The 115,343-nt window shown below is 69.9% G+C and carries 88 protein-coding genes, 1 tRNA gene, 3 pseudogenes and 1 riboswitch (1 of these 93 running past the window's edge); of the genes and pseudogenes, 34 read left to right on the forward strand and 58 right to left on the reverse strand.

The window, feature by feature from the left end:
- Positions 1-318: 318 nt before the first annotated feature.
- Positions 319-1,350: an LAETG motif-containing sortase-dependent surface protein gene (locus tag OHA11_RS17250; RefSeq protein WP_266497171.1), complete on the forward strand. Its 1,032-nt coding sequence runs from the start codon at positions 319-321 to the stop codon at positions 1,348-1,350.
- A 181-nt stretch (positions 1,351-1,531) separates the two neighbouring features.
- Here the strand turns inward: OHA11_RS17250 and OHA11_RS17255 are convergent, their stop codons facing one another.
- From OHA11_RS17255 to OHA11_RS17270, 4 genes are all read right to left on the reverse strand, one after another.
- Positions 1,532-3,331, reverse strand: coding sequence for a GMC oxidoreductase (locus tag OHA11_RS17255; protein WP_266497173.1), 1,800 nt, complete (start codon positions 3,329-3,331; stop codon positions 1,532-1,534).
- Positions 3,332-3,384: 53 nt separating this feature from the next.
- Positions 3,385-5,010 (reverse strand): succinic semialdehyde dehydrogenase, encoded by a 1,626-nt coding sequence (locus OHA11_RS17260; RefSeq protein WP_266497175.1) that lies wholly within the window; start codon positions 5,008-5,010, stop codon positions 3,385-3,387.
- Positions 5,011-5,146: 136 nt separating this feature from the next.
- Positions 5,147-7,033: a serine/threonine-protein kinase gene (locus tag OHA11_RS17265; protein ID WP_266497176.1), complete on the reverse strand. Its 1,887-nt coding sequence runs from the start codon at positions 7,031-7,033 to the stop codon at positions 5,147-5,149.
- 38 nt (positions 7,034-7,071) lie between these two features.
- Positions 7,072-8,598 carry a diacylglycerol kinase family protein gene (locus OHA11_RS17270; RefSeq protein WP_266497177.1) on the reverse strand — a complete coding sequence of 509 codons (1,527 nt, stop codon included), beginning with the start codon at positions 8,596-8,598 and terminating at the stop codon, positions 7,072-7,074.
- 159 nt (positions 8,599-8,757) lie between these two features.
- Here OHA11_RS17270 and OHA11_RS17275 point away from each other — a divergent pair, with 159 nt between their 5' ends.
- A complete protein-coding gene (locus OHA11_RS17275; protein WP_266497179.1) occupies positions 8,758-9,591 on the forward strand; it encodes a hypothetical protein in 834 nt (277 codons plus the stop codon).
- A gap of 219 nt (positions 9,592-9,810) precedes the next feature.
- Here OHA11_RS17275 and OHA11_RS17280 read toward each other — a convergent pair whose 3' ends face one another.
- The 5 genes and pseudogenes from OHA11_RS17280 to OHA11_RS17300 all read right to left on the reverse strand — a co-directional run bounded on the left by OHA11_RS17280 (position 9,811) and on the right by OHA11_RS17300 (position 20,443).
- A complete protein-coding gene (locus OHA11_RS17280) occupies positions 9,811-11,505 on the reverse strand; it encodes a protein kinase (protein WP_266497180.1) in 1,695 nt (564 codons plus the stop codon).
- Between the two features lie 151 nt (positions 11,506-11,656).
- Positions 11,657-13,045: pseudogene (locus OHA11_RS17285) on the reverse strand (serine/threonine-protein kinase); the annotation flags it as partial.
- A gap of 179 nt (positions 13,046-13,224) precedes the next feature.
- Positions 13,225-15,045: a protein kinase gene (locus tag OHA11_RS17290; protein WP_266507249.1), complete on the reverse strand. Its 1,821-nt coding sequence runs from the start codon at positions 15,043-15,045 to the stop codon at positions 13,225-13,227.
- Between the two features lie 144 nt (positions 15,046-15,189).
- A complete protein-coding gene (locus OHA11_RS17295; RefSeq protein WP_266497183.1) occupies positions 15,190-18,102 on the reverse strand; it encodes a protein kinase in 2,913 nt (970 codons plus the stop codon).
- Between the two features lie 154 nt (positions 18,103-18,256).
- On the reverse strand, positions 18,257-20,443 hold the full coding sequence (locus OHA11_RS17300) for a serine/threonine-protein kinase (RefSeq protein WP_266497185.1): 2,187 nt from the start codon (positions 20,441-20,443) through the stop codon (positions 18,257-18,259).
- Positions 20,444-20,621: 178 nt separating this feature from the next.
- On the opposite strand from OHA11_RS17300, the gene OHA11_RS17305 reads away from it, so the two are divergent.
- Positions 20,622-21,893, forward strand: a complete 1,272-nt coding sequence (locus OHA11_RS17305; protein WP_266497186.1) for a serine hydrolase — start codon at positions 20,622-20,624, stop codon at positions 21,891-21,893.
- A 131-nt stretch (positions 21,894-22,024) separates the two neighbouring features.
- Here the strand turns inward: OHA11_RS17305 and OHA11_RS17310 are convergent, their stop codons facing one another.
- Positions 22,025-23,731: a glycerol-3-phosphate dehydrogenase/oxidase gene (locus OHA11_RS17310; RefSeq protein ID WP_266497187.1), complete on the reverse strand. Its 1,707-nt coding sequence runs from the start codon at positions 23,729-23,731 to the stop codon at positions 22,025-22,027.
- Positions 23,732-24,003: 272 nt separating this feature from the next.
- Between OHA11_RS17310 and OHA11_RS17315 the strand changes: the two genes are divergently transcribed.
- On the forward strand, positions 24,004-25,209 hold the full coding sequence (locus OHA11_RS17315) for a nucleotide sugar dehydrogenase (RefSeq protein ID WP_266497188.1): 1,206 nt from the start codon (positions 24,004-24,006) through the stop codon (positions 25,207-25,209).
- 572 nt (positions 25,210-25,781) lie between these two features.
- Here the strand turns inward: OHA11_RS17315 and OHA11_RS17320 are convergent.
- The 4 genes from OHA11_RS17320 to OHA11_RS17335 form a co-directional block, all read right to left on the reverse strand.
- The gene (locus OHA11_RS17320) at positions 25,782-26,906 is read right to left on the reverse strand and encodes a GuaB3 family IMP dehydrogenase-related protein (protein WP_266497190.1); all 1,125 of its coding nucleotides are present in this window, start codon (positions 26,904-26,906) and stop codon (positions 25,782-25,784) included.
- A 159-nt stretch (positions 26,907-27,065) separates the two neighbouring features.
- Complete coding sequence (guaB, locus tag OHA11_RS17325; protein WP_266497192.1) at positions 27,066-28,571, reverse strand: IMP dehydrogenase; 1,506 nt, start codon at positions 28,569-28,571, stop codon at positions 27,066-27,068.
- Positions 28,572-29,104: 533 nt separating this feature from the next.
- Entirely contained in the window at positions 29,105-29,692 is a 588-nt protein-coding gene (locus OHA11_RS17330) for a sigma-70 family RNA polymerase sigma factor (protein ID WP_266497194.1), read from the reverse strand.
- Between the two features lie 271 nt (positions 29,693-29,963).
- Positions 29,964-30,575 carry a response regulator transcription factor gene (locus OHA11_RS17335; RefSeq protein ID WP_003948568.1) on the reverse strand — a complete coding sequence of 204 codons (612 nt, stop codon included), beginning with the start codon at positions 30,573-30,575 and terminating at the stop codon, positions 29,964-29,966.
- 380 nt (positions 30,576-30,955) lie between these two features.
- On the opposite strand from OHA11_RS17335, the gene OHA11_RS17340 reads away from it, so the two are divergent.
- The gene (locus tag OHA11_RS17340; RefSeq protein WP_266497195.1) at positions 30,956-31,291 is read left to right on the forward strand and encodes a WhiB family transcriptional regulator; all 336 of its coding nucleotides are present in this window, start codon (positions 30,956-30,958) and stop codon (positions 31,289-31,291) included.
- 127 nt (positions 31,292-31,418) lie between these two features.
- On the opposite strand, the gene OHA11_RS17345 is transcribed toward OHA11_RS17340, so the two are convergent.
- Positions 31,419-32,315, reverse strand: a complete 897-nt coding sequence (locus tag OHA11_RS17345; protein WP_266497197.1) for a LysR family transcriptional regulator — start codon at positions 32,313-32,315, stop codon at positions 31,419-31,421.
- An 89-nt stretch (positions 32,316-32,404) separates the two neighbouring features.
- On the opposite strand from OHA11_RS17345, the gene OHA11_RS17350 reads away from it, so the two are divergent.
- The 3 genes from OHA11_RS17350 (at position 32,405) to OHA11_RS17360 (ending at position 35,114) form a co-directional block, all read left to right on the forward strand.
- On the forward strand, positions 32,405-33,091 hold the full coding sequence (locus tag OHA11_RS17350; protein ID WP_266497198.1) for an MOSC domain-containing protein: 687 nt from the start codon (positions 32,405-32,407) through the stop codon (positions 33,089-33,091).
- Between the two features lie 364 nt (positions 33,092-33,455).
- On the forward strand, positions 33,456-34,229 hold the full coding sequence (locus tag OHA11_RS17355) for an SDR family oxidoreductase (protein ID WP_266497199.1): 774 nt from the start codon (positions 33,456-33,458) through the stop codon (positions 34,227-34,229).
- Between the two features lie 177 nt (positions 34,230-34,406).
- Positions 34,407-35,114 carry an ester cyclase gene (locus OHA11_RS17360; RefSeq protein ID WP_266497200.1) on the forward strand — a complete coding sequence of 236 codons (708 nt, stop codon included), beginning with the start codon at positions 34,407-34,409 and terminating at the stop codon, positions 35,112-35,114.
- Between the two features lie 155 nt (positions 35,115-35,269).
- Here the strand turns inward: OHA11_RS17360 and groL are convergent, their stop codons facing one another.
- The 3 genes from groL to OHA11_RS17375 all read right to left on the reverse strand — a co-directional run bounded on the left by groL (position 35,270) and on the right by OHA11_RS17375 (position 38,449).
- Positions 35,270-36,895 carry a chaperonin GroEL gene (gene groL, locus OHA11_RS17365; protein ID WP_266497201.1) on the reverse strand — a complete coding sequence of 542 codons (1,626 nt, stop codon included), beginning with the start codon at positions 36,893-36,895 and terminating at the stop codon, positions 35,270-35,272.
- A 139-nt stretch (positions 36,896-37,034) separates the two neighbouring features.
- Positions 37,035-37,343: a co-chaperone GroES gene (groES, locus tag OHA11_RS17370; RefSeq protein WP_017239619.1), complete on the reverse strand. Its 309-nt coding sequence runs from the start codon at positions 37,341-37,343 to the stop codon at positions 37,035-37,037.
- Between the two features lie 335 nt (positions 37,344-37,678).
- The gene (locus OHA11_RS17375) at positions 37,679-38,449 is read right to left on the reverse strand and encodes a polysaccharide deacetylase family protein (protein ID WP_266497206.1); all 771 of its coding nucleotides are present in this window, start codon (positions 38,447-38,449) and stop codon (positions 37,679-37,681) included.
- A gap of 512 nt (positions 38,450-38,961) precedes the next feature.
- Here OHA11_RS17375 and OHA11_RS17380 point away from each other — a divergent pair.
- Positions 38,962-40,134 (forward strand): methyltransferase domain-containing protein, encoded by a 1,173-nt coding sequence (locus tag OHA11_RS17380; RefSeq protein ID WP_266507251.1) that lies wholly within the window; start codon positions 38,962-38,964, stop codon positions 40,132-40,134.
- A gap of 173 nt (positions 40,135-40,307) precedes the next feature.
- Here the strand turns inward: OHA11_RS17380 and OHA11_RS17385 are convergent, their stop codons facing one another.
- Both OHA11_RS17385 and purE read right to left on the reverse strand, forming a co-directional pair.
- Positions 40,308-41,495 (reverse strand): dipeptidase, encoded by a 1,188-nt coding sequence (locus OHA11_RS17385; protein ID WP_266497207.1) that lies wholly within the window; start codon positions 41,493-41,495, stop codon positions 40,308-40,310.
- A 5-nt stretch (positions 41,496-41,500) separates the two neighbouring features.
- Positions 41,501-42,028: a 5-(carboxyamino)imidazole ribonucleotide mutase gene (gene purE, locus OHA11_RS17390; RefSeq protein WP_266497209.1), complete on the reverse strand. Its 528-nt coding sequence runs from the start codon at positions 42,026-42,028 to the stop codon at positions 41,501-41,503.
- A 152-nt stretch (positions 42,029-42,180) separates the two neighbouring features.
- Between purE and OHA11_RS17395 the strand changes: the two genes are divergently transcribed.
- Entirely contained in the window at positions 42,181-43,437 is a 1,257-nt protein-coding gene (locus OHA11_RS17395; protein WP_266497211.1) for an RNA-guided endonuclease TnpB family protein, read from the forward strand.
- Here the strand turns inward: OHA11_RS17395 and OHA11_RS17400 are convergent.
- Positions 43,410-44,570 (reverse strand): 5-(carboxyamino)imidazole ribonucleotide synthase, encoded by a 1,161-nt coding sequence (locus tag OHA11_RS17400; RefSeq protein ID WP_266497214.1) that lies wholly within the window; start codon positions 44,568-44,570, stop codon positions 43,410-43,412. The two genes, OHA11_RS17395 and OHA11_RS17400, sit on opposite strands and share 28 nt — an antisense overlap.
- 247 nt (positions 44,571-44,817) lie before the next feature.
- Here OHA11_RS17400 and OHA11_RS17405 point away from each other — a divergent pair, with 247 nt between their 5' ends.
- Positions 44,818-45,360, forward strand: coding sequence for a GtrA family protein (locus tag OHA11_RS17405; RefSeq protein ID WP_266497215.1), 543 nt, complete (start codon positions 44,818-44,820; stop codon positions 45,358-45,360).
- Between the two features lie 268 nt (positions 45,361-45,628).
- On the opposite strand, the gene OHA11_RS17410 is transcribed toward OHA11_RS17405, so the two are convergent.
- Positions 45,629-46,900 (reverse strand): ATP-binding protein, encoded by a 1,272-nt coding sequence (locus tag OHA11_RS17410; protein ID WP_266497217.1) that lies wholly within the window; start codon positions 46,898-46,900, stop codon positions 45,629-45,631.
- 170 nt (positions 46,901-47,070) lie between these two features.
- Positions 47,071-47,748, reverse strand: a complete 678-nt coding sequence (locus OHA11_RS17415) for a response regulator transcription factor (protein WP_190033180.1) — start codon at positions 47,746-47,748, stop codon at positions 47,071-47,073.
- Positions 47,749-48,247: 499 nt separating this feature from the next.
- Between OHA11_RS17415 and OHA11_RS17420 the strand changes: the two genes are divergently transcribed.
- Complete coding sequence (locus tag OHA11_RS17420; protein WP_266497221.1) at positions 48,248-49,744, forward strand: oligopeptide:H+ symporter; 1,497 nt, start codon at positions 48,248-48,250, stop codon at positions 49,742-49,744.
- A 153-nt stretch (positions 49,745-49,897) separates the two neighbouring features.
- Here OHA11_RS17420 and OHA11_RS17425 read toward each other — a convergent pair whose 3' ends face one another.
- From OHA11_RS17425 to OHA11_RS17450, 6 genes are all read right to left on the reverse strand, one after another.
- Entirely contained in the window at positions 49,898-51,199 is a 1,302-nt protein-coding gene (locus OHA11_RS17425; protein WP_266507253.1) for a hypothetical protein, read from the reverse strand.
- Between the two features lie 77 nt (positions 51,200-51,276).
- Entirely contained in the window at positions 51,277-52,503 is a 1,227-nt protein-coding gene (locus OHA11_RS17430) for a neocarzinostatin apoprotein domain-containing protein (RefSeq protein WP_266497223.1), read from the reverse strand.
- 158 nt (positions 52,504-52,661) lie between these two features.
- Complete coding sequence (locus tag OHA11_RS17435; protein WP_266507254.1) at positions 52,662-53,627, reverse strand: hypothetical protein; 966 nt, start codon at positions 53,625-53,627, stop codon at positions 52,662-52,664.
- 239 nt (positions 53,628-53,866) lie between these two features.
- Positions 53,867-54,568 carry an LPXTG cell wall anchor domain-containing protein gene (locus tag OHA11_RS17440; protein ID WP_266497224.1) on the reverse strand — a complete coding sequence of 234 codons (702 nt, stop codon included), beginning with the start codon at positions 54,566-54,568 and terminating at the stop codon, positions 53,867-53,869.
- 306 nt (positions 54,569-54,874) lie between these two features.
- Positions 54,875-55,438: an ATP-binding protein gene (locus OHA11_RS17445; protein ID WP_266497225.1), complete on the reverse strand. Its 564-nt coding sequence runs from the start codon at positions 55,436-55,438 to the stop codon at positions 54,875-54,877.
- A 279-nt stretch (positions 55,439-55,717) separates the two neighbouring features.
- Positions 55,718-56,137: an STAS domain-containing protein gene (locus tag OHA11_RS17450; protein WP_266497227.1), complete on the reverse strand. Its 420-nt coding sequence runs from the start codon at positions 56,135-56,137 to the stop codon at positions 55,718-55,720.
- Positions 56,138-56,386: 249 nt separating this feature from the next.
- Between OHA11_RS17450 and OHA11_RS17455 the strand changes: the two genes are divergently transcribed.
- A complete protein-coding gene (locus OHA11_RS17455; protein ID WP_266497228.1) occupies positions 56,387-57,286 on the forward strand; it encodes an RNA polymerase sigma factor SigF in 900 nt (299 codons plus the stop codon).
- A gap of 308 nt (positions 57,287-57,594) precedes the next feature.
- Complete coding sequence (locus OHA11_RS17460) at positions 57,595-58,953, forward strand: DUF418 domain-containing protein (protein ID WP_266497229.1); 1,359 nt, start codon at positions 57,595-57,597, stop codon at positions 58,951-58,953.
- A 27-nt stretch (positions 58,954-58,980) separates the two neighbouring features.
- On the opposite strand, the gene OHA11_RS17465 is transcribed toward OHA11_RS17460, so the two are convergent.
- Together OHA11_RS17465 and OHA11_RS17470 are read right to left on the reverse strand one after the other, a co-directional pair.
- Positions 58,981-59,880, reverse strand: coding sequence for a hypothetical protein (locus OHA11_RS17465; RefSeq protein WP_266497231.1), 900 nt, complete (start codon positions 59,878-59,880; stop codon positions 58,981-58,983).
- Positions 59,881-59,913: 33 nt separating this feature from the next.
- Complete coding sequence (locus tag OHA11_RS17470) at positions 59,914-60,327, reverse strand: ATP-binding protein (protein ID WP_266497233.1); 414 nt, start codon at positions 60,325-60,327, stop codon at positions 59,914-59,916.
- A gap of 277 nt (positions 60,328-60,604) precedes the next feature.
- On the opposite strand from OHA11_RS17470, the gene OHA11_RS17475 reads away from it, so the two are divergent.
- Complete coding sequence (locus OHA11_RS17475; RefSeq protein ID WP_323186582.1) at positions 60,605-61,378, forward strand: helix-turn-helix transcriptional regulator; 774 nt, start codon at positions 60,605-60,607, stop codon at positions 61,376-61,378.
- 8 nt (positions 61,379-61,386) lie between these two features.
- The gene (locus tag OHA11_RS17480) at positions 61,387-61,587 is read left to right on the forward strand and encodes a DUF397 domain-containing protein (protein WP_266497236.1); all 201 of its coding nucleotides are present in this window, start codon (positions 61,387-61,389) and stop codon (positions 61,585-61,587) included.
- Positions 61,588-61,714: 127 nt separating this feature from the next.
- Here the strand turns inward: OHA11_RS17480 and hutI are convergent, their stop codons facing one another.
- The 4 genes from hutI to hutU form a co-directional block, all read right to left on the reverse strand.
- The gene (gene hutI / locus OHA11_RS17485) at positions 61,715-62,941 is read right to left on the reverse strand and encodes an imidazolonepropionase (protein ID WP_266497238.1); all 1,227 of its coding nucleotides are present in this window, start codon (positions 62,939-62,941) and stop codon (positions 61,715-61,717) included.
- Positions 62,942-62,988: 47 nt separating this feature from the next.
- Positions 62,989-64,356, reverse strand: a complete 1,368-nt coding sequence (locus OHA11_RS17490; RefSeq protein ID WP_266507256.1) for a formimidoylglutamate deiminase — start codon at positions 64,354-64,356, stop codon at positions 62,989-62,991.
- Positions 64,347-65,555, reverse strand: coding sequence for an allantoate amidohydrolase (locus OHA11_RS17495; protein ID WP_266497240.1), 1,209 nt, complete (start codon positions 65,553-65,555; stop codon positions 64,347-64,349). Before OHA11_RS17495 ends, OHA11_RS17490 begins: the two co-directional genes overlap by 10 nt.
- Positions 65,556-65,701: 146 nt before the next feature.
- Complete coding sequence (gene hutU, locus OHA11_RS17500) at positions 65,702-67,375, reverse strand: urocanate hydratase (RefSeq protein ID WP_266497241.1); 1,674 nt, start codon at positions 67,373-67,375, stop codon at positions 65,702-65,704.
- A gap of 139 nt (positions 67,376-67,514) precedes the next feature.
- Between hutU and OHA11_RS17505 the strand changes: the two genes are divergently transcribed.
- The 5 genes from OHA11_RS17505 (at position 67,515) to OHA11_RS17525 (ending at position 71,845) form a co-directional block, all read left to right on the forward strand.
- Positions 67,515-69,074, forward strand: a complete 1,560-nt coding sequence (locus tag OHA11_RS17505; protein ID WP_266497243.1) for a diaminopimelate decarboxylase — start codon at positions 67,515-67,517, stop codon at positions 69,072-69,074.
- 190 nt (positions 69,075-69,264) lie between these two features.
- The gene (locus tag OHA11_RS17510) at positions 69,265-69,663 is read left to right on the forward strand and encodes a hypothetical protein (RefSeq protein WP_266497244.1); all 399 of its coding nucleotides are present in this window, start codon (positions 69,265-69,267) and stop codon (positions 69,661-69,663) included.
- Positions 69,664-69,668: 5 nt separating this feature from the next.
- On the forward strand, positions 69,669-70,802 hold the full coding sequence (locus OHA11_RS17515; protein ID WP_266497246.1) for a hypothetical protein: 1,134 nt from the start codon (positions 69,669-69,671) through the stop codon (positions 70,800-70,802).
- 38 nt (positions 70,803-70,840) lie between these two features.
- The gene (locus tag OHA11_RS17520; protein ID WP_266497247.1) at positions 70,841-71,323 is read left to right on the forward strand and encodes a roadblock/LC7 domain-containing protein; all 483 of its coding nucleotides are present in this window, start codon (positions 70,841-70,843) and stop codon (positions 71,321-71,323) included.
- 147 nt (positions 71,324-71,470) lie between these two features.
- Complete coding sequence (locus tag OHA11_RS17525; RefSeq protein ID WP_266497249.1) at positions 71,471-71,845, forward strand: hypothetical protein; 375 nt, start codon at positions 71,471-71,473, stop codon at positions 71,843-71,845.
- A 51-nt stretch (positions 71,846-71,896) separates the two neighbouring features.
- On the opposite strand, the gene OHA11_RS17530 is transcribed toward OHA11_RS17525, so the two are convergent.
- The 3 genes from OHA11_RS17530 to OHA11_RS17540 form a co-directional block, all read right to left on the reverse strand.
- Complete coding sequence (locus OHA11_RS17530; protein WP_266497251.1) at positions 71,897-72,481, reverse strand: hypothetical protein; 585 nt, start codon at positions 72,479-72,481, stop codon at positions 71,897-71,899.
- A 152-nt stretch (positions 72,482-72,633) separates the two neighbouring features.
- Positions 72,634-73,614 (reverse strand): MurR/RpiR family transcriptional regulator, encoded by a 981-nt coding sequence (locus OHA11_RS17535; protein ID WP_266507258.1) that lies wholly within the window; start codon positions 73,612-73,614, stop codon positions 72,634-72,636.
- 44 nt (positions 73,615-73,658) lie between these two features.
- Positions 73,659-75,281, reverse strand: coding sequence for an aromatic amino acid ammonia-lyase (locus OHA11_RS17540; RefSeq protein ID WP_266497252.1), 1,623 nt, complete (start codon positions 75,279-75,281; stop codon positions 73,659-73,661).
- 141 nt (positions 75,282-75,422) lie between these two features.
- On the opposite strand from OHA11_RS17540, the gene OHA11_RS17545 reads away from it, so the two are divergent.
- From OHA11_RS17545 to OHA11_RS17560, 4 genes and pseudogenes are all read left to right on the forward strand, one after another.
- Positions 75,423-76,520, forward strand: coding sequence for an ABC transporter ATP-binding protein (locus tag OHA11_RS17545; RefSeq protein ID WP_266497253.1), 1,098 nt, complete (start codon positions 75,423-75,425; stop codon positions 76,518-76,520).
- Positions 76,520-77,160 (forward strand): annotated as a pseudogene (locus tag OHA11_RS17550) (ABC transporter permease). Before OHA11_RS17545 ends, OHA11_RS17550 begins: the two are co-directional and overlap by 1 nt.
- Before the next feature lies 1 nt (position 77,161).
- Positions 77,162-77,608, forward strand: a pseudogene (locus OHA11_RS17555) (ABC transporter permease); the annotation flags it as partial.
- Positions 77,609-77,695: 87 nt separating this feature from the next.
- A complete protein-coding gene (locus tag OHA11_RS17560; protein ID WP_266497254.1) occupies positions 77,696-78,133 on the forward strand; it encodes a hypothetical protein in 438 nt (145 codons plus the stop codon).
- Positions 78,134-78,221: 88 nt separating this feature from the next.
- Here OHA11_RS17560 and OHA11_RS17565 read toward each other — a convergent pair whose 3' ends face one another.
- Both OHA11_RS17565 and OHA11_RS17570 read right to left on the reverse strand, forming a co-directional pair.
- Complete coding sequence (locus OHA11_RS17565; protein WP_266497255.1) at positions 78,222-79,394, reverse strand: transposase; 1,173 nt, start codon at positions 79,392-79,394, stop codon at positions 78,222-78,224.
- 728 nt (positions 79,395-80,122) lie between these two features.
- Positions 80,123-81,514, reverse strand: a complete 1,392-nt coding sequence (locus OHA11_RS17570; RefSeq protein WP_266497257.1) for a cystathionine beta-synthase — start codon at positions 81,512-81,514, stop codon at positions 80,123-80,125.
- A gap of 379 nt (positions 81,515-81,893) precedes the next feature.
- Here OHA11_RS17570 and OHA11_RS17575 point away from each other — a divergent pair, with 379 nt between their 5' ends.
- The 3 genes from OHA11_RS17575 (at position 81,894) to OHA11_RS17585 (ending at position 85,579) form a co-directional block, all read left to right on the forward strand.
- Positions 81,894-82,925: an SGNH/GDSL hydrolase family protein gene (locus tag OHA11_RS17575; RefSeq protein WP_266497264.1), complete on the forward strand. Its 1,032-nt coding sequence runs from the start codon at positions 81,894-81,896 to the stop codon at positions 82,923-82,925.
- 327 nt (positions 82,926-83,252) lie between these two features.
- Positions 83,253-84,473 carry an acetyl-CoA C-acetyltransferase gene (locus OHA11_RS17580; RefSeq protein WP_266497271.1) on the forward strand — a complete coding sequence of 407 codons (1,221 nt, stop codon included), beginning with the start codon at positions 83,253-83,255 and terminating at the stop codon, positions 84,471-84,473.
- A gap of 314 nt (positions 84,474-84,787) precedes the next feature.
- Positions 84,788-85,579 (forward strand): hypothetical protein, encoded by a 792-nt coding sequence (locus tag OHA11_RS17585; RefSeq protein ID WP_266497273.1) that lies wholly within the window; start codon positions 84,788-84,790, stop codon positions 85,577-85,579.
- 144 nt (positions 85,580-85,723) lie between these two features.
- On the opposite strand, the gene OHA11_RS17590 is transcribed toward OHA11_RS17585, so the two are convergent.
- Positions 85,724-86,035: a hypothetical protein gene (locus OHA11_RS17590; RefSeq protein WP_266497275.1), complete on the reverse strand. Its 312-nt coding sequence runs from the start codon at positions 86,033-86,035 to the stop codon at positions 85,724-85,726.
- Between the two features lie 102 nt (positions 86,036-86,137).
- Here OHA11_RS17590 and OHA11_RS17595 point away from each other — a divergent pair, with 102 nt between their 5' ends.
- Positions 86,138-86,368: a DUF4287 domain-containing protein gene (locus tag OHA11_RS17595; protein WP_103550712.1), complete on the forward strand. Its 231-nt coding sequence runs from the start codon at positions 86,138-86,140 to the stop codon at positions 86,366-86,368.
- A 220-nt stretch (positions 86,369-86,588) separates the two neighbouring features.
- Here OHA11_RS17595 and OHA11_RS17600 read toward each other — a convergent pair whose 3' ends face one another.
- The 3 genes from OHA11_RS17600 to OHA11_RS17610 form a co-directional block, all read right to left on the reverse strand.
- Positions 86,589-87,476 carry a Bax inhibitor-1/YccA family protein gene (locus tag OHA11_RS17600; RefSeq protein WP_266497285.1) on the reverse strand — a complete coding sequence of 296 codons (888 nt, stop codon included), beginning with the start codon at positions 87,474-87,476 and terminating at the stop codon, positions 86,589-86,591.
- A gap of 184 nt (positions 87,477-87,660) precedes the next feature.
- Positions 87,661-88,836: a 4-hydroxybenzoate 3-monooxygenase gene (locus OHA11_RS17605; RefSeq protein ID WP_266497288.1), complete on the reverse strand. Its 1,176-nt coding sequence runs from the start codon at positions 88,834-88,836 to the stop codon at positions 87,661-87,663.
- Between the two features lie 204 nt (positions 88,837-89,040).
- Positions 89,041-89,123 (reverse strand) — tRNA-Leu (locus OHA11_RS17610).
- Positions 89,124-89,517: 394 nt separating this feature from the next.
- Between OHA11_RS17610 and OHA11_RS17615 the strand changes: the two genes are divergently transcribed.
- Together OHA11_RS17615 and OHA11_RS17620 are read left to right on the forward strand one after the other, a co-directional pair.
- Positions 89,518-90,288, forward strand: a complete 771-nt coding sequence (locus tag OHA11_RS17615; protein ID WP_266497290.1) for an ABC transporter ATP-binding protein — start codon at positions 89,518-89,520, stop codon at positions 90,286-90,288.
- A gap of 445 nt (positions 90,289-90,733) precedes the next feature.
- A complete protein-coding gene (locus OHA11_RS17620; protein ID WP_266497293.1) occupies positions 90,734-93,271 on the forward strand; it encodes an ABC transporter permease in 2,538 nt (845 codons plus the stop codon).
- Positions 93,272-93,457: 186 nt separating this feature from the next.
- On the opposite strand, the gene OHA11_RS17625 is transcribed toward OHA11_RS17620, so the two are convergent.
- Both OHA11_RS17625 and OHA11_RS17630 read right to left on the reverse strand, forming a co-directional pair.
- The gene (locus tag OHA11_RS17625) at positions 93,458-94,747 is read right to left on the reverse strand and encodes a cyclopropane-fatty-acyl-phospholipid synthase family protein (protein ID WP_266497295.1); all 1,290 of its coding nucleotides are present in this window, start codon (positions 94,745-94,747) and stop codon (positions 93,458-93,460) included.
- 295 nt (positions 94,748-95,042) lie between these two features.
- Complete coding sequence (locus tag OHA11_RS17630; RefSeq protein ID WP_266497298.1) at positions 95,043-96,470, reverse strand: NAD(P)/FAD-dependent oxidoreductase; 1,428 nt, start codon at positions 96,468-96,470, stop codon at positions 95,043-95,045.
- A gap of 828 nt (positions 96,471-97,298) precedes the next feature.
- Here OHA11_RS17630 and OHA11_RS17635 point away from each other — a divergent pair.
- Positions 97,299-99,281: a hypothetical protein gene (locus OHA11_RS17635; protein ID WP_266497300.1), complete on the forward strand. Its 1,983-nt coding sequence runs from the start codon at positions 97,299-97,301 to the stop codon at positions 99,279-99,281.
- 102 nt (positions 99,282-99,383) lie between these two features.
- Here OHA11_RS17635 and OHA11_RS17640 read toward each other — a convergent pair whose 3' ends face one another.
- From OHA11_RS17640 to OHA11_RS17670, 7 genes are all read right to left on the reverse strand, one after another.
- On the reverse strand, positions 99,384-100,361 hold the full coding sequence (locus OHA11_RS17640) for a Ppx/GppA phosphatase family protein (RefSeq protein WP_266497302.1): 978 nt from the start codon (positions 100,359-100,361) through the stop codon (positions 99,384-99,386).
- A 284-nt stretch (positions 100,362-100,645) separates the two neighbouring features.
- On the reverse strand, positions 100,646-101,167 hold the full coding sequence (locus tag OHA11_RS17645) for a DUF501 domain-containing protein (RefSeq protein ID WP_266497305.1): 522 nt from the start codon (positions 101,165-101,167) through the stop codon (positions 100,646-100,648).
- 126 nt (positions 101,168-101,293) lie between these two features.
- Positions 101,294-101,770, reverse strand: coding sequence for a septum formation initiator family protein (locus OHA11_RS17650; protein ID WP_266497307.1), 477 nt, complete (start codon positions 101,768-101,770; stop codon positions 101,294-101,296).
- A 197-nt stretch (positions 101,771-101,967) separates the two neighbouring features.
- Positions 101,968-103,248, reverse strand: a complete 1,281-nt coding sequence (gene eno / locus OHA11_RS17655; protein ID WP_266497309.1) for a phosphopyruvate hydratase — start codon at positions 103,246-103,248, stop codon at positions 101,968-101,970.
- A gap of 518 nt (positions 103,249-103,766) precedes the next feature.
- The gene (locus OHA11_RS17660) at positions 103,767-104,474 is read right to left on the reverse strand and encodes a transglycosylase family protein (RefSeq protein ID WP_266497311.1); all 708 of its coding nucleotides are present in this window, start codon (positions 104,472-104,474) and stop codon (positions 103,767-103,769) included.
- 4 nt (positions 104,475-104,478) lie between these two features.
- Positions 104,479-104,649, reverse strand: a riboswitch (cyclic di-AMP (ydaO/yuaA leader).
- 273 nt (positions 104,650-104,922) lie between these two features.
- The gene (locus tag OHA11_RS17665; RefSeq protein ID WP_266497314.1) at positions 104,923-105,858 is read right to left on the reverse strand and encodes a transglycosylase family protein; all 936 of its coding nucleotides are present in this window, start codon (positions 105,856-105,858) and stop codon (positions 104,923-104,925) included.
- A gap of 259 nt (positions 105,859-106,117) precedes the next feature.
- Positions 106,118-108,190, reverse strand: a complete 2,073-nt coding sequence (locus OHA11_RS17670; protein WP_266497316.1) for a recombinase family protein — start codon at positions 108,188-108,190, stop codon at positions 106,118-106,120.
- 74 nt (positions 108,191-108,264) lie between these two features.
- Here OHA11_RS17670 and OHA11_RS17675 point away from each other — a divergent pair, with 74 nt between their 5' ends.
- Positions 108,265-109,536: a cytochrome P450 gene (locus OHA11_RS17675; protein ID WP_266497319.1), complete on the forward strand. Its 1,272-nt coding sequence runs from the start codon at positions 108,265-108,267 to the stop codon at positions 109,534-109,536.
- A gap of 5 nt (positions 109,537-109,541) precedes the next feature.
- On the opposite strand, the gene OHA11_RS17680 is transcribed toward OHA11_RS17675, so the two are convergent.
- Positions 109,542-110,246, reverse strand: coding sequence for a hypothetical protein (locus OHA11_RS17680; protein ID WP_266497321.1), 705 nt, complete (start codon positions 110,244-110,246; stop codon positions 109,542-109,544).
- A complete protein-coding gene (locus OHA11_RS17685; RefSeq protein ID WP_266497323.1) occupies positions 110,213-110,743 on the reverse strand; it encodes a hypothetical protein in 531 nt (176 codons plus the stop codon). Before OHA11_RS17685 ends, OHA11_RS17680 begins: the two co-directional genes overlap by 34 nt.
- Positions 110,744-110,859: 116 nt before the next feature.
- Between OHA11_RS17685 and OHA11_RS17690 the strand changes: the two genes are divergently transcribed.
- Positions 110,860-112,089 carry a globin domain-containing protein gene (locus tag OHA11_RS17690; protein ID WP_266497326.1) on the forward strand — a complete coding sequence of 410 codons (1,230 nt, stop codon included), beginning with the start codon at positions 110,860-110,862 and terminating at the stop codon, positions 112,087-112,089.
- A gap of 75 nt (positions 112,090-112,164) precedes the next feature.
- Here the strand turns inward: OHA11_RS17690 and OHA11_RS17695 are convergent, their stop codons facing one another.
- The 3 genes from OHA11_RS17695 to OHA11_RS17705 all read right to left on the reverse strand — a co-directional run.
- Complete coding sequence (locus OHA11_RS17695) at positions 112,165-113,193, reverse strand: nucleoside triphosphate pyrophosphohydrolase (RefSeq protein ID WP_266497329.1); 1,029 nt, start codon at positions 113,191-113,193, stop codon at positions 112,165-112,167.
- A gap of 146 nt (positions 113,194-113,339) precedes the next feature.
- Positions 113,340-113,987, reverse strand: a complete 648-nt coding sequence (locus tag OHA11_RS17700) for a SurA N-terminal domain-containing protein (protein ID WP_266497332.1) — start codon at positions 113,985-113,987, stop codon at positions 113,340-113,342.
- Between the two features lie 233 nt (positions 113,988-114,220).
- Positions 114,221-115,343, reverse strand: the 3' portion of a protein-coding gene (locus OHA11_RS17705; RefSeq protein WP_266507260.1) for a serine/threonine-protein kinase. 359 nt of this gene lie beyond the right edge of the window; 1,123 of the gene's 1,482 nt are visible here — the last part of the coding sequence; its start codon lies off the right edge, out of view; it ends in the stop codon at positions 114,221-114,223.

Below are 115,343 nucleotides of genomic sequence, written 5' to 3' on the forward strand. Positions count from 1 at the left end.
GATTGACCTGCTGATCGAGCCAGTTATCGAGCCACTGATCGGCCCGCTGATCGGGCTGCCGGTCGACTGATCGACCGCGGACCGACGCGTTCTCCGGTTGCTCGACGGACAGTTCTAAGGCGTGGGCAAGCGAGTTCACAAGTCCGAGCCGGATGTGACCCAGCCCACAGGAAAATGTCGCGTGGTCGAGGACAACCCTTCACACGCGTCACAGGTCTCACTTGCGGAACCAACGGCCGTGCCCGCGTATCCCGCACGCGGAGGCCTTCCACATCTCGTGCCGCGACGCTGCGGTACGCCGGACTCTCCGAGGTCTTAATGAAGCTTCGCCGTGTCATGGCCGCCGCGGCCACGACGGCCGTCATAGCTCCGCTGGCGCTGCTGTCCGCGCCTGCCGCCTTCGCGACCGACCCGACGCCCACCGGGTCCGAGACCGCGACGACGCCCACGGTGACGCCGACCACCGAGACCGCGACGCCCACCACGACGCCGACCACGCCTCCGGCCACCGTGACCCCTTCGGGCACGCCGACCGACACCACGAGCCCGACTGGCACCACGTCGCCCACCGGATCGCCGACCGGGTCACCCACGGGATCTCCGACCACGACGCCCGAGCCGACCGACCCGAGCGACCCGGACGTCCCGTACTGCGAGGAACTCGACGAGAACTACGGCGACGCCAAGGTCTCCGCGGACATCAAGGGTCTGCCCGGCAAGATCGTCGCGGGCGACGGCTTCCACAACTTCGAACTGGTCGTCACCAACGAGTCGAAGGCCGACATGAAGGGTGTCGCCTTCTACGCCGAGATCGAGAACTACGAGTCCGACGAGGCGAAGTTCCTGAGCCCGCACGTCACGCTGGAGTTCAAGAACACCGAGTCCGGCAAGTGGGAGCGGATCGGCGACGAGACCTGGGCCGGGGACTACTTCTTCTACGTCAACACCCTGAAGGCGAAGGCGAGCGAGAAGGTCGACCTGCGCTTCAGCGTCGGCAAGGGTGCCCCGGCCGGTGACTCGTACTCCTTCGGCTCCGGCGCCTACCTGGACAACGTCGACGGCCAGGACTGCATCGCCGAGGGCTGGGCACAGTACGACTTCGAGGTGCTGAAGGCCGGCTCCGCCAACCCGGACCCGGGCACCGCCGATCCCAGTGACAACGGCAAGGACCCGGTGAAGAAGCCGCAGGGCGACGTCTCCGACCTGCCGAGCGGCAACCTCGCCGAGACCGGTTCCAACTCCGCACTGCCGACCATCGGCCTCGTCGGCGGCGCCGCCGTTGTCGCCGGTGCCGGTGCGGTGTTCGTCGTCCGCCGCCGTAAGGCCGGGGACGACGCCCAGGACGCGTAGGGCGTAACTCGCTTCACGCGACCAACGCTTCACGCAAGAGACGAAGGACCTGCGCTCGGAGGGGGGTGCAGGTCCTTCGTCGTTCCCGGCCGCCGGTCGCAAGGAGCACGGAAGACGGACGACGGACGACGGACAGCAGACAGCAGACAGAAGACAGAAGACAGAAGGAGTACGGCCGGAGTTACTTCTTCGGCGGCACCGTCGGCATCCCCAGGAACGGCAGCCGCAGCGCGCCGAAGGCGTCCGCGGGGACGGCGGGTGAGCGGGGCTCGACCGGCTTCAGGCGCTCGTACGCGGCTCCCTGCGCCGGACGCGGGTCCGCCTCGCCCTTGTTGGGCCAGTACGACATCGCGCGCTCGGCCTGCGCGGTGATCGTGAGCGAGGGGTTGACGCCCAGGTTCGCGGAGACCGCGGCGCCGTCGACGACGGAGATGCCCGGGTGTCCGTACAGCCGGTGGTACGGGTCGATGACGCCCTCGTCGGCCGAGGCGCCGATCGGGCAGCCGCCCAGGAAGTGGGCGGTCAGCGGGGTGCCCATCAGCTCGCCGACGTTCGAGCCGGGGAAGCCGTTGATCTCCGCGGCGATCGCGGAGGCGCTCTCCGAAGCGGCCCTGATCTGCTTGGGGTTGGGGGCACCGTGTCCCTGACGGGCCGTCAGCAGGCCCTTGCCCGCGCCCTTCGGTTTCAGGTACGTCGTCAGGGAGTTGTCGAGGGACTGCATCACCAGGCCGATGATGGTCCGCTCCGACCAGCGCCGGTTGGAGAGCGAACGCGCCACGAGCGTGGGGTGCTTCACCGCGTTGACCAACCAGCCGAGAGCCCTCGACGAGCCCTCCGCGTACGGGACTTGGAGGATGGACAGGCTGCCCATCGAGTTCGAGCCACGGCCGTAGCGGACGGGCTCGATGTGGGTGTTCTCGTCCGGGTGGACGGACGACGTGATCGCGACTCCGCGCGTGAAGTCGACCTTCGCCTCGCCGGTGGCCTTCCGGTAACGGCGGTTGTCGGTCTGCGCACCGACCAGGGCCTCGGAGTTGGTACGGGTCAACTCGCCCAGCCTGCCGGAGAGGTACGGGAGGTGGCCGCCCGCCTTCATGCGGTGCAGCAGGGTCTGCGTGCCGTACGTACCGGCGGCGAGGACCACCCGGCGGGCCTTGAAGGTCCTGCCCCCGCCCTTACGCTTCCCGCCCTTGCGTTTCTCGTCCGTCGGGAGTGTCGTGACGGCGTAGCCGCCCTGCGAGTCGTCCGTGACGGACACGACGGTCGTCATCGGGTGGACGACCGCGCCCGCCTTCTCGGCGAGGTAGAGGTAGTTCTCGTTGAGGGTGTTCTTCGCGCCGTGCCGGCAACCGGTCATGCACTCGCCGCACTCGGCGCACGCCCTGCGTGCGGGTCCGGCCCCGCCGAAGTACGGGTCGTCGGCCCGCTGCCCGGGCGCCGCCTTCGCGGTCCCGTCGGCGTCCTCGCCGTCACCGAAGAAGACACCGACCGGCGCCATGTGGAAGGTGTCGCCCACGCCCATCCGCTGCGCGGCCGCCTTGAGATGGACGTCCGAGGGGGTCATGGTCGGGTTGAGCCGTACGCCGAGCATGCGCTGGGCCTGGTCGTAGTACGGCTTCAACTCCTCCTGCCAGTCGGTGATGTCCTTCCACTGCGGGTCCTCGAAGAACGGCTTCGGCGGTACGTAGAGGGTGTTGGCGTAGTTGAGCGAGCCGCCGCCGACGCCGGCGCCGGCGCCCGCCAGCACCATCACGTTGCCGAGGAGGTGGATGCGCTGGATTCCGTACAGGCCGAGTCTCGGCGCCCAGAGGTAGTTCTTGAGGTCCCAGGAGTTCTTGGGCAGGGACTCGGGGGTGAAGCGGCGGCCCGCCTCCAGGACGCCTACGCGGTAGCCCTTCTCCGTGAGGCGGAGGGCGGTGACGGATCCGCCGAAGCCGGAACCGACGACGATGACGTCGTAGTCGTAAGCGTCCTGAGGCACGTGCTTTCTCCCCTTTGAGTGTGCAGTGCAGGGGCAGAGCCCCAAAAAAGCTCCTACCGGAACCGGAACGCCTTCATCAGCCTCAGACTGCGGCTCATGAACTGGGCGTAGCCCTCGTCGTCCATGCCCAGGGACGGGGCCATCGGCAGCAGGCGCTGCTGGGCGACCGTCTGGGCCTCGGTGTACTTGAGGATGCCCTCGGAGCCGTGGCGGCGGCCGAGGCCGGAGTCCCCCATGCCGCCCATCGGGGACTGGACGCTGCCGTAGGCGGACGCGTAGCCCTCGTTGACGTTGACCGTGCCGGTGCGGAGCCGGGCCGCGACCTTGGCGCCGCGGCGGCCATCCTTCGTCCAGACCGACGAGTTGAGGCCGTACGACGTGGAGTTGGCGAGCTCGACCGCCTCGTCCTCGTCCTTGAAGCGGTAGATGGAGACGACCGGTCCGAAGGTCTCCTCGCCGCAGACGGCCATGGGTGCCTCGACGCCGTCGAGGATGGTGGGCTCGAAGAAGTACGGGCCGATGTCCGGGCGTGCGACACCGCCCGCGACGAGCTTGGCGCCCTTGGAGACCGCCTCCTCGACGTGCCGGGTCACGGTCTCCAGCTGGCGCTCGCCGACCAGCGAGCCCATGTCGGCTCCGTACGCGAGGGACGTGCCGAGCCGCATCGCCTTGGTGCGTGCGGCGAACCGCTCCACGAAGACGTCAGCGATCGACTCGTGGACGTACAACCGCTCTATGGAGATGCACAGTTGGCCGGCGGAGGAGAAGCAGCCGCGGACCGCGCCGGCCGCCGCCTTGTCGATGTCGGCGTCCTCCAGGACCAGCATGGCGTTCTTGCCGCCGAGTTCGAGGGAGACGCCGACCAGCCGGGCCGCCGCGCTCTGGGCGACCTCGCGGCCCGTGCGGGTGGAGCCGGTGAACGAGACGTAGTCGGCGTGCTTGACGACCTCGGGGCCGACGACCGGTCCCTCGCCCAGGACGACCTGGAACACATCCGCCGGAAGGCCCGCCTCGATCAGCAGGTCGCGGGCCCACAGGGCGGTGAGGCAGGTCTCGGTGTCGGGCTTCATCACAACGGCGTTGCCCGCGACGAAGGCGGGGAGCGCGTCGCCGACGGAGAGTTCCAGCGGGTAGTTCCAGGGGGCGATCTGGCCGACCACGCCTCGGGGGTGGCGCAGTTCGGTGACCTTGGTGAGGGTCGGCACGGCGCCCGTGTGACGCTTGGGCCGCAGGTACGAGGCGGCCTTGCGGCCGTAGTGGCGGGCCGCCACGGCGACGGCCTGCACCTCCTCGTGGGCGTGCAGACGGGCCTTGCCGGTCTCCAGCTGGATCAGGTCGAGCACCTCGGCCTGGCGGGCGAGCACCAGGTCGTGGAAGCGGAGGAGGACGGCGGCGCGCTGCCTGACGGGGGTCTGGGCCCAGAGGGCCTGGGCGGCGCGGGCCTTCTCGTAGGCCCGCTCCACGTCCTCGGGGGTGGACTCGGGCAGGTCGGCCAGCTTCTCGCCGGTGAACGGCGTGTGGTTGGCGGTGCGGCCCGAACCGACCACACCACGCGTGAGCTGCGCTATCAGCTCCGGCGTGACCACGTCAGCGGCCGTGCGGGCGCCCTCGGGGGCGGGCGCGAGTGGGTTGGTGCCGGTCTTTTCCGGGGCCTGTACCGGGGCCTGCGAGTCCGTCATGAGCGGCAGCGTATGCCCGGGCCCGCCGCTTTGGGTACCCGACGGTAATACGGTTTCACCGACTGCACACATGACGCCAGTGATCACTGGCATGAATGCCCTGATCAGGCGGTTGTCCGGCGACGATCAGGTCGGGTCAGGGCCGGACCGAAACCTCGGCGCGCGGCGACCACTTCCTCGACCCGCCGATCTCGAGCCGGTCGCGCGCCCCCTTGAACACGTCCGCGCCCCGTTCCTCGTCCGCCGTGCCCTTCGGCATGTCGACGCGCAGCTCGTACATCCGGCTGTCGTCGGTGAGGATCATCAGCTGCATGACGCGGACCAGCCTGCCCTCGGTTTCGTAGGTGGTGTCGACGAACACGGCCTCGTCCCCGTTGAAGGACGTCTGCGTGTACTGCGACTTCGATTCCCCGTATCCAGCCCAGATCTCGGCCGACGCCTTCGCCTGGCCCATCGGCGAACGCGGCGCCTCGTCCCACTGGGTGAGGCGGACCTGGACGACCTCGTCGTTGTCGTAGATGGCCATACGCGGCTGGTCGTCGGCGTCGCCCTGCTCGTGGAAACGCACGTACTGCTTGGGGAGGGAGAGGACGGCGTTCAACTCCTCCTCCTTGTGCGCGACCCAGCTGTCCGCCGCCGCGCCGGTGGGAGCGGGGGTGGGCGTGACCGAGGCGGCCGACGGCTTGTCCCCCGCGCCCCTTACGGCGGTCGCGCTGTCATCGGTGAGCGAGGTCCCGAGCCAGACACCGCCCGCGACGAGGAGGGCGCCGGCGAGGGTTCCGGCCACGAGACGGGCGGTGCGGCCCTTGCGCTTGAGCTTGGGCTTGGGCGGTACGGGGAGGGAGTCGGCCCGGGTTTCCGCCGACGGGGCGCGGGGCTCGGGCGGGGCGGGGCGCTCGGAGGGAGTGGCTGTCGCGGTGGAGGCGGTCGTCTCGGACGAGGTGGTCGTCTCCGGCCGGGCGGGAGGCGGCTTCGACGACTCCGACGACTCGGGCGACTCGGGCGACTCGGGCGGCCCGGACCGACTGGACGGCTCAGGCCGCTCACGCCGCTCGGACGACTCCGGTGTTTCGGATGATCTCGGCTCAGCGGGCGCGTCGACCGACGTGGCGGGCCCGCCGAGACGTACCGTCCCCGCGTCGTCCGCGAACTCCCTGAGCATGGAGGCGTCCTGAGGGACCGACAGATCTCCCCGTGGAACGGGCCATCCCTCCGCCACCGCCTCCAGCGCGACGACGACCTCGTCCGCGTCCGGTCTCTCGGCGGGGTCCTTCGCCAGGAGCCGTATGATCAGCGGCCCGAGTGGCCCCGCCTGCTTGGGTTCCGGTGGCTCGCCGGACAGGATCGCGGCGAGGGTGGACTCCAGCGTCGTACGCCGGAAAGGGGACCAGCCCTCGACGGCCGCGTACAGGCAGACGCCGAGGGACCACAGGTCCGCGGCCGGGCCCGCGCCGCGGCCCGACATCCGCTCGGGTGCGATGAATTCGAGGGAACCCACGAACTCCCCGCTCATGGTGAGGGATTCCTCGCCCTGGATGTGTGCGATGCCGAAGTCGGTGAGTACGACGCGGCCGTGCTGTCCGAGCAGCACGTTGGCCGGTTTCACGTCTCGGTGCACGATGCCCTTGGCGTGCGCGGCCTTGAGCGCGCCCACGACGGCGAGCCCGATCCGGGCGGACTCGGCGGGCGGGAGCGCACCGCGTTGCAGTAACTCGTGGAGGGACTCCCCGCGGATCAACTCCATGACGATCCAGGGCAGTCCGTCCTCCACGACGACGTCATGGATCGCGACGGCCCCCGGGTGTTCCACGCGCGCCGCCGCCCGTGCCTCCCGCTGCAGCCGGTTGTACGCGCGCTGGTGGGCCGCGTCCTGCGGATCGCCGGGCAGCCGCGGCTCCTTGACCGCGACGTCCCGCTCCACGAGTTCGTCCACGGCCCGCCATACGGTGCCCATACCACCGGAACCGATGCGCTCGGCCAGCCGGTAGCGACCGCCGATCAACCGCCCCCCGCCATCGCTCATGCCCCATCAGTACCGTGCGGAGCCGGAACTTGTCGACGTCAAACCGTGGGAGGGTTCCGCTTCTCGGAAACAGCCTTGTTCCTGGGCAGGAACCTCTTGTGCTTGGGAAGTGCCGTACGGCCCACCGCCGCCGCGAGCTTGCGCAGCCGCCGCCAGTCGATGGGCGGCTTGGTCTCCGGAACGCCCGGCCGGTTCCAGGGCACGCGTACGCGCAGGGCCCCGGGCTCGATGCGGCACCGTACCGGTGTGGGCAGGACAAAGGCCTCGCCGTCCACGCCGACCTCGATCTCGGGGCGGTCGGCGTCGACGACGACCTCGCGGGCCGTGGCCACCGTGAGCCCCTTGGCGTGCACCCCGAGCAGCAGCCCGGCGGCCTCGGCCGCGTTCTCGACCTTGATGCCGAGGACGCCCAGCAGACCGGACTCCAGCCGCTCGCGGTAGCCGAGCCCCGCCGGGTCGTCCATGCGGTAGGGGTTGTTGCTCACGAGGAGGGCCTGGGGCGCGTCGATGACGGCGACTTCGGACGCCTCCGGCCCGCTGGTCCCGCCCGCCCCACTGGTCTCATGGGCCCCATTGGTCCCGCCAATCCCGCCAATCCCAATGGCCCCGCTGGCCCCAGTGGACCCAGTCGTCCCGCCCTTCTCCTCGATCCGGGCGGTCAGCCGTGGCCCCTTCTGGTGTGTCAGCAGCTCCGGCAGCAGCTCCAGCGTCGTACGCACCTTGTCGTCCCGGTACTCGGGGCTCTGTACGACCACCGCGTACGCCCCGAACGAGGCGTTGTTGACGAAGGGGTGCTCGTCGGCGAAGCCGAGGTCGACGCGGAGTTCGACCCCTGAGGCGGTCAGCGCGTCGAGGCAGGTGGCGGGGTCGTTCCGGTCGAGGCCGAGATCCATGGCGAAGTGGTTGCGGGTCCCGGCGGAGACGACGAGGAACGGGATGCCGTGCTCGGCGGCGACCGCGGCGACCAGTGCCTGCGTACCGTCCCCGCCCGCGACGCCGAGCAGATCCGCCCCGTCCGCGACAGCACGCCGGGCGAGCTCGGTGACGTCCTCCCGCCGCTCGGGGTCGAGGAGGTGGACGCGCGCGCCGAGCCGCTCGGCCTTCTCCTTCAGCCCGAACCGCTCGACCTTCCCGCCCCCGGACCGCGGATTCATGATGAGGAAGGGCCGGGCGGGTGCGGGCGTCCGGTGCTCGGACACGCGCACGGCATGCGACTTGGTCGTGCTGAGCGCGAACTTCCCGGCCGAGACGGCGAGGCCCCACAGCGCCAGGGAAACGACGACGACCCACAGCAGATTCGCGGCGGCGAAGAGCCAGATGACCACGAGGGGCGTCGCGAGGGCCAGCGCCCCGGCCGCACCCCGGGCTGTCCCTCGGAGGGTCAGCACCCACCAGAGGGCGGCCACCGTCACCGCCGTGCCGAGCGCCCCGACCATGACGAGCAGCACGCTCGCGGCCCCGGCACATCCGATCGGCAGCAGCACGGCGAGGCCCGCGCTCGCCAGGGCGCCGCGCGCCGCCCACCGCTGGCGGGCGTGCGCCCGCCCGTCGAGATCCAGGCCCACGCTCTTCACCTCTCTCCGCAGGAAGGAGGCCGGTGGCCGTCGTCCCGATTCTCCGTCAGTGGAGAGCAGTATGCCGTTGCCGCAACCGGCTTGACGTTTCCTTGACCTGCCCACAGACTCCCCCTTTCACCGCAGTACAACCGAAGGAACATTCGAATAATGAAGAGATTCGCGCTGCCGCGTACCGGTGCCGCAGCCGTTGTGTCCGTCCTGTCTCTCGCCCTGGTGACCGGGTGCTCCGACAGCGGTTCCGACTCCGGGTCGGGCAAGGACGACAAGGCTGCGGGCGGCAAGGAGCCGGCCGCGGCAGCGAAGACCCTCAGCGACGGTGAGCTGGACAAGCTGATCATCGCGACGGCCGACGTCAAGGGCTTCAAGGTCGGCCCGGCCGACCAGTCCGAGGCGTTCGCCTCCTCCAAGAAGGACATCAAGGTCGCCGACGAGAAGTGCGCGCCCCTCGCGTACGTCCTCACCGGCTTCGCGCCGGGCGACTCGGCCTCGCACGTCATCCGCATGGCCCAGGAGGACCCGACGGCCAAGGCGAGCGCATCCCCCACGAAGGACCTGGAGGACATGACCGAGGAGGAGATGGAGGACGCGATGAACTCGATCACCGACGCCCTCGGCTCGACGGTCACCCTCGTCTCGCTGTCCTCGTACGAGGGTGACGGCGCGAAGGAGACGATGTCCGCGGTCTCCGCCGCGATCGACGGCTGCGGCGGTGGCTTCACGGCGACGGCCGACGCCGAGCCCCAGAAGTTCAAGAAGGTCGCGTCGGAGAAGGCCTCTGGGAACGGCGACGAGTCGGTGGCGTTCGCGGTGACCGCGGACGCCGATGGTGACCCGGTCGTGCACGCGGAGGTCGCGCGGCACGGGAACACGGTCGCCACGTACTACTCGCTCAGCATGGCGGCGTTCGCCGATGACGCCAAGGTCTCCGACTACGACGTGCCGGCGGACCTCATCAAGGCCCAGACGGCGAAGCTGGGCTGAGCTGGGCCGGGTTCGGCTGAGTCAGGCTGAGTTCGGCTGGGCCAACGCTTGTTGGGGCCAACGGCGGTTGGCACACGGCTGTTGACCCATGGCACACGGCTGTTGGCGCAACACCCGTTGGCACACGCTTGTTGGCACACGCTTGTTGGCGCAACACCCGTTGGCACACCGCTTGCGGGGAAGGCGGGCCGGAGTCACCGGCTCGCCCTCCCCGGGGTTTCAGAGCTTGTTGATGTCCAGGTTGGCGATCGTCGTCTTCGCGACCTCGCGCCCGCGCTCGGTGAAGTCTCCCTTGCCCGGATAGCCGATCATGAGCTTGTACATGTCGCCGGACTTGGTCTTGTAGTAGAGGACCTGCATCTCGCGCGGAAGCGGGGTGTCGGTGTCCGTGGTCGAGTAGACGATCGTGTTGAGGGCCGCCTTCCGGTCCTTGTACGTCGTCGGCTCCGGCTTGCTCTTGGGAACTGGCTCTGAGTCCATGTCCATGCCGTAGCTGCCGCTCTGCTTGTAGCTCGCGTCATCGTCGTACATCTCGGCCGCCGCCGACGCGGCGATGTCCTCACTGGTGTCCTCGGCCTTCTTGGCCAGCGTGAGGCTGATCCAGAGGGTGCCGCTCAAGTCGGTGAACTGGACCCAGTGTTCGTCCTTGGCCGCGTCGGGTTTGGGCACGGTCTTCCGGTAGCCGGCCGGCACGGCCACCGTCGCGCCCAGGGCCTTCACGTCCGTCTTCTTCCAGCCGTCCGGCAACGGCCCCGCGAACGGGTCCGCGACCACCAGGTACGCCGCCACCGCGGTCGCGACGACCGCCGCACCGATCCCGATCCACGCCTTGCGGCCGACCCGGATCGACCTGCCGCCGGGCTCCGCCATCCGTACGACCTGTGTGGGCGCGGCCTCGGGCGGGCGCGCGGACTGCTCCAGCAGCGCGCGCACCTGCGCGGCGCTCGGGCGGCGGGCCGGATCCTTGTCGAGCAGGCCGTTGATCGCCTCGGCGAGCGGTCCCGTGGCCGCGGCGGGCGCGGCGGGCGCGGCGTTGAGGACGGACTGAAGCGTCGCGGGCGTGTTGCTGCGGCGGAACGGCGAGACACCCTCCGTGGCCGCGTACAGAACCACGCCGAGGGACCAGAGGTCCGACGCCGGCCCCGGCCGCTGCCCCAACACCCGTTCCGGTGCGATGTATTCGGGCGAGCCGACGAAGCCGCCGGTGTCGGTCAGATTCGTCTCGCCCTCGATCTGGGCGATGCCGAAGTCGGTGAGGACGACCCGGTCGCCCGTGCCGAGCATGACGTTGTCGGGCTTGACGTCGCGGTGCAGGATGCCCGCCGCGTGCGCGGCCTCCAGCGCGCCGAGCACGTCGAGGCCGATTCTCGCCGCTTCACGCGCCCCAAGCGTGCCCTCCTGCAAGGCTGCACCGAGCGAACGCCCTCGCACCAGCTCCATCACGATCCACGGCTGGCCGTCCACGACCGCGACATCGTGGACGTTCACGACGGCCGGGTGGTCGAGCCGGGCCGCGGCGCGCGCCTCGCGGCGCATCCGCTCGAAGGCATTGGCTCGTTCGCGTTCGGGAAGATGATCCGGTACGCGCGGCTCCTTGACGGCGACCTCCCGGTCCACCGTCTCGTCCTTCGCCCGCCACACCGTGCCCATACCGCCATGACCGAGCTTGCTGAGCAGCCGGTAGCGCCCCGCGATGAGCCGACCGGTCCCCGGATCCTGCGGGGCCTGCGGCACCTGCGGAACCTGCGGGGCCTGCGGCGCCTGCTGCTCGGGCACGACCTGGGTGGGCGTGGCCTGGCTGGGCGTGGCGTACGGGTTCCCGGGGTGCGGCACGGCGACCGGCGGGCGCGGCGGTTGCAGGCCGAAACTCGTTGGTTCGTCAGACCCGTAGGGGGCTCCCCCGTTGTTGCTCATGGGTCCATCCCTATCGCGGCATGCGCTTCGGGATCCACCCTGGGCGCTTTCCAGTCACAGACCCGTGACGCACGGCGTTACTTATGTTCCATTTACACAGCCGTGCAACTCACGTGCCCGAGGGGCGCACGTTCGTCGCCCTCGCGCTCGCGCTCGTGGGCAAGGTCGAGGTCGCGCTCGCGCTCGCGGTCGACGTCGCACTCGTGGCTGGGCTGCTGGCTGGGCTCGTGGTCGAGGTGGCCGTCGGGCTCGTCGGCGCGGTGGTCGTCGCACGGGACGAGGGCTGGGAACTCGTGGGCGACGTGGGCACGTTGGCGCCGTCGCCGTTCATCAGCAGCGTGGCCGCGGACACGCCCGCCCCGGCCATCGCGGCGACGAGCGCGATCGCGATCAGCACGTTCCGTGTGGGGGAGCGCGAGGAAACGACGGGCCTCACCATCGGCGTCGGTCTCACGGACCGGTCCGACGGCTCCGAAGGGTCCGAAGAGTCCGAAGGGTCAGACGGATCCGACGAGTCGGACAGGCCCGGCGGCGCGGGCACCGAATGTGACTCCGGCCGTGACTCCGGCCGTGACTCCGGCCGTGACTGCGACTGCGACGGCGGCTGGGACGACGGATGTGACCACGGATGCGACCGCAGATGTAACTGCGGCCGCGGCCTCGGCGCGTCCCGCCGGGTCGGCGCATAGCCCGGCGACACCGGCGGCATCCGGCCCGTGTCGAGAAACGCCCGCAGCAGCCGCTCGGCCTCCACCGCGTCGAGCCGCCGCTCGGGATCACGCTCGAGCAGGCCCCGTACGACGGGAAGCAGGGGCGCGGCAGCGGCGGGCGGATGTATGTCGTCGACGACCACCGCGTGCAGGATCCCGCCCAACGAGTCGCGGTGGAAGGGCGATTCGCCGCTCAGAGCCGTGCAGAGCAGCGCGCCGAGCGACCACAGGTCGGACTCGGGCCCGGTCCTGACGCCGGACATCCGCTCGGGCGCGGTGTACTCGGGCGAGCCCACGAACGACCCGCTCTCGGTGAGCGTCGTCGACCCCGCGACCTGGGCGATCCCGAAGTCGGTGAGGACGACGCGGCCCTCCGCGGTGAGGAGTACGTTCGCGGGCTTCAGGTCACGGTGCAGGACGCCCGCGCCGTGCGCCCTGCGCAGCGCGCCGAGCAGGTCGATCCCCATCCGGGCCGCTTCGGCCGCGTTTACGGGCCCGCGCCGGGAGATACGCTCGGCGAGCGAGCCGCCCTCGATCAACTCCATGACGATGTAGGGGCGTTCGTCCTGCTCGACGACGTCATGCACGACGACGATGTGCGGGTCCTGCAACTGCGCGACCGCGCGCGCCTCACGCAGGGTCCGCTCGCGCTGCTGCCGGGACTCCTCCGCCGAGAGCGACGTGTCGAGGGCGAGTTCCTTGACCGCGACCTGGCGGCCGAGGAGTTGGTCCGTGGCCCGCCATACGACGCCCATACCGCCCCGGCCGAGTCTGGACTCCAGCCGGTAACGGCCCGCGATGACACGGACGTTGTCCCCCTCGGTCACCATGCGCCCCATCATGCCGCAACGGACGGAGGCCCTCCGGGACGCTACGACGCGGGTGGCCGACAAGCGACGTACACGGTCGCACGCACGGCTGGGCGTATGCGCTCACGCGCAAGCGGACGTGCGCCCTTGCGCGCGGGCGTACGGGGTTACGGACGTGCGAGCGTACGGAGCGTACGGGGTCACTGGGCGGCCGTGGCCCGCCAGCCGCGCAGGATCGTGTCGAACCGTGCCCTCGCGGTGTCCCAGTCGGCCGCCGGAGCGGACATGTAGATCACGTACTCGACGCCGTTGCGGTCGAGATACGCCTGCTCGATGGCCCGGCGCGGCCCGGGGAACTCCGTGTCCTTCGGCAGCGCGTTCCAGGTGAAGTCCCAGAGTGCGCCCGGGCGGTCGCGGAAGGTGTTCTCCTCCAGACTGACCCGATCGTAGTCCTGGAGCCGCCCCAACTGCTGCTCCAGGTCGAGCAGATGCGTGTACGGAGTGTCGAAGTCCGGGGCGTCATCGACGGCGATGCGGACGAAGTTCTCGCCGTTGTCGGGCGTGTAGTCGACCTGGGTGCCTTCGAGCTGCCGCTGCCAGCCCTTGGGCAGGACGAGGCTGAAACCCTGGGGGTCGTCGACGCGCTCCCAGCCGTCCGGGACGCCGCCGGCCTGGGGGTCCTGGGTCTGGTTCCCCTGGCCGCCGTCCGACGGCTCCGCCGAGGAGGACGGGGTGAGCGACGGGGTGGGGGACGACGACGCCGAGTTGCTGCCCGTGATCCACCCGTCCCCGTACAGCACCGCCGCGACGCCCCCGCCACCCACGAGCGCGGCCAGTACGACGACGAGCACGAGCGTGCTGACGCGGCGGCGCTTCGTCCCGGCGACCGCCGGCTGGTTCACGGTGGCGACAGCGGGATCGGGCGCGGGACGCCCGTGGCCACCGTAGGTGTCATGGCCGCCGGGGCCGCCGGGGACACCAGGGCTACCAAAGGCGCCGGGAGCGCCAGGGCTGCCAGGGGCACTCTGCGGGCCAGAAGCGCCGAGCGCTCCCTGAGCTCCATGGGCTCCCTGGGGACTCTGGGAACCTTGAGGCCCATATGCACCTTGAGCGGACCCATACGTACCCCAAGACCCATGGGACCCGTCGGACTCATATGAGTTGGCCACATGTTCCGTCGGCACATAAGCCTGCGCCGAACTCGGCGCCCGCCCCTCCGCGGCCTCGGCGAGCATCTGCTCGGCCTCGTCCGGCCCGGGCCGCTCGTCGGGCTCCTTGCGCAGCAGCGCGGCGATGACGGGCGCGAGCGCGCCGGCGTGCCGCAACTCCTCGGGCTCGTCGGCCACCACTGCCTGCATGGTGGTCAGCGGGGTCGTCCGCCGGAACGGAGACCTCCCCTCGACCGCCGTGTAGAGCGTCGCGCCGAGCGCCCACAGGTCGGAGGAAGGACCCGGATCGTGGCCACGTACGCGCTCCGGCGCCAGATAGTCGACCGAGCCGACGATCTCTCCAGTACGCGTGATGGTCGTGTCGCCCTCGACCTGCGCGATCCCGAAGTCGGTGAGCAGGACGCGCCGGTCGTTGGAGATCAGTACGTTGCCCGGCTTGACGTCGCGGTGCAGCACTCCGGCGGCGTGCGCGGCCCGCAGTGCGCGCAGCACCCACAGCCCGACCCGCGCGGCCTCCCGGGGCTCGACGCGCCCGGCCTCCTTGATCGCGTCGGCGAGCGAGTGGCCCTCGACCAGCTCCATCACGATCCACGGACGGCCGTCGTGCTCCAGTACGTCGTGCACGGTGACGACGGCTGAGTGGTTGATGCGTGCGGCCGCGCGCGCCTCGGCCCGGGTTCTGGCGAGCAGCACGGACTGGTCGCTGTCGGACACGTAGAGCGCGGCCGTCAACTCCTTGATGGCGACGGCACGGTGCAGCACCTCGTCATGCGCGCGCCACACCCGGCCCATGCCGCCACTGCCGATGGAGTCGACGAGCCGGTAGCGCCCCGACAGCAGCAGGCCTTGCATCTGATTCACGTTTCCCCGCAATGGTCTTGACAGGGTCAGACTAAGGACCTGCCGCCGCCCAGGGAACCGGCGGGGTCCTACGGAGACAGCACTGTGACGGTTGATCCCTGCCGGAACGCGCCCTCGCCCGGCGGCGATCAGGCCTCAGCCCGTGGCCTGATAGGTCGCGGCCGCCTGCTCGTACAGCCGCGACACCTCGTCCCGCTCGGCCTCCGGACCGAGCACCTGCACCACGTGGTACCGACCGTCGACGATGATGGCGAGATTGCGTACGAAGACCTCGGTCCCCTGGGAGTCCTGCCAGGTGAACTGGCCCTCGGCCATGGTTCGTCCGCCCACGTCGATGCGTCGCATCCCACTGGACGTGGCCCACGTGGAGTCGCGGAAGGGCTGCAACTCGCGCTCGTCCTCGCGCTGGTACGTCATCGGATCGGTGCCGTACTCGCTGGTCTTGTCGCGTCCGGGTACGACCAGCAGCTCGAAGTCGCCGTGCGAGTAGACGACCTGGCCGCGGCCGTTCTTCCCCGTCCGGTCCCAGCCGTTGGCGACCGCGACGCGGAAGCCCTCGGGGTCCTTGCGCAGGGTGAAGCCCTGCGAGACCGCGGGGTCGGTGGTCCGGGCGGTGGAACTGGACGACTGCGTCGGGCTGTTCTCCTTGCTCGGCGACGTCTCGTCCTGCGGATCCGTGCCCGCGTTCCCGTCCGTGCCGGTGTCCGTGTCGGCGGAGTGACCCGGGGTCGGAGTGCCGACCTCCCCGGCGGAACCGGTCCGCTCACCGGCGGTGTTCGACTTGGGCATGAAGGCGACGGCATACGCGACGGCCGCGACCAGGGCCAGCAGTATCAGCACGACCAGCGTGCGGCCGAGTCGGCGGGGTTTGACCTCCTTGCCCTGCTTGGCCCGCTTGTGGCGGCCGTGCGGGCTGGTGTCGGGCAGTCCGGCACGGCGCCTCCGGACGAGCTCGCCCCGGCGGCGTACGACCGGCAGACGCTTGGGGTCCGCGGGCGGCGCCGCCACGACGTACGTCCCCGCCTCCGGCTCGGGCGCCGACCGCACCAGCGAACGCAGCCAGCCGCGCAGCTCCTCGAAGTCCAGCCGCTCGGTGGGGTCCTGGCGGAGCAACGACTCCACGACCGGCCGGAGCGGCCCGCACTCCTCGGCGAACGCGGGCGGCTCGGCGCACACCAACTGCACCAGCTCGGCGGTGTTCTCCTCCGGGTAGGGCGCGTGCCCCTGAACGGCCCGGAAGAGCAGCGCGCCCAACGCCCACAGGTCGGTCGCGGGTCCGATCGGCGCCGCCAACTGCCAGTTCTCGTGCACGGGCCCGGCCTGCTCGGGCGCCCAGCGCTCGGTGACGGGCCCCACGACGGCCATCCGAGCCTGCCGGGCCCGCTCGGCCGCCAGGGCGGTGGCGGGGCCCCGATGTGCGGCGACGGCCGGGGTCAACTGGCTCCACTGAGTGGGCGCGGCCCCGGTCGGGGCGGCCTCGATGGAGGTCCTGGTGTCGGCGCCGGCGCTCGTACTGATGGTGTGGCCGGTGGCATAGGCGGGGTCCGTGGTGTTGGCGGGGTGGCCAGCGATGCCGTTGCTGCTCCCGACGTGGGACACGCCGTTGCCGCCCGCAGGGAATCCGGCGACGTCACCGTGGCCCGGTACGCCGCTGCCGTGGACCCCGTTGCCGCCGTTGCCGCCGCCATTGCCGCTGTTCCCGCCCTCGGCCCCGTCCCCGCCGCCGGGAAGTGCGGGAGGTCGGTTCTGCCCGTTCCCGCCGATCGCTGGGGCACCATGGCGCGGCGCCGCGCCGTGCCAGGAACTGGACGACCGCCCCACCCCGTACGGGTCGGCGATCTGCCCCGGCGGCGAAGTGCGCTCCACTCCTAGCCCGGCGGTCTGCCCGGCCTCGGCCTCGCTCCCGTCGGGCCGGGACCGCGGCGCGGGCAACTCCCCGCGCTGGCCGCTCCGCTGTTCCTCCTGCACCCGAGCCGCGGCCCGCGCACCGGCACGGTAGGCCGCGATGGCCCCGGCCCGCGCGGCCCGCACATCACCGCCGGACTCCAACGCCCGCTGCGCCGCACCCGCCGACTGCCCCTGCCCGTGTCCCTGCGCGACGGGCAACATGCCTCCGCCGCTCCCGGGAACGGCCTCGATGGCAGCCCGATCGCCACCGGCAACTCGCGCACCGGGCACACCACCTGAACCGGGCTGCCCGGCCGAACCACCCTGCTGGGGCTGCCCGTACTGCTGCCCGTACTGCCCGAGCTGGCCGTGCGTCCCGGACAAGCCCGCCGGACCCGCCGGACCCGCCGGGCCGGTTGGGCCGGTTGGGCCGGTTGGGCCTATGTGGCCAGTTTGGCCTGTCTGGCCTGGCGGACCGCCTGCCGCTCCGGGGTCACCCACCCCGGGGCTACCCGCTCCGGGGCCACCCGCCCCGCGCTCACCCTCGGCGGTCGGTACCGGGTCGTACCCGCACAGCGCCTCCTCCGCGGCCCCCGCGGCAAGGCCCGTGAGCATCACGCGCCCGTCGTCACAGACAAGCACTGTGCGCGCGGTGATGTTCCGGTGCACCCACCCGTGGGCATGCAGCACCCGCAACGCGGTCAGCACATCGGAGGCCACCTCGGCAGCCCGGTACGGACTCAGCGGCCGCTCCGCGAGCAGCGCAGCCAGTGGCCGCGCGGCCACCATCTCACTCACTATCCACAACGACCCGCCCTCGGCGAACACGTCGAAGACCTGGTCGAGCCGGGGATGGTCGGGGATCTGGGCCGCGGCCTGCGCCGCCTCGATCGCCCGCCGCACCGCCGGCTCGGTGGGCCGCCGCGTGGTCCGCGCGGCCGGCCGCCGCGCCCCGGCGTCCCGTGCCACGAACCCGTCGGGCAGCCCGTCCGCGTCGAGCACCTCCGCCTCGACGATCTCGGGCAACGGCACCTGCCGGACCAGGACTTCCTGTCCGCTGTACGTGTCGAAGGCCCGGGTCTCGGCGAGTTCGTACTCGTCCGACGGCGGCAGCGGCAGGCGATAACGGTCGGCGAGTACCCGTCCCGCATAGTCGTCCACGATGCCTCCCCCGGCCGCCCGGTTGGTCAATTCCGTTCGCCATACGTCCCGTTGTGGCTGCAGATGTGGCTGCGTACGGTCCGCAACCACTCACGATACGTGCCGGAGGCAACCCACAGTGAGGAGATACGAGATCTCAGGAGTCTCGTGCCCCTCAGGACTTCGGTTCGAACGACTTCGTCAGCGTCAGCCACGTATTTTTACGAAGCTCTGTGTCCCATTTCGAGCCCTTCGCGGTGTACATGAGCCCATATCCGAGGCTGTCGTTCACGACGAACCCACGGTCTATCGACCGGTATTGCGTCCCACTCTCCACATAGGTGAACTCCCAGTCGGCCGTGTTCCAGCCGCGGTAGTTCACCTTCTCTATTCGAATGCGCTTGTACTGCGGCCGCTGCATGAACTGCTCTTGGTTCTTCCAGTCCGCCACCGGGTCGTCCTTGGGCGTCGTGGTCCATCCGACCAGCAGCTTCTGCCCGTCGGGACCGGCGAACCTGGACCCGGCGGCACTGGTGGACTCGTACTTCCAGCCCTTGGGCAGCCCGATCGAGAACCCCTGCCCGCTCTCGTACGTATCCACGACGCCGTCGGCCGAACCGCTGCCGGAGCCGTCGCCCGAACCGCCGGCCCCGCTCGAAGCGCTCGCACTCGGCGAACTGCCGGTGTTCGCGCCCCCGCCGGCGGAGTCGGTCTTCTCTCCGCTGCCCTTGTCGGTACCGCTGTTCTCGTCCTGCTTGGTGTCACTGCCCGCGCTCGCCCCGCTGGACACCGACTTGTCGTCGCCGCTCTTGTTGTCCTTGGTCTCGGAGTCGTCACCACTGAGCGTGACGGCGAGGATCGTCCCCAGCACGGCCAGTACGACGACCACGGCGATGATCACCAACGTCCGCCGCGGCACCACATCAGTGAGCGGCGCCCTCGGCGCGACGGTCCGCGGATGCGTGTCCCCGGCGCCGCCCGAAGCCCCGCCCACCGCACTGGAGTTCACCACGGAAGTAGCGGCGGCCCGCCCCCTCTCCGCAGCAGCCGCGTCTGCCCCTGCGGAGGCAGAACCGACGGCGGACTCAGAGGCGGAAACAGCGGCAGAGGGGGACGCAGCAGGAGTGGTCGAGGGAGAGGAGGGAGAGGGGGAAGCGGAGTCAGGGGCAGAGGTCTCCGGAGCAACCGCGGCCGAGGCCGAAGCAGAGGCCGTAGCCGCCTTGCCGTCCAATCCCTCCGCCGCCCGGGCCCCGGCGTCCGCGGCCTTCCCGGCGCCGGTCACCGCGGCAGCTCCCGCCGCGTCGGCCCCCTTGGCCGCCCCGGCCCCCTTGCCCTTCCGCACGGAACGCAGCGCTCCACGAAGCCGCTCCCCCGGCTCCTCGCCCTTCTTGTTCCCGGACCCGCCCTTGCCGCCCGAACTCCCCTTCTTCGCAGGGGCGTCCACCGGAAGCTCGGGCAGCGGCACGACCTTCGTCACGTCCGCCGACTCCGGCTCGCCCTCCTTGGGCTCGGGCGCGTGGATCACCTCGGTGAGCATCGCCCGGGCCCCGGCGTCGTCGAGCCGCTGCTCGGGGTCCTTGACGAGCAGTCCGTAGATGGCCTTCTCCAGCGGACCGGCGTTCTTCGGCTGCTCCAACGGCTCCGTCATCACCGCGGTGAGCGTCGCGATGGCGGACCCCTTGTCGTACGGCGGCGCGCCTTCCACCGACGCGTACAGCAGCCCACCGAGCGACCACAGGTCGGCGGCAGGGCCCGGCTTGTGCCCCCGCGCCCGCTCCGGCGAGATGTACGAGGGCGCGCCGACGAGCATGCCGGTCGACGTGATGGACGGGTCGCCCTCGACCTGCGCGATACCGAAGTCGGTGAGCACGACCCGGCCGTCGTCGGAGATGAGCACGTTCGACGGCTTCACATCCCGGTGCAGGATGCCCTCGCGGTGCGCCGAACGCAGCACGTCGAGAATGGCCAGTCCCACCTCGGCCGCGCGCTTCGGCGTGAGCAGCCCGTCCTCACGGATGACCTCGGCGAGCGACTTGCCCTCGATGAGCTCCATCACGATCCAGGGCCGGTTGTCCTCGTCGACCACGTCGTAGACCGTCACGGCGCCGTTGTTCCGGATCCGCGCGATGGCCTTGGCCTCACGGAAGGTCCGCGTGATCAGCCGCCGCTTCTCGTCCTCGTCGATGCGCGACGGCAGCCGCAGTTCCTTGACCGCGACGGTCCGGCCCAACGTCTCGTCCTTGGCCCGCCACACAGTGCCCATGCCGCCGCGACCGAGGACCCCTCCCAGCCGGTACCGCCCGGCGAGAAGACGTTCGTCCTCGTCCTTCCGGGATGCTCCCGCGCGCTCCGCCTCCGACATGCGTCCCCTCAAACAACCGGCCCTGACAGAGCCTCCATTGTCACCCACCCGGCCGCCGCCCGACGCCCCGGGTGCCCCGCGCGGAAGCATCGATTCCCGCGCCGCCCCTCACCTGGCCCCGCCTGTCGCCCGGCCGAGGCCGTCCCCCATGATGAGCGGGCGACAAGGAGGGACCTCGATGCCGCCACTGAGGACGCTACTCACCCTTCCTGTGTGCCTGACCCTCCTCTCCCTGGCCTCGACCGCCTCGACAACCCCCGCTGCCCCGGCCGTGGACACCGTCCTCACGCAGCTCGTCACCCGAGGCAAGGCCCCGGCCGCCGCCCTGCTGGCCGACGAGGAATCCGGCTCCCGCTTCACCCACGCGGAAGCCCCCGCGACCTCCCGCGTCACCCTCGCGAACACCACCCCGCCACCGGCTGCCTCATCCGACACCGAGCTCCGCCCGGATCCCCGCACCGACCCTTCGGCTCCCGATGAAACCAGCCGTGCCGAAACCAGCCCCGCCGAAACCAGCCGTTCCGAAACCAACTCCGCCGAAACCAGCCGTTCCGAAACCAACTCCGCCGAAACCAGCCGTGCCAACGCCCGCCCCGCCGACGCCATCCACCAAACCGACCACTTCCGCGCGGGCAGCATCACCAAGACATTCATCGCGACGGTCGTCCTGCAACTGGCCGCCGAACGCCGCCTGTCCCTGTCCGACTCGGTGGATGCTCATCTGCCGGGCCTGGTGCGCGGCGCGGGCAACGACGGTCGCGCCCTGACCCTGCGCGCCCTGCTCACCCACACCAGCGGCCTCGCCGACTTCACCGCCGACACCGCGGGCACCGTCCCCCTCACGCCTGTCCAAGCCGTCCGTATCGCACTCACCCACTCCCCGGCCGATCGCGGCCGCTTCGCGTACTCCAACACCAACTACGTGCTGCTCGGCATGGTCGTCGAGCAGGTCACCGGCCGCTCATACGCCACGGAGGCCGAGCGCCGCGTCATCACTCCCCTCCATCTCACAGACACCTCGTTCCCGGGCGCCCGTAGCTCTCTGCCGGAGCCGCACGGCCGCGCCTACGCCGCCGACGGCTCCGATGTCACCGATCTGGACCCGCGCGTGGCCGGCGCGGCGGGCGAACTGGTCACCACGCTGGCGGACGTGAACCGCTTCTACGCGGCCCTGCTCCGCGGCGACCTGCTGCCACCCCGCCAACTGCGCGAGATGCTCGACACCCGCACCGCACACGGCTCGTACGGCATGGGCCTGTATCCCGTGAAACTTCCGTGCGGCACCACGGTGTGGGGTCACAACGGCCGCATCACCGGCAGCTACGTCCGGACCGCAGCCACCAGCGACGGCCGTCGTGTCCTCACCTTCCGCGTGAACACGGACGCGATCGCAGACCCCGACCTCGAACCGGCCCTGCTCGCCGCCGAGTTCTGCCCCCGCACCCCGTAGAACGACCGGGTTCCGAGCAAAGATCCCAGCTCAGGACACTCGTTCGGGTGACATCCGCTCGGCTTCCGTAGCCTCCACCACGGCAGGACCCCGGCACGGTCCACGCCTCTTCACCACCGTCACAACCGTCCCTACAACGGCACGATGTCCCGCGCCCCCAACCGAGCCGCGTCGGCCGTCAGGTCGTCCGGCTGCCGTTGCGACTCGCGCTCCGCCTCCACCCGCTTCTCGTAGTGCTCGACCTCGCGCTCGATCTGATCCTTGTCCCAGCCCAGCACGGGCGCCATGAGCTCCGCGGCCTCCCGCGCACTGCGCGTACCCCGGTCGAAGGTCTCGATGGAGATGCGCGTCCGACGCGTCAGCACGTCATCGAGATGCCGCGCCCCCTCGTGCGAGGCGGCGTAGACGATCTCGGCGCGCAGATAGTCCTCGGCGGCGGGCAACGGCTTGCCCAGTGAGGCGTCCGCGGCGATCAGGTCGAGGAGTTCCTCCGCGAGCGCCCCGTACCGGTTCAACAGGTGCTCCACGCGCACCACATGGAGTCCGGTGCGCGCGGCGATCCGCGCTCGCGCGTTCCACAGCGCCCGGTACCCCTCGGCACCGATCAGGGGAACGTCCTCGGTGACACATTCGGCGACCCGCTGGTCGAGCCCGTGCACCGCCTCGTCCACCGCGTCTTTGGCCATCACCCGGTACGTCGTGTACTTGCCGCCCGCCACGACCACCAGCCCCGGTACCGGATGCGCCACGGTGTGCTCGCGCGACAGCTTGCTCGTGGCGTCCGACTCCCCGGCGAGCAGCGGCCTCAGCCCCGCGTACACCCCCTCCACGTCGTCACGCGTCAGCGGCACCGCGAGTACCGAGTTCACGTGCTCCAGCAGGTAGTCGATGTCCGCGCTGGACGCCGCCGGGTGCGCCTTGTCGAGGTCCCAGTCGGTGTCCGTGGTCCCGATGATCCAGTGCCGGCCCCAGGGGATGACGAACAGGACGGACTTCTCGGTGCGCAGGATCAGTCCCGTCGTCGAGGTGATCCGGTCCTTCGGTACGACCAGATGAATGCCCTTGGACGCCCGAACGTGGAACTGCCCCCTCTCGCCCACCATCGCCTGTGTGTCGTCCGTCCACACCCCGGTCGCGTTGACGACCTGCTTGGCACGGATCTCGTACTCCCCGCCCCCTTCGACATCCTGCACCCTGGCACCGACAACACGTTCGCCCTCGCGCAGGAAGCCGGTCACGCGCGCGCGGTTGGCGACCTTCGCGCCGTACGCCGCCGCCGTGCGCACCAGCGTTGCCACATAGCGGGCGTCGTCCATCTGCGCGTCGTAGTACTGCAGCGCCCCGACCAGCGCGTCCTTCTTCAGGGCGGGTGCGACGCGCAGCGCGTGACGGCGGGACAGATGACGGTGCATCGGCAGCCCGCGCCCGTGCCCGCGCGCCATCGACATCGCGTCGTAGAGCGCGACGCCCGAACCGGCGTACAACCTCTCCCACCCCTTGTGCTGCAAGGGATACAGGAACGGGACGGGCTTCACGAGATGCGGCGCGAGCCGCTCCAGCAACAGCCCGCGCTCCTTCAAGGCTTCCCGTACGAGAGGAAAGTCGAGCATCTCCAGATAGCGCAGGCCTCCATGGATCAGCTTGCTCGACCGGCTCGACGTGCCCGACGCCCAGTCACGCGCCTCGACCAGGCCGGTGGACAGGCCGCGGGTCACGGCGTCCAGCGCGGTGCCCGCGCCGACCACTCCCGCTCCCACGACCAGCACATCCAGCTCGCGCTCGGCCATTCCCGCGAGTGACTCGGCGCGCTCCGCCGGCCCCAGTGTCGCTGTCCTCACAGTTGCCTCCCGCTGTCTGTCCCGCTGGGCTCACCCGTCCGGCGAGGCCCGGCTCACATCCCCCATGCCCAAATTCTGACCGCGTTGCCCGTCTTCGGCCACCACCGGCCGTCCGCCTGTGGATATCTCTCGGTGACTTCCGGAGAAACACAGCCAGACAATCCAGCAAATCGGTCATATTTACTCCTAGTCTGACATTGCGCTCGCCCGTTCTGTCCACAGGGCTTGCGCCTTTGTCCCCCTTCGGTTACTGGGAAGGACGGCCCACCGCCATGCCCGCAGATCTCGCCGTCATCGGTCTCGGCCAGCTCGGCCTGCCCCTGGCCCAGGCCGCCGTCAGCACCGGCATCTCCACACTCGGCTACCAGTGCGGCGACCCCGCGCCGCTGGCCGCGGCCGACCTGCGCCGGATGCTCTCGACGGGCTTCCGGCCGGCCACCAACCCGGCCGAACTCGGCCGCGTCCGCACCGCGGTCATCTGCGCACCGACCCCGCGTGGCACGGACGGCGCGCTCGACCTGGGCCAACTGGCCGACGCCGCCCGCACCCTGGCCGCCCACCTGCGCCCGCACACGACAGTGATCCTGGAGTCCCCCGTGTACCCGGGTACGACCGAGGAATTCCTCCGGCCGCTCCTCGAAGAGGGCTCCGGCCTCCGCGCGGGCCGCGACTTCCACCTCGCGTACTCACCCAGCCGCGTCGACCCGGGCAACCGCGACCACACCCCCGCCAACACCCCGAAGGTCATCGGCGGCCTCACCCCCGCCTGCACCGAGTCGGCCGCCGCGTTCTACGGGCGCCTCACCGACAAGGTCGTACGCGCGCGTGGACCACGAGAAGCGGAAACCGTGCAGCTCCTGGAGACCAACTACCGGCACGTCAACATCGCCCTCGTCAACGAGATGGCGGTCCTCTGCCACGACCTGGGCGTCGACCTGTGGGACGTCATCCGCTGCGCCGAGACCAAGCCGTTCGGTTTCCAGGCCTTCCGCCCCGGTCCCGGCGTCGGTGGACACGCCGTCCCCCGGGACCTCGCGGGCCCGAGGACCCGCTCCCTGCGCATGGTCGAACTGGCCCAGCAGGTCAACAACCACATGCCCCAGTACGTCATCCAGCGCGCGGCCACGCTCCTCAACGAGCACGGCAAGTCCGCCCGCGGGGCGCGCGTGCTCCTCCTCGGCGTCACCTACAAGCCCGACCACGCCGACCAACAGGGCTCCCCCGCCAAGGAGATCGCGACCCGCCTGATGGAACTCGGCGCCGCCGTCAGCTACCACGACCCGCTCGTCCCGTCCTGGAGCATCCTCGACCGCCCGGTCCCCCGCGTGGACTCGCTCTACGAGGCGGCAGCCGACGCGGACCTGACGATCCTCCTCCAGCAACACCGCACGTACGACTTGCAAGGGCTGTCGGTGAAGGCGCAGCTGCTGCTGGACACGCGGGGGGCTACGCCTACGGGGGCGGCGCACAGGTTGTGACCGGGGGCGCGCGGGGCGATCCCGAGCCTCTGGGGCTGGTGGCACAGAGCGCTCCACGCCGGTACCGTACAAAAGGTGGAGCCCACCGCAGGTGGTGCTGCGGCAGGCTCCTGAAAAGTGGTCGGAGTGTCCACCCCTAGTTGTCGTGGGGGTGGCCGCTCACTTTCCGTAGATCCGCAAGATCCACCTCCTCCGGCACTTCACCATCCGCAGACGGATCCGGTCCCAGCGATTGGGCTTGCGGTGGCGGCCCATAGGCGCCCCCTTCCACGACGCCGCCCAGTGACCCGGTAGACGGCACGTCGGAAATCGGGCCGGGCCCCGAGGGCCGGGGTCCGGAACGTTGTCCTTGGAAGGGGGCACCCCAGACAACTGGGGCGCCGAAGAGGGACGCTATCGCCTCTGCGTAGCCGTCCAGCGCGCATTGGCTCCGAACGCAACCACGCGCCCCCGGCCGCAAAACGCGCCCCACCAGGGCCACTTGAACACGCGAAGGGGCCCGGTCACCCACGTGAGTGAGGGCCAGGCCCCTTCGTCAGTTCAGGCCACGCCAAGCCGAGCGCGACGTCGCGTCACCGCTTGTGCTGCGAGTCCGCCACAGTGACCTCGACCCGCTGGAACTCCTTGAGCTCGCTGTACCCGGTCGTGGCCATGGCCCGCCGCAGCGCGCCGAAGAAGTTCATCGAACCGTCGGGCGTGTGCGAGGGTCCGGCGAGGACCTCCTCGATGGTGCCGACCGTGCCGAGGTCGACCTTCTTGCCGCGCGGCAGCTCGTCGTTGACGGCCTCCATGCCCCAGTGGTGGCCCCGGCCGGGCGCGTCGGTGGCGCGTGCGAGCGGGGAGCCCATCATCACGGAGTCGGCGCCACAGGCGATCGCCTTGGGGAGGTCACCGGACCAGCCGACACCGCCGTCCGCGATCACGTGCACGTACCGCCCGCCGGACTCGTCCATGTAGTCGCGGCGAGCCGCGGCCACGTCGGCAACAGCGGTCGCCATCGGGACCTGGATGCCCAGCACGTTGCGCGTGGTGTGCGCGGCGCCGCCGCCGAAGCCCACCAGGACACCGGCCGCGCCCGTACGCATCAGGTGCAGGGCCGCCGTGTACGTGGCGCAGCCGCCGACGATGACCGGGACGTCCAGCTCGTAGATGAACTGCTTCAGGTTCAGCGGCTCGGAGGCACCGGACACGTGCTCGGCCGACACCGTCGTACCGCGGATGACGAAGATGTCGACGCCCGCGTCCACCACGGCCTTGGAGAACTGGGCGGTGCGCTGCGGGGAGAGCGCGGCCGCGGTGACCACACCCGAGTCGCGCACCTCCTTGATGCGCTGCCCGATCAGGTCCTCCTTGATGGGAGCCGCGTAGATCTCCTGGAGACGGCGGGTCGCGGTGGCCGGGTCCAGCTCCGCGATCTCGTCGAGGAGGGGCTGCGGGTCCTCGTACCTCGTCCAGAGGCCTTCGAGGTTCAGGACGCCCAGGCCGCCGAGCTCGCCGATACGGATGGCGGTGGCCGGGGAGACGACCGAGTCCATGGGGGCGGCCAGGAACGGCAGCTCGAAGCGGTAGGCGTCGATCTGCCAGGCGATCGAGACCTCCTTCGGGTCTCGCGTACGGCGGCTCGGGACGACGGCGATGTCGTCGAAGGCGTACGCCCGGCGGCCGCGCTTGCCGCGCCCGATCTCGATCTCAGTCACGTGTGTGGCCTTTCCCTCTTCGGTTCTGCGCCTCCCAGTATCACCGACACCTACGACAAGGGCGGTCCCGGAGCCTCCGGGACCGCCCTTGGACGTGCGTCCCGTGCTCCACGCGCGCGTGGAGCACGATGCCGAACTGGTGGCGACTGCTGGTGACGCCTACTGGTTGCGGCTGTAGTTCGGTGCCTCGACCGTCATCTGGATGTCGTGCGGGTGGCTCTCCTTGAGGCCCGCCGACGTGATCCGAACGAAGCGGCCCTTGGTCTCCATCTCGTCGATGGAGGCGGCGCCGACATAACCCATGGTCTGGCGCAGACCGCCGACGAGCTGGTGCAGCACGTTGGCCAGCGGGCCGCGGTAGGGCACCTGGCCCTCGATGCCCTCGGGCACGAGCTTGTCGTCGGAGGCCACCTCGGCCTGGAAGTAGCGGTCCTTCGAGTACGACCTGCCCTGGCCGCGGGACTGCATGGCACCGAGCGAGCCCATGCCGCGGTACGACTTGAACTGCTTGCCGTTGATGAAGAGCAGCTCGCCGGGCGACTCCTCGCAGCCGGCGAGGAGGCTGCCCAGCATCACCGTGTCGGCGCCGGCGGCCAGTGCCTTGCCGATGTCTCCGGAGTACTGCAGTCCGCCGTCGCCGATCACCGGGACACCGGCGGCGCGGGCCGCGAGGGCCGCTTCGTAGATGGCCGTGACCTGCGGGACACCGATGCCGGCGACCACGCGGGTGGTACAGATCGAGCCGGGGCCCACGCCGACCTTGACGCCGTCGACACCGGCGTCGATCAGGGCCTGGGCGCCGTCACGGGTGGCGACGTTCCCGCCGATCACGTCGACGCCGACGCTCGACTTGATCTTCGCCATCCAGTTGAGGGCGTTGCTGTTGTGCCCGTGCGAGGTGTCGACGATCAGGAAGTCCACACCGGCCTCGGCGAGCGCCTGCGCCCGCTCCAGCGCCTCGGGGCTCGCGCCGACCGCGGCACCCACGAGGAGACGGCCCTCGCCGTCCTTCGCCGCGTTCGGGTACTTCTCGGCCTTCACGAAGTCCTTGACCGTGATGAGGCCCTTGAGGATGCCCGCGTCGTCGACCAGCGGAAGCTTCTCGATCTTGTGGCGGCGGAGCAGCTGCATGGCGTCGTTGCCGGAGATGCCGACCTTGCCGGTGACCAGGGGCATCGGGGTCATGACCTCGCGCACCTGACGGGAGCGGTCGGTCTCGAAGGCCATGTCGCGGTTGGTGACGATGCCGAGCAGCTTCTTGTTGCCGTCGGTGACCGGTACGCCGCTGATGCGGAACTTGGCGCACAGGGCGTCGGCCTCGGCGAGCGTCGCGTCCGGGTGCACCGTGATCGGGTCGGTGACCATGCCGGACTCGGAGCGCTTCACGAGGTCGACCTGGTTGACCTGGTCCTCGATGGACAGGTTCCGGTGCAGTACGCCGACGCCGCCCTGGCGGGCCATGGCGATCGCCATGCGCGACTCGGTCACCTTGTCCATCGCCGCCGACAGCAGCGGGATGTTCACGCGCACGTTGCGGGAGATGCGGGACGAGGTGTCGACCGCGCCCGGCAGCACGTCAGAAGCGCCCGGCAGCAGCAGCACGTCGTCGTAGGTCAGCCCGAGTGTCGCGAATTTCTCGGGCACTCCGTCGACGTTTGCAGTCATGACACCTTCCCCAAATGGCCTTGATCGGTGCGGATGTCCATGCTAACGGGAAGCATGGCTCTCTCATTCCACGGTTGCGGGTGCCCCTGGGCTTCGTAGCTTCGTACGTGGAGGACGACCGCCGCGTTCATCCGGCGTGCGCCCGCCTGAGGTACGGGCCTTGGGCGGGCGGTGGACGGATCCTGCCCCCGCATCGCCGCCCCGCTCCTCGCCCGGGACGGCGGGAAAAATTTGCCGTACTGATGAGAAAGGCCACTCTGCCGACGGGAGGCTCGCACGACGAGTGACCGACCTCTGCGCACCACCGGTCCCTGCGCCCACCGGTCCCTGCGCACCGCCGATGCCTGCCCACCACCGGTCCCTGCGCACCAGCCGCCGGACCGCCCGTCGGACCGGCTCGTCCGACCACACCTCGGGCCCGTTTCGTCCGACCGCCTCGCCGCCCGACCGCTCGTCTCGCCGCCCGATCGATCGCTCGCCCGCCCGTCGGACCGGCGCCCGCCCAGGAGCCCCGGCCCCGCCCAGAAGGGGACCTACTGCTCCGCCAGAGCCCGCAAGCGGCTCAGCGCCCGGTGCTGGGCGACCCGGACCGCGCCCGGTGACATGCCCAGCATCTGGCCCGTCTCCTCAGCCGTGAGGCCTACCGCGATCCTCAGCAGGAGAAGCTCCCGCTGGTTCTCGGGGAGGTTGGCCATGAGCTTCTTGGCCCACTCGGCGTCGCTGCTGAGGAGGGCACGCTCCTCGGGGCCGAGCGAGTCGTCCGGCCGCTCGGGCATCTCGTCCGACGGCACCGCCGTCGAGCCGGGATGGCGCATCGCGGCACGCTGCAGATCGGCGACCTTGTGCGCGGCGATGGCGAAGACGAACGCTTCGAAGGGGCGCCCGGTGTCCTTGTACCGCGGCAGCGCGAGGAGCACCGCGACACAGACCTCCTGGGCCAGGTCCTCCACGAAGTGCCGTGCGTCGCCCGGCAGTCGGGACAGTCGCGTACGGCAGTAGCGCAGCGCGAGGGGGTGGACATGGGCGAGCAGGTCGTGCGTGGCCTGCTCGTCGCCGTCGACCGCGCGATGTACGAGCGCACCAATTGCCCCTTGGGCAGTGGCCGCCTCGTCGTCGCGCATCGGTCCATGGTGCCTTGGCGTCGTCCTGTCCGTGGCACCGCGTCCGTAGTTGTGCACCGAAGCGTTATGAGCAGGTGCGCCGGAACTCATCTCCTGCGCCCTCCCCTCCCGCTCGACCGACTTGTTCCCGAGGAACTCCACACCTCAAGGATGCGGCATCCGCCGGGAAACGGGGATCGCGCGCCCGAACGGCCGATTTCGATCCCCCGTCGGGTCCGGCCCCACCCGCCGCTCGGCGGGCGGGGACACCCGTACCCCCGCGGCGGTTCACCTAGCGGACCAGGCCCCATCGGAACCCGAGCGCCACCGCGTGCGCGCGGTCCGAGGCGCCGAGCTTCTTGAAGAGCCGCCGCGCGTGGGTCTTGACCGTGTCCTCGGAGAGGAACAGCTCACGGCCGATCTCCGCGTTCGACCGGCCGTGGCTCATGCCCTCCAGGACCTGAATCTCACGCGCGGTGAGCGTCGGCGCGGCGCCCATCTCGGCCGACCTCAGTCTGCGCGGCGCGAGCCGCCAGGTCGGGTCGGCGAGGGCCTGGGTGACGGTCGCACGCAGCTCCGCGCGGGAGGCGTCCTTGTGGAGATAGCCGCGGGCACCGGCGGCGACCGCGAGCGCGACACCGTCCAGGTCCTCGGCGACGGTGAGCATGATGATGCGCGCACCGGGGTCGGCGGACAGCAGCCGCCGGACCGTCTCCACGCCGCCCAGACCGGGCATGCGTACGTCCATCAGAATCAGGTCCGAACGGTCGGCACCCCAGCGGCGGAGGACTTCCTCGCCGTTGGCCGCCGTGGTCACGCGCTCTACGCCGGGCACGGTCGCCACCGCACGGCGGAGCGCCTCTCGGGCAAGCGGGGAGTCGTCGCAGACGAGGACGGATGTCATGGCCGTCCTCCGCAGCTGATGCGCGTCACCTTGAGCCTCCAGGCTGGTACGAATCGTCACCTGTGCGGTTGACGCTCTCGGACGCTTGCCCGAGCGCTTGTTCTTTCAACCGCCTCCGCACTCTCAACGACGGTCACCCGAAAGAGTTACGGGGCGGTGAGCCACGTTCGGCACTCTACGTGAGGGTGCGGACACGGTGCAGACACCCACGGTGGACCCTCAAGGTTTCACCACAACCCATGCCCCATTTAGCCGCTTTTCTTCCCATTTACTGGTGTCTGAGGCTAGATTCTCAATGAGTCATATTTTCATCTCCTTAGATCGTAGATGTACGGTCATGGGCACATAGCCGCCCAGAACGGCGACAAGGGGACAACGCAATGGCAGATTTCTCCCGCCTTCCCGGACCGAACGCGGATCTGTGGGACTGGCAGCTCCTCGCGGCCTGCCGCGGGGTCGACAGCTCGCTCTTCTTCCACCCGGAAGGCGAGCGCGGTGCGGCACGGAGCGCTCGTGAGAACTCGGCCAAGGAGGTCTGCATGAGGTGCCCGGTACGCGCGGAGTGCGCGGCGCACGCCCTGGCGGTGCGCGAGCCGTACGGCGTGTGGGGCGGCCTCACCGAGGACGAGCGCGAGGAACTCATGGGGCGGGCACGCAACCGCCTGGTCTCGGCGTCGACGTCGGCGTCCGGCGGGGGCACTCCGCCACACCACTGAAGGAACGTTTCTCCGAACGGGCACGCGCGCGTGCCCCCACTTTCCGGTGCGTAAGCGCGCTTTCGGCAGGTCATCACGTTTCCGATGTGTCAGCGCGATTCCGGCGGGCCGGCGCGATTCCAGCGGGTCAGCGCGCCGCGGCCACGGCCAGCTGATCCAGCGTGGCCGCCACCGCGGGTACCTGGGCCAGGTCCGGCAGCGTGAGCGCGACGATCTCCCGCCGCAGCGCGGGTTCGACCATCACCATGCGCGCACCCTTGGGGCGTACGGACTCGATGGCGAGCTCCGGCAGGACCGCGACCCCGAGACCCGCTCCGACCAGGCCGACCACGGCCGGGTAGTCGTCGGTCGCGAAGTCGATACGGGGCGTGAAGCCCGCGCGCTCGCAGACCTCTACCAGCTGGCCGCGGCAGCGGGGGCAACCGGCGATCCACGGCTCGTCGGCGAGTTCGCCGATGGCGACCGACCGTGCCCGGGCCAGCCGGTGCCCCGCGGGGACCAGGCCGACGAGCCGGTCCTTGAGCAGGGGCCGTACGACCAGGTCGTCCCACTCCTCGGCGCCCGCCGCGCCCTCGTGCCGGAAGGCGAGGGTCACGTCGCAGTCGCCCTCGCGCAGCATCTCGACCGAGCGGGGCGGCTCGGCCTCCTCCAGGGAGACGCGTGTGCCGGGGTGCGCGGCGCGCAGGGCGGCGAGCGCGGTCGGTACGAGCGTGGAACTGCCGCTGGGGAACGACACCAGGCGCACGCGGCCCGCGCGCAGGCCCGCGATCGCGGCGACCTCCTCCTCGGCGGCCGTCAGCCCGGCGATGATGCCCGCGGCATGCCGTACGAGAGCCTCGCCGGCCTGGGTCAGGCGCATCTCGCGGCCCGTGCGGATCAGCAGAGGGGTGCCGACGGAGGCTTCGAGGGCCTTCATCTGCTGGCTGACGGCGGGCTGGGTGCAGCCCAGTTCGCGCCCCGCCGCCGAGAAGGAGCCGGTGGCGCAGACGGCGCGCAGCACACGGAGATGGCGGGCCTCGATCATCCTCCGAGCATAAGCGAATCTTGGATGCGGCGACGAATATCGCGTAAAAGCTTTGGATCCGAGGGGATCGGATCGCCTACCGTGCCGTCATGAAGCTTCTGTCTTTGAATCTGGGCCGCCCCAAATCCGTCGACTACACGGACCAGGCGGAGGGGGTGACCGGGATCGACAAGCGGCCGGTGGACGGGCCCGTGCGGGTGTTCGCGCCCGGGCCCAAGGGGGTCGGCGCGAGTGGTCTCGCCGGGGACTCGGTGTGCGAGTTGCGGCACCACGGCGGCGATCACCAGGCCGTGTACGCCGTCGCGCGCGAGGATCTCGATGACTGGGAGCACACGCTGGGACGGCCGCTGGCCTGCGGAATGTTCGGGGAGAACCTCACGACGGAGGGGCTCGACGTGTCCGGCGCGAGGATCGGGGAGCGCTGGCGGGTCGGCTCCGGGGTCGTTCTGGAGGTCACCTCCGGGAGGATTCCCTGTCTCACCTTCCAGGGCCATCTGGGTGAGAAGGGATGGGTCAAGCGGTTCACCGAGAAGGGGGCGCCCGGTGCGTATCTGCGGGTGATCGAGCCGGGTGAGGTACGGGCGGGCGACCCGATCGAGATCGTCCACCGGCCGGACCACGAAGTGACCGTTGCCCTCCAGTTCCGCGCGGTCACGACCGAACGGGGCCTGCTGCCACAGATGCTGGAGGCGGGGGACGCGCTGCATCCGGAGACGCTGGAGAAGGCACGGACGTACGTGGAGAAGTACGGCGGGGGCACGGAGCGACCGGTCTGACGCCGCCGTCCCGGCCGGGCGAATTGGACGGGCCAGGCGGATTGGCCAGGCCTAGCGAGTTGGAAAGGCCCGGCGGGTTGGAGAGGTCCGGCGCCAAAGGGCGGCACGGTCGCGGCACTTCGGTCCGAGGCGTCCGGCACCGTCGGCCGAGCCGGGCGGCCGGGGCAGGCGGCCGGGGCAGGCGGCCGGGGCAGGCGATCCGGATACTCCGTACAAATCCCGTCGCCGTCCGCCGCGTCGCGAAGACCGGGAGATGACGGGGCAGTTCGTCGTTGTGGAGGTTGTGGGGAAGGGACAGTCGTCGCGTGTACTTTCGGGTCATTCGGCGCGCGGACAGCATGAGCCAGGTCACTAACCTTGGGCCATGACAACGGCTCTAATTACGGGATCGACCGCGGGCATCGGTGCCGCCTTCGCGCGGCGGCTGGCCTCCGACGGGCACAACCTCGTGCTGGTGGCGCGTGACACGAAACGGCTCGGCGAGCAGGCGACGGAACTGCACGACCGACACGGCATCGAGGCGGAGGTGCTCACGGCGGATCTGGCGACGGACGACGGCATCGAGGCGGTGGCCGCCCGCCTCTCGGACCGTAAGAACGCGGTCGACCTGCTGATCAACAACGCCGGCTTCGCCAACAAGGGCGTCTATCTGGACGTACCGATGGAGGACGAGCTGAAGATGCTCAAGGTGCACTGCGAGGCGGTGCTCCGGCTGACCTCGGCGGCGACCGAGGCCATGCGGGCGCGCGGGCGGGGAGGTGTCGTCAATGTGGCGTCGGTGGCCGCGTTCCTGCCGCGCGGTACGTACGGGGCGTCGAAGGCGTGGGTCGTGCAGTTCACGCAGGGTGCGGCGAAGGACCTGGCCGGCAGTGGTGTGCGGCTGATGGCGCTGTGCCCCGGGTTCGTGCGGACCGAGTTCCACGAGCGGGCCGGGATGGGCACGGACAACATCCCGAACTGGATGTGGCTGGACGCCGACAAGCTCGTCACGTCCGCGCTCGCCGACCTGGCGCGGGGCAAGTCGCTGTCGATCCCGGACCCGCGCTACAAGGCGATGATGGGTGTCGTGAAGGTGACGCCGCGGGGGTTGCTCGGCGGGCTCAGTTCGAAAACGGGGCGGAAGTACGGGCCGAAGTGAGCCCGGTGGTGCGCGGTGAGACCGCCGGGCACTTAGGCGGCGGCACGGACGACAGAGGTGGATCCCCTTCAGCCAAACAGCTGGAGGGGATTTTCACTAAAATGGGGGTATTCAACCGGGCTCAGGGGGACTGGAGACTCAGGGGCCGGAAAACCCAGGGGGCCGGAAGGCGGCGCCATGACATTCGTGCAGCTGATCGACTGCAAGACCAACCGGTTCGACGAGATGAACCGGCTCATGGACACCTGGGTCGAGCAGACCCAGGGCAAACGGACCGCGTCGCACAGCGTGATCGCGAAGGACCGGCACGACGCGTCGCACTTCATCGAGATCGTGGAGTTTCCGTCGTACGAGGAGGCGATGCGGAACTCGAACCTTCCGGAGACCGACCGGATCTTCCGGGAGATGGTGGCGCTCTGTGACGAGATGCCGACGTTCACGGATCTCGACGTGGTGCGGGACGAGCGGCTCTACAAGGCCAGTGTCCGCAACCTCTTCGGGCTGTTCGCCGGGAAGGGCACACTGCCGTCGTGGGACGAGACCGTCGCGGAGAACTACCACGACCATGATCCGTCCAACGAGCAGGACGTGATCGGGATGGACGCCCTGCGCCGCGAGGTGGAGATGTGGCGGTCCGGGTTCGACTTCGCGTTCACCATCGAGGACCAGATCTCCGACGGCGACCAGGTCTGTACGCGCTGGACCTGGAACGGCACCCACAAGGGTGACTTCATGGGGATAGCGGCCACCGGCAAGCAGGTCACCATGACCGGCACGACCATTCACCGGTGCCGCGACGACGGCAAGGTCGTCGAGGGCTGGTGGCAGTACGACCGGCTGGGGCTGATGGCCCAGCTCGGGGTGCTGGACCAGCTCGAAGTCTGACCGCGTCGGACCGCGAGGGACCACGGCGGTGACAGCACGAAGGCCCGGTCCCCCGCGAAGCGATGGGGTTCCGGGCCTTCGCCGGGCGCCTACAGGGGCGTACGTACTTGTACGCCCCCTTGGGCTGCCCGAAAGCGGCTTACGCCTGGTGGGACCTAGTGGGAGTGGCCGTGGCCACCGTGGCCCGCGTCGGACTCCTCCTCGGCCGGCTTCTCGACGACCAGGGTCTCGGTCGTGAGGAGCAGGGAGGCGATGGAGGCGGCGTTCTCCAGGGCGGAGCGGGTGACCTTGACCGGGTCGATGACGCCGGCCTTGACCAGGTCGCCGTACTCGCCGGTCGCGGCGTTGAAGCCCTGGCCCTTGTCGAGCTCGGCGACCTTGGAGGTGATGACGTAGCCCTCCAGGCCGGCGTTCTCGGCGATCCAGCGCAGCGGCTCGACGGCGGCCTTGCGGACGACCGCGACACCCGTGGCCTCGTCGCCGGTCTTGCCGAGGTTGCCCTCCAGGACCTTCACGGCGTGGACGAGCGCGGAGCCACCACCGGAGACGATGCCCTCCTCGACCGCGGCGCGGGTCGCGGAGATGGCGTCCTCCAGACGGTGCTTCTTCTCCTTGAGCTCCACCTCGGTGGCGGCGCCGACCTTGATCACGCACACGCCGCCGGCCAGCTTCGCGAGGCGCTCCTGGAGCTTCTCGCGGTCCCAGTCGGAGTCCGTGCCCTCGATCTCGGCCTTGATCTGGTTGATGCGTCCGACGACGTCCTCGGACTTGCCGCCACCGTCGACGATCGTCGTGTCGTCCTTGGTGATGGTCACGCGGCGGGCGGTGCCCAGCACGTCCAGGCCGACCTGGTCGAGCTTGAGGCCGACCTCCTCGGCGATGACGGTGGCACCGGTGAGACCGGCCATGTCGCCGAGCATCGCCTTGCGGCGGTCACCGAAGCCGGGGGCCTTCACGGCGACGGCGTTGAACGTGCCGCGGATCTTGTTCACGACCAGGGTCGAGAGGGCCTCGCCCTCGACGTCCTCGGCGATGATCAGCAGCGGCTTGGAGGCGTTCGTCTGGATGATCTTCTCCAGCAGCGGCAGCATGTCCTGGATGGAGGAGATCTTGCCCTGGTGGATCAGGATGTACGGGTCGTCCAGGACGGCTTCCATGCGCTCCTGGTCCGTCACGAAGTACGGCGACAGGTAGCCCTTGTCGAAGGCCATGCCCTCGGTGAAGTCCAGCTCCAGACCGAAGGTGTTGGACTCCTCGACGGTGATGACACCGTCCTTGCCGACCTTGTCCATCGCCTCGGCGATGAGCTCGCCGACCTGGCTGTCCTGGGCGGACAGACCGGCGACGGCGGCGATGTCGGACTTCTCGTCGATCGGCCGGGCGGTCGCGAGGAGCTCCTCGGAGACCGCGGCGACGGCGGCGTCGATGCCCTTCTTCAGGAGGGCGGGGGACGCGCCGGCGGCGACGTTCTTCAGGCCCTCGCGGACGAGCGCCTGGGCCAGCACGGTGGCGGTGGTCGTACCGTCACCCGCGATGTCGTTGGTCTTGGTCGCCACCTCCTTCACCAGCTGGGCGCCGAGGTTCTCGTACGGGTCGTCGAGCTCGACCTCGCGGGCGATGGTGACGCCGTCGTTGGTGATGGTGGGCGCGCCGAACTTCTTGTCGATGACGACGTTGCGGCCCTTGGGGCCGATCGTCACCTTGACCGTGTCGGCAAGCTTGTTGACGCCGCGCTCGAGGGCGCGACGGGCGTCCTCGTCGAACTTCAGGATCTTCGCCATGGGAGCGGTTCAGCCCTCTCGGAAAACGTGGGTGAAACGAGCCGCGCCCCTGACACCCGGCTTCATAAGGTCGCGGGGGCCAGGGGCGCAGTTCACTGCAATGCTGGTAATGCCGGGAATGCTGGTGGTGCCGGGTGAATTACTTCTCGACGATCGCGAGCACGTCGCGAGCCGAGAGGACGAGGTACTCCTCGCCGTTGTACTTCACCTCGGTGCCGCCGTACTTGCTGTACAGCACGATGTCGCCGGTCTTGACGTCGAGCGGAAGACGCTCGCCGTTCTCGAAGCGGCCCGGGCCAACGGCCAGGACGACGCCCTCCTGGGGCTTCTCCTTGGCGGTGTCCGGGATGACCAGGCCAGAGGCCGTGGTCTGCTCGGCGTCGAGCGGCTGGACCACAATGCGGTCCTCAAGCGGCTTGATGGCAACCTTGGAGCTGGTGGTCGTCACGATCCGACCTCCCCCTTCGGAGATCTCACGGGGTTAACTGTCTGAGGTGGCGACCAGGTGGATCCGTCGTCGCGGGTGCCGGACCTGCCCGTCGCTATTGGCACTCTCCTGCGGTGAGTGCCAGAGCCGAGACTATGACTGCGATTAGCACTCGGTCAAGCGGAGTGCCAATTGCCACCGGCGGTCAGGGGGATGTTCGGCGCCCGGAACCGGGGTGGGCCCTGCTGGGGGCCGCACCCCCAGACCCCCCTTCATCGGCCTGAACGGCCTCGTCCTCAAACTCCCCCACTCTCGGCTGCGCTCGGGCGGGGGACCCCCACGACGGGCTGGGTGGCCTACAGGTAGTCCTCCAGGCGGGCCACAGCGAAACCCTCCCTCTGGACGCGGTTCAGCACGGCAGCCGTCGCGCCGGTGAGGCTCGTGCCGGCCCGCCCCTCGGGGCAGTGGAGGATGTCGCCCGGGCTGAGGCGGCCGGTGTCGCGCCACAGGACGACGGCGGCCAGGCCGCAGTCGGCGGCCGCGCGTACGGTGTCGGCGTTGTACTCGCCGTAGGGCGGGCGGAAGAGACGCGGGCGGATGCCGAAGCGCTGCTTGAGTTTCTCCTGCTGGCCGCAGATCTCGGCGCGCTGTCCGGCGTACGGAAGGCCCGGCAGGTATGGGTGGTCGAGGGTGTGGTTCTGTACGGTCGCGCCGACCGCGCGGAGCCGGCCGAAGTGGGCGTATCCCGGCCCGACGACACTGTCCGTGAGGAACATCGTGACCGGCAGCCGCAGTTCACGGACCATGTCGACGAACCCCGGGTCCTTCTCGGCGCCGTCGTCGAAGGTCAGGAAGACGACCCGATCGCGGGTGGGGACTCGGTCCACGACGGGCGGCAGGCCCGGTCCCGCGGTGCGGGCGGTGGGCCGCCGGGCGGGCGGTTTCGGCGCCGGGGCGAGTGGTGCGGTCAGGCCCCAGCGGCGGTACGCGTCCTCGGTGGGCCCGTGCGTACGCACCTTCTGCGCGGCCTTCTTGCCCAGCCGCTCGATGGGGTCCACGGACTGGGCGCAGCCGGCCAAGCAGACCAGCCCCGCGAGCAGTGCGGCGGCGGCCGGCAGCTTCCTCACAGGTGGTCCTCAAAACGTGCCACCGCGTGCCCCTTGTCCGTGACCGGCTTCAGCTTCACGCGGGGTTCGGTGGCGTAGGCATCCATGGCTTGCGCCGGGTGGGCCTTGAGGAGTTGTCGGCCTGCGGCCGGCTTGGCGGTGGTGCCGTCGGACCCTGGTTCCGAGCAGCCAGTGGCCAGTGCGGTGTCCGTCGGCAGGACGAAAGCGGTGCGGGCTGCGGCTGCACGGGGTGGCCTGATTGCGACCTGCGGGTCAGTGGGGGCTTGTCGCGCAGTTTCCCGCGCCCCTGAGGGGGTGCCCCCTGAGCCACCATTTGCCCCACTGCTGTCATTTTGTCGTACAAGTCGCATGAACCCGGATCCTCACAGGCCACACCCCTCACAAGCCCTCGACACATCCGGCGAACGCGTGCCGTCCTCCGACTGGCCCACAATGGGCCGGTGAACGACCTCGATCCTCCCGCCCGCCACCCGACCACCGCCCCTCATCGACGGGCTGCGCCCGACACCTCTTTGTCGTCATTCGCCGCCCTGCTCACCGGCCAAGGCCGTGCCCTGCTCGACGAGGTGCGGGACACCGAACCCGCTCAGGAACTGACCGTCGCCACCCGGCTGCGGCGTGAGCATCCCGTCGGGCTCGTGTCGGCGGCGCTCGGGCAGGCGCGGTTGCGGCAGCGGGCCGTGGTGAAGTTCGGCGCCGAGGACGCGGGGCGGATGTACTTCACGCCGAACGGCGTGGAGCAGGCGACCCGGGCGAGCGTCGCCGCGTACCGGGCCCGGCGGTTCCAGGAGCTCGGGGTGCGGTCCGTGGCCGACCTGTGCTGCGGCATCGGCGGTGACGCGATCGCGCTCGCGCGCGCGGGGATCCGGGTCCTGGCCGTCGACCGGGACCCGCTGACGGCGGCCGTGGCGCGGGCGAACGCCGACGCGCTCGGGCTCGGCGAGCTGATCGAGGTGCGCGAGGCGGATGTCACGGAGGTCGGGACGGCCGCGTACGACGCCGTGTTCGTGGATCCGGCGCGGCGGGGCGGGCGCGGGCGTGTCTTCGATCCCGAGGCCTATTCACCGCCGCTGTCGTGGGCCGTGCGAACCGCCCTCGAAGCGCCTCTCGCCGCGCTGAAGATCGCGCCCGGGATTCCGCACGAGACCGTTCCCGCCGAGGCCGGGGCCGAGTGGATCTCGGACTCCGGGGACGTGAAGGAGGCCGTGCTGTGGTTCGGCACGGGCGGGGCGGGGTCCGTACGCGCGACCCTGCTGCCCGGGCCGCGGACGCTCGTCGGCCGGGGGCTGCCCGACCCCCAAGTGCGGCCCCTGGGACGGTACTTGTACGAGCCCGACGGGGCCGTCATCCGGGCGCATCTGGTCGCGGAGGTCGCCGAGGAGCTGGACGGCGGCGGGCTCATCGACGAGACCATCGCCTACATCACCGCGGACTCGCTCGACCCCACGCCGTACGCCACCGCGTACGAGATCACCGACCAACTTCCCTTCAGCGTGAAGAAGTTGAAGGCGCTGCTGCGGGAGCGGGGGGTCGGCGTCCTCACTGTCAAGAAACGTGGCTCGGCCGTCGAGCCGGAGGAGCTGCGGCGCAAGGTGAAGCCGCAGGGGCCGAACTCGGCGACGGTGTTCCTGACCCGGGTGCAGGGCGCCCCGACCATGCTGCTGGGGCACCCCGCACGGGCGTAACCGCCGGGCCTAGGGGGCTTCTGATGGATCTCCGTGGGGAAGGAGCGGCGTTCGGTGCGTTCTCTCGGCGTGCCGGGCACAGACCCGCGTACTGGACGTACTTGGGTCTGTGCCCGGTGCGGCGAGAGGACGTGCCGGGCGTCGCGACGCCGCGGAGATCCATCAGAAGCCCCCTAGCCGTCCAGTTGCTCCAGGGTCGCGTTCGACGGGCCCCTGCGGGACTGTTCCTCGCGGGAGACGTCCTCCGCGGCGCCCAGGACCCGGACCGCGTTCTGCCAGGTCAGCTTGGCGAGGTCGGTGGTCGACCAGCCGCGGTCCAGGAGTTCCGCGATGAGGTTCGGGTAGCCGGAGACGTCGTCGAGGCCGTCGGGGGTGAAGGCCGTGCCGTCGTAGTCGCCGCCGATGCCGATGTGGTCGACGCCCGCCACCTCGCGCATGTGGTCGAGGTGGTCGGCGACCGTCGAAACGGTCGCGACGGGGCGGGGGTTGGACTCCTCGAAGGCGCGGTGGACCTTCATCGCCTCGGGGGTCGTGTCGAGGTGGAAGAAGCCGCGCTCGCGCATGTTCTCGTCGGCGGCGGCCGTCCAGTCGACGGCGGCCTGGAGGACGAACTTCGGCACGAACGTCACCATCGCCACACCGCCGTTGGCGGGCAGGCGCTCCAGCACGTCGTCCGGGATGTTGCGTGGGTGGTCGCAGATCGCGCGCGAGGAGGAGTGGGAGAAGATCACCGGCGCGACGGACGTGTCCAGCGCGTCCCGCATCGTCGTGGCGGCCACGTGGGAGAGGTCCACGAGCATGCCCAGGCGGTTCATCTCCCGTACGACCTCGTGGCCGAAGGGCGACAGGCCGCCGACGGACGGCTTGTCCGTCGCCGAGTCCGCCCACGCGATGTTGTCGTTGTGGGTGAGGGTCATGTAGCGGACCCCCAGCTCGTACAACCCGCGCAGGGTGGCAAGGGAGTTGTCGATCGAGTGGCCGCCCTCGGCACCCATCAGCGACGCGATACGGCCCTCGCCGCGGGCCACCTCCATGTCGGCCGCCGTCAGCGCGGCCCGCAGGTCCGCGGGGTAGCGCGCGATCAACTGCCGTACGCAGTCGATCTGTTCGAGCGTCGCCGTCACCGCGCCGGGCAGATCCGAGCGCACGTACACCGACCAGAACTGCGCACCGACACCGCCCGCGCGCAGCCGGGCCAGGTCCGTGTGCAGATGGGCACTCTGGTCGGCGGCGATGTCACGGGCGTCGATGTCGTAGCGGACCTGCTGGCGCAGCGCCCAGGGGAGGTCGTTGTGGCCGTCGACGACGGGGTGGTCGGCGAGCAGGGCGCGGGCGCGGTCCAGGGAGTCCGCAGAAGGCACGGCGGTCACTGCCCGAAACCGAAGCCGTTGCCCGCGCCGGACTCGACCTTGGCGCGCAGGCGCTTGCCCTTCTCCGTGGCCTGGTCGTTGAGTTCCTGCTGGAACTCGCGCATTCGGGCGAGGAGTTCGGCGTCCTGGGTGGCGAGGATGCGGGCGGCCAGCAGGCCCGCGTTGCGCGCGCCGCCGACCGAGACCGTGGCGACCGGGACACCGGCCGGCATCTGGACGATGGAGAGCAGCGAGTCCATGCCGTCGAGGTACTTCAGCGGGACCGGGACGCCGATCACGGGCAGCGGGCTGACCGAGGCGAGCATGCCCGGCAGATGGGCCGCGCCACCCGCGCCCGCGATGATCACCTTGAGACCGCGCTCGGCCGCCTCCTCGCCGTACGCGATCATCTCGCGCGGCATCCGGTGCGCGGAGACCACGTCGACTTCGTAGGCGATCTCGAACTCGTCGAGGGCCTGCGCGGCCGCTTCCATGACGGGCCAGTCGGAGTCCGACCCCATGACGATGCCAACGACTGAACTCATCTCAATCTCCTTGCACACCTCTTCGGCTCTGACCGAGAGGACTGGGTTGATGTCCCGCTCGCGGTGCGGGAGTTGTTCCTGTCTCATTTTCCGTGCAGCAGGATTCACAGACTGCCGGACGCGCTCACATCCGAAACGCTAGCGTGTGAGCCATGGGGACCAAGTGCGTGAAGCGGGCGTTCAAGTACCGCTTCTATCCGACCGAGGAGCAGGCAGCTGAGCTGTCGCGCACCTTCGGCTGCGTGCGAAAGGTCTACAACATGGCGCTTGACGCCCGGTCCCGAGCGTGGACGCTTGAACACCGCCGGGTCTCCTACGTGGAGACCTCGGCGATGCTCACTGAATGGAAGAAGACCGAGGAGCACGGCTTCCTGGGTGAGGTTTCGTCGGTGCCGTTGCAGCAATCGTTGCGACATCTGCAGACGGCTTACACGGCATTCTTCGACAAACGAGCCCGATACCCCCGCTTCAAGTCGAAGAAGAGATCGAAAGACTCCGCCGAGTACACACGATCCGCTTTCCGGTTCTCGAACGAACAGCTCGTCCTGGCGAAAATGAGCGAGCCGTTGGCGATCGCGTGGTCGCGTCCGCTCCCCGAAGAAGCCGAGCCGTCCACGGTCACGGTGTCTCGGGACAGGGCAGGCCGCTGGTTCGTCTCCCTCCTCGTCGAGGCCACCATCGCCCCCGGCCCGGCCACGGACACGGCGGTGGGCCTCGACGCGGGTCTCACCAGCCTGGTCACCCTGTCCACCGGGGAGAAGATCACCAATCCCAAGTTCGAACGGAAGGACCGTGCCCGGCTCGGCAAAGCCCAACAACAACTGTCCCGTAAGGCCCGAGGATCGAAGAACTGGGAGAAGGCGCGGGTCGAAGTGGCGCGCGTCCACGCGCGGATCGCCGACCGGCGTCGGGACTTTCTCCACAAGTTGACCACTCGACTCGTTCGTGAGAACCAAACGATCGTGATCGAGGATCTGACCGTCCGCAGCATGCTCGGCAACCGCACGCTCGCGCGTGCGATATCCGATGCCTCGTGGACGGAGTTGCGCTCCCTGCTGGAGTACAAGTGTGCCTGGTACGGGCGCGAGTTGATCGCGATCGACCGCTTCTTCCCGTCGAGCAAGACCTGCTCTGCGTGCGGCCTGATCCGCGGCGAGCTGTCCTTGAGCGTCCGTCACTGGACGTGCGAGGGCTGCGGCACCCGGCACGACCGGGACCACAACGCCGCGAAGACCATTCTGGCCGCCGGGCTGGCGGTGTCGGCCTGTGGAGCCGGTGTAAGACCCCAACGGAGCTCCTCCGAGCGGGCAGTCGGCGATGAAGCAGGAAGCGTCATGGCGCGAGCCATGGCAGGCCCCTCCCGCAAGGAGAAGGGCCGAGGTCAATCGGTGATCGTGCCTCTCAGGTAGGCGGCTGCGTGGCGGGCTCGGTCCAGGACGTCGTCCAGATCGTCGCCGTAGGTGTTGACGTGGCCCACCTTGCGGCCGGGCTTCACGTCCTTGCCGTACATGTGGATCTTGAGTTTCGGGTCGCGGGCCATGCAGTGGAGGTACGCGGAGTACATATCGGGGTAGTCGCCCCCCAGGACGTTCACCATGACCGTCCACTTCGCGCGCGGGCGCGGGTCGCCGAGGGGCAGGTCCAGGACCGCGCGGACGTGGTTGGCGAACTGGGAGGTGATCGCGCCGTCCTGGGTCCAGTGGCCGGAGTTGTGCGGACGCATGGCCAGTTCGTTGACGAGGATGCGCCCGTCTCGGGTCTCGAAGAGCTCCACCGCGAGGTGGCCGACGACGCCGAGTTCCTTCGCGATGCGCAGGGCCAGTTCCTCGGCCCGCAGCGCGAGCGCGTCGGAGATGCCGGGCGCGGGCGCGATGACCGTGTCGCAGACGCCGCCGACCTGCTGGGACTCGACGACGGGGTACGCCACGGCCTGGCCGTGCGGCGACCGCACGACGTTGGCGGCCAGCTCGCGTACGAAGTCGACCTTCTCCTCGGCGAGGACCGGGACCCCGGCGCGGAAGGGGTCCTCGGCGTCCGCCGCGGACCGTACGACCCACACGCCCTTGCCGTCGTAGCCGCCGCGGACGGTCTTGAGGACGACCGGGAAGCCGTCCCCCTCGGCCCCCTCGGGGAGCCCTTCCGCCGCGAAGGCCACCACGTCCTGCGGATCGCTCACGATCCGGTGCCGCGGGCACGGCACGCCGATCGCGTCGAGCTTCGCGCGCATCACGCCCTTGTCCTGGGCGTGCACGAGCGCGTCGGGCCCGGGGCGCACGGGAATGCCGTCCGCCTCCAGGGCACGCAGATGCTCGGTGGGTACGTGTTCGTGATCGAAGGTGATCACGTCGCAGCCCCGCGCGAAGGCCCGCAGCGTGTCGAGGTCGCGGTAGTCGCCGATGACGACATCGCTGACCACCTGCGCCGCGGAATCCAGGGGGGTGTCACTGAGGAGCTTGAATCTGATGCCGAGCGGGATGCCCGCCTCGTGTGTCATACGAGCGAGCTGCCCCCCGCCGACCATGCCGACTACCGGGAACGTCACGCCCCCAGGGTATCGGCCCTACCGGGTCACTCCTGTTGCGCGCATGATCATCGGAAGTTACGCATGTTCATCACATCCCGGCCACATATTCGAGTCCCAGCCAGGCACCGGAGGGAACCGCTGGTTAGCATGGCGGAGTCGACGAAGGTTGACGAAAATGACGTATCCGACGAGACGGGGGCTGAGCGACACCATGGGCAAAGGTGGTAAACGCAGGGCTCACGCCAGGCCGGCGAGCGCTGTCCGCATGCGCATCGACCGGCTGACCAGGGAAATCGCCAAGTTCGGCGCGGTCGGCGGGGCCGGTCTGCTGATCAACCTGATCGCCTTCAACCTGGTGCGCAGTACCACGGATCTGCAGGTCGTACGGGCCAGCGTGATCGCCACGGTCGTCGCAATCGTCTCGAACTACATCGGTTTCCGGTACTTCACCTACCGCGATCGGGACAAGAGTGGCCGTACCAAGGAACTGACGCTGTTCATGCTGTTCAGCGCGATCGGCCTAGTCATCGAGAACGGTTTTCTCTACGCCGCCACGTACGGTCTCGGGCTCGACAGCCCCCTCGCGAGCAACGTCTTCAAGTTCGTCGGCATCGGTATCGCGACACTTTTCCGCTTCTGGTCCTACCGGACCTGGGTGTTCCGCGCGGCTCCGGCCCGTGAGGCCGTGGCCAGCGCCGAATCGTTCCTGGAACACCCTGAGGCCTACCTCCCGCAGAACCGCGAGGCGTACCTGGAGGGCGAGGACCGCCCGACCCGCGAGTTCCGCCAGGTGCAGCGCGTGCGCTGAATGTCCTCTGTCCCGCGTGCGCTGATGTCCCCTTCGTCGCGCGTGCGCTGATCTCTTTGCCGCGCGTGCGCTGATGCCCTTCGCCGCGCGTGCGCTGATGTCCTTCGTTCGCGCGTGCGCCGATGTCCTTCGTTCGCGCGTGCGCCGATGTCCTTGTCGGGGGCGCTCCGGCGCACCCCTCAAGGGCGCGGGGAACTGCGTGCCCAGCCCCAGCAGCCCTGCGGCGGCTCCCCACAGCGTCCCCGAGCCGCGAGGAGCCGACGACGCGCTAGCGAACCGTCGGCTCGTCCCCGGTCTCCGGCCGCTTGAGCGGCGTGCGCGACAGGAACAGGCCGAACACCGGCGGCTGCGTCTGGAGCATCTCCAGACGCCCCCCGTCGGCCTCCGCGAGGTCACGCGCCACCGCGAGGCCGATCCCCGTGGAGTTGCGGCCGCTGATGGCCCGCTCGAAGATCCGGGCGCCCAGGTCGGCCGGGACACCGGGCCCCTCGTCGGTGACCTCGATCACCGCCTGGTTGCCGGTGACGCGCGTGCGCAGCGCGACCGTGCCACCGCCGTGCATCAGGGAGTTCTCGATCAGCGCGGCGAGGACCTGGGCCACGGCTCCGGGCGTCCCGACGGCCTGGAGATGGTGCTTGCCCGAGCTGACGATCGCGCGGCCCGCGTTGCGGTAGGCCGGGCGCCACTCCGCGAGCTGCTGCTTGATGACCTCGTCGAGGTCGAAGGTGACGGCGGAGCCGGTCCGCGGGTCCCGGGAGTTCGTCAGGAGCCGTTCGACCACGTCCGTCAGGCGCTCGACCTGGCCCAGCGCGATGGTCGCCTCCTCCTTCACGGTGTCCGGGTCGTCGGTGAGCGTGATCTCCTCCAGCCGCATGGACAGCGCGGTCAGCGGCGTACGCAGCTGGTGCGAGGCGTCGGCCGCCAGACGGCGCTCGGCGGTCAGCATCCGGGCGATGCGCTCGGCCGAGCCGTCCAGGACATCCGCGACCCGGTCCAGCTCCGGAACGCCGTAGCGCTTGTGGCGGGGCCGCGGGTCCCCGGAGCCGAGCCGCTCCGCGGTCTCCGCGAGGTCGGTCAGCGGAGAGGTGAGCCGGTTGGCCTGGCGTACCGCGAGGAGCACCGCGGCGATCACCGCGAGCAGGGCGACGGCCGCGATGATCAGGAGCGTACGGCCGACCTCCCGGGTGACCGCGGAGCCGGCCTCCTCGACCGTGACCGTCTCGCGCTGGTCGCCCTCGCGGGTGGACGTGATGACGTCGCCGGTGGGCTTGTCGCCGATGGTGATGTCGGCGCGGCCCGGGATCTGGATGCGCGCGAACCGGTCGCCCGTGACCTGGTCCTTGAGGACACCGGCGCTGATCAGCTCGTCACCGAGGATGCGGCTGTCGACGATGCTCACCAGCCGCACCGCCTCGGAGTCCACGCGCTCCTGGGCGCTGTTGCTGATCGTGCGGGTCTCGACGATGACGAGCGAGACCCCGAACACGGCGATGACGACCAGCACGACGGCCAGAGTGGAATTGATGAGACGGCGACGCACGGGCCCCTCCGGGCAACTGATCAATAAAGGCTAGGGCCGTGCCCCCTCAGGGGCGCGGGGCCGTAACACTCTGCGACTCCGTCGCGTGGGCGCGACCAGCCACACACAGCCCGCGGCCGCGCACTCACTGACGCCGCAACGGCGATGAAGCGCAGCCCGGCGCCAACGAGCTAACTCTTCTCGAAGCGGAACCCGACGCCTCGTACCGTCGCGATGTACCGCGGATTCGCCGCGTCATCGCCCAGCTTCTTCCGCAACCACGAGATGTGCATGTCCAGCGTCTTCGTGGACGACCACCACGTGGTGTCCCACACCTCACGCATGAGCTGGTCACGCGTGACGACCCGCCCGGCATCCCGGACGAGCACCCGCAGCAGGTCGAACTCCTTGGCGGTGAGCTGGAGCTCCTCGTCGCCCATCCACGCCCGGTGCGACTCGACGTCGATGCGCACCCCGTGCGTGGCGGGCGGCTGCTGGGGCTCGGCCGCGCCGCGCCGCAGCAGGGCCCGGACGCGGGCCAGCAGCTCGGCGAGGCGGAACGGCTTGGTGACGTAGTCGTCGGCGCCCGCGTCCAGGCCGACGACCGTGTCCACCTCGTCGGCGCGCGCGGTCAGGATGAGAATCGGCACGGTGTGCCCCTCGGCGCGCAGCCGTCGGGCCACCTCCAGGCCGTCCATGCCGGGCAGCCCGAGGTCGAGCACTACCAGATCGATGCCGCCCTGGATGCCGGCGTCGAGCGCGGTGGGGCCGTCCTCGCGTACCTCAACCTCGTACCCCTCCCGGCGCAGGGCGCGGGCCAGGGGCTCCGAGATGGACGCGTCGTCCTCGGCGAGCAGTACTCGGGTCATGAACTGATGGTAGTCCGCTGCGGACCAGCGCAGTGAGGGTGATCGACATCCGTGATTCACCCGTCCGGCAGGGGGAATGTGACCCTGCGGGTTAGGGCTGCAAATCTGCGAACGGCCTTCGATTCAGGCGCATAGTTCCATCCATACCTGTGATCCATCTCTCAAGTCAGGTCATATGCGACCTTTGCATGCTGTGTGGCCTTATGGTGTCCAGACGCCTGTAGCACCACGCGGGGGCCTTCGGCGGGAACGTGACGCCGAAGGTCCCTTCTGTGTGCGGGCTGGTGCCTACCAGCTTGAAAGGAATGACCTGTGGCCGGGCCCCGAGCGCGAGGAAGCGTGCGGGGCGTGGATCCCGGTGGTCGCCGTCCGCCGCTTCGATGACCCGGAGCGGACTCCCCGTGGGCGTGGGGAGGGACGGCCTCCCCGCCGGCGCCGGCCGCCTCCCCCACCGGGCGCACGACGCTCCGCAGTCCGTCCCGACCAGCAAGGAACGACCATGGCGTCCAGCCTGACGAAGGACTCGGTCTCCCCGGGCACCCCCGGCTCCGAGAAGACCTTCTTCGGCCACCCCCGCGGACTGGCCACTCTCTTCATGACCGAGATGTGGGAGCGGTTTTCCTACTACGGCATGCGGGCACTGCTCCCGCTGTACCTGGTCGCCCCCGGCGGCCTGCACCTGAGCGCGACCACCGCGACCGCGATCTACTCGGTGTACCTGTCCCTCGTGTACCTGCTCGCCCTGCCCGGCGGCTGGTTCGCGGACCGCGTGCTCGGCCCCCGCAGAACGGTCGCCGTCGCGGGCCTGGTCATCATGCTCGGCCACCTCACGCTGGCCCTCCCCTCCTCGGGCACCTTCTACGCGGGCCTCGGCCTCGTCGCGATCGGCTCGGGTCTGCTGAAGGCCAACATCTCGACGATGGTCGGCCACCTCTACGACGGCCCGGACGACCCGCGCCGCGACGGCGGCTTCACCGTCTTCTACATCGGCATCAACCTCGGCGCCTTCGCCGCGCCACTGGTCATCGGCACCATCGGCGAGAACGTCAACTGGCACCTGGGCTTCGCGCTCGCCGCGCTGGGCATGGCGCTGGGTCTGGTCCAGTTCCTGATGGGCCGCCGACACCTCGACGCGCGTTCGGACGTCGTCCCGACGCCGCTGTCCGCCGAGGAGAAGGCCTCGACGCTGCGCAAGGGCCTGCTGTGGCTGGCCGTTGCCGCGTTCTTCTACGGCATCGTCGGCTTCTCCGGCCACTACACGCTGAACTGGATCCTGGTTCCGCTCACGCTCATCGGCCTGATCGTCCCGGTCTGGGTCATCGCCCGCATCAAGCGGGACAAGTCCCTCGACCGCGTCGAGCAGTCGAGGATGTCCGCGTACATCTGGTTCTTCATCGCCGCGGCCGTCTTCTGGATGATCTACGACCAGGGCGGCTCCACACTGTCGATCTTCGCCGGGTCGTCGGCCGAGAACAGCGTGTTCGGCTGGGAGTTCCCGGTCTCCTGGTACCAGTCGGTCAACCCGGTCATGATCATGGCCCTCGCCCCGGTCTTCGCCTGGGCGTGGCCGGCGCTGAACCGGGCGGGCAAGGAGCCGAGCACGATCGTGAAGTTCGCGTCGGGTCTGCTCCTGGTCGGTGCGTCGTTCTTCCTCTTCCTGGCTCCCCTGTCGATCGCCGAGGGCGGTCACAAGGCCGCCGCGATGTGGCTGGTCGCCATCTACTTCGTCCAGACCGTCGGCGAACTGATGGTCTCCCCGGTCGGCCTCTCCGTCACCACGAAGATGGCCCCCGCGAAGTATGCCTCCCAGATGATGGGCGTCTGGTTCCTGGCCGTAACCGCCGGCGACGCCACAACGGGCCTGCTCGCCATCGCGGGCGTAGAACTCAACGGCATGGGCGTCGTAGCCCTGGAAGCCACCCTCGCCGCGATCGCGGGCGTGGCGGTGTACATGTACCGCAGCAAGGTCAAGTCCTTGATGGGCGACGTCCACTGACGATGCCCTTGAACGGCCGGAGGCCACCGCACCCGTGGGTGCGGTGGCCTCCGGCCGTTCTTTCAGGGGCGCGGGGCTGTATCGACTTGCGGCTCCGCCGCGTGGGCGCGACCAGCCACAACGGGCCCGCAGCATCCGAACGGCGACGCTCCCCTACGGCGCTCGCCGCGAAGCCTGCCGCCTGGGCATGAACGTGAACACGGCCCCGCCCAGCAGAATCGCGGTCCCGGCGACAAGCCCGAGCGCCCGCAGCGCCCCACTGTCATCGGCCCCCGTCTCGGCAAGCCCTCCGCCGGAGTCACCGGACCCACCGGCCCCCGACGTCCCAGTTCCTCCGGCGGAGCCACTCCCACCCGCAGCCCCACCCGGCTGAGCCGACGTATCCAACGTCAACGAAACCGCGGACTTCGTCGGCGTACACGTCGTGGTCGTCCCGAGCGCCTTCACCGTCAGCACCCCCGGCGAGAGCGTCGACTCTCCATCGGCACCCGGCTTGTACGTACCCGTCATGTCCGAAATCACCATGGGATCCCCGGACTTGATCGCCTCGGTGTTCGTCGGCCCCTCGACATGGACCGTGCCCGTGTCGGCCCCGCCCAGCGCGACCTCCATCGACGGCTTGATCGAGTCCGCCGGGATGTCGGCGGGGCTGTCCATCACGGACCCCTTGAACTGGACGGTGAGGTCGTAACTCCCGCCGTCCTTCTTGGCGTTGATCTGCACGGGAGAGGTCGCGTTCTTGTCCCCGATCGGCGTCTTGCACGCGTAGGGGATCTCGACTTCCTTGCCCGTGAAGTCGGTCTCACCGCCACCACCGCTGGTACCACCCGTGTCGCTGCCCCCGCTCCCACTCCCGGTCGGGCTCGGCGTACCACCCGTGGGCGTCGGGGTCGGCGTCGGCGTCGGACTCGTACTGCCGGTGGGATCGGGCGACCCGGGCGGCGGAGTCCCCTCCCCCGCCGTGACGTTGATCGTCGCCGCGGGCTTCACCGCCTCCGTCGGCGCGCACTTCGTGTCCGTCGAGAAGACGTTGATGGCGTACGCGTCCGGCGTCAGCGTCACCGCGCCCGCCGTGGTCAGTTTCAGTTTGCCCTTCATCGTGGACAGGACCATCGCCCCGCCCTTGGGAATCGCCGGGTTCTCGCGCGGCCCCTGCATCGCGACGGACGCGGCCTGCGCGCCGGCGGCCTTGAGGGTGCCGGACGGCTGGACGGAGTTCGCAGGCAGGTCGATGAGGTCGGGGTTCTTCGACGCGGCCTGCGTGAACTTCCACACCACCTCGACCTCGTCACCGACCTTGGCCGTGGCGGGCGCGGTGACCTCCACCTTGGTGGTGCCCTTGACCGGTGGCAGCCCGGAGACCGGAGGCGGTACACACTCGGTCGCGTACGACACCTCGGCGGCCTGGGCAGGCGCCGCGGCCACGCCCAGCAGGACTCCCGCACCGCCGAGCATCATCGCGACCCCGGCCGCGCCCGCTCTCCGGCTTGCTCTGGGCCGTGTCGGCCCGATCCGGACTCTCCGTTGCGTGCTCACGTGTTTCCCTTCCTGGTGGGGGTCGTCGGACTGTTCTCGTGCGGTGCGGAGAGCGGATCTGCCTCGGCAGCCCCCGGATCGGTGTCGGGGGTGAACCAGGGCAGAGTCGGTTTCGTACGGGAACCCGTACGAGAGTCCGTACGCGCGCCGGTGCCAGTGCCGGTGCCAGTGCCGGTGCCGGTGCCGGTGCCAGTGCCAGTGCCGGTGCCGGTGTCCGCGTCGGACTCCGCGGAGCCCGACGTCAGGCTCAACTTCGGCATCCGCAAGGTGACTTCGGGCAGCCGCAGCCCTCCGCGCCGCACACCGTGCGCGCCACGCCCGGGACGCCCCGGTCGCCCTCCCCGGCCATCGCCGAAGCGCCCGCCACGTCCGCCGCCGCGTCCCGCGGAGGCGCGCGGTCGCATCCGGTCGACCACGGCCATCCCGATCCTGAACACCGCGGCCGGTACGACGACGCAGACCAGGATCCAGAAGAGCGTCACGCCCCAGGGGCGCCCCACGCCCCACGGCTGCTCGGCGAGCACCTTGCCGCCGAACTTCAGCGAGACCGTGTAGTCGCCGCGCGCGCCGGCGGTCAGCTCGACCGGCAGGGTGATCCGCTCCTTCTCGCCGGGCCCGATGGTGCCGCGCCACTGCTGTTCCTCCCACTGCGGGGCGAACACGCCGTGGGAGGTGCCGACTTGGAAGACGGGGTTCTTGACGGCGGTGGTGCCCACGTTGCCGACGGTGAAGACGAGCTTGCGGGACGGCGGCGCACCGAACCAGGTGAGCAGTCCGCTCGACCCGTCGAGCCGGGTGTCGGTGAGCACGGACAGCCGTCCGCCGCTCGCCTCCTTGGGCAACGGTTCGACCTCGTGTCCGGCGACCAGGAACGGGGCGTCCGCCTCCGCCTTCTCCCCCGTGACGGTCGCGACGTGCACCACGCAGGGGCACGGCTTGGGCGGCTCGGCGACCGGCAGCTTCTTGCTGAACGCGCCCTCCGCGTCGGTGGTGACGGCCCGACCGTCCGCGTTGGCACAGGAGTTGGTCCCGCCGATGACTCCTCGGTCGGTCGAGGACTGCCCGCAGATCAGCATCATCAGCAGCGCGTTCGGCCGCCACCCCGTACCGCTCACGGTGATCGAACCACCCGTCCCCGCCTGGGACTTGGACAGCTTGACCACCGGCTTCCCCGCCGCCCCGGCGGTCGCCCCGGCCAGCGGAAACAGAGCGAGCGCGAGCATCACGACCACCGCCGAAACCCGTACCCCTTTTATCCTTTTCGCCTCCGGGGCGCCCCAGTCGGTGTCGAGAGGCCGACCATGCTCACCCCTTCGAGCCTCCGCGTGCTCGGCCTCTCGACACCGACGCGCCCCTTCGGCTGTGCCGCTCACGCCAGCGCTCACGTCACCGCTCCCGTCAACTCGACTTCCGTACGCGGCTGTTCGACGCCCGACGTCTTGCCCGTCTCCCGCGTCGTCCGCGACCGCCTACGACGTCGTACGAACCTGAGGCCGCCGGCCGCACACACCACGAGCCCCGCCGCCGCGCCCACCACCGCTCCCCACGGCACGAACCACGCGGAAGCGCCCGCCTCGGCGTGAGCCCCGCCCGCCGCCGTGACCGTGAGCCCTACGTCGACGGAGTCGAACTCGGGCGGGTCGGGCCAGGGTTCGGCGAGCGTGACGCGGCGGCCGGGGAGCAGTTCGACGGGCAGGGTGCGCGGGGCCCGGTCGAGCACCTCGCCGAAGAGCCCCTCGGCGCGTACGGCGAGTTTCGGGGTCAGCACGGTGGTGCCGCGGTTGACCAGTTCGTACGAGATACGCCCGCCGGTGACCCGCACGTGCTCGACCGTGAGCGCGGAGAGGGCCGGGCCCGCGACCCGCAGATGGACGCGTACGGCCGCGGACCGGCCGGCGGCGCTCGCGACGATCGCGCCGGGGTGGTCGCCTGGTGCGGCGCCCGTCGGGACGCTCACGGTGAACGGCACGTCCGCGCGGGTCCGTGCCGGGATCCGCACCGTCCGCTCGGCGAGAGTGATCCAGGCACCGGTGTCCGTCGCCCTGGCCCGCACCGAGAATCCGCCGCTGCGCGTGTTGTCGGCGTCCGCGCCCCGGAGCCGTACGGTCAGCGGCTGCCCGCCCGGGTTGAGCACCGACACCGTGTCCTGAAGGACCGCGCCGGGCGCGCCCTCCGCGTAGAAGTACGGCCGTGCGTCCGGCCCTCCGGCCGACGGCACGACGGACCAGCCGTCGTCGGCCGTGGCGGTGGGGGCGACGGCCAGAAGTACGACGGCGGCGAGACTAAGGACACGGGCAGCGAGCGGTAGCGGTACGACAGGCAGTACGGCGGACAGTACGAACGGCATCGGCGGCTCCGGATGGTCGTACGGGTCGTACGGGTTGCGCGAGACGTGCGGGGTCGTGCCGGACATGCGAGTCGTGCGGGTCGCGCGGCTCATGGCCAAGGTGCTGCGGGTCGCGCGGCTCATGGCCGGTGTGCTGCGGGTCGCGCGGGTCGTGGCCGAGGTGCTGCGGGTCGCGCGGGTCGTGGCCGAGGTGCTGCGGGTCGCGCGGGTCGTGGCCGAGGTGCTGCGGGTCGCGCGGGTCAGCGAGCGGCCTGGTTCCTCCTGGTCAGCCACAGCACTCCGGCCGCGCCCGCGAGCAGAACCGTTCCGCCGAGCGTGCCGAGGGCGATCGCGGAGTCCTCGGGACCGGTCTGCGGGAGTTCCTCGCCGCCCGCGGGGGCGTCCTGCGAGGAGCCCGAACTCCCCGTCCCGGTCCCGCCGCCGGCCGCCGTGACGTCCAGGGTCAGCGAGGCCTTCGGGTTGTTGGCGGGGGTGCACGTGGTCGTCGTACCGAGGGCCTTGATGGTCAGCACACCTGGCGTGAAGGTGACCTTGCCGGTCGCTTTCGGGGTGTACGTACCCGTCAAGTCGGTGATTTTGATGGGGGTGTTGGCGGGCACGGTCTCCGGGTTGGCGGGCCCCTTGACCGACAGGGTGCCGCTCTCGGCGCCGCCCAGTTTGATGACGGCGCTCGGGTTCATCGCACCCTTGCCCAGGTCCACGGGGCTGGACGAGACGCCCTTCTCGAAGGTCATCGTGATCTGGTAGCCGCTGCCGCTCTTGACGCCCTTGATGTCGATGGGGGAGACGGCCGACTTGTCACCGATGGGTGTCTTGCACTGGTAGTTGACGTCCACCACGTCGGCCCGGGCTGCGGGGGCGGCCATCAGCACCGCCGAGCCGGCCAGGGCCGCGGCGGACGCGAGCGCGGCGGTTCGTTTCTGGTACGTCCGGTATGACACGGTCCCCTCGTTCCTGAAGGCTTTCCTGATGGCGTTCCTGACGGAACATCAGATCGGCCGTCAAGGTACGCCCGGGGCCTTGCCGAGGGAAGACAAAGCGCGCGCCGGATCCGTGGGGATCCAGCGCGCATCAAGTGAGGAACGAGGGAGAACCCGAACCGCGGGTAACCCCAAGGGGGCCCAGAGACAAGCGTCCCTAAAGGGGCGCGGGGCAGTGACATGTGCGGCTCCGCCGCGGGGCGCGCCCAGCCACAGCGCACCCGCAGACAGCACACCCAGCCGGCAACGCCAAACCCAGCAGAGCGCCTACGCAGGCGCTCCAAGCTCCGCCCACACCGTCTTACCCGCGACCCCGGTCGTACGAATAACGCCCCAGTCCAGGCACAGCCGCTGCACGATGAACATCCCGTGACCGCCGGGACGCCCGGCCCGGTGCGGCGTGCGCGGGGCCGGCTGGCCCGCACCACGGTCGGAGACCTCGATGCGGAGCACCTTGTTGTCGCAGGCGATCCAGAGCTCGTCCGGGCCCTCGGCATGCAGACAGGCGTTCGTGACCAGTTCGGAGACGACCAGCAGGACATCCTCGGCCGCGGCCCGCTGGTCGGCGCCCGCCGCGGGCAGCCAGCCCCACTCGTACAACGCCTGTCGGGCGAAGTCGCGGGCGAGCGGGACGACCCCGCTCGCGCCGTCGAAGTTCAGCCGACGGGCCCGACGTCCGGCAGGCGTACCACCCGGGGACGTCCCGCCCGGGGAGGCCCCACCCGGGGACGTACCACCCGGAGACATCCCGTCCGGAGACGTCCCGGAAGCGCCGCCGTCACCCGGTTCCGGGCCGCGGTCGCCCGGCGAGTAAGGCCGGGTGGTGCTCATCAGCGCTTCACCTCACCGATTCACCAGTTCACGATTCAAGACTCAGCACTCAGCACATTCGGCACATTCGGAAACTCTGGGACATTCAGCATCCAGGAGTCGTCCGGTGACTGTCACGCGCTCGCCGTTCGGTCTGTTGACATATTCAGGATGTCTCCTGCCCGACCGAACCGTCAGAACACCCACTTATTCGGCACGGATGCTGTGACCCTGGTAACGCGTTGATCACACGGAGACAACCGAGGCATAACTCTGCCCCAGAGGAGCACTTCGGGGCGACTAGTCGCCCCGGTCGGCCTCGGGTTTGCCCGCTGTGGAGCCGCCGGATCCGGACTCACCAAGAGCCGCTTCGAGGGTGTCATGAAGGGTGAAGACGACCTCCGCCCCGGTGATCTCGAAGACCCTGGCCACCACCGGCAGCATCCCGGCCAGATGGACTCCGCCCCCCGCGGCCTCGGCCTTCAGCCGGGCACCGAGCAGCACGTTCAGCCCGGTGGAGTCGCAGAACTCAAGCCGGGTGCAGTCCACGACGAGGCGCGCGAACCCGCGGTCGAGGCAGTCCTCGATCGGTTCGCGCAACAGATCCGCCGTATGGTGATCCAACTCACCGGCCGGGGTGACGACGGCGCTCGCGCCCTCTTCTCGCACCTCGACCAGAAGCCGGCCCGACTGTGCGCTGCCGACCGTCCCGCGGTCCATGCCGTGTCTCTCTTCCGAGCGTCGTGGCTGTTGATACGCCCTCGAACCCTACGCCTTCCCAGCACCCTTCAACACCCGAACAACCGCCAACAAGCGGACATTTCACCATCAAACACACTTGCGGGAGAGTCACGAAAACGGGTAGGGCTAGTAGAGACAGTTTTCGCCACGGCCGGCTTTGGAGGCGCCGCACACCGCAGTGGACGTATTGGCATCGGCAGCCATATGCCGAGAACGATGGAGGACACCATGTCACCCCGGCTCGACGCATCGCAGACCCAGAGGGCGACGTCGACACCCCCTCTGGAACGACTGGAAGACGAGTCCGCCGACGAGAACGTCGGCCTCGCCGGACTTCCGGAGATCCCGCCTTTCGACGAGGTGGGGCCAGTGGACGCACGGGCCCTGTCCAAGACCCTCTTCGAGCGGCTGGAGTCCCTCGAAGAAGGCACCCACGAGTACTCGTACGTACGCAACACGCTGGTCGAACTCAACCTCGCCCTGGTGAAGTTCGCCGCCTCCCGGTTCCGCTCCCGCAGTGAGCCGATGGAGGACATCATCCAGGTCGGCACGATTGGCTTGATCAAGGCCATCGACCGCTTCGAGCTCAGCCGTGGCGTCGAGTTCCCGACCTTCGCGATGCCGACCATCGTCGGCGAGATCAAGCGCTTCTTCCGCGACACCTCGTGGTCCGTGCGGGTACCGCGCAGGCTGCAGGAACTCCGCCTCGACCTGGCCAAGGCGGGCGACGAACTCGCGCAGCAACTGGACCGCGCTCCGACAGTGGGAGAGCTGGCGGATCGTCTGGGGCTGTCGAACGACGAGGTCGTCGAGGGCATGGCGGCGTCAAACGCCTATACGGCCAGCTCACTTGACGCCCAGCCCGAGGAGGACGACTCCGAGGGAGCGCTGGCGGACCGGATCGGCTACGAGGACCACGGACTCGAAGGCATCGAGTACGTCGAGTCGTTGAAGCCGCTGATCGCCGAACTCCCGCCGCGCGACCGGCAGATCCTGTCCCTGCGGTTCGTCGCCAACATGACCCAGTCCGAGATCGGTGACGAACTCGGCATCTCGCAGATGCACGTGTCGCGACTGCTGTCGCGGACGCTGGTGCGGCTGCGGAGGGGCCTGACCGTCGAGGAGTGACGGTCGTCATGCCGCCTGTTCCACGCAGGCACACGCAGGCGAGCAGGCACGTAGATGTGCGCTCGGGGCCGGGCCGGATCATCCGGTCCGGCCCCGAGTGCGTTTCGTATCGACCCGGTTACCGGCTCGGGTACGGGCTCGGGTACGGGCTCGGGTATCGGCTCGGGTATCGGCTCGGGTACGGGCTCGGGTACGGGCTCGGGTATCGACTTTGGTCGCGGTCCCCCGACTCGACGTCATCCCTTGGTCGTTCGTCGATGGCCCGCCGACCGATGTCGTCCGCGTCACACCCTTCCTAGCGTGGGGCCATGACGATCGCGAGCGAAGAGAAGAGCGAAGAGAAGCCGGTGCGGCGCGGGGGCGTACGAGCCGAGGAGCGGGCGCTCGCACCCGACCTCGCGCGCGGGCTCATGCTGTTGCTCATCGTGCTGTCCAACACCGCCTTCCACCTCTGGGCGGCCCGGCGCGGACCCTCGGGATGGCAGCCCGTGGACGGCTCGTGGCTCGACCACGCGGTGCAGTTCACCATGATCATCGTGCTGGACCTGCGGGTCTATCCGCTCTTCGCGTTCCTGTTCGGCTACGGGATGATGCAGCTCTTCCTCCGGCAGACCGCCGCCGGCAACTCCGAACGGGGCGCCGCCAGGATCCTGCGCAGGCGCAGTCTGTGGCTGATCGTCATCGGGCTCCTGCACTCCACCCTGCTGATGGCGGGCGACATCGTCGGCTACTACGGAGTGCTGAGCCTCGTCCTCGGCCTGGTCTTCCTGCGGCGCAGCGAACGCGCGCTGAAGCGGTGGATCTGCGTCGGCGCCACGCTGCTCGTGTTCTTCGCGGCCCAGCCCGTCGTATCGCCCCTGCTGCGGGGCGAGTTGGGCACGCTCGGGGACGCCGGCGCGGAACCCGGCTTCATGGCATACGCCGCACAGGAGGAGAGCTGGCTCACGGCGGCGGGGACCCGGCTGGAGACGGGGCTGTTCGTCACGTTCCTGGCCTCCTCGCTGGCACTGGTCGGCGGCGGGTACGTCGTCTTCCTGCTCGGCTTCTGGGCGGCCCGCCGCCGTGTCCTGGAGGAGCCCGGGCGCCATCGGACCCTGCTGCGCCGCACGGCCGTCATCGGCATCACGGTCGGCTGGCTCGGCGCACTGCCCACCGCGCTCGCCCACGTCGGCGCCCTGGACGTACCGGCCGACGCACAGAGCGAGGAGGGAGCGCTCACCCTGCTCCGCGACGTCACCGGCAACGCCGCCGGACTCGGTTACGTCGCCGCCGTGGCCCTCTTCGCGCATTGGTGGACCAGCCGGAAGGCCGAGGCCGAGGCCGAGGCCGGTAGAGGCCCGGTCGCCGTCACGGCGGCGTCGGCGGTGGGGGCGGTGTCGGCGGTGGGGGCGGTGTCGGCAGTGGGGGCGGCGGTGGCGGCGGTCGGCAAGCGGTCCCTGTCCTGCTACCTCGCGCACTCGCTGGTCTTCGCCCCGGTGCTGGCCGCCTGGGGCCTCGGCCTCGGCGAGCACCTGTCCAGCTGGACCATGGCGCTCTTCGCGGTCGGCGTCTGGCTGCTCACGGTGGCGGGGGCGTACGCCCTGGAGCGCGCGGGGCGCAGGGGCCCGGCGGAGGCGGTGCTGCGGAGGCTGATGTACGGGACGGCGCAGGGCAAGGCGGGCGGGTGACGCCCCCTCACCGTGAAGCCGTACGGCTCAAGGACCCTCGGCGAACAGCTCCCACGCGTCGCTGACCTGATAGGAGCGCTCGAGCCAGGCGCCGAGTTCGTCCATGTCGGTGGAGGAGAGAACGCGCTCCCGGACAGCGTCCGGTACATCGATCTGGCGCCACTGAAGATTGCGCAGAACGCTCTCCGCCCTCTCCTGGGCCCGCCCCTCTTCGCGGCCTTCCTCCCTGCCTTCCTCGCGTACCTGCTCAGCGAGCGGGTGTCGCCAGAAGTACTGGATCGCCGTCATCAGGTCCCTCCACATCTGCTGGGCCTGGGGGTCTGCCAGGCATGAATCGACGAACTGCACGAAGACCGCGGCACTGTCCGCGTCGATGGTCCGCAGGGCGGCTGCCAGGGATTCCAGTATGGCGGGAGCCTGCGAGCCCCGGCCATGGGTCATCGCCGACAGCACCGCAAGGGGGACGTCCCGTTCGGCCTCCCGCTCGTCTGTGATCACCGGAACGTTGTCCGGTCCCAGGACGAACGGGCGTACCGTCAGCGAAGGGCACCCCCGCACCCCGAGATGAATGGGCTCCGCCGCCCAGCGGGCCGTGGCGCTGCTCTGGGTGGTGACGATGAGTACCGGTTCGCAGCGGTACTTCTCGTGCAGGTAGCTGAGGTAATAAGGCCAGCTGCCACGCTTCCTCTCGTCCGGCTTGCCCTGCGACTCGACGACCAGGAGGTAGGCCCCCTCGTCGGTCTCCGCCCTCAGCAGCGTGTCCACGCGTCGCTCGACCGGCTCGATCTCGGTGAGGTCCACGTTCATCGCGGCGAACTCGCGCGGCTCGGGGAACGGGATGTGTAAGACGCTCTGCAGGGCACGGGTCAGCAGCGCGGGATCCTTCTGGAAGATCCGGTGCAGCGCCTCGTGCGACGAGCCGACCATCGGCTCTCCTTTCTGTCCGACTCGATCAACGAGCTACACGGCGACCAGGTCACACCACACGTACTTGCCACGACTGCCGCACCTCGACAGCGGCTGCCAGCCCCAGACGTCGGCGCAGGCGCGGATCAGGGCGAGGCCTCTGCCCTCCTCGGCGTCCGCGAGGTTCGCCAAGTCGCCCGGGGGTTCAGGGGGTTCGGGGCTGGCATCCCAGGCACCAATCCGCAGCACACCCCCAGACCAGCGAACCCGGAGGGTCGCGGGCCCTTTCGTGTGGAGTACGGCGTTGGCGACCAACTCGGTCGCGAGGAGTTCGGCAGTGTCCACGAGGCGGATCAGGCCGTGCATGGTGAGGATCAGGCGGAGGGTGCGGCGGCAGACGGTGACGGCGCGGGGGTCGTTGGGGATGGAGAGGCAGTACTCCCAGGGTTCGGCTTCGCTTTCGGGCATGCGTTAGCTCCAGGGGGTGGTGGGTGGCGCGCGGTGGCATTGCCGCAACCGTCATGGCAGGACGGAGTGATGCGCTTCCGCAGTGTGCGCTTCGCGTCACTGACGGTATTTCCTAACATTAGGAATGCGCAAGCGGCTGACGTATTCTGACCCTCGAACGAGGTACGCACACCAGGCAGTTGAGATGAGGATGTGCCGGTTGCCGCCAAAGAGACACCTCACGGCCCGCAGGCTGCGACTGGGTGCTGAACTACGCAAACTTCGCGAGGCAACGGGCATGAAAGCCCGGGAAGCCGCCGCACTTCTCGGGGCCGACGCGGTCCAGATGAGCCAGATCGAGTCCGGCGTCGCAGGCGTGAGCGCTGAACGCGTACGGCGCCTCGCCGCCCACTACACCTGTACGGACGAGGCGTTGATCGAAGCCCTCACTTCGATGGCAACCGACCGCACACGAGGCTGGTGGGAGGAGTACCGGGGAGTGCTGCCCCCGGTATTCCTGGACGTCGCCGAGGTCGAACACCACGCGACGTTCCTCCGCGAGGTGGTGATCACGCATGTGCCGGGACTTCTACAGACGGCCGACTACGCTCGCGCCGTCTACACCTACATGGTTCCCGGCCTGCCCGAAAGCGAGCTGACCCCTCGGGTGGAGCACCGGATGAGGCGGCGCACTGTCATCGAAGGCGAGAATCCACCCCCGTACGAGACGCTCATCCACGAGTTCGCACTGCGCATCCGCGTGGCCGACCGCCAGGCGTCCCAGGCCCAACTCCGGCAGATCCTCGACCAGATCGAGCAGGGCCACGCAACCGTCCGCGTCATCCCCACCGACCAGGACGGCTTCGCCGGCGCCGGAGCCTCGATGATGTACACGGACGGTCCGGTCCCCCGGCTGGACACCGGCCTGCGTGACGCCCCCACCGGCACCGCGTTCATCGACGCGGAACCCCAGCTAGCTCAACTTCGAACACTCTTCCGTAAGGTGGAGAAGGCGGCATTGACCCCTGTGGCATCCCGGGACTTCATCCACCGCCTGACGAAGGAGCTGTGAGGCAGACCATGGACCGCACTCTGCACTGGCAGAAGTCCACCTTCTCCGACGGCGGCGACGGGAACACCTGCGTCGAACTCGCCGCCACCCCCACCACCCTCCACCTCCGTGAAAGCGACACCCCCGACACCGAACTCACCACCACCACAGCCCCGTTGACTCATCTCATACGCGGCGTGAAGTCGGGCCTGTTCCGCACGACCACCTGATCACAACCCACGTCGGCCCATGGGAGGGATACGCGCCCCCAGGCCACCCGGTGGGCGCCGGTCCCGCCGCCATGAGTCAACGTCCGTCAACTGCGGCGGCACGTTGGACAACTGTGGGGATCGCCCCTCATGCTCGGGCGCCCTTCCGCCACACCTCGCGGACCAGCGGCACCCCCGGCCGGTACGCCAGATGCACATGGCTCGGGGCGTCGAGCACGATCAGGTCGGCCCGGGCGCCCGGAGCGAGGCGGCCGATGTCGGTGCGGCGCAGCGCCTGGGCTCCGCCCGCCGTGGCCGACCACAGCGCCTCGTCGGGGGTCATGCGCATGTCCCGTACCGCCAGGGCGATGCAGAAAGGCACGGACGACGTGAAGGACGAGCCGGGGTTGCAGTCCGTGGAGAGGGCGACGGTGACGCCCGCGTCGAGGAGGCGGCGGGCGTTCGGCCATTCGGCACGGGTGGAGAACTCGGCGCCGGGGAGCAGGGTCGCCACGGTGTTCCCGCTCGCGAGGGCGTCGATGTCCGCGTCCGTGAGGTGGGTGCAGTGGTCCGCCGAGGCGGCGTCCAGCTCCACGGCCAACTGCACTCCGGGGCCGTACGAGAGCTGGTTGGCGTGGACCCGTGGGTGCAGGCCCTTCGCCTTGCCGGCCGTGAGGATCGCGCGGGCCTGGTCGCCGTCGAAGGCGCCCCTCTCGCAGAAGACGTCGATCCAACGGGCGTACGGGGCACAGGCGTCGAGCATCTCGCCGGTGACGAGCGCGACGTACGCGGCGGGGTCGTCGGCGTAGTCCGGGGAGACGACGTGGGCGCCGAGGTAGGTGACCTCGTCGGTGTGCACGGCTGCGATGCGCAAGGACCGGGCCTCGTCCTCGACCGTCAGCCCGTAGCCGGACTTCGTCTCGAACGTGGTCGTGCCTTGCCGGAGGGCCTCGGCGAGGTAGTGGGTGAGGTTGCGCTCCAGTTCCTCGTCGCTCGCCGCCCGGGTGGCGGCGACGGTCGTACGGATGCCGCCGGCGCTGTAGGCTCGGCCGGACATCCGGGCGTTGAACTCCTGCGTGCGGTCGCCCGCGAAGACGAGGTGCGAGTGGGAGTCGACGAAGCCCGGGATCACCGCGCGGCCACCGGCGTCGACCCGATTGTCAGTGGCGGGTGCTTCTCTTGAATCACCGGTCCACGCGATGCGGTCGCCGTCGATGACGACGGCCGCGTCCTGGATCAGACCGAGAGGGGACCTGTCACCGAGGGAGGGATCGTTGGTGACCAGACTGGCGATGTTGGTGATGACGGTCGTCGTGCCGTTCGTAGCGGCAGTCGTGCCGTTCGTGGTGCTGCCTGTGCTGCCTGTGCTGCTCATGGCGTCCTTGTCGGGGCTCGGGCTCTGGCTCGGGCTGGGCGCGGGGATCAGGCGCGCAGGGCTTCGACGGCGTCGGCCAGGGCTTGGGGCACGTTCGGTACGAGGACGTGGGCGCCGTCGCGTACGACATGGCGGCCGCCCACGACCGTGTGGCGCACGTCCGCTGCCGTCGCCGCGAATACGGCCGTCTCGGCGCCGAGTCGCGGCAGCGGCCCCGCTGTTCTGACCGAGTCGAGTGCGATCGTCGTGAAGTCGGCGAGCGCGCCGCGTTCGAGCGTGCCCGCGTCGTCCCAGCCCAGGGCGGCGTGCCCGTCCGCGGAGGCGGCGCGCAGGAGCGCCGCCGCCGTCCAGTGGCCGCGGGTGCGGGTGCGCAGGCGCTCGTTCAGCTCCAGTGCGCGCGCCTCTTCGAGCAGGTCGATGACGGCGTGGCTGTCGGAGCCGAGGGAGAGCGTCGAGCCCGCCTTCTGGAGCGCGACGGCCGGTCCGATGCCGTCGGCGAGGTCGCGCTCGGTGGTCGGGCACATGCAGGTGCCGGTCCCCGAGCCGCCGAGCAGCGCGATGTCCTCCTCGGTGAGGTGGGTGTTGTGGACGCCCGTGGTGCGCGGGCCGAGCACCCCGTGGTCGGCGAGCAGACGGGTGGGCGTGCAGCCGTGAGCCTCCAGGCAGGCGTCGTTCTCCGCCGTCTGCTCGGACAGGTGCACATGGAGCGGGGCCCGCCGCTCCTCGGCCCACCGCGCCACCGTCGCCAACTGCCCCGCGGGCACGGCCCGTACGGAGTGGGCGGCCGCCCCGATCCGTGCGTGATCCCGGTCCTTGAGAACTGAACAGCGTTCGGCCCAGGCCTCCGCGGTGCCGTCGGAGAAGCGGAGCTGGTGCCGGTTCGGGGGCTGCCCGGTGCGCTTGTTGAGGAGGCCGGAGGCGAGGTAGGCGGTGTCGAGGAGGGTGATGCGGATGCCCGCCTCGGCGGCGGCATCGATGAGGGCTTCGCCCATGGCGTTCGGGTCGGCGTACGGGGCGCCGCCCGGCGCGTGGTGGACGTAGTGGAACTCACCGACCGCCGTGATCCCGGCGAGGGCCATCTCGGCATACACCGCGCGGGCGAGCGCGTGGTACGTCTCCGGGGTCAGCCGGTCCGCGACGGAGTACATGATCTCGCGCCAGGTCCAGAAGGTGCCGGAGCCGACCTGGACGGTGCCGCGCAGGGCGCGGTGGAAGGCGTGGCTGTGGGCGTTGGCGAGGCCGGGGAGGGTCAGCCCGCGCAGGATCTCGGTGCCGGGCGGCGGGGTGTCGACCCCCGTGCGGACGGCGGCGATCCGCCCATCGCCGCCCACGTCCAGGGCCACGCCCGGCTCGACGAAGGAGTCGAGCCAGGCGTGCTCCAGCCAGTACGTCGTGCCTCGCGTGCTCACGTGCAGGCCAGCCCTTCCAGTACGTCGGCGAGTGCGGTCACCCCGGCCACGCAGTCGTCCTCGGCGGCGTACTCGGCCGGCGAGTGCGAGACGCCCGTGGGGTTGCGTACGAACAGCATGGCGGTGGGGATGGATCCGGCGAGGATCCCGGCGTCGTGTCCCGCGCCGGTACCGAGAACGGGGACCTTGAGGTCCGCTGCCTTCTCCCTGCCCAGGATGCGGGCGATCTCGTCCCGCAGGGCGTGCTCGAACTCGACGACGGGGGTGAACGACTCCCTGACGATGTCCAGTTGGACCCCGTGCTCGTCGGCGTACTCGCGGGCCGCCTTCTCGATGCCGCTCACGACCGTGTCGAGGGTCGCCTGGTCGGCGGCGCGGGAGTCGAGCCAGCCGCGCACGAGGGACGGGATGGCGTTGACGCCGTTCGGCTCGACCGAGATCTTGCCGAAGGTCGCCACGGCACCCGCGAGCCGGGCCTCCCGCCGGGCGGCGAGCACGGTCTCCGCGTACGACAGCATCGGGTCGCGGCGGTCCACGAGCCGGGTGGTCCCCGCGTGGTTGGCCTCGCCCCGGAAGTCGAACCGCCACCGCCCGTGCGGCCAGATGGCGCTGGCGATGCCGACCTGGTCACCGGAGAGGTCGAGGGCACGCCCCTGCTCGACGTGCAGTTCGACGAAGGCCCCGATCCGGGCCAGGCGCTCGGGGTCCGCCCCGATGGCGTCCGGGTCGAGGCCGGCGGCCTCCATGGCCTGCGGAAGGCTGATGCCGTCCGCGTCCCTGAGCCGCCGCGCCTGCTCGACGGTGAGCTCCCCGGCCGCGAGCCGGGACCCCACACAGGCGAGCCCGAACCGGGCGCCCTCCTCGTCACCGAAGTTCACGATGGCGAGGGGCTTGGTGAACTCGGCTTCCCGCTCTCGCAGTTCGTCCAGCGCGGCGAAGGAGGACACGACACCGAGGGGGCCGTCGAAGGCGCCCCCGTCGGGCACCGAGTCGAGGTGCGACCCGGTGACTACGGCGTCCCCCGCGGCGGGATCCCCGAGCCAGGCCCACTGGTTCCCGTTCCGGTCCAGCTCATAGCTCAGCCCACGTGTCCGGGCCTGCTCCTCGAACCAGTCCCGGCAGTCCCGATCGGCCCCGGTCCAGGCGAATCGCCGGTAGCCACCGGAGTCGGGATGCCGCCCGATGGGCTGCAACTGCCGCCACATGTCGAGAAAGGAGGAACCCTTCAGCCCGTCGTGGGGGTCCCCCCGCTTGAGCGAAGCCGAGAGTGGGGGAGATTGAGGACGAGGCCGTTCGGGCCGATCGGGGGTCTGGGGGCGGAGCCCCCAGCGCGGCCCAGGAGCAGAGCCGCTCACTCGCCCTCCCGCATGGGAACCCGCACGCCCCGCTCGTCCGCGACCGACTCCGCGATGTCGTACCCCGCGTCCACATGCCGGATGACACCCATCCCGGGGTCATTGGTGAGCACCCGCCGGATCTTCTCCCCGGCCAGCTTCGTCCCATCGGCCACCGACACCTGCCCGGCGTGGATGGACCGCCCCATGCCCACACCGCCACCGTGGTGGAGGGATACCCAGGACGCCCCGGACGCCACGTTCACCATGGCGTTCAGCAGCGGCCAGTCGGCGATCGCGTCGGAGCCGTCGAGCATGGCCTCGGTCTCCCGGTAGGGAGAGGCGACGGACCCGCAGTCGAGGTGGTCGCGCCCGATGACGAGGGGCGCCTGCAGTTCGCCACTGGCCACCATGTCGTTGAACCGCTCGCCCGCCTTGTCCCGCTCGCCGTAGCCGAGCCAGCAGATCCGGGCAGGCAGCCCCTGGAAATGCACCCGCTCACCGGCCATCTTGATCCACCGGTGCAGGGACGCGTTTTGAATGGACTCAGCCTCCGGGAAGAGGTCGAGGATCGCCTTGTCCGTCTTGTGGATGTCGGAGGCCTCACCGGACAGGGCGGCCCAGCGGAAGGGGCCCTTGCCCTCGCAGAACAGCGGCCGGATGTAGGCGGGGACGAAGCCGGGGAAGGCGAACGCCCGCTCGTACCCGGCGAGTTGGGCCTCGCCCCGGATGGAGTTGCCGTAGTCGAACACCTCGGCGCCGGCGTCCATGAAGCCCACCATGGCTTCCACGTGCCGGGCCATGGACTCCCGGGCACGGGTCGTGAACCCCGCCGGGTCCTTCGCGGCGTACGCGGCCATGTCGTCGAAGTCGACGCCCAGGGGAAGGTAGGCCAGCGGGTCGTGGGCCGAGGTCTGGTCGGTCACGATGTCGATGGGAGCGCCCTCGGCGAGCATGCGCGGCAGCAGTTCGGCGGCGTTGCCCAGAAGCCCGATGGAGAGCGGGCGGCGGGCGTCCCGGGCCTCGACGGCGAGCTGGAGGGCGTGCTCCAGGGAGTCGGCCTTCACGTCGAGGTACCGGTGTTCGATGCGGCGCTCGATGGCGCGCGGGTCGACGTCGATACAGATCGCGACGCCGTCGTTCATGGTGACGGCGAGCGGCTGGGCGCCGCCCATGCCGCCGAGGCCGGCGGTGAGGGTGATCGTGCCCGCGAGGGTGCCGCCGAACTTCTTCGCGGCGACGGCGGAGAACGTCTCGTAGGTGCCCTGGAGGATGCCCTGGGTGCCGATGTAGATCCAGGACCCGGCCGTCATCTGCCCGTACATGGTGAGGCCGAGGGCCTCCAGGCGGCGGAACTCCTCCCAGTTCGCCCAGTCGCCCACCAGGTTGGAGTTGGCGATGAGGACGCGCGGCGCCCACTCGTGGGTCTGCATGACACCGACGGGCCGGCCGGACTGGACGAGCATCGTCTCGTCCTGCTTGAGCGTCCGCAGCGTACGGACCATGGCGTCGAAGGAGCGCCAGTCGCGGGCCGCCTTGCCCGTGCCGCCGTAGACGACGAGCTTGTCGGGGTGCTCGGCGACCTCGGGGTCGAGGTTGTTCTGCAGCATCCGCAGCGCGGCTTCCTGCTGCCATCCCAGGGCGCTCAGTTCCGTACCGCGTGGTGCTCGGACGGGGCGGGGTCCTGACATGGTCTGCCTCCTGGCGGCTGGTGAGTGCTCCGGGCGCTGTCGGTCATGCAGTCGATATTCACATCCTGATCGCCTGAATAGAACTAGTCAATACCTTGGTGGGCCAGCACAGGCGCGGCGCGGATGTTTGGCTGGATGTATGGCTGCATACACAGGCGCAGGGGACGCGGACATGACGGGCGACGAGCCGGACGGACCTCCGAAAGGACCGGACGGACCTCCGAAAGGACCGGACAGAGTTCCGGACGAGCCGGACACGCTGGCTCTGGGCAGGCAGCCGGGAGGCATTCCGGGCAGGGAGCCGGGAGGAACCCCGGGCAGGCAGCCGGGAGGCACTCCTGACGGGGAGCCGGGCCCGGCGGTGGACGGGTACGGGGGCGTGCGGCGGGACGAGGCCGTCCGTGCGGCCGTTGACCAAGGGCTGGTCGGTCCCGCCACCCCCATCATCGGGCTCCTCGACGTCATCGGCATCCAGGCATCGGCGGCTGCCCTGCGGTCGGCCTTCGACGCGGTGACGGCACCGGGTACGCCCGTGCTGCACGCGTTCGCGGTGAAGGCGACCCCACTCGTACCGGTACTGCGGCTGCTGCGCCGGGAGGGCATCGGCGCGGAGGTCGCCAGCCCGGGCGAGCTGGCCCTCGCCCGCGCGGCCGGGGTGCCGCCGGCCCACACGGTCCTCGACTCGCCCGCCAAGACCCCGGCGGAGCTGCGCGAGGCACTCGCCCTGGGCATCGCGGTCAACGCGGACAACCCGCAGGAGCTGGACCGCCTCGACGCGCTCGTGCGCTCGGCCTGGACCCGCTCCCCGATCGGGATACGGGTGAATCCACAGGTCGGAGGCGGTTCGATCGGGGCCCTGTCGACGGCGACGGCGACCTCGAAGTTCGGAGTCGCGCTGCGGGACGAGGGAGCGCGCGAGTGGGTCGTGCGGGCCTATCTGGACCGGCCGTGGCTGACGCGGCTGCACGCGCACTCCGGTTCGCAGGGGATGCCGCTGGAGCTGATGACCCGCGGGATCGCGGAGACGTACGGGCTCGCCGAGGAGATCAACGAGCGGGCCGGGCGGCGGCAGATCGACACGCTCGACATCGGCGGCGGACTGCCGGTGAACTTCGGGTCGGACATGCACTCGCCCACGTACGAGGAGTACGCGCGGCTCCTGGCGGCGACCGTGCCGGGGCTGTTCGACGGGCGGTACGGGCTGGTCACGGAGTTCGGGCGGTCGCTGCTCGCCAAGCACGGGGTGGTGCTGGCGCGGGTCGAGTACGCGAAGTCGGCCGGTGGGCGGGCGATAGCGGTGACGCACGCGGGGGCGCAGGTGGCGGCGCGGACGGTGTACGCGCCACAGTCCTGGCCGCTGCGGGTGGCCGCGTACGACACGAAGGGGCGGCCCAAGGCGGGGCCCGACGTGGTGCAGGACGTGGCGGGCCCCGCGTGCTTCGCGGGCGACCTGCTGGCGGAGGGGCGTTCGATGCCGCTGCTCGAACAGGGCGACTACGCGGCCGCGTTGGACACGGGGGCGTACTACTTCGCGCACCACTACGCGTACAACTCCCTTGCACGGCCCGGGGTCTACGGGTTCGGGCCGGACGGCGCGGGCGGGGTGCGGTTCGCCGTGGTCCGGGCGCCGCAGACGCTCGACGAGATCGTGGCGGAGTCGGGCGGGGCGCACGCGGGGGCGCTGACCAGCACGTTCTGAGGCGCCCGCGCCGCGCCCCGAACAAGGTGGCGCCGCGCGCAAGGGGCGAGGACTGAAAGGAAAAATCCACACACTCTAGCCAGCGACCGGCATGTTCCTCAGGAAAATGCCAGAACTATCACTCCTCACGCACACGTTGCGTAGTTTCGGCGTCACTCAGCCGAACCACAACGGGCGGGAGGGAAGCACCGTGCCCGGAATCGACGAGTGCCTGCTGGAGGCCATGAGACTGCCCGGAGCCCGGGGAGCCTCGGTGGTCGACTGGACCAGCGGACTGGCTCTGGGCACGGTCGGGGACTCGCCCAACGGGGACCACGAGGCCACCGCGGCCGAGGCGGCGGAACTCGCCCGCCTGGCCGCGGAGCACAAGGCCTTCGCCCCCGAGGAAGGAGCCGACTGGTCCGGCGGCGAGCCGCCGGTCGAAGATCTCATCATCTGCAACAAGGACAGTTACCACGTCCTGCGCTTCGTCCGTACGACATTCGACAGCAGTGTGTTCCTGCATCTCTGGCTGGGTCGTTCGGACGGGAATCTCGCCCTGGCCCGGATACGCCTGGGCGAGATGGCGGAACGGCTGGTGGTGGGGTGACCACGATGGAGGCACGCCCCCTGCCCGGCCGCGAAAGAGCGGACGGCGACCCATCGGACCGGGACACAGCGGACCGCGTCAGGACGGACCACGTCACGGCGGACCGCACCACCCAGGGCCGCGGCTCCCCGCACCACGCGGAACCGCGGTCCGGTGTCCAGGCCACGCTCAGCCCGATGCTCAGCCGTCTCGCCGAGGAGCGCGCCACCGGCGTCCTGACGCGGGAGCGGGGCGTGCTGTATCTGGTCGAGGGCCAGGTGGTGCACGCCGAGAGCCCCGCGACACCCGGGCTCGACGTGCTGCTCACCACACGCGGCGCGCTGGGGTCGGACGGCTGGTGGGAGGCGGTCTCGGAGGCGGGGGCCGAGCGACGGGTCGGACGGTTCCTGGTGGACAGCGGGCGACTGACGGCGGGCGCCCTGGAGCTGTGCCATCTGGGAGCGCTGTACGACGCGGCGTTCTTCACGCTCGGCCCGAGCAGCGGTCCGGCGCGGTTCCGGTACGGGGTCGCGCACTGGATCGGGCCCGTACGGCCGGTCTCCGTGGACGCGGTGGAGCGGGAGACGCTGCGGCGCCGTGACCTGCTGCACCGCATCTGGCCGGAGCCGGGCACGGACACCGAGCCGCTCGTACGGACCGGCCGCGCCGTGGACGCGTCCCTCCCACCGCGTCAGCTCACGGTGCTCGACCAGGTGGACGGTGAGCGCACGGCGGCGGACATCTCGCTGGTGCTCGGCCGCCCGGGGTTCCACACCCTGGTCGACCTCCGGCGGCTCGCGGCCGCCGGAATCGTGACGACGCGCCCGCTGACGATCACGTCCGGACCCATCACATCCGGGCCGGCCGAATCGGGGCCCGTCGCGTCCGGACCGGCCGAACCCGGGCAGGCCGGAGCCGGACAGTCCGGAGCCGCGCCGACCGAATCCGGGCCGGTCTCGTCGGGTGCGGCCACATCCGCAGTGGTCTCGTCCGGAGCGGTCTCGTCCGGAGCGGGCGGATTCCGGACGCCGGAAACACCCGAACCCTCTCTGCCCTCCGTCTCCACGGTGGTCGCGCAGGCCGCGGAGGCCGCGCAGGCGTCGGCCGATCCCGATATCGCCCTGCTGCGCCGGCTCAGAGACGCCTTGGAGGCCTTGTGATCCGCGCGCTCCGACAGCGTGCCGAAAGGAGACAACTGATGGCGGCCGAGGCCGAAGTCCTCGACGAACTGCACCGGTTGCGGGCCCGAGTGCCCCAACTGACGGGGGCGCTCGCGGCCAGCGTCGACGGCCTCGTGCTGGCCCAGGACACCCCGGGCGTGGAACCGGAGGGGCTGGCCGCGCTCACCGCCGCCGCGCTGGGAGTCGCCCTGCGTCTGGCGGACGCGACCGGACGGGGCGATTTCCGCGAGCTGCTGGTGCACGGCGCGCACGGCTACGTGGCGACCTACGCGGCGGGACCGTCCGCCGTGCTGACGCTGCTGGCCGGCGACCGGGCGAACGTCGGCCGGCTGCACCTCGAAGGGCGCCGCTCCGGCACCCGGATCGGGGAGCTCGTCGAGTCCGCGGCCGAGAGCAGGCCCGCTCCAGCCGTGCGGGCTCCGGCGAAGCCCACCGCGCCCCGCACCCGAACCCCGCGCGCAGCGCGCACCGCCACCGAGCCGACCGGCAAAAGCCGCTGAGCACGGATTCATCGGACCCAACCCACTGAACCGAAGTCACCGGACCGGAGCCACCGAACGGAACCCACGGGTCCGCACTCACGGATCCGCACCCACGGGTTTCGGCTCATCGGACCGAACTCACCAACCGAAAGGACAGGCACCACCATGGCCAACACCGAAACCGCACTGAAAGAGGCCCTGGCCTCCATCGAGGGCGCGACCGGAGCCGCTCTCGTCGACTACACCAGCGGCATGGCGCTGGGCACGATCGGCGGCAGCAAGGGCTTCGACCTCACGGTCGCGGCGGCCGGCAACACCGATGTCGTTCGCGCCAAGATCCGCACCATGGAGCACCTGGGCCTCAAGGGCGAGATCGAGGACATCCTGATCACGCTGTCGGACCAGTACCACCTGCTCCGCCTGATCAAGGGCCGCGGCGGCAACGGCCTCTTCCTCTACCTGGTGCTCGACGCCAAGCGCTCCAACCTGGCGATGGCCAGGCACCAGTTGAAGAAGATCGAGACCGACCTGGAGGTCTGACTCCGGCCCCGGCCCCGGCCTCGGCCCCAGCCTGGGACGAGTACGGCGGCCTCAGGCGAGTACGTCACCCCGACGCCGCGCCCCACCGGGCGCGGCGTCGCCCGCGGCGATCCCCGTGGCGCGGTAGCCCTTGACCCGCTTGCCCGCCGGAACACCGGCGCCGGGCCCGAGCCAGTCGACGCGGACCCAGACGAGCGACTCGGTCGCCCGTTCGAGCCGTCCGATCCGGGCCGCCTTGAGACGGAGTCCCGCCCCGGCCCCGGCGAGCAGCATCCCTCCGGCCGCCGGCGCGGCGAACGCCGACCCCAGCGCTCCCGCGAAGGCGAGCAGCAACCACCACCGGTGCCCGCGCCGCCAGTTCCGTACCGTCACGGCCCGGTCCTGGAGCACATCGTGCTTCCCGGCCCGAGCGGCTCCGCCCACCAGCGCCGCGTACCGCTTCCGCCGTACCAGGACGACGACGGCCGCGGCGATCAGAAAGAGCGCGGCTCCCGCCATCACCCCGATCCGCCGCCCCGTGATCCCGGGCACCAGCACACCCACACCCGCCGAGATCACTCCGAGCCACCACAACGGTGCCGCTCCGGCCCGTACGACGACGGCCACCCGAGCCAGTCCCTGCCCTCCGCGCGCCACGATCCGCTCCTCACCGACTCATCGACGCAAATCTTTTGGGCACGCAGGTTAGCGAGCAAAAGTGAGACACGTCTGAGAGCGCGCCAAAAAAAACCGACCCGAGGCTGCTATGCGACTACTCGGCTGCTCGGCTGCTCGGCGAACAGCCCCCGCTACTCGACGAACAACCCCCGCGCCGCTGCCCGCGCGTCGAACTCCTCCAGCCGCGCCTGAGCCTGAGGCAGCCCGTCGCACATCGCCTCCAGCAGCACCCGCCCGAGCAGCATCGGCGCGCACGCCGTGTCGAAGGCGAGCCCGGTCCCGACGGCGGCGGGCAGCAGCAGGTCGGACACCTTGGCGACCGGCGCGAACGCCGAGTCCGCCACCGTGACGACCGTCAGCCCGGCCTCCTTCGCGTACGCCAGGGTGTCCACGACCTCCCGTGGATGCCGGGGCAGCGCGAAGCACAGCAGGGTCGTGGCCCCGGCCCGTACGGCCGAGTCGATGCGGTCGTGCACCATCGTGCCGCCCTCGTGCAGCAGCCGTACGTCCGGATGGACCTTGGCGGCGAAGTACGCGAAGCCGTAGGCCTGGGACGCGGCGGCCCGCAGCCCGAGCACCGGCAGCGGCCGCGAGGCGGCGAGCAGCCGTCCCGCCCGCTCCACGGGACGCGGATCCGCGAGCACGGAGGCGAGATGGCGCAGGTTCTCGATCTCGGCCTCGACGGCCTGCTGGTACTCGTTGTACGAGCCGGTGTCCGCCGCGGGCTCGGCCGGCGCGACCTCGCGCAGGTGCTTGCGCAGCGCCGGATAGCCGTCGAAGCCGAGGGCCACGGCGAAACGGGTGACGGACGGCTGGCTGACACCGGCCAGCTCCGCGAGCTCCACGCTCGACAGGAACGGCACGTCGGCGGCCCGCCGCACCATGCTGTGCGCGATGCGCCGCTGGGTGGGGGTCAGCCGGTGCCCCTCGAAGAGCGCCTGCAGCCGCCCGGCAGAACTGTCGGTCACGCCCGTGCTCCCGTCGTCGCGCCCGTCACCGCCCCGGTCACCGCTTCCGCCACCGCCACCGCTTCCGCCGCCGCCGCTCCCGCTCCCGCTCCCGCTCCCGCTCCCGCTCCCGCCGTCCATGATCGCCTCGCCGTCCGGGCCCATGTCCATGTCCATGCCCATATTCACGCTCATGTTCCCGTCCACGCTCATGCCGTGCTCCCCCTCCAGATGTCCGTGAACCGGTCGAGCAGCGCGGCCGCCGCCGTCACGTCGTCCGTGAGCGGCCGGTCGGCCGAGTCCGCGTCGAGCACCGACTCAGCGATGTCCAGCGCCCGCGCCACCGGCAGCTCCGGATCGGGGCGCAGCTCGCGCTGGCGCAACGCCCGTACGGCGGCGACGAGTTCGCAGCCAACGACGAGCCGGTACGCATCGCACGCCCGCAGCGTCTGGCGGGCGGCGAGCGAGGCGAAGCTGGCCTGCTCCTCGACGCCCCGGGAGAGTACAGCGTGGCCGAGGGAGGCGGGCGCGGAGAAGGCCCGCAGATCACCGAGGGCGGCCCCGGCGGCGTACTCCAGGATCATCACGCCGGAGGAGGCGGGCTCGTGGTCGGCGAGGAAGGGACGCAGGCGAGTGTAGGCGGGTTCGTTGAGGGTGGACAGGCGTGAGGTCGACAGCCGGGCCACCTGGGTGAGGGAGAGCCTGAAGTGGTCGAGGGCGAGGGCGAGTTGGGCCTGGTAGAAGCCGCCGTGGTGGTACGCGGCCATGTCCTCGGCGCAGATCAGCGGGTTCTCGGCGGCCGCGTTGATCTCGACGGCGAGGACCTCCTCCAGGGCGTCGGCCGCGTCGTGCGCGGGCCCGTGGATCTGCGGCAGACACCGGAATCCGTACGGGTCCTGGATCCGGCCGAGCGGCGGCGTCGGATGGTCGGCGGCGCCGATCAACTCCCGCATGCGCCGGGCCACTTCACTCGAACCGCGGTGCGGGCGGGCGGCGTGCACGGGCGCCGCGTACGCCTCGTGCGACCCGTCCACCGCGACCAGCGACAGCGCGGCGACGACCTGCGTGGCCCCGATGAGCCCGCGCAACTCATGCAGCGCGAGGGCCGCCTGACCGAGCGTCAGAGCATTGCTGCTGATCAGCGCGAGGGCGTCGTTGTTGTCGAGCGGCTGAGGCTCGGGCGCACGCACCCGCCCCGACGAACCCGAGCCCGCGCCTTCCAAGACACCCGCGCCCCTCCTCTCGGGAGTCCCCCCGGGAATCCCCCCGGGAAGAAAGCCCGCCGCCCCCACCGAGGCGCCCCCGCCTCGCCACGGATGCTCCCCCGCCAACGCCAGCCCCACCTGCGCCAGCGCGGCGATGTCGCCGGTCCCCACCGAGCCGAACTCGTTCACGACGGGGTACGCCCCGGTCTCCAGCGCCTCGCACAGGGCCGTGACGACGGTGGGCCGCAGGCCGGCGCCGCCCGCGAGGATCTGGTTCGCGCGGACGGCGAGCATCGCCCTGACCTCCCGGGCGGGCAGCTCCTCGCCGATGGCACCGGCGTGACTGCGCAGCAGCCGCAGACCGTGCTCGGCGGCGGCCTCGGTCGGCACGTCCTCGTTCCGGTTGGCGCCGACACCGGTGGAACGGCCGTACACGCGCCCGTTCGCGGCGATCCGCCGGGCCGCGTCCCAGGATTCCTCGACGTGCTTCATCGCCTCGGTGCCCGGAACCGGCCGCGCGGTCCCGTGGGCGAGGCGAACGACGTCGGCGACACCGGTGCTGCACCCGTCCAGCACCACGAGGCCGGTCGTCACGACACCCGATGCATCCACATCCTGAGACGACATAGAGCGCAAACCCTCCTCAATCCGGACGTTGGATCTCGCCTGGCGGTCATAAGTAACCGGCGATTAACGCCGAACCGTTGACAACCTATTCAGATACAGAGAACTCTGCATGACGATATGCAGCCGGGCAAGGGACACCTCATGATCCAGTTCGACGCGGTCCACAAGCGCTTCCCGAACGGCACCACAGCGGTCCACGACCTCTCCCTGGAGATGCCAGAAGGCGGCGTGACCGTCCTCGTGGGATCCTCCGGTTGCGGCAAGACGACCACCCTGCGAATGATCAACCGGATGGTCGACCCGACCTCCGGGACCATCCGGGTCGGCGGCCGTGACGTGCTGGACCAGGACGCCGCCGACCTCCGCCGTTCCATCGGTTACGTCATCCAGCAGTCGGGCCTCTTCCCGCACCGCACGGTCCTCGACAACATCGCGACCGTGCCGCTGCTCCTCGGCTGGGGCCGCCGCAAGGCACGGGCCCGGGCCGTGGAGCTCCTGGAGACGGTCGGCCTGACCGCCGAGTCCGGGAAGCGCTACCCGCACCAGCTCTCCGGCGGCCAGCAGCAGCGCGTCGGCGTTGCCCGCGCGCTCGCCGCCGACCCGCCGGTACTCCTGATGGACGAGCCCTTCGGCGCGGTCGACCCGGTCGTCCGCACCCAGCTCCAGGACGAACTGCTCCGGCTCCAGAAGGAGTTGAGCAAGACGATCGTCTTCGTCACGCACGACATCGACGAGGCGGTACGGCTCGGCGACCAGATCGCGGTCTTCCGCACCGGCGGCCACCTCGTCCAGTGCGCGACGCCGCAGGAGCTGCTGGCCCGCCCGGCGGGCGACTTCGTCGCGGACTTCCTCGGCGCCGAGCGCGGCCTGAAACTCCTGTCCCTGACACCGCTCAAGGACATACCGCAGGCACCGGCCCCCGAGGGCGGCACCTGGGAACTGGCCCTCGACGAGGCCCGCAGGCCCCTGCACTGGCGCACCAGAAACACCGGGGACACCAAGAACTCCAGGAACACCACCAGGAACACCGGGGACACCAGGAGCACCGGGGACACCGAACTCCCCGTACGCCCCCTGCGCGACACGGACTCCCTGCTGGCCGCCCTCAACGAGTCGATAGCCTCCCCGACCGGCCTCGTGGCCCGAGTCGACTCCGACGGCTCCCTCACCGGCGTGACCTCGCGCGACGAGATCCACCAGCACGCGGGCCAGGCGCACGCGGAAGCCCGGGTGGCCTGATGACCATCGACTGGTCGTGGCTGGGCGACCACACGGACGACCTCACCACCCTGACCTTCTCGCACCTCCAGGCGGCCCTGTCCGCGGTCTTCCTCGGCCTGCTGATCTCGTTCCCGCTGGCCGTGGTCGCCCACCGGATCCGCCCCTTGCGAGGCCTGCTCCTCGGCCTCTCGAACGTCCTCTTCACGATCCCCTCCATCGCGGTCTTCGTGCTCCTCCTCCCGGTCTCCGGCCTGACCCGCACCACCACGGTCATCGGCCTGACGATCTACACCCTCGTCGTCCTCCTGCGGAACACGGTCGAGGGCCTCGACTCGGTCCCCGCGAAGGCGAAGGAGGCCGCGAAGGCGATGGGCACGCGCCCCCTGCGCGCCCTCCTCACGGTCGAGCTCCCCTCGCGCTTCCCGTGATCATGGCGGGCGTCCGTATCGCCACGGTCATGTCAATCTCGCTGGTCTCCGTGGCCACGTACATCGGCGACGGCGGCCTCGGCCAGCTCTTCACGGACGGCTTCCAGCGCAACTTCCCGACCCCGGTCGTCGTCGGCGTCGCCCTGACGCTCCTGCTGGCCCTGGTCGCGGACGCGGCTCTGGTCGCCGTCCAGTACGTACTCACCCCGTGGACGAGGCGGCGAGCCTGACATGTACGAACTCTTCAAGAACCTCGGCGACTGGCTGGTCAGCGGCGAGCAGTGGTCCGGCCCCGACGGCATCGGCCACCGCCTCGCCGAACACCTCCAGTACTCGCTCCTCGCCACCCTCGTGGCCGCCGCGATCGCCCTCCCCCTGGGCCTGCTGATCGGCCACACCGGCCGCGGCGCGTTCCTCGCGATCAACCTCGCGTCGTTCGGCCGCGCGCTGCCCACCGTCGGCCTGGTCGTGCTCGTCTTCCTGGCGAGCGGCCTGTCGATGTGGCCGGTGTACGTGGCGCTGGTCGCCCTCGCCGTCCCGGCGATCGTGACGAACACGTACGCGGGCATGACCGCCGTCGACCCGGACGTGAAGGACTCGGCACGCGGCCAGGACATGCGCTGGCACCAGGTCCACTTCCAGGTCGAACTGCCCCTCGCACTCCCGCTGATCATGACGGCCTGCGACTGGCGCTGACCCCAGCCCGGCGAGGACAGGGGGGCTAACCCCAGTGTCAAGCCGACTCCGGCTCTCTACCGTTGTCCTATGACCGGATTGGAAGCCCCCGACGCCGAACTCAAGAAGGAACTCGACGCCACCTTGCACGCACGCAAGGAACTGGGCGAAGAGTACGAGTCCGCGCTGGTCGACTCGTTCCTGGAAAAGGTCGAGCAGCGCCTGGACGGCGCGGTCGACCGCCGGGTGCGCCGCCATCTCGCGGAACAGCAGATGGTGGTGGCCCGGGGCTCGCGCGCCCCGCAGGGATCGTCCGATTCCTTCGGCGAGCGCTTCGGCTTCGGGATCGTCTCGCTGGTCCTGGCCGTCCCCCTGTCCGCCATCGGCGGCGGTGTCGCCGACCTGCCCGGCCTCCTGGTCGCCTGGGCGGGCATCGTGGGGGTCAACGTGGCCCAGACGGCCCGCAACTCCCCGTACCTCTTCGGCAGGCGCCGCAAGTCCTCCCAGGACAGCGAGTGGGAGGACTGAGTCCTCTTGTCAACGACCCGGGAATGAATTCCCGGGCTTGCAGCTCGTGACCATCACTGGCGGTGATGGGTCCGGCCGCGTCCAGAACTCACGCGATGAGCGTGAGTTCAGGGGCCGCTGACTGGACCCCGCAGACCCACGCCATCCACCCGCGGTGGGCGATGTTGTGGGACGAGTTACGGTCCGCGTGATCAACGAATCCGCAGGACCGGCAGGCGAACCGGGCTTGTGAGGGCCGGTTGCCGCGTTCGACGTGATGACATTGGGAGCATTCCTGGCTGGTGTATGCCGGATCGACGTACACCACCGGCACCCCGGCCTTCGTTGCCTTGTAGGCGATGAAGGCGCCGAGTTGCGCGAAGGTCCAGGAGTGGAGCGTGGCGCGTTGGGGCTTTCTCAGCCGGGCCCGCTCACGAATGCCCTTCAGGTCTTCCAGGGCTACTCCGCGACCGGTGCGTTCAGCCTCCGCCACGATCCGCTTGGAAATCTTGTGGTTGATGTCCTTGTTGCGGCGGGCCTCTTTACCCGCGTACTTCCTCGCCCGCCGCTTGGCCGACTTGGTCTGCTTCTGCTGCAGCTTGCGTCGCAGCTTGCGGTCGTTCTCCCGTTTCCGGTTGATCCCGCGCCCGCAGTGGCGTTCACCGTCACTGGTGGCGGCGATGTTCACGATGCCGAGGTCCACGCCGAGGAAGGCGACCGGGTGGGTGTTCAGCGCGGCTTCGGGCATCTCGCAGGTCGCGATCAAGTACCACTTCCCGCCCTGGTGCAGCAGGTCGGACTCGCCCTGGCGATGCCGGGCCAGGACCTCCAGCTGTTCGGCCTGTCCGGTGAAGGCGAGGTCTTTCATCCGGCCCGCCGTGGTCCAGATCGACACGGTGCGAACCTCGTGCTGCCAGGACAGCATCCGGTCGTCATAGGGCTGGGCGGCCTCCGGGCGAAAGACGACCGGCTTGCCCGAGGCGCGGGTATGGCCTGTCGATCCCGGCTTGCCGTACCGGCCGGCCCGCAGACTGGCTCTCAGGGTGGTGTAGGCGTCGCAGGTCTTCTTGATCGCGTGCTGGGCGGCCTGCGCCCCCAGCCCCCACCGGGTCTTGATGTCCTGGTAGGCCAGCTTTCGCAGGGCCAGGTTCTTGCGCGCCCCCTCCTCGAAGGCGACCGCCGAGGCCCAGGTGGCTGCCTCGTTGCAGGCGGTCAGCGTCGCCTCAAGTGCCGCCGCCTGCCCGGGCGTCGGCAGCAGCTTGAGCCGCACCACCAGCTTCATGACGCCGACCCTAACCCTCCGGGCATACAAGCCGTCCCACCGCGCACATACCCAACACGATCAAGCGACCGGTCGCGCACATGTACGCCTCACGCTCCTTCTCCGGCTCCGCCGGACAGCGATACGGGCGCTCCGCACCCGAAGAAAAAGCTGCTGCGACGCTCCGCGTCACAGCCACGGGATGCGATTCCTCCCGGGCGTGAACGCCCGGGGGTTCCTCGCAAGATCAGGCTGAAGCGACGAGGCCGCAACCATCAATTGAGGAACCACGACGGCGAGCAGCCACGTCCGCGAGAGCGGCGCCGGTTCAGGCGCAAAAGGGGGCCAGATCCGCGAGAGCGGCGCCGGTTCAGGCGCACAGCGAAGGGCCCGGTACCAGTAGCGGTACCGGGCCCTTCGTGAGCTTTGCGCGGGGACCGCCGCACCCCCGTTACCGGGGGGGCGGGACGACGGCGGTCCCCGCGAGGGACGCGGGCCGGGTCAGGACCGGGCTTGCGCGTCCGTGGCGTCCATGGAGGTCCGGGAGCCGCTCCGGAGGTCCTTGGCGCCGTTTCGGTGCCGGCCGGGGCGGGGAGCCGCTCCCGCCCTTGCCGACATCCACCAATGTGCCGGACCCGTGTTAAGCGTGTGCTGCGCGGACGTGACGCGCTCGTACCACTTCCACGAAGTTCCTCTGTGATCGCTCACACCGGAACTTCCCCTCCGGGGCGGGCAGTTCACCGGAGTTCCTACTGCCGTCCACCCTTGGCCAGGAAGGACAGCAGGTCCTGCCGGCTGACGACACCGGTGGGCTTGCCCTCCACGAGGACGATCGCCGCGTCGGCGGCGCCGAGTACGGACATCAGGTCGCCCACGGGTTCACCGGAGCCGACCTGGGGCAGCGGGGGCGACATGTGCTTCTCCAGCGGGTCGGAGAGCGAGGCGCGCTGGGTGAACAGCGCGTCGAGCAGCTCCCGTTCGACCACGGAGCCCACGACCTCGGCGGCCATCACGTCCGGGTGTCCCGCGCCCGGCTTCACGATCGGCATCTGCGAGACGCCGTACTCCCGCAGCACCTCGATGGCCTCGCCGACCGTCTCGTCCGGGTGCATGTGGACGAGGGACGGGATGGCCCCGTGCACCTTGTCGCTCAGGACGTCGGCGACGCGGGCGCTGGGGCCCTCGTCCTCCAGGAACCCGTAGTCGGCCATCCACTCGTCGTTGAAGATCTTGCTGAGGTACCCGCGCCCGCTGTCGGGCAGCAGCACGACCACGACGTCGTCGGGCCCGAGCCGCTCGGCGACGCGCAGCGCGGCCACGACGGCCATGCCGCACGAACCGCCCACCAGCAGCCCCTCCTCCTTGGCGAGCCGCCGGGTCATCTGGAAGGAGTCCTTGTCGGACACGGCGACGATCTCGTCGGCGACGGTCCGGTCGTACGCGGTCGGCCAGAAGTCCTCGCCGACGCCCTCCACGAGGTACGGGCGCCCGGACCCGCCGGAGTACACGGACCCCTCGGGGTCGGCGCCGACGACCTGGACCTTCCCGTCACTGACGTCCTTCAGGTACCGCCCGGTCCCGGAGATGGTGCCGCCGGTCCCCACGCCCGTCACGAAGTGGGTGATCCGTCCCTCCGTCTGCTCCCACAGCTCGGGGCCGGTGGAGTGATAGTGCGAAAGGGGATTGTTGGGGTTGGAGTACTGGTCGGGCTTCCAGGCGCCCGGGGTCTCCCGCACCAGCCGGTCCGAGACGTTGTAGTACGAGTCGGGGTGCGAGGGATCAACTGCGGTGGGGCAGACGACGACCTCGGCGCCGTAGGCCCGCAACACGTTGATCTTGTCGGTGCTCACCTTGTCGGGGCACACGAAGATGCACTTGTAGCCCTTCTGCTGGGCCACGATGGCAAGGCCCACACCCGTGTTGCCGCTGGTGGGCTCGACGATCGTGCCGCCCGGCTGGAGCTCGCCGCTCTTCTCGGCGGCCTCGATCATGCGCAGGGCGATGCGGTCCTTCACGGAACCGCCGGGGTTGAAGTACTCGACCTTCGCGAGCACGGTCGCCTGGATGCCGGCGGTCACGCTGTTGAGCCTCACCAGCGGGGTGTTGCCGACGAGGCTGATCATCGAGTCGTGGAATTGCACCGTTGTCTCCGGAGCTGCAAAAGAAGTGGTCGGGGTGGTGTCGTCAGCCTATGGCCTGTTTGGCGATTCCCGTCGTCGCCCGGATCGCAAGGCAGACAGGAATCGTCAGGCAGGGCCTAGGGGGTGTTTCGAAAGTCCGGTGCGGTGCCCGCGGTGTCCGGTGCGTGCTCTCGGTGTGCCGGCCGGAAGCCCTCGTACTGGACGTACTTGGGCTTTCGGCCGGTGCAGCGAGAGCGCGTGCCGGGCGCCGTGGGTGCTGTGCGGGACTTTCGAAACACCCCCTAGCCCCCTCCGGGGCGTTCACGTCGCGTTGAGATTGGGCGACGGTTCGTACGGGGCAAGCAGTGGGTGTACGGCAAAGAGGAGGTGGCGGCTACGCATGACGAGCTTTTCGAGGGCGAGGGTCGCACGGCGGATCGCCGCGGGCGCCGCGTACGGCGGCGGCGGGATCGGCCTGCTGGGCGCGGCGACGGTCGGCGTGGTGCTGGCCGAGGTACAGCTGGCCAAGCGCCAGGTCGGCAACGGCCACAGTCCCCGTCCGCCGAGCGCGGACGGGCTGTACGGGTATGTGTACGCCGGCCCGGAGGAACCCCTGCGCCTGACGATGCTGGGTGACTCCACGGCGGCGGGGCAGGGCGTGCACCGCGCCCGCCAGACACCGGGGGCGCTGCTCGCCTCCGGGCTGGCTGCGGTGGCGGAGCGGCCGGTGCGGCTGCAGAACGTGGCGCTGCCCGGCGCCCAGTCCGACGACCTGGACCGCCAGGTCGCGCTGGTGCTCGGAGAGCCGGACGGGATCCCGGACGTATGCGTGATCATGGTCGGCGCGAATGACGTGACGCACCGGATGCCGGCGACGCGCTCGGTCCGCCACCTCTCGGCAGCGGTACGCCATCTGCGTACGGCGGGTGCCGAGGTGGTCGTGGGTACGTGCCCCGACCTTGGCACCATCGAGCCGGTCCAGCAGCCGCTGCGGTGGCTGGCCCGCCGGGCCTCGCGGCAACTGGCGGCCGCCCAGACCATCGGCACGGTGGAGCAGGGCGGGCGGACGGTGTCGCTGGGCGACCTGCTGGGCCCGGAGTTCGCGGCGAATCCGCGGGAGCTCTTCGGTCCCGACAACTACCACCCCTCCGCCGAGGGCTACGCGACGGCGGCGATGGCCATGCTGCCCACGCTGTGCGCCGTGCTGGGCCTGTGGCCGGCGGAGGAGGAGCGCCCGGACGTGTCCCGCCGGGAGGGCTTCCTGCCGGTGGCCAGGGCGGCCGCGGAGGCCGCGTCCGAGGCGGGTACGGAGGTCACGGCGGCCATGCCCACGGGTCCGCGGGGCCCCTGGGCCCTCCTCAAGCGCCGCCGACGCCACCGGGTCCCGGCCACGGACCCGTCCCCGACGACGACCCGAGAGCCGTCGGCCTGAACGGCCTCGTCCTCAAACGCCGGAGGGGCTGCTAGTCAGCCCCTCCGGCGTTTGAGGAGCGGGGGTTCGGGGGCAGCGCCCCCGAGTAAGTGATGGGAATAGGCAGGGGCGGCGGGGGCGAGAAAAGCAAGCGCTTAGACAAATGCGGCCCGAGTCACACACCCACACCCGTGACCTGGCCCATACGTACGGGTAACTTCCCAACCAGGTCCGCCCACACCCCGTACTCCCGCCCGCCGCCCGACCACCGCCCCTCGACGAGGCTCCCCCAGAGCCGAACGCCTGGGGGGACCCCCAGCGCGCCGCCCCTTCCCATTGGAGCCGTAGATGCCCGAAGCCGTGATCGTCTCGACCGCCCGCTCCCCCATCGGCCGCGCCTTCAAGGGCTCCCTCAAGGACCTGCGCCCGGACGACATCACCGCCACGATCATCCAGGCGGCCCTGGCCAAGGTCCCGGAGCTCGACCCCAGGGACATCGACGACCTGATGCTCGGCTGCGGCCTCCCCGGCGGCGAGCAGGGCAGCAACCTCGGCCGCATCGTCGCGGTACAGATGGGAATGGACCACCTCCCCGGCTGCACGATCACCCGCTACTGTTCCTCCTCGCTCCAGACGACCCGTATGGCCCTGCACGCCATCAAGGCGGGCGAGGGCGACGTCTTCATCTCGGCGGGTGTGGAGATGGTGTCCCGCTTCACGAAGGGCAACTCCGACAGCCTCCCGGACACGCACAACCCCCTCTTCGCGGAGGCGGAGGCCCGCACCGCCGAGGTCGCCGCCAGCGAGGGCACGAGCTGGCACGACCCGCGCGAAGACGGCATCGTGCCCGACCCGTACATCGCGATGGGCCAGACCGCCGAGAACCTCGCCCGCATCAAGGGCGTCACCCGCCAGGACATGGACGAGTTCGGCGTCCGCTCGCAGAACCTCGCCGAGGAAGCCATCAAGAACGGCTTCTGGGAGCGCGAGATCACCCCGGTCACCACCCCCGACGGCACTGTCGTCAGCAAGGACGACGGCCCGCGCCCCGGCGTCACGATGGAGGGCGTCGCGGGCCTCAAGCCCGTCTTCCGCCCCGACGGCCTGGTCACCGCCGGCAACTGCTGCCCCCTCAACGACGGCGCCGCCGCGGTCGTGATCATGTCCGACACCAAGGCGCGCGAGCTCGGCCTCACCCCCCTCGCCCGGGTCGTCTCGACCGGCGTCACCGGCCTGTCCCCCGAGATCATGGGCCTCGGCCCGGTGGAGGCGTCGAAGCAGGCCCTGGGCCGCGCCGGCCTGACCGTCGACGACATCGACCTCTTCGAGATCAACGAGGCGTTCGCCGCCCAGGTGATCCCCTCCTACCGGGACCTGAACATCCCGCTGGAGAAGCTGAACGTGAACGGCGGCGCGATCGCGGTCGGCCACCCCTTCGGCATGACCGGCGCCCGCATCACCGGCACGCTCATCAACTCCCTCCAGTTCCACGACAAGCAGTTCGGCCTGGAGACGATGTGCGTCGGCGGCGGCCAGGGCATGGCGATGGTCATCGAGCGCCTGAGCTGACACCCGGAGCCACCGCGGGAGCCGGAGTCAGAACCGAAGCACCGCCTCTGTAACCGCAGTTGAACTCAGCGTGACCGAATCGGCCCGGAGCCCCACACCCACCGGGACTCCGGGCCGTTTTGTGATCCAATCTCCCCCAGGATGTGACCTATCTCCCTTCGGAGAGCGATTTACGCAGGTCAGAGCCGTTACGCGACTAAACATCAGGCCTAAAGTCCTGCCCTTTTCGTGACGTTACGCACTGACAGCTGGTTAGTCCGCCCTTCAAGCTGATGTAGGAAGTCGGGGGTCGACTTTGAACCGGGAGTACGTCAGTGAGCGCCACGTCACTTGCTCTGCTGCTCGCCACAGCCACCACCACGGCCGTGGGCGTCGCCGTTCTGCGCACCCTGCTGGCGCTGCGCCGAGAGGTCGCGGCCCTGCACACCGAGATCACCGAGAGCCGTGCCGCGGCCGCACGCGGCCTCGTGCCGTCCGCCCGCTCGGCGACGGACACGGACGAGATACGCACCGCGGTGGCCGAGGCGCTCGCCGAGGAGCGGGAGCGGGAGCTCGCCGAGGCCCGGGCGTTCTGGGCCGCCCAGGAGGCACGTGACGCCTCGGACGCGCCCACGCTGCTCGGCCTCCCGGACAGCGACCTGTTCCTGCCGCGCCAGTCGGACTTCGCGGGCCTGGAGCACCTGGAGCCGGTGACCGAGCCGGCCGCCGACGCCGACGAGTTCGCCGGGGACTCCCCCGAACTGGCCGCGGCCCGCCGCCGTCACCCCTCGCACCCGGACTTCGTACCGGTCCAGTCACCCGTCGTGAACGACCACGAACGCACGGTGGCCTGCCTGGAGGAACTGGCCGAGTCCCGCACGGAACTCACCGACGTGCGCCCCGGCCCCCTCGGCACCCTCGACGTCTACGTCTTCGCCGACGGCACCACCCTCTGCATGACCCCGGGCCACCGCGAAACCGCCGAACGCCTGGCCGACTCCCTCCGCACCGGCCACCCCCCGGTCCTCCTGGGCGGCTCCGGAGTCTCAGGCGCCTACGCCCTGACCTTCGAATGCGCAGAAGAAAACGTCTACGTCCTGGCGGACAGGGTCATAGCGTCGCTGTAGCACCTTGGGGGCGCAGGGAACGCCGCAACCCTTGGGGGCGCAGGGAACGCCGCAGCCCTTAAGGGGCGCGTGGAACGGCGCATTCTTTAGGGGCGCGGGGAACTGCGCGCCCAGCCACAGTCGGCGGGCACCCGCCGACGAACCTCAAACCCCCGCCCTCTTCTGCGCCTCCTCCACAACCCGCACAGCCTCCACAACCTCATCCACCGTGGTCAGCACAACCGCCAAATCATTCCCAGCCAGAGTGATCTGATCGGCCGCGGCGAACATCCCCGCATCCGGCATCTCCAGAGGCTCCCGCAAGGGATCCTCCAACCGCTGGGCACGCAGTGCCAACTCCCTGGCCAGCCCCAGCGCTTCCGCGGCGGCGCCCCGTTGCAGCCGACTCTGCGGAGCGGCCCGCAACCGGTCGGCGAAATGTTCCACGGCCCGCGTCAAAGGCGTCGTATCAAGCACGCGCCGACCCTACGCGCCTCATCTGGACTGTTGCCAACAGGCCAACGCTCAGGCACGGTGACTTGAAGGACCGGCTTACATCCCATGCGTCCGGAGGCGCCGATGTCCCAAGTCTTCTCCGAGGAGACCCATCGCAACCTGCTCGCCCGCATCCCCCATTGCACCGGTCGTGAGATCTCCGACTGGCTGCGCACCGTCGACGAAGGCCCCGCTCTCTTCCGCTTCGAGGAGAAGGTCAGCTGGCTCCGCGCCGAGCACGACCTCGCGTACGGCCACGCCAAGGCGATCATCCACGAGTACGACCTGAGGAGGGCCGCGCGCAAACTGCTCTGAGCGCGCTTTCGCTTCCGCTCCGGCACCCGAAAAAAATGGAAGGGCCCGCGAACCAACGTTCGCGGGCCCTTCCCACTGCGGGTTCTGCTCTGCCGGCCGGCGGGGGCTGATGGCGCCCCGCGGCGGAGCCGCAAATGTCACAGCCCCGCGCCCCCAAAGGGGCGCCCCTCGGCGAGGCAGCTCAATCGTTGCCGCTAATCGTTGCCGCTAATCGTTGCCGCTAATCGTTACCGCTGAAGATCGCGACCAGGCGCAGCATCTCCAGGTAGATCCACACAAGGCTCATGGTCAGGCCGAAGGCGGCCAGCCAGGACTCCTCACGCGGCGCTCCGTAGGCGATGCCGTCCTCGATCTGCTTGAAGTCGAGCGTCAGGAAGAACGCACCGAGGACGATCGCGAGAATGCCGACGATCGCACCCAGCGGGCCCATGCTCCGCAGCCCGCCGTCATCGGCCACGCCGAACGCGACCAGCAGCAGGTTGACCGCCATGACGAGCACGAAGGCGATGGCGATGGCCATGCCGATGCGCGCGTACCGGGCGGTGACGCGGATCCAGCCCGCCCGGTAGATCAGCAGGGTGGCGCCGGACACCGCCATGGTGCCGAGCACCGCCTGGAAGGGCGCGCCGCTCCACCGGCTGTTGAACATCTCGCTGATCACGCCGAGGAAAACGCCCTCGAAGGCGGCGTACGCCAGGATCAGCGGGGGCGAGGCCTTGCGCTTGAAGGCCTGCACGAGCGCGAAGACCATCGCGATGAGCGCGGAGCCGATGGCCAGGCCGAAGCTGGTCGACGTGACCGGCAGCAGGACCCAGGCGAGCACGGCACCGACGGTGACCGTGCCGAGTGTGATGGCCGAGCGCGCGACGACGTCGTCCATCGTCATGCGGCCGGCGGCCGGCGGGGCCTGCGGCGGCGCTCCGTGCTGGAGGTCCTGCGGGGCGTAAGGATTCTGCGCGTACGGGCTGCCGCCCTGCGGGGTGCCCGCGTACGGGTTCCCCTGCGTTCCGACAGCGGGGCCCCCGGCCTGCGGCGCGGTGTTGAAGCCCGCGTAGCCGTTGTCGCGGCTGAACCCCCGTCGCGAGAAGACCGGGTTGCTGCTCCTCATTTCACTCCTCCATGGCCACCCTGCGCGGCCTTGGCTCAAGAGTAATGGGTAGGCAAAAGAAAGCCTCTAGTGCCTGGGAGGATCTTTCCCCTCTTGTGACCGGGAACACCAGGCCTCAACCCCGCATTCCCCGCACCGTTACAACGCCGGTACGCATCACTGCGGTTCCCCCTTCCGGGGCACCTCACTCCAGCGGGAAGCCCGTGTAGGCCTCGGCGAGGTCCTGCTCGGCGGCGCGGGCGCCGGCGATCCGCTCCAGCCGGGCGAGCTGGATCCGGTCCTCGAAAGGCGTCGCGTCGGCCGCGCGGTGCAGCAGCGTCGTCATCTCGTACGAGAACCGCTCGGCCTGCCAGACCCGCCGCAGACAGGTCTCGGAGTACGCGTCGAGCCGCTCGGCCGACCCGGTCTCCCGCTCGTACGCCAGCGCCCGCGCGAAGGTGACGACGTCCCCGACGGCGAGGTTCAGCCCCTTGGCCCCGGTCGGCGGCACGATGTGGGCGGCGTCCCCGGCGAGGAAGAGCCGCCCGTACCGCATCGGCTCCCGCACATGGCTCCGCATGGGCGTGACGGACTTCTGGGTGATGGCCCCCCGCTCCAGCCGCCACCCGTCCCCGGTCTCGAACCGCCGCTCCAACTCGTCCCAGATCTCGGCATCGCCCCACTCCTCCACATCGGTGCCCTCGGGCACCTGGAGATAGAGCCGCGAGACGACGGGTGACCGCATGGACAACAACGCGAAGCCACGCTCATGACGGGCATAGACGAGCTCGTCGTGCGAGGGCGGCACATCGGCGAGGATCCCGAGCCACCCGAAGGGGTAGGCCCGTTCGAAGACCCGGGTGACCTCCGCGGGAATGGCCGTACGGGCAACACCCCAGAACCCGTCACACCCCACAACGTACGAACACTCCAACACCTCCTCGCGCCCCTCGTGCCGAAAGCGCACCCGCGGAGCCCCGCCCTCCGCCCCCTCCACAGCGAGGGCCTCCGCCTCGAAGAGCAACGGCCCGCCCTCCTTCAGCTGAAGCGCGATGAGGTCCTTGCACACCTCGGTCTGGGCGTAGACCATCACGGACCGCCCACCGGTCAGGGCGGGAAAGTCGACCCGGTGCCGCCGCCGTTCGAACCGCAGCTCGATCCCGTCGTGCCGCAGCCCCTCACGATCCATGCGCTCACCGACGCCCGCGGCCCGCAGCACGTCCACGGTCCCCTGCTCCAGGATCCCGGCCCGCTGCCGCCGCTCGACATACGCCCGGTCCCGGCTCTCCAGCACAACGGACTCGATCCCCGCGTTGTGCAACAGCCGCGCCAACAGCAGCCCGGCGGGCCCGCCCCCGATGATCCCGACGGTGGTACGCATAGCCACGCCCTTTCGCACGCTCCGCAAACGCCCGCGAGCGCTGCACACCCACTTCATTCGTTCGCAGAGTGAAAATTAATTCACCAATCCGCTACCGTGAGTCTCCGACGGACAGCACCTGCTGTCAACGGCTACGGGGTGAAGTCCTCAATGAAGGATGCACCCTTCATTGGGATACGCCGGGAAGGGCGGAAGTGTCGGAGGTGCCCGGAACCGGACTTGAACCGGTACGCCCGCGAGGGGCAGCGAGGTTTAAGCTCGCCGTGTCTGCATTCCACCATCCGGGCAGGCCATGGGGTCCGCGTCGAGTGTTCCGAGCCTATCGGGACGCATCCCTCGAACAGCGGACGGGCGGACCGATGTTGTCTTATTTTATTGACGTCTGAGGGTGCATCAGCCCACGGTACGAGCCATACGCACTTGCCAAATGCCATTCGACCGAAGCTTGACGGCGTATGGGGAATGACGTGATTTCACCGCCCGAACGAGCGGAACCTGACGAACCGTCGCCGATTCCCCCCTCAGGGGCGGGCCTCATCCCTAGGTATGACACAGGCAAGGCGGGTCCGACCCAAGACTGCCTTCGGAACCAGAACAGCGGGTGACTACACGAGGCCGATCGGCGTCGACGATGGAACGGTCGTCCTTACTCGTCGTCGTACCGACAAGGAGCACCCTTCCGTGACCACCATGCCCCTCGCCGACCGTGCCACCACGGTGGCCGCCCGCGCCTCGGAACTGTCCAAGGTCTACGGACAGGGTGAGACCCAGGTGGTCGCTCTGGACCGGGTCTCCGTCGACTTCCGGCAGGCCGAGTTCACCGCGATCATGGGCCCGTCCGGCTCCGGCAAGTCCACGCTGATGCACTGTGTGGCGGGCCTGGACTCCTTCTCCTCCGGCTCGGTCCGCATCGGAGACACCGAACTCGGCTCCCTCAAGGACAAGCAGCTCACCAAGTTGCGCCGGGACAAGATCGGCTTCATCTTCCAGGCGTTCAACCTCCTGCCGACCCTCACGGCCCTGGAGAACATCACCCTTCCGATGGACATCGCGGGCCGCAAGCCGGACAAGGAGTGGCTCAACACGGTGATCCGGATGGTGGGCCTGGCCGACCGCCTCTCCCACCGTCCCTCCCAGCTCTCCGGCGGCCAGCAGCAGCGCGTCGCCGTGGCCCGCGCGCTGGCGTCCCGCCCGGACATCATCTTCGGCGACGAGCCCACGGGAAACCTGGACTCCCGCTCGGGCGCCGAGGTCCTCGGCTTCCTCCGCAACTCCGTACGAGAGCTGGGCCAGACCGTCGTCATGGTGACCCACGACCCGGTGGCCGCCGCATACGCCGACCGCGTCATCTTCCTGGCCGACGGCCGCGTGGTCGACGAGGTACTCAGCCCCACGGCGGACGCGGTCCTGGACCGCATGAAGCAGTTCGACGCGAAGGGTCGCACCAGCTAGTCGCGCTCTCCGGACAGCGGTCCACCCACGGCCCGTCAGTGGCTGACCGCGCATTCGCCCGCGCCCCTAAAGGGGCACGCCCCGCAGCCCCATCCCAAAGGGACGCGACCCCAGCCACCCGACACCCGAGGGACGCGCCCCGCAGCAGTGACGCACCGTGCCACCGGCCCGCAGTCGCCCGCGCGCCGGAGGGGACGGGTCGGGGGGTGTCCGCCCGCAGCGGATGGCGCGTCGACTCGCGCACGTCCTGAAAGCCACCGATTCCGCGCCAGACCGAGGACGGATACCCCCCGGCCCGTCCCCGCCCCACGACGACGCCAGGCGCACGACGACGCCCGGCGCACACGCCACGCTCCACGCTCCACGCGCCCCACCTCGTACACGCCGCAGACGCCGTACACGCCCGTACACGCCGCACACCTCGTACACCAGGACTGAGAAGACAATGTTCCGAACCGCCCTGCGCAACGTGCTGGCGCACAAGGCCAGGCTGCTGATGACCGTGCTCGCCGTGATGCTGGGCGTCGCGTTCGTTTCCGGCACCCTGGTCTTCACCAACACCATCTCGGACGCCTACCAGAAGAGCTCGGCAAAGGGCTTCGACCAGGTCGACGTAGCCATCCAGCCGGACTCCCCGCCGGCCGAGGACGACCAGGTCCGCAAGGACCCGGAGCTGACCCAAGCCGTCCTGGACAAGGCCGCCAAGGCCCCCGGCGCCGAGTCGGCCATCGGCGTGGTCACCGGCTTCACCGCCATCGCCGACAAGAACGGCAAGCTGATCGGCGACGGCTTCCAGTCGCAGGGCGGGAACTACTGGTCCGACAAGGACCCCCGCTACCCGCTCAAGAGCGGCAAGGCCCCGAGCGGCGCGAACGAGATCGCGCTCGACACCGAAACCGCGAAGCGCGCCGGCTACAAGGTCGGCGACACCGTCCGGCTCTCGATAGACGGCCCGGTCCTCACCCCCACCATCACCGCCCTCTTCACCACGGACGACGGCAACGTCGCCGCCGGCGGCAGCCTCGCCCTCTTCGACACGGCCACGGCACAACAGCTGTTCCACAAGACCGGCGCGTACGACGAGATCGACGTGAAGGCGGCCCCGGGCACCAGCCAGACCGCACTTCGGGCGAGCCTCGAAAACGTCATCCCGAAGGACACCACCTCCACCACGACGGGCCGGCAACTCGCCGACGACCAGGCCGTCATGATCGAGTCGCAGATGAGCGGCCTCAAGACCGGCCTCCTGGTCTTCGCCGGCATCGCCCTGTTCGTCGGCACGTTCATCATCGCCAACACCTTCACCATGCTGGTCGCCCAGCGCACCAAGGAACTCGCGCTCCTGCGCGCGGTGGGCGCCTCGCGCAAGCAGGTCACGCGCTCGGTACTCCTCGAAGCGTTCGTCGTCGGCACGGTCGCCGCCGTCACGGGCCTGCTCGCCGGCATCGGCATCGGCGCGGGCCTGCGCGCCCTGATGGGCGCCCTGGACCTCACCGTCCCGGCGGGCCCGCTGGTCATCACCCCGGGCACGATCGGCACGGCGTTCGCCGTCGGCATCCTGGTCACGATGCTCGCCGCCTGGCTCCCGGGCCGCCGCGCCGCGAAGATCCCCCCGGTCGCGGCGATGAGCAGCGTGCACGCGGCGGCGACGACCAAGTCCCTCGTCCTGCGCAACACCCTCGGCGCCCTGTTCGCGGCCGCCGGCATCGCGGTCGTCCTCTACGCGACGACGTTGCACGGCTCGGCCGGCCAGGCCCCCATGGGCCTGGGCGCGGTCCTGCTGATCATCGGCGTCTTCATCCTCACCCCGCTCCTCTCCCGCCCGCTGATCGCCGCCGCGGCCCCGGTCCTGCGCGTCTTCGGCGTCTCGGGCAAGCTGGCCCGCCAGAACTCCGTACGCAACCCGCGCCGTACGGCCGCCACCGCCTCCGCCCTGATGATCGGCCTGACGCTGATCACCGGTATGACGGTGATGGCGGGCAGCCTGCAGACGTCGATCGACAAGATGGCCACCGCCTCGCTGAAGGCGGACTACGTGGTCTCGATGGCGAACAGGAACGCCCTGTCGCCCGACGTCGCGAAGAAGCTCGACAAGGTGGACGGCGTCACCGCCACCAGCCCCCTGCGGAACGCCCTCGCGCGCATCGACGGGGAGACGGAGTACCTGACCGGCGTGACGGGCTCCACCATCGGCGAGCTGACCAGCCTGAAGGTCGGCAACGGCGCCTTCAAGGTCGGCGGCACGCAGATCGTCGTGGACGACGAGACGGCCAAGCACTACGGCTGGAAGGCCGGTTCGACGTTCACGACCTCGTTCGAGGACGACAAGAAGCAGCAGCTGACGGTCGCCGGGGTCTACGAGGGCAACGAGCTGATCCGCGGCATCATGATCGACACCGCGACCCTCGCCCCGCACCAGGCCGGCCAGACGGACCCCGCCGACATGCAGGTCATGGTGAAGACCTCCGGCGGCCCGTCCGACGCGACCAAGGACAGGCTGGAGAAGGCCCTCGGCGACAACCCGGCCGTCAAGGTCCAGGACAAGCAGGACGTCTCCAACGACATCGCGCAGATCTTCACGCTGATGCTGAACATGCTGTACGGCCTGCTGGCGATGGCGGTCATCGTCGCCGTCCTCGGTGTCATCAACACCCTCGCCATGTCGGTCTTCGAGCGCTCGCAGGAGATCGGCATGCTCCGCGCGATCGGCCTCGACCGCAAGGGCATCAAGCGGATGGTCCGTCTGGAGTCCCTGGTCATCTCGCTCTTCGGCGGTGTACTCGGCGTGGGCCTGGGCGTGTTCTTCGGCTGGGCGGCCGGCGAACTCCTGGCGGGCACGATGCCGACGTACGAACTGGTCCTGCCCTGGGGCCGGATGGGCGTCTTCCTGCTCCTGGCGGGGGCGGTCGGCGTCCTCGCGGCCCTGTGGCCGGCCCGCCGGGCGGCACGCCTGAACATGCTGTCGGCGATCAAGTCGGAGTAGCGAAGACCCAGCCGAAACAGCAGTACCAGTACGACAGTTGGGGCCCCCGTCCGCAAGGAACGGGGCCCCAACCGCGTACGTACCAGCTCCAGGAACGAACCAGTCCCAGGAACAAAACATGCCAGGAACGAGTCAGTACCAGACAGCAGGTCAGTACCAGACAGCAGGTCAGTTCAAGACAGCAGGTCAGTTCCAGGTACGAGCCCGAAGCGGCATCCCCGACGCCCCCGACTCGGACGTCCGCACCGCCAGCACCTGATTCACCCCGATCCGATTGCGTTCGAAGGCGAGCGCGGAGGCGGCCATGTAGAGGCGCCAGACCCGGGCCCGGCCGGGGCTGGTGAAGCGGACCGCGTTCGGCCAGTCCGCCTCCAGGTTGGCGACCCAGCGGCGCAGGGTGAGCGCGTAGTGCTCGCGGATCGACTCGACGTCACGGACCTCGAACCCGGCCGCCTCCAGTTGGCTCACGGTCCCGCCGATCGGGGCGAGCTCGCCGTCCGGGAAGACGTACGCGTCGATGAACTCGTCGATCTCGTACCCCGATTCGTCGCGCCACGGCCGACGGCCGATCTGGTGGTTGAGGAGCCGTCCGCCCGGTTTCAGGAGGGCGAACAGATCCCGCGCGTACTCCAGATAGCGGTCGCTGCCGACATGCTCGGCCATACCGATGGAGGAGATCGCGTCGTACGGACCATCCGTGACATCGCGGTAGTCCTGGACGCGGATCTCGACCCGGTCGGTGAGCCCCTCCTCCGCGACGCGCTTACGGGCGTACGCGGCCTGCTCCTGCGACAGCGTGACGCCGACGACGCGCACGCCGTACTCGCGCGCGGCGTGGATGGCCATCGAGCCCCAGCCGCAGCCGACGTCGAGCAGCCGCATGCCCGGCTTCAGGTCCAGTTTGCGAGCGATGAGAGCGAGCTTGTGGCGCTGGGCGTCCTCCAGGGTGCCGTCCGCGGACTCCCAGTAGGCGCACGAGTAGACCATGGACGGCCCGAGGACGATCTCGTAGAAGTCATTCCCGACGTCGTAGTGGTGGCTGATCGCCCGTCTGTCGCTGCGCTTGGTGTGCAGATGGCGACGCCGCCGCACCTCCTCGCGGGGCGGGGCGGGGGGCAGTGGCGACCCCGCCATCCTCACGAGCCCGCGTACGGCTGCCCGTACCTCGGGGTCCCGCAGGGCCTCGCGCAGACTCCGGGCGTCCTCGCCCCGCTCCCACACCAGCTCGGCCATGACGGCCAGGACGGCGTACAGATCGCCGTCCACCGTCAGGTCCCCGGCGACCCAGGCCCGTGCCATGCCCAGTTCGCCAGGCTTCCACAGCAGTCGGCGCAGAGCCCGGCGGTTCCGTACGACGAGTACGGGGCCCTGGGGCGGGCCCGCCTCCGAGCCGTCCCAGGCGCGAATCCGCACCGGGACGGGGGCTCCCAGCAACTGCTCCATCAGCGCCTTCAGCCGCAGCGCCGCGTCCTGCATGACGCACACCTCCGTGACGAGGGATCCCAACAGACTCCAACACCACGTAAACACCAACGGGCCCGATTCGCAGTCCCGCCAAAGCGTTACATCTGAGCAAAATACATGCAACCAACACCCACCCGGCGGACCCGGCCGGGTTGTTTTCGCCCCCGCCGCCTCTGCCCTCCCCCACTCTCGACTTCGCTCGAGCGGGGGAGGGCAGGGGCGGCGGGGGCGAGAAAACCCCGAAGGGGACCGCCCGCACCACGGATGGCGGGCAGCCCCCTTCGGGGTTGGAACGATGACCCGAGGGTCAGGAAGCCTTGGCCTTCTCCTCGGCCTTGGCCGTAGCCGCAACCGTGGCCGAAGACGCGGGCTCGACCGGAGCAGCAGCGGCGGCCGCAGGCGCCGGCTTCGCAGCCTCGTAGAACTCCTCACGAGGAGTCTCCATGGCCCCGAGCGACACAACCTCACGCTTCAGGAACATCGCAAGAGTCCAGTCGGCGAAGACGCGGATCTTACGGTTCCACGTCGGCATGGCCAGCCCGTGGTAGCCCCGGTGCATGTACCAGGCAAGACGACCCTTGAGCTTGATCTTCATCTTGCCCATGACGATCATCGCGACGCCCTTGTGCAGGCCGAGCCCGGCGACCGCACCCTTGTTGGCGTGGCTGTAGTCCTTCTGCGGAAAGCCCCGCATACCGGAGATCACGTTGTCGCCGAGGACGCGGGCCTGACGCAGCGCGTGCTGCGCGTTCGGCGGGCACCAGGCGTTCTCGTTGCCGGCCTTGCGGCCGGCGAGGTCCGGCACCTGGGCGTTGTCGCCGGCGGCCCAGATGTAGTTCGTGCCCTGCACCTGGAGCGTGGTCTGCGTGTCCACGTGACCACGGGGGCCGAGCGGCAGACCGAAGCGGGAGAGCACCGGGTTGGGCTTGACGCCGGCCGTCCACACGATGGTGTTGGAGTCGACCTCAAGGCCGTTCTTCAGCACGACGTGGCCGTCGACGCAGGAGTCCATGGAGGTGGAGAGGTAGACCTCGACGCCACGTCCTTCGAGGTGCTCCTTGCCGTACTGGCCGAGCTTGGGGCCGACCTCGGGAAGGATCTTGTCCGCGGCGTCGACGAGGACGAACCGCATGTCCTCGCGGGACACGTTGTTGTAGTACTTGGCCGCGTCGCGGGCCATGTCCTCGACCTCACCGATGGTCTCCGCACCGGCGAAGCCACCGCCGACGAAGACGAAGGTGAGCGCCTTGCGCCGCACGTCCTCGTCGGTCGTGGAGTCGGCCTTGTCCAACTGCTCGAGCACGTGGTTGCGCAGGCCGATGGCCTCCTCGATGCCCTTCATACCGATGCCCTGCTCGGCGAGGCCGGGGATCGGGAAGGTGCGCGAGACCGCGCCCATCGCGATGACGAGGTAGTCGAAAGGCAGCTCGTACGCCTCACCCACGAGGGGGGCGATCGAGGCGACCTTGCGGTCCTGGTCGATGGTCGTGACCCGGCCGGTGAGAACTTCCGCCTTGGGCAGCACGCGTCGCAGCGGGACGACGACGTGCCGAGGCGAAATGCTGCCGGCGGCGGCTTCGGGGAGGAAGGGCTGGTAGGTCATGTACGACCGGGGGTCGACGACCGTGACGGTCGCCTCGCCGTAGCGCATCTTCTTCAGAATGCGCCGAGCTGCGTACAGGCCTACGTACCCACCACCTACTACGAGGATCCTGGGACGCTCCGTGGTGCTCATGCCATCGAGTATCCACCTGCCCCAGGGGGGTCGCTCGTGCGCCCCTTCACAAGCTTCTTCACACCCTCTGCTACACTGCGCGGCTCACGTGACCCAGGTCATGACATGACAGAGGAACCAGCGCATGACGCGGACCGTTGTCAATGCCGCGTGAGCTGCCGCTGAGGCCCCTCACCGCTGCCAAACCAGCCCCCTTTTTCATACGATCGCAGCGCCTGCGGAACACCCTGTTGATCATGCTCCGGCCCCGCTCAGGGACCCCGGAAGCCCCAGAGGAACGAAAACGTCGCTCAACAGGGCTGATTCTCTTGTGAAGAACTTCACGAACTTTTCCGACGAGGTACTGCCGGGCCCGTTCCCAAGCCCCTCCAGAGCCCTCCAACACCGCTCATACGCCACCCGGCCTGCTCAGCCGAGACCCCCGACGAGCGGCGGAACGGCAGCAACCAAGACGACAGCAGCAAGAGGCCAGACCCAGCCCGCAGACCACGCAAAACCGTCAAGCAAGTCCTCTGCATAGACACCGGGCCCACGCTCGAAATAGACACCGGGCCCACGCCCGCGTCACAGAGATGGGACTGGCCGCGCAGCCTCCAACTCGCAGCACATCGGCCCCAGGAGGCAACACCCAACTCATTGACATGGGCATGCCCGAATGCTGGACTAGACCACATCTTTCGGGCGCCCTGAACCGCGGGCGCCGCCATGGCATTCCACTCGATCCACTCGATCACGCCCTGCCCAGAGCGCTCCTGACCAGGGCGCTCCCAACCAGAACGCTCGATCAGGACCGTGGATCGGATCGCGGTCCTGCGGAGGGGAAATCGAATGCGCGCAGGTACCTACCGTTTAGCCACCATGCTGGCCGTCGTCACCCTACTCACCGGGGCAACGTCCGTCGCCGTATCGCCCCCAAACGCATATGCCGATGAGGACGCCATACGCAACCAGCCCGACCGCGTCGCGCAGCAGATCGCCGACGGGCTCCAGGCCGCGCGGGAAGGCGCGGTCAGCCCGGGCGGGCTGGCCTTCGATCCGGCGCTGGCGCTGCTGCCGGCCGAGGTCCGACGCAAGGTCAATTTCGTTCAGGCCGACGTGGATCGGGGAGCCCGGGGCAAGATCCGGGCCGCACAGCGGGATGCCGGGCGGAGCGCGGGCGCGGCCGCAGAGGCGTACGGCGAGAAGGAGCCCGCGGGCGCGCTCGGCGTCAACGACACCGTGCCGACCGCCGAGCACATCGCCGGCTTCGGCACCGGCGGCCACCAGAACTCCGTGGTCGGCATCACCGGCGACCTCGCCGAGGACCCGAACATCCCCACCCTGCCCGCCGGTGCCGAGGACAACGGGGCCATCCCCCTGGCGTTCGACACCGGTCTGTCCGGCACTCGGAAGGCCCTCAAGACCACCGGCGTCATCGGTGACGGACCGCACGGCAGCGCCGGTGACGGTCGCGGTGACTTCGACTTCTACAAGGTCTCCGGAGTGCCGGCCGGGGTACCCCTCACGGTCGACGTGGGCGCCCAGGGTGACTTCAACGCGATCGTGCGGATGTACGACGCGAACGGGGGCACCGTGTACTGGGCCGACAACCCGGTCAGCGGGAGCGTCTCGGTGAACGCGCAGCTTCCCACCACCGGGGACTACTACCTCATGGTGAGTGGATCCGGGCCGAACTTCGGATCGCCCACCGACCCGAACGACTCCGCCAGCGGCACCGGCGCGGGCTCCGAGGGCGCGTACGGCCTCAAACTCTCCACCGAGGGCGGGGGCGGCGACCAGGACGTCTTCGGCGTCGATCTCAAGGCCGGCGACGTCGTCGGCGCCACGGTCACCGGCAACGGACACCAGCTGTCCTTCTACGACGCCGACGGCACGGAGCTCATGGGCTCGGCCGTCGACACAAGCGGAACCTACGCCTCGGCGTCGCCCCTGCCCGGCGGAGGCAACGCCACCGTCGACCTGGTGGCGCCGCGCGCCGGCCGGTACTACGTCGCCGTGAGCGACGGCGTCGGCGCCTACCGTGCCGCTCTCGAGGCCTACCGCCCCGGCACCGAACTGGAGCGGCAGGGCACCGTCCAGACGGTCTTCCTCGACTTCGACGGCGCTCGTGTCAACACCTCGATCTTCGGCGGCGCCGGCGCGCAACGCGATCTGTCACCGATGTCGGCCTTCCTGCCGGGCTGGGGGCTCACCGCCGATGACGAGGACAAGGTCATCGACGCCGTCGTGGCCTCGGTCAAGGAGAACATCGCCGCCGACCTGGCCGCGAAAGGCACCAACCCGCGCTTCGCCGTCAGGATCCTGAACAGCCGTGACCACGCGGACCCGTTCGGGCGGCCCAATGTCAGCCGTGTCGTCGTCGGCGGCAGCATCGCCGAGTCCGGCATCCCGACCATCGGCATCGCCTCCTCGATCGACCCCGGCAACTACGGCCACGAGGACACCGCACTCGTCCTGCTCGACCTGCTCAGCGCGGCCGCGCCCAACCCGAACTCGCTCAACTCCTATCTGGGACCGCAGAGCGACAAGATCGGCTTCATCGGCCGGGGCGTCGGGAACATCGTCACGCACGAGGTGGGGCACTACTCGGGCAGCTGGCACACCGACCAGTTCAACGACACCGCGAACCTGATGGATCAGGGCGGCAACATCGCCCAGATGCTCGGCGTCGGAGCGGACAGGGTCGGCGGTACGGCGGACGACGTCGACGTCGACTTCACCACCGACTCGTACACCCGGCAGGAACCGTTCACCGGCTTCGAGGACACCCTCGTCAAGACCGCCTGGGCCTACAGCCGCGGTCGCGGCTGAGCGCAGGAGCGGGAGGAGCGGAGGAGGCCGAGAGCGCGCGTCTCTCGGCCTCCTCCGCACGCTGCTCATGACCGGAGGCCGCTCTGCGTCGCCGCAGGTCAGTCAGTTCCCGTCTCCTTGCTTACCTGCCTCGGCCTCTTCCGCCACCTTGAAGGCGATGCCGTCCAGGATGTCGTGTTCGCTGACGACCACCTCGTCCGCGCCGATCCGCTCCATGACAGCGAGCAGTACGAGGGCGCCCGCGCCGATGACGTCGACGCGGCCCGGGTGCATGGAGGGGATCGCGGCGCGTTGGGCGTGGGTGGAGGAGAGCAGCTGCTCGGTGATCTCACGGACGCGGTCGTAGGAGACCCGGGAGTGGTGGATGGCCTCGGAGTCGTACTCCGGAAGGTCCTGGGCGATCGCCGAGATGGTCGTGACGGATCCGGCGAGCCCGACGAGCGTACGGGCCTCGCGCAGCGGCACGGTCTCCTCGGCGAGGTCGAGGGCCGCCTCGATGTCGGCGCGGATCGCCTCGATCTGCTCCGGGGTCGGTGGGTCGCTGACCACGCCGTCGTGCACGAGGTGCCGTTCCGTCATCCGTACGCAGCCGATGTCGACCGAGCGGGCGGCGCGGACGTGGTCGTCGCCGACGACGCACTCCGTGGAGCCGCCGCCGATGTCCACCACGAGGTAGGGCTTTGCGAGCTCGTCGCGGCCCTTCAGTTCCCTGGTGGCTCCCGTGAACGAGAACTCCGCCTCCTGGTCGCCCGAGATGACCTCGGGCTCGACGCCCAGGATGTCGAGGACGCCGCGTACGAACTCGTCGCGGTTCTCGGCGTCGCGGGAGGCGGAGGTCGCCACGAAGCGCAGTCGTTCCGCGCCGTGTTCCTTGACGATCGTCGCGTACTCGCGGCAGGCCGCGAAGGTCCGCTCCAGGGCGTCCGGGGCGAGGCGGCCTGTGCGGTCGACGCCCTGGCCCAGGCGGACGATCGTCATCCGGCGGTCCAGGTCGACGAGTTCGCCCGTCTTCGGATCCACGTCCGCGACGAGCAGGCGGATCGAGTTGGTACCGCAGTCGATGGCGGCGACGCGAGTCATGAGTGGTGATCTCCTCGTTGGCGATCGTTGCGGGGGGCATCTGGGGCGTTTTCTCGCCCCCGCCGCCCCTACCCTCCCCCACTCTCGACTTCGCTCGAGCGGGGGGACCCCCATCGTCCCTTTCTGGGGGCTCCGCCCCCAGACCCCCGTATCGCGCTGAACGCGCTCGTCCTCAAACGCCGGACGGGCTACCAGTCAGCCCCTCCGGCGTTTGAGGAGCGGGGGTTCGGGGGCAGCGCCTCCGAGGCAGGGACGGGAATGGGTAGGGGCGGCGGGGGCGAAATTCACCCCTCGGCCGACACCACGCACGCCCCCTTGCGCCACCACTCCGGCAGCATCTCGATCGCCTCGTCGCCCAGGGGGTTCACCCCCGGACCCGCGGCCAGGGAGTGTGCGACCAGCACGTGCAGACACTTCACCCGGTCCGGCATACCGCCCGCGCTCGGGAAGCCTTCGAGGACCTCGATGGAGTCGCGCCGGGCGATGTAGTCCTCGTGCGCCGCACGGTACGCGTCCGCCAGCTTCGGATCCCTGGCGAGCCGGTCCGTCATCTCCTTCATGACGCCGTTCGCCTCCAGCGTGCCGATGGCGGAAGCCGCACGCGGACACGTCAAGTAGTACGTCGTCGGGAAAGGGGTCCCGTCCGGCAGCCGCGGAGCCGTCTCGACGACGTCCGGCTGCCCGCACGGACAGCGGTGCGCGATCGCGCGCAACCCGCGCGGCGGCCGCCCGAGCTGCTGCTTGAAGGCCTCGACGTCCTCGTCGGTCGGCTCGGTGCGCGGGGTGGGCGGCGGGGGCGTTTCCATGCCTGTGCGTAAGTCTCTCTAGTCAGTTCACTTGTGGATCAGTGGCGGATCAGTGGCGGATCAGTCGTGGATCAGTCGTGGATCGCTGGTCGATCAGTGGTTGATCAGGCGTTGATCGCGTGTGCGTCAGCCCTCGGCGGCGTCTGCCTTGTCGACGCCGTCCCAGACGTTGACGTACCAGGCCCGGTCGGCCGCCGTCTGATCCGTACGCGTCTTCTTCGCCGCGTCGGGGCCGATCACGATGTAGCCGGTCTCGCCCGGCATCACATAGTGCAGCCGCTCCCGGATGCGCTGCTCGGCGTACGCGTCGTCCTGCCAGCGCGCCTTGAGGTCGCGCAACTGCTCGACCCGCTGGCGGGCCTGCTCCCGCTGCCGCTGAAGGTCGGCGACCTCGGCGCGCTGGGAGACGTACTGCCTTATCGGATAGGCGAGGGCCACCACGAGCGAGCACAGGACCAGGGCGAGCAGTGCCGCCCGGCCGGTCAGGCGCGAGCGGCGGGCCTGGCGCTTGGTCTGCGAGCGGTAGACACGGGCGGCGGTCTGCTCACCGAGCAGCCGCAGCCTGGTCGAGGTGGAGAACCGGTCGCGGTCCTTCACGGCCATCTGTCCCGCCTCCCCGGTACAAGCCCGTCGAGTCCATCGCGCCCGCCCATCAAGTCCGACGCGTCCGTCGAGTCCGACGCGTGCGTCGGGCCCGTCATGTCCGGCGCGCCATCACGTACGTACGTCCCCGCACACGGTACGGGACCGAGTACGGGGACGTACGTACGACGCTTCCTACGAAGACGGAGCCCGAGGGCTCAGCCCTTGAAGCGCGGGAACGCGCTACGGCCCGCGTACACCGCCGCGTCGTCGAGGATCTCCTCGATGCGCAGCAGCTGGTTGTACTTGGCGACGCGGTCCGAGCGGGCCGGGGCGCCGGTCTTGATCTGGCCGCAGTTCACCGCGACGGCGAGGTCGGCGATCGTGACGTCCTCGGTCTCGCCGGAGCGGTGGGACATCATGCACTTGAAGCCGTTGCGCTGGGCCATCTCGACGGCGTCCAGGGTCTCCGTCAGGGAGCCGATCTGGTTGACCTTGACGAGCAGGGCGTTCGCCGAGCCCTCCTCGATGCCACGGGCCAGGCGCTCCGGGTTGGTGACGAAGAGGTCGTCGCCGACGATCTGGACCTTGTCGCCCAGCCGCTCCGTGATGACGTTCCAGCCGGCCCAGTCGTCCTCGAACAGCGGGTCCTCGATGGAGACGAGCGGGTAGTCCGCGACGAGCTCCTCGTAGTACTCCGTCATCTCGGCGGCGGAGCGCTCCTTGCCCTCGAAGAGGTACTTGCCGTCCTTGTAGAACTCGGAGGCGGCGACGTCGAGCGCGAGGGCGACCTGCTGGCCGGGAACGTAACCGGCCTCCTTGATCGCTTCGAGGATCAGGTCCAGCGCCTCGCGGTTGGAGCCGAGGTTCGGGGCGAAGCCGCCCTCGTCGCCGAGGCCGGTGGACAGGCTGCGGCTCTTCAGGACCTTCTTGAGGGTGTGGTAGACCTCGGCGCCCCAGCGCACGGCCTCGGAGAAGGACTCCGCGCCGATCGGGGCGATCATGAACTCCTGGATGTCGACGTTGGAGTCGGCGTGCGACCCGCCGTTCAGGATGTTCATCATCGGGACCGGCAGCAGGTGCGCGTTCGGTCCGCCCAGGTAGCGGAAGAGGGGAAGGTCGGAGGCCTCGGACGCGGCGTGGGCGACGGCGAGGGAGACGCCGAGGATGGCATTGGCGCCGAGCGAGGCCTTGTTGTCGGTGGCGTCCAGGTCGATCATCGCCTGGTCGATGAGGCGCTGCTCGGTGGCGTCGTAGCCGACGAGCTCCGGGCCGAGCTGCTCGATGACGGCGAGGACGGCCTTCTCGACGCCCTTGCCGAGGTAGCGGTTGGGGTCTCCGTCGCGGAGCTCAACAGCTTCGAAGGCACCGGTGGAGGCGCCGGACGGAACGGCGGCACGACCCGTGCTGCCGTCGTCGAGGCCGACCTCGACCTCGACCGTGGGGTTGCCTCGGGAGTCCAGGATTTCCCGGGCTACGACGACGTCGATGGACGGCACGAGCATCTCCTTCTGGGATGTGACGCAAGCTGTTCCGGGCCGAAGGCCCGGTTGGGTGCGGACCTGTGGTGGCCCCGCGGCATGAGCCTAACCGGCTGCCGGGGTTCGGCCAGCCCTCGACCGCCTCCTGGACAGAACCGAGAGTAAATTGTTTCCGAACGGAACAAACCGAGGAGGCGAGAGGCGAACGAGAGACGAGAGGGAAGAGAACGAGAAGAGAGGGCGGGAGGCGAGGGCGGGAAGAGGGAGCGGGAAGGGAGCGGGAACGAAAAAAGCCCCGCCCCGGTGCGTACGGGGGAACACGCACCGGAGCGGGGAGCCCGTGGGGGACGGGGGCGGCCCTCACGAGGCCTCCACTATGGGGGACACGGATGTGAGAGCGCTGTGGTTCAGCCGCAATCCGAATATGAACCCGGAGGTTGGGGGTTCGGAGTTCGGAGATCCAGCGACCGTAGATCCGGCCGAGGCTGAGCGGCCAAGGCCTCGGCCGGAGCGCGGCTGCCCGAAGGGCAGCGGTGTCAGCTGAGGTGCAGCTGCTGGCCCGGGAAGATGAAGTCGGCGTCGTCGACGATGTCGTCGTTCAGCTTGTACAGCTTCTGCCAGCCGCCCTTGACGTTCTTCTTCTCGGCGATCTCGCTGAGGGTGTCTCCCTTGACGACCTTGTACTCGCCGTCGCCCTTCTTGACCTTCTTGCCGGTCGGGGTCTTGACGGTCTGCTTCGCGGCCGGGCGCTCCTGGGAACGCGAGGCGCGCTCCTCGGAGGACTTGGTGCTCGGCTGCGACTGCGAGGTGCTCTGGCCGGAGTCGCCCGAGCCCGAGGGAGCCGGGGCACCGCCGGTCGAGGCGCCGGACAGGCCCACGCCACAGCTCGGCCAGGCGCCCTTGCCCTGGCCCGCGAGGACCTTCTCGGCGACGGCTATCTGCTGGGACTTGGAGGCCTGGTCGGCGGAGGAGGCGTACGCCGTGCCGCCGTACGCGGCCCAGGTGGAGGCCGAGAACTGCAGGCCGCCGTAGTAACCGTTGCCGGTGTTGATGGACCAGTCGCCGCCGGACTCGCACTGGGCGACGGCGTCCCACTCGGAGGCGGTGGCGGCGGAGGCTCCCGTGGCGCCCATCAGCGGGACGGCGACGGCGGCGGTGGTGGTGACACCGGCGAGCGCGGCGAAACGGGTAGTCCGATTGGCAATGGTCGGGCGGCGGTGCTTGCCCTTGCCGGAAAACAGCATGAAGTGATCCCCTCACCGACGCCTGCGAGGTGAGCTGTCGGGTTCGGGCCGAGTGAGTTGCCCGGCCGCGCGACACTGCTGTCACGCGGCTTAACCCCAAGCCGTACCTGGCCTCAACGACCGGGTCCGGCACTTACCTTGGGTCCCCCGCTCCTGCCTACGGCGCTTGACGCGACGACTGTTCCCGGACGGCCGTTGGCAGGATTCGGCGTTGCGACCGTCGGGGCTCACCAGTGGCGAGCGGTCACGACCGTAGACACGCGATCCGCCGAATTTCAAAGACGATCACGGTCGTTGAGATCCATCTCTCACTTTCACGAAACCGGACATTCATCGCGAACTGCCGCTGTTTTTCGCCCGATTCGACGCCTTGATCACACTTGGATCGCGGTCCGGGCCGCGACCCGGATGGCAGCCCGGGCCGTGGCCCCGACCGCCGCCCGGATCACTACTTGGCCGCTACCGGCACAGCGTCGATGTCGAGGCTCTGACCGGGAAGGATGAAGTCCGGGTCGTCGCCGACGGCTTCCTTGTTCTCGGCGTAGAGCGCCCGCCATCCGCCCTCGATACCGAGGGAGTCGGCGATCCCCCAGAGACTGTCTCCGGAGCGCACGGTGTACGAGCCTTCGGCGGCGACGCGCGACTCGCTGTCGCTGGGCGAGGCATGCCGACCGGAAGAGTCGCCCGCGTCGGAGTCGGGGGCCTCCTCGTCGGCGCTGTCGCCACGGTGGCGGCCGGAGCCGGAACCGTCCGTCGCGGCGCTTTCGCTCGCGTCGGCCGAAGTATCGCCACTGCGGGACGACTTGTCCGAGTCGTCACTTTTCGTCGTACTGGGCGACGTGGACGACTTGGGTGACACGGACCCCTTGGGCGCCTCAGATGACCCGGATGAACCAGATGAACCTGATGTGTCTGACTTCGTCCCGTTGTTGCCGTCATCCATGCCCAAGCCGCTCGACGGGGTCGGGGAGTCGTCCGTGGCACCCGTGTCGACGTCGGCCGAGCCGGAGTTCTGCGTCAGACCGGCGACGAGGCCGCAGGTCGCCCAGGCGCTCGTGCCCTGGGCCGCGAGAACCTTCTCGGCGACGGCTATCTGCTGCGAGCGGCTGGCCTGGTCGGCACTCGGCGCGTAGTCGAGGCCGCCGTGCTTCTCCCACGTCACCTGGGTCATCTGGAGGCCGCCGTAGTAGCCGTTGCCGGAGTTCGCGCTCCACGAGCCGCCGCTCTCGCACTCCGCGATCGCGTCCCAGGTCGTACCGCTGGCGGCGCTCGCGCCGGTCGCGCCGAGCAGGGGGATCGCGATGGCCGATCCGGTCACGCCCGCCGCGACGAGGAGAGCCGGAGCCTGACGGGGGCGACGGTGACGACCGTTCCCGGAGAGCATGCGGTTGCCTTTCGCGTGACAGCAGAGGACTGCGCACAGCGCGCGCACAGCGAGGGGCCGCGCGCTTGTGACTGCTGCGGCAGGTGGGACCGGCCGCATTGATGGGTGAACGTATAGGCAGTCGAACTCTTGTCACAAGTCGATGCAGCGCAGATAACGTGAAGATCACAGAGTTGACGGAGTCTCATGTTCCGCCGAGGCGTCGGCTACTGTGCGCGGCTTTCTCATAGGCGCACAGTTGGCTCCGCCTTCCATGTCTTCAGCGGCCTCGGTGCGGATGTCCGCCGAGCAGCCCGGGGCGGAGCTGACCGATCACCGTTAGCTGCGGCAAGGTCGGCCGCTTGTACGCGTCGGTCCCGGTGGTGCCAGCGTCCAAAGTCTTCATGATCTCCGGCCAGGCTCCCTTTTGCCACCAGGAGAGCTGGCGCTCGCGAATCGGGTCCACGGGCCCCCACGCAAGCGGCATGTCGACCCAGGAGAGACCATGGCGAAGCCGGTGGAGCATCCCCTGAAACTGGAGACGGATGTCGTACTTGCTCGTGAAGTGACGCTTGGTGAAGTACGCCCGCAACGCCTCCAGTACGTTCTCCCACTGCTCATCGTCGGGGTCCGGCGGCACCTTTGTTCCGGTCGCCCAGTGCCACTCGCTGACTGGGCACTTCACTCCGGGCTTGCGGAGGTTGGTCATGCCGCCGGTGACGATCTTGAGGTCGAACAGATCGAAGATTTCCTTGCGTTCTTCGAGTGTCAAGTCCTTCAGCCGATCCTCGGCATTGGTGGCGATGTCAACGAGGTTGCACGCCCGGCGCTCCTGGTCGGCGTGCGCCTCCAGCCACTGCTGGGCGAACGTGCGCTGCCGCTTGAACTCCGCCAGTTCGGCTTCAAGCGCCGTGACCGAGGCCTTGAGTACTGCTGAGTCGACACCTGCACGTACGTACTCGGGGATGCGCACCTCGATCAGGTGCTCCTGTTCGGCGATTCTGGTTGTGAACTCGGCAACGCGCTTCTCGTACTTTTCCCTGTCTCCGGAGAGGCTGCCCGATCGTTCGGAAGCCAGGTCCCGCAGACGGCTTTCGTCCTCCAGGAGCCTGGCCAGTTCCTTCCAGACGACGCCTTCGATGTGGTCGGCCTCGAAGTAGGGCTCGCGGCACGAAGGGCCACTGAGAAGTCCCCTGCATCGGTACGACCGGCCGGTGCCCCGGCCCGCTCCCGTGTACACCTCGCCACACGTGCCGTGGATCCGTCCCGTCAGGGGGTAGACCGAATTCCCTCGCCGACCGTTCTGGAAGCCGAGCTTCTTCATAGCGGCCATGAGCTGCGCGGCCCGCTCCTCGGAGAAAATAGGCGGTACGCCGATTCTGACCTGGGCACCGTGGACGGGGGTGCCGTCGTCGCAGCGGAGGGTGGTGTTCTTTCCACTGCCGCGGTCGGTCTTGCGGTAGACCACATAGCCATCGTGAATGGTTTCGCTGTGGAGGCGGTTGCGTAGGTTGGCGACGCTCCAGGGGACGCCGCTTCGGGTGAAGAGCTTGCGGTTGTTGAGTTCACCGCACGCCTCGGTGAGGTTCATGCCCTGGTCGACGATGAGTTCCGCGGCGACAGCGAGGACCATGGACTCGTGAGCGTCGGTGACGAGGATGGACAAACGTTTACGGCGTCCCTCGACTTCCTTGGTGTCCTTCTCAATTCTGTAGCCGTAGGGAGCCGAGCCGCCCGGCCAGCCGCCGTAACTGATCTTCAGCTCTCGGCCGGCGACGGTGCGCTCCTTGATACGTCGCCAGTCCATCTCGGAGAAGGTGACGTACTGCGTGAACTGCTGCCACCCTGCCTCGGTGCTCGTATCGATGCCTTCGGCGACCGAGATGAAGTAGATACCGATGTCAGCCATGTTCCAGGCCCACTGGTAGGCGGCTCGGGCCGTACGCCCAATACGGTCGACCTTGGGCACGAGGATCCGGTTGAAGCGCTGTTGGTGCGCGTCGACGACGAGACGATCCATCTCGGGACGACTCTCCAGAGCCCCTGACACAGCTTCGTCCACGTAGGAGTCGTAGACGGTGACTTCAGGGTGCCGGCCGAGCCATTCGTCGGAGATCTTGTCCTGGTCTTCGAGTCCGAAGCCGTCAAGCTGATCGAGGGTGGATACGCGCGCGTACTTGGCGACGACGGCCGCAGGGGCTGCAAGGCATGGGCGTGCCACAATGGGCATGTTCAGTCCTCCGAGACTGTTCCGTCCCCGGGGTGTTCGCGCACCGCCGGGAAGGTTCCGGCCCCTTTGCGCTGTCGCAAGCGCTCTGGGGCCGGTGCCGTTTTGGAGAACTTTACCTGCCACTCTGTGCAGTTGAAGTGGAATTGCACAGTTCTACGTCCTGAGCCAGACACCACTGCTCCCGGTACCGTCACCCCGTGAATGCCCCGCACATCGAACCCGAACTCTTCACCTGGGAGTTCGCCACCGACCCCTACCCTGCCTACGCATGGCTCCGCGAGCACTCGCCCGTGCACCGCACCACACTTCCCAGCGGGGTGGAGGCCTGGTTGGTCACCCGATACACAGACGCCAAGCTGGCGCTCGCCGACCCGCGGCTCTCCAAGAATCCCGTGCACCATTCCGAAGACGCCCACGGCAAGAGCAAGACGGGCATCCCCGGCGAACGCAGCGCCAACCTCATGACCCATCTGCTCAACATCGACCCACCGGACCACACACGGCTGCGTCGGCTCGTCTCCAAGGCGTTCACCCCCCGCCGTGTGGCCGCTTTCGAAGCCCGCGTCCAGAAACTGACCGACCACCTCATCGACCAGTTCGCGCACAAGGGCTCCGCCGATCTCATCCACGAGTTCGCGTTCCCTCTCCCCATCTACGCCATCTGCGACCTGCTCGGCGTCCCCCGAGAAGACCAGGACGACTTCCGGGACTGGGCGGGGATGATGATCCGGCACGGCGGTGGGCCGAGGGGCGGTGTCGCGCGGTCCGTGAAGAAGATGCGCAATTACCTCACCGAGCTGATCCATCGCAAGCGGGAGGCTCTGTCAGATGCCCCGGACCCTGGCGAAGACCTCATCTCCGGCCTCATCCGCGCTTCCGACCATGGCGAGCATCTCACCGAGAACGAAGCCGCAGCCATGTGTTTCGTACTACTGTTTGCTGGTTTTGAGACCACCATCAACTTGATCGGCAACGGCACGTACGCGCTGCTTCGCAACCCACAGCAGCGGGCGCAACTACAGAAGTCGATCGAGCGTGGCGAACAGGAATTGCTCGACACCGGCGTCGAAGAGCTTCTCCGCTACGACGGTCCTGTCGAATTGGCGACCTGGCGCTACGCAACCGAGCACCTCGACATCGGGGGACAACAAATCGCTTCTGGTGATCCCGTACTCGTGGTCCTCGCCGCCGCCGACCGTGATCCCGCCCGTTTCGACGACCCTGACACCCTCGACCTGTCCCGAGGGGACAACCAGCACCTCGGTTACGGGCACGGCATCCACTACTGCCTCGGTGCCCCGCTCGCCCGACTCGAAGGCCGTACCGCACTGGCCACCTTGCTGCGCCGCCTACCCGATCTTCGTCTTGCCGCTGATCCAGAGGACTTGCGTTGGCGCGGCGGGCTCATCATGCGGGGGCTGCGGAACCTTCCCGTGGCATTCACGCCGTCCAACAAGGAACCCGAGTAGGCACATCAATCGAGGAACCGGCCAGGTTCCCCTTCCCCTCGACTTGGGCGAGGCCGCCGAACAGCCGTACTCAGAAGCGCCGCAAGCTCACTGTTCAGCCCCTCCACCTCGGGCGATCGCTGCCTGGCCGCCTCCTCCAGCCAACGCAACGCCCGATTTCCCAGCGAAAGGCCCAGTCGATACGCCGCCTCGCCATCACCCATTGCAGCGGCTGTTTTCAGATACGCTTCCGCCTCCTCAGCCTCGTCCTGCGCCAGAAGCAACAGGCCCAGCTCTCGAGCCGCTGGGGCATGTCCCGCGTCTGCAGCTTTTCGGAACCAGCCTTCTGCTGCTGCACGACTGCCTCTGAGAATCGGGCTGAGGCTGTGAGCGACGGCAAAGTTGTACATGGCGGTTGGGTCACCCGCTTCTGCCAACGGACGGTAGTACCCCTGAGCCGCCGCTTTCAGACCCAGCCACCGGACCTGCGTGGCCGGCAGGAAGGGCCCGAACACAGCCTTGTTCCATACCCCTGCCGGGATGGCCATGGTCTTCTCCGACCTCTCGGCCTCGGCGATCAGTGACCCGTAGGCACGCCACGTGCCCGCCGATCGACCTGATACAAGTAGCCCTGTCACGTCGTAGCGAACCTCGGTTGCCCAAGCGAGCGCGTCTTCAAGCGATTCGCTCTCCACGCCTACCGCGTTGTAGTACTTGCACAGGCCGTCCATGACGTGCACGGGAACGGGGTGCGCAATCCCGCAGCGTCCAAGGTCGATCGCAGCCCGAACAAGCAGGTGCCCTCGCGGATGCGCCGTTGCCCGGCGTGCGCGCCACCACTCTGGCCGTTGGCCGCGGACGGGCCCGGCGGGCTGTTCACCGTGAGCGAGCCGATGGAGCCCGCCTGGACGAGGGTCTCGGTGACACCGCCGGAGACGAGGTTGCGCGTGCCCGGTGCCAGGCTCGCGTCCTCGATGAACGAACGCAGTTCGGGGGCGAACGCCGGATCATCGTCCAGGAGACGGAGCAACTCGGCCGCACACCGGTTCTCGCCCGGGTCGTCGAGGGCGAACTGCGCATCGGACAGCCTGCCGCTGAAAGGCGACTGAAAACGGCCCACGACGCTCCGCCAGCCCTCTCGCGCCACCGCCCCGACGAGGACCCTCGCCCCCTCGGCTGCGAGCCGCTCCAACTCCGCATCCATCAGCTCCCCTTGCTCATCGGACACCTGGGACAACGGTACTCAGCGGCCCTCCACGCTCCAGATTGCGCGCTTAATCCTGGAACATCCATAAATCATCTCCTCCTTGACCCCGTGAGCCGAGCACTCCATACAGTCACGCGGTGGACCCCGAAATACTCCGGAGCAGTTTCGCGGTCGTCGAGAGGCGGGCCGAATTCGCGGTCAAGTACTTCTACTCGCACCTCTTCTGGCACCACCCCGATGTCCGCACCCTGTTCCCGCTGGATTTCCCGGAGGACATGGAACGTCAGCGGGACCGGCTGTTCGCCGCGTTGACGCTTGTCGTGGGGCGGCTCGGGGAGCCGGGGACGCACGAGTATCTGGCGGAGCTGGGGCGCGACCACCGGAAGTATCTGGCGCGGCCGGAGCACTACGCGGCGGTGGGCGGGAGCCTGATCGCCGCGTTCGCCGCCGTGTCGGGGTCGGCGTGGAGCACCGGGGTGGAGAAGGCCTGGAGCGAGGCGTACGCCGTGATCGCGGACGCCATGCTGGACGGCGCGGGGGAGGCGGAGCGCCAGGGGGAGCCGCCCTGGTGGGACGCCGAGGTGGTCGGCCGCACCAGGCACGGGGACGACCTCGCCGTACTGAACCTGCGCCCCCACCGTCCCCTCTCCCACCTGCCCGGCCAGTACGCGAGTGTCAACAGCCCCCGTATCCCTGGCGTCTGGCGTCCGTACTCCCTCGCCAACGCGCCCCGTCCCGACCACTCCGTCGACCTGCACGTCAGTCTCGTCGAGGACGGTGTCCTGTCCACCGAGCTCGTCCGCCGCACGCGCGCGGGTGACACGCTGCGGCTCGGCGCACCGGGTGGCCGGCTGACCCTGCGTACGCCGGTGGAGCGGCCGGTCACGTTCATCGCTGCGGGCACGGGCTGGGCGCCGGTGAAGGCGCTGCTGGAGCAACTGGCGTGGGAACCGGGGTCGTACGACGAGGCGCGGCTCTTCGTTGTCGCCCGGGACACGGCGTACCTGTACGACCGGGGCGCGCTCGGGGAGTTACGCACGCGGCTGCCGCATCTCGATGTCACCGTCATCACGCCCGCGCCCGGCCGGCCGAAGGCCCAGGCCACCGGCCGTCTGCTGACGGCGCTGGGCAATCGGGCCAACTGGGCCCGCCACGACGTCTATCTGGCCGGTCCGCCCCGGCTGGTCGAGGCGACCGCCGAGGTCCTCCCCGTCCTCGGCGCCGACCCCGAGCGCGTCTTCCGGGACGATCTGCCGCCCACGGGTCAGGGGCAGGCCCGCCCGCTCGGTCCGGGCGAGTGGCTTCTCCACCGGCCCCGTCCGCACTGGCACAACCCGTCGGCCCGCTCGCGGGACATCGCCCCGTAGGGGCAGGGGCGCGGGGAACTGCGCGATCGGCCGCAGTCGGCCGGCAGGTATCGAACGGCTCTTCCGGCGGAACGCTCAGCTCTCGGCCGACCGGCCATCGGTCGGCAGGCCATCGGTCGGCAGGCCATCGGTCGGCAGGCCCTCACGCACTCGTATCGCATCCCGGTAGGCCCGCGCCGCAGCCCTGAGTGCCGCCTCCGGATCCACGCCGTCCGTCTCGGCGCGGACGGCCATCGCCAGGAGTTCGTAGCCGACGCCCTCGCCCTCGGGCAGTGGCACTTCGAGCCCCGCCGTGCGGGCGCGGGATGACAGCTTGGCGGCGAGTGCGAGGCCCGGCTGGCCGAGCGGGACGCCCTCCGTCACGGAGGTCCGCTGCTTCTCCGCGGCCTTGGTGCGCAGCCAGTGCTCCTTGACCTCCTCGGGGGTCGAGGCGGTCTCGTCGCCGAAGACGTGCGGGTGGCGGTGGATGAGCTTGGTGACGATGCCAGCCGCCACGTCGTCGATGGAGAAGGGCTCCGCCCCGTCCTCCGCGCGGCCCTCCTCGGCGATCCGGGCGTGGAAGACGACCTGGAGCAGGACGTCGCCGAGCTCCTCGCGCAGCTCGTGGCGGTCGCCCTCCTCGATCGCCTCGACGAGTTCGTACGCCTCCTCGATGCCGTATTTCGCCAGGCCCTTGTGGGTCTGCTGGGACGACCAGGGGCACTCGACGCGGATGCGGTCCATGACCTGGACGAGGTCGAGGAGCCGGGCGCCCGGGAGGTCGTACGACGCGGGGAGCAGTTCGAGGTCGGGCATCTGGACGTTTCCGGAGCCGGCCAGCCGGGCCAGGCCGTCGGTCAGGCGCGGCTCGCCCTCGCCGGTGGCCACGACGACGACCGTGTGCCCGCCTGCGCAGGCGTCGACCAGGTCCTCGGCGGTCGGCGCGGCCTCGTCGACCTGGACGCCCGCCTCGCGCAGATACGGCAGCTGGGGGTGCGTGCCGTCCGCGCACAGGACGCGGTCGGCGTCGTGCAGCGCCTGCCAGGCGGGCCAGGACAGGAGTCCGGGCGCGACTCGGTGGCTGGTGGTGAGCAGGACGATGCGCCCCGGGCTGGATGCGTTCACACACCGAACGTAACCCACGCCACTGACAACAAGGTCACGCGCCGAGGAACGGCCATGCGCCGAGGAATGGCGATGCACCGAGGAATGGTCATGTGCCGGGGAACGGTCCTGTGCCGAGGACAGGACCCGTGCCGGGTCAGGACCTGCTACGTCGTCTGCTTGCTTCCCGCCGACGTGACCTCGCGCAGCCACGGCACCTTGGCGTCGACGCGGCTGCTCCTCTCGACGTCCCAGGAGCCGTAGCGCGGGTTCAGGTCGACGTCCAGCTTCTTGGACGCCTCGGACAGTGCCTTCCAGAAGGCGGGCTGGCTGGTGTCCGTGCCGAGTGCGGCGGCGAGTTTCTGGGCCTCGATCTGGACGCGGAGGTTGTCGTCGAGCCGCTCGGGCGCGACGCCGTACTGCTGGAGCCAGGCCACTTCCAGCGCCCTCTCGTCGCCCGCCTGCTTCTCCAGCTCGCCGCGGAAGCCCTGGACCTCCTTGCGGCTGACGGTCACGCCCGCGTCCTGGGCGGCCTGGTGCAGGACGCGGTCGAGGACCATGACGTGCAGGGTGTCGCGGGTGAGGCCGCCGGTCTTGGCGATGGCCTGCTCGAACTGAGCTTCGCCCGTGGTGGCCGCGCGCTGGGCGGACCGTACCTCGTTCACCCGGTTCTCCAGCTGGGAGACGGTGATGCGGTCGCCGCCGACGACGGCCGCGGCACCGGGATGCGCGTCGTTGCCGCAGGCGGAGAGGAGAGGGGCCGCGGTGACGAGCGCGGCGGAGAGGAGGAACGCGGTGCGACGGCGGCGGTGCAAGGAGACCTCCTGTAGGAGCGCAAAAAACAGGTGCGGCGCGCAGCGCCTCCACCAGGGGCGGTGGTCGGGCGACGGGCGGGCGCACAAAGTCTTGCGGTGATCGATGGTAGGCAGGGGACCGGCTCTCGGCCACCCATTCGACCCAACGATTCGCCAGGAGTTCGGGCACCGGCGCCGGGCCGTCTCCATCCACACGCCGCACAGCGGCCCCATCCGGTGGCCGCGGGATGTGGTCAGCCGCGGACCTGGCCCAGCCACTGGAGGGTTCGGCTGACCTCCGCGACCAGGGGATGGCCGGGGCCCCGCAGGCGTTCGACGTCGTACTGGAGGCGGGCCAGGGTGTCGTGGGCGGCGGCGCGGTCGCCGAGGGCGAGCAGCAGGTGGCCGATGCGGCGGCGGACCTCGAAGGAGAGCTCGGCGTCCTGGGCGACGTACTGGTTCTCGTAGTACGGGAGCAGCGAGCGGTACTCGGCGAGCGCGGACGCCGGTTCCCCGAGCTGTTCCAGGCACTGGGCGGCGTCGTAGCGGAAGCGCAGGGACTGCGGGTCGGCCTGGCCGGCCTCGGAGGCGCGCTCGTCGGCGAGGAGACGCAGTTCGGGCAGAGCGCGGCGGTACTGGCCGTCGTCCATCAACGTGGCCGCGTACTGCTTGCGCAGGGTGCGGACGACGGGTGAGTGCTTGCCGTGCTGGGCGGCGGCGGCCGGGAGGATGCCGCCGAGGATGTCGACGGCCTGGGTGATGCGGCCTTCGTCGAGGAGGCGCTTGACCTCGTCGACGGCGCCCGCGACGTCGGGCTTGTCGGCGGCCGGGGTGGCCTGCGGCTGGGGCGCGGGGGTCCGGGCGCGGTCCGGCCAGGGGGCGTGCGGGCGCAGGAAGGGGCGCGTGGGGTCGAGCGAGCCGCCGGACGGGATCCCGCGCGCGGGAAGCAGCGGCAGCAGCTGCTCGTACGTCTCCTGCGCGGAGTCCGGGCGGTGTTGCGGGTCCTTGGCGAGCAGGCGCAGGACGAGCGCCTCCAGCGCCTCCGGGACCTCGGGGCGCAGCTGGCGGACCGGCACGGGCGGCTCGTAGAGGTGGCGGTGGAGCACGCCGAGGGCGGTGGAACCCGAGAACGGCACGTCTCCGCTGAGCAGTTCGTGCAGCAGCACCCCGAGCGCGTACAGATCCGTGTACGGGCCGACCGCGCCGCCCATCGCCTGTTCGGGGGCCATGTAGGCGGGCGAGCCGATGGGAGAACCGGTGTGGGTGAGGCGGGTGGTGTCCGTGTCCATGACCGATGCGACGCCGAGGTCGAGGACGGTGACCGTGCCGTCCTGCTTGACCATCACGTTCCGCGGCTTGAGGTCGCGGTGGACGATC

It is taken from the genome of Streptomyces sp. NBC_00878, assembly GCF_026341515.1.
GTDB lineage: Bacteria > Actinomycetota > Actinomycetes > Streptomycetales > Streptomycetaceae > Streptomyces.

Bases quoted from the DNA above. Each gene is read 5' to 3' on its own strand.
- OHA11_RS17680 (WP_266497321.1), bottom strand. From the start codon at position 110,246: ATGGACGGCCTGTGCAAGTACTACAACGCGGTAGGCGTGGAGAGCGAA.
- OHA11_RS17575 (WP_266497264.1), top strand. From the start codon at position 81,894: ATGACGAGCTTTTCGAGGGCGAGGGTCGCACGGCGGATCGCCGCGGGC.
- OHA11_RS17515 (WP_266497246.1), top strand. From the start codon at position 69,669: ATGGAGGCACGCCCCCTGCCCGGCCGCGAAAGAGCGGACGGCGACCCA.
- OHA11_RS17445 (WP_266497225.1), bottom strand. From the start codon at position 55,438: ATGAGCACCACCCGGCCTTACTCGCCGGGCGACCGCGGCCCGGAACCG.
- OHA11_RS17335 (WP_003948568.1), bottom strand. From the start codon at position 30,575: ATGACATCCGTCCTCGTCTGCGACGACTCCCCGCTTGCCCGAGAGGCG.
- groL (WP_266497201.1), bottom strand. From the start codon at position 36,895: ATGGCGAAGATCCTGAAGTTCGACGAGGACGCCCGTCGCGCCCTCGAG.
- OHA11_RS17465 (WP_266497231.1), bottom strand. From the start codon at position 59,880: ATGGTCGGCTCGTCGCACGAGGCGCTGCACCGGATCTTCCAGAAGGAT.
- hutU (WP_266497241.1), bottom strand. From the start codon at position 67,375: ATGTCAGGACCCCGCCCCGTCCGAGCACCACGCGGTACGGAACTGAGC.
- OHA11_RS17560 (WP_266497254.1), top strand. From the start codon at position 77,696: ATGACCGGATTGGAAGCCCCCGACGCCGAACTCAAGAAGGAACTCGAC.
- OHA11_RS17260 (WP_266497175.1), bottom strand. From the start codon at position 5,010: ATGACGGACTCGCAGGCCCCGGTACAGGCCCCGGAAAAGACCGGCACC.
- OHA11_RS17265 (WP_266497176.1), bottom strand. From the start codon at position 7,033: ATGAGCGATGGCGGGGGGCGGTTGATCGGCGGTCGCTACCGGCTGGCC.
- guaB (WP_266497192.1), bottom strand. From the start codon at position 28,571: ATGACTGCAAACGTCGACGGAGTGCCCGAGAAATTCGCGACACTCGGG.
- OHA11_RS17635 (WP_266497300.1), top strand. From the start codon at position 97,299: ATGCGCGCAGGTACCTACCGTTTAGCCACCATGCTGGCCGTCGTCACC.
- OHA11_RS17505 (WP_266497243.1), top strand. From the start codon at position 67,515: ATGGCTGCATACACAGGCGCAGGGGACGCGGACATGACGGGCGACGAG.
- OHA11_RS17525 (WP_266497249.1), top strand. From the start codon at position 71,471: ATGGCCAACACCGAAACCGCACTGAAAGAGGCCCTGGCCTCCATCGAG.
- OHA11_RS17345 (WP_266497197.1), bottom strand. From the start codon at position 32,315: ATGATCGAGGCCCGCCATCTCCGTGTGCTGCGCGCCGTCTGCGCCACC.
- OHA11_RS17480 (WP_266497236.1), top strand. From the start codon at position 61,387: ATGGACCGCACTCTGCACTGGCAGAAGTCCACCTTCTCCGACGGCGGC.
- OHA11_RS17475 (WP_323186582.1), top strand. From the start codon at position 60,605: ATGAAAGCCCGGGAAGCCGCCGCACTTCTCGGGGCCGACGCGGTCCAG.
- OHA11_RS17430 (WP_266497223.1), bottom strand. From the start codon at position 52,503: ATGCTCGCGCTCGCTCTGTTTCCGCTGGCCGGGGCGACCGCCGGGGCG.
- OHA11_RS17360 (WP_266497200.1), top strand. From the start codon at position 34,407: ATGACATTCGTGCAGCTGATCGACTGCAAGACCAACCGGTTCGACGAG.
- OHA11_RS17600 (WP_266497285.1), bottom strand. From the start codon at position 87,476: ATGAGGAGCAGCAACCCGGTCTTCTCGCGACGGGGGTTCAGCCGCGAC.
- OHA11_RS17450 (WP_266497227.1), bottom strand. From the start codon at position 56,137: ATGGACCGCGGGACGGTCGGCAGCGCACAGTCGGGCCGGCTTCTGGTC.
- OHA11_RS17625 (WP_266497295.1), bottom strand. From the start codon at position 94,747: ATGCAGGACGCGGCGCTGCGGCTGAAGGCGCTGATGGAGCAGTTGCTG.
- OHA11_RS17460 (WP_266497229.1), top strand. From the start codon at position 57,595: ATGACGATCGCGAGCGAAGAGAAGAGCGAAGAGAAGCCGGTGCGGCGC.
- OHA11_RS17580 (WP_266497271.1), top strand. From the start codon at position 83,253: ATGCCCGAAGCCGTGATCGTCTCGACCGCCCGCTCCCCCATCGGCCGC.
- OHA11_RS17425 (WP_266507253.1), bottom strand. From the start codon at position 51,199: ATGCTCGGCGGTGCGGGAGTCCTGCTGGGCGTGGCCGCGGCGCCTGCC.
- OHA11_RS17470 (WP_266497233.1), bottom strand. From the start codon at position 60,327: ATGCCCGAAAGCGAAGCCGAACCCTGGGAGTACTGCCTCTCCATCCCC.
- OHA11_RS17640 (WP_266497302.1), bottom strand. From the start codon at position 100,361: ATGACTCGCGTCGCCGCCATCGACTGCGGTACCAACTCGATCCGCCTG.
- OHA11_RS17280 (WP_266497180.1), bottom strand. From the start codon at position 11,505: ATGAGCAACAACGGGGGAGCCCCCTACGGGTCTGACGAACCAACGAGT.
- OHA11_RS17650 (WP_266497307.1), bottom strand. From the start codon at position 101,770: ATGGCCGTGAAGGACCGCGACCGGTTCTCCACCTCGACCAGGCTGCGG.
- OHA11_RS17495 (WP_266497240.1), bottom strand. From the start codon at position 65,555: ATGTGGCGGCAGTTGCAGCCCATCGGGCGGCATCCCGACTCCGGTGGC.
- purE (WP_266497209.1), bottom strand. From the start codon at position 42,028: ATGAGTTCAGTCGTTGGCATCGTCATGGGGTCGGACTCCGACTGGCCC.
- OHA11_RS17420 (WP_266497221.1), top strand. From the start codon at position 48,248: ATGGCGTCCAGCCTGACGAAGGACTCGGTCTCCCCGGGCACCCCCGGC.
- OHA11_RS17315 (WP_266497188.1), top strand. From the start codon at position 24,004: ATGCCCGCAGATCTCGCCGTCATCGGTCTCGGCCAGCTCGGCCTGCCC.
- OHA11_RS17645 (WP_266497305.1), bottom strand. From the start codon at position 101,167: ATGGAAACGCCCCCGCCGCCCACCCCGCGCACCGAGCCGACCGACGAG.
- OHA11_RS17330 (WP_266497194.1), bottom strand. From the start codon at position 29,692: ATGCGCGACGACGAGGCGGCCACTGCCCAAGGGGCAATTGGTGCGCTC.
- OHA11_RS17290 (WP_266507249.1), bottom strand. From the start codon at position 15,045: ATGCAAGGCCTGCTGCTGTCGGGGCGCTACCGGCTCGTCGACTCCATC.
- OHA11_RS17565 (WP_266497255.1), bottom strand. From the start codon at position 79,394: ATGAAGCTGGTGGTGCGGCTCAAGCTGCTGCCGACGCCCGGGCAGGCG.
- OHA11_RS17275 (WP_266497179.1), top strand. From the start codon at position 8,758: ATGAAGAGATTCGCGCTGCCGCGTACCGGTGCCGCAGCCGTTGTGTCC.
- OHA11_RS17395 (WP_266497211.1), top strand. From the start codon at position 42,181: ATGGGGACCAAGTGCGTGAAGCGGGCGTTCAAGTACCGCTTCTATCCG.
- OHA11_RS17660 (WP_266497311.1), bottom strand. From the start codon at position 104,474: ATGCTGTTTTCCGGCAAGGGCAAGCACCGCCGCCCGACCATTGCCAAT.
- hutI (WP_266497238.1), bottom strand. From the start codon at position 62,941: ATGAGCAGCACAGGCAGCACAGGCAGCACCACGAACGGCACGACTGCC.
- OHA11_RS17250 (WP_266497171.1), top strand. From the start codon at position 319: ATGAAGCTTCGCCGTGTCATGGCCGCCGCGGCCACGACGGCCGTCATA.
- OHA11_RS17620 (WP_266497293.1), top strand. From the start codon at position 90,734: ATGTTCCGAACCGCCCTGCGCAACGTGCTGGCGCACAAGGCCAGGCTG.
- OHA11_RS17605 (WP_266497288.1), bottom strand. From the start codon at position 88,836: ATGCGTACCACCGTCGGGATCATCGGGGGCGGGCCCGCCGGGCTGCTG.
- OHA11_RS17340 (WP_266497195.1), top strand. From the start codon at position 30,956: ATGGCAGATTTCTCCCGCCTTCCCGGACCGAACGCGGATCTGTGGGAC.
- OHA11_RS17355 (WP_266497199.1), top strand. From the start codon at position 33,456: ATGACAACGGCTCTAATTACGGGATCGACCGCGGGCATCGGTGCCGCC.
- OHA11_RS17540 (WP_266497252.1), bottom strand. From the start codon at position 75,281: ATGTCGTCTCAGGATGTGGATGCATCGGGTGTCGTGACGACCGGCCTC.
- OHA11_RS17665 (WP_266497314.1), bottom strand. From the start codon at position 105,858: ATGCTCTCCGGGAACGGTCGTCACCGTCGCCCCCGTCAGGCTCCGGCT.
- OHA11_RS17300 (WP_266497185.1), bottom strand. From the start codon at position 20,443: ATGTCGGAGGCGGAGCGCGCGGGAGCATCCCGGAAGGACGAGGACGAA.
- OHA11_RS17435 (WP_266507254.1), bottom strand. From the start codon at position 53,627: ATGCCGTTCGTACTGTCCGCCGTACTGCCTGTCGTACCGCTACCGCTC.
- OHA11_RS17595 (WP_103550712.1), top strand. From the start codon at position 86,138: ATGTCCCAAGTCTTCTCCGAGGAGACCCATCGCAACCTGCTCGCCCGC.
- OHA11_RS17520 (WP_266497247.1), top strand. From the start codon at position 70,841: ATGGCGGCCGAGGCCGAAGTCCTCGACGAACTGCACCGGTTGCGGGCC.
- OHA11_RS17545 (WP_266497253.1), top strand. From the start codon at position 75,423: ATGATCCAGTTCGACGCGGTCCACAAGCGCTTCCCGAACGGCACCACA.
- OHA11_RS17535 (WP_266507258.1), bottom strand. From the start codon at position 73,614: ATGGGCCCGGACGGCGAGGCGATCATGGACGGCGGGAGCGGGAGCGGG.
- OHA11_RS17350 (WP_266497198.1), top strand. From the start codon at position 32,405: ATGAAGCTTCTGTCTTTGAATCTGGGCCGCCCCAAATCCGTCGACTAC.
- OHA11_RS17630 (WP_266497298.1), bottom strand. From the start codon at position 96,470: ATGAGCACCACGGAGCGTCCCAGGATCCTCGTAGTAGGTGGTGGGTAC.
- OHA11_RS17455 (WP_266497228.1), top strand. From the start codon at position 56,387: ATGTCACCCCGGCTCGACGCATCGCAGACCCAGAGGGCGACGTCGACA.
- OHA11_RS17405 (WP_266497215.1), top strand. From the start codon at position 44,818: ATGCGCATCGACCGGCTGACCAGGGAAATCGCCAAGTTCGGCGCGGTC.
- OHA11_RS17415 (WP_190033180.1), bottom strand. From the start codon at position 47,748: ATGACCCGAGTACTGCTCGCCGAGGACGACGCGTCCATCTCGGAGCCC.
- OHA11_RS17305 (WP_266497186.1), top strand. From the start codon at position 20,622: ATGCCGCCACTGAGGACGCTACTCACCCTTCCTGTGTGCCTGACCCTC.